Annotated in this window: 98 protein-coding genes and 2 riboswitches (1 of these 100 running past the window's edge); of the genes, 39 read left to right on the top strand and 59 right to left on the bottom strand. The window is 68.0% G+C overall.

The features are described 5' to 3' along the window. Window positions 1-137 precede the first annotated feature (137 nt). The 7 genes from ACI3KT_RS14715 to ACI3KT_RS14685 form a co-directional block, all read right to left on the bottom strand. Window positions 138-611, bottom strand: a complete 474-nt coding sequence (locus ACI3KT_RS14715) for an SRPBCC family protein (RefSeq protein WP_404905169.1) — start codon at window positions 609-611, stop codon at window positions 138-140. A gap of 12 nt (window positions 612-623) precedes the next feature. Continuing rightward, window positions 624-1,919 carry a citrate synthase gene (locus ACI3KT_RS14710; protein ID WP_292907206.1) on the bottom strand — a complete coding sequence of 432 codons (1,296 nt, stop codon included), beginning with the start codon at window positions 1,917-1,919 and terminating at the stop codon, window positions 624-626. Window positions 1,920-2,072: 153 nt separating this feature from the next. Beyond that, complete coding sequence (dapC, locus tag ACI3KT_RS14705) at window positions 2,073-3,185, bottom strand: succinyldiaminopimelate transaminase (RefSeq protein WP_404905166.1); 1,113 nt, start codon at window positions 3,183-3,185, stop codon at window positions 2,073-2,075. Between the two features lie 3 nt (window positions 3,186-3,188). After that, the gene (fdxA, locus tag ACI3KT_RS14700) at window positions 3,189-3,509 is read right to left on the bottom strand and encodes a ferredoxin (RefSeq protein WP_292907202.1); all 321 of its coding nucleotides are present in this window, start codon (window positions 3,507-3,509) and stop codon (window positions 3,189-3,191) included. Window positions 3,510-3,518: 9 nt separating this feature from the next. Then, entirely contained in the window at window positions 3,519-3,923 is a 405-nt protein-coding gene (locus ACI3KT_RS14695) for a histidinol dehydrogenase (RefSeq protein ID WP_292907200.1), read from the bottom strand. A 35-nt stretch (window positions 3,924-3,958) separates the two neighbouring features. Further along, the gene (locus tag ACI3KT_RS14690) at window positions 3,959-4,273 is read right to left on the bottom strand and encodes an AzlD domain-containing protein (protein WP_307295653.1); all 315 of its coding nucleotides are present in this window, start codon (window positions 4,271-4,273) and stop codon (window positions 3,959-3,961) included. Further along, window positions 4,270-4,959, bottom strand: coding sequence for an AzlC family ABC transporter permease (locus tag ACI3KT_RS14685; RefSeq protein ID WP_404905163.1), 690 nt, complete (start codon window positions 4,957-4,959; stop codon window positions 4,270-4,272). Before ACI3KT_RS14685 ends, ACI3KT_RS14690 begins: the two co-directional genes overlap by 4 nt. A gap of 92 nt (window positions 4,960-5,051) precedes the next feature. Between ACI3KT_RS14685 and ACI3KT_RS14680 the strand changes: the two genes are divergently transcribed. After that, on the top strand, window positions 5,052-5,600 hold the full coding sequence (locus ACI3KT_RS14680) for a helix-turn-helix domain-containing protein (RefSeq protein ID WP_292907194.1): 549 nt from the start codon (window positions 5,052-5,054) through the stop codon (window positions 5,598-5,600). Between the two features lie 42 nt (window positions 5,601-5,642). On the opposite strand, the gene ACI3KT_RS14675 is transcribed toward ACI3KT_RS14680, so the two are convergent. Together ACI3KT_RS14675 and typA are read right to left on the bottom strand one after the other, a co-directional pair. Continuing rightward, window positions 5,643-6,533, bottom strand: a complete 891-nt coding sequence (locus tag ACI3KT_RS14675) for a phospholipase (RefSeq protein WP_404905160.1) — start codon at window positions 6,531-6,533, stop codon at window positions 5,643-5,645. A 215-nt stretch (window positions 6,534-6,748) separates the two neighbouring features. Continuing rightward, window positions 6,749-8,662, bottom strand: coding sequence for a translational GTPase TypA (typA, locus tag ACI3KT_RS14670; RefSeq protein ID WP_292907190.1), 1,914 nt, complete (start codon window positions 8,660-8,662; stop codon window positions 6,749-6,751). 102 nt (window positions 8,663-8,764) lie between these two features. Between typA and ACI3KT_RS14665 the strand changes: the two genes are divergently transcribed. After that, complete coding sequence (locus ACI3KT_RS14665; RefSeq protein ID WP_404905157.1) at window positions 8,765-9,568, top strand: CPBP family intramembrane glutamic endopeptidase; 804 nt, start codon at window positions 8,765-8,767, stop codon at window positions 9,566-9,568. A 4-nt stretch (window positions 9,569-9,572) separates the two neighbouring features. On the opposite strand, the gene ACI3KT_RS14660 is transcribed toward ACI3KT_RS14665, so the two are convergent. The 11 genes from ACI3KT_RS14660 to ACI3KT_RS14610 all read right to left on the bottom strand — a co-directional run bounded on the left by ACI3KT_RS14660 (window position 9,573) and on the right by ACI3KT_RS14610 (window position 23,826). Further along, window positions 9,573-10,133, bottom strand: a complete 561-nt coding sequence (locus tag ACI3KT_RS14660; RefSeq protein WP_404905154.1) for a PH domain-containing protein — start codon at window positions 10,131-10,133, stop codon at window positions 9,573-9,575. Continuing rightward, window positions 10,134-11,891: an ABC transporter ATP-binding protein gene (locus tag ACI3KT_RS14655; RefSeq protein ID WP_404905151.1), complete on the bottom strand. Its 1,758-nt coding sequence runs from the start codon at window positions 11,889-11,891 to the stop codon at window positions 10,134-10,136. Further along, the gene (locus tag ACI3KT_RS14650) at window positions 11,888-12,841 is read right to left on the bottom strand and encodes an ABC transporter permease (RefSeq protein ID WP_292907182.1); all 954 of its coding nucleotides are present in this window, start codon (window positions 12,839-12,841) and stop codon (window positions 11,888-11,890) included. Before ACI3KT_RS14650 ends, ACI3KT_RS14655 begins: the two co-directional genes overlap by 4 nt. Beyond that, entirely contained in the window at window positions 12,831-13,760 is a 930-nt protein-coding gene (locus tag ACI3KT_RS14645) for an ABC transporter permease (protein ID WP_292907180.1), read from the bottom strand. Before ACI3KT_RS14645 ends, ACI3KT_RS14650 begins: the two co-directional genes overlap by 11 nt. A 79-nt stretch (window positions 13,761-13,839) precedes the next feature. Next, window positions 13,840-15,486 (bottom strand): ABC transporter substrate-binding protein, encoded by a 1,647-nt coding sequence (locus ACI3KT_RS14640; protein WP_404905148.1) that lies wholly within the window; start codon window positions 15,484-15,486, stop codon window positions 13,840-13,842. Between the two features lie 232 nt (window positions 15,487-15,718). Further along, window positions 15,719-18,541: an aminomethyl-transferring glycine dehydrogenase gene (gene gcvP / locus ACI3KT_RS14635; protein ID WP_404905181.1), complete on the bottom strand. Its 2,823-nt coding sequence runs from the start codon at window positions 18,539-18,541 to the stop codon at window positions 15,719-15,721. Window positions 18,542-18,602: 61 nt separating this feature from the next. Beyond that, window positions 18,603-18,980 (bottom strand): glycine cleavage system protein GcvH, encoded by a 378-nt coding sequence (gene gcvH, locus ACI3KT_RS14630; RefSeq protein ID WP_404905145.1) that lies wholly within the window; start codon window positions 18,978-18,980, stop codon window positions 18,603-18,605. Next, complete coding sequence (locus tag ACI3KT_RS14625; RefSeq protein WP_404905142.1) at window positions 18,977-20,161, bottom strand: glycine cleavage system aminomethyltransferase GcvT; 1,185 nt, start codon at window positions 20,159-20,161, stop codon at window positions 18,977-18,979. Before ACI3KT_RS14625 ends, gcvH begins: the two co-directional genes overlap by 4 nt. 51 nt (window positions 20,162-20,212) lie before the next feature. Continuing rightward, a riboswitch (glycine riboswitch) is annotated at window positions 20,213-20,327 on the bottom strand. A 66-nt stretch (window positions 20,328-20,393) separates the two neighbouring features. Further along, window positions 20,394-20,489: riboswitch (glycine riboswitch) on the bottom strand. A gap of 63 nt (window positions 20,490-20,552) precedes the next feature. After that, window positions 20,553-21,461 (bottom strand): carbohydrate ABC transporter permease, encoded by a 909-nt coding sequence (locus tag ACI3KT_RS14620; protein ID WP_404905139.1) that lies wholly within the window; start codon window positions 21,459-21,461, stop codon window positions 20,553-20,555. Then, window positions 21,458-22,423 (bottom strand): carbohydrate ABC transporter permease, encoded by a 966-nt coding sequence (locus ACI3KT_RS14615; RefSeq protein ID WP_292907170.1) that lies wholly within the window; start codon window positions 22,421-22,423, stop codon window positions 21,458-21,460. Before ACI3KT_RS14615 ends, ACI3KT_RS14620 begins: the two co-directional genes overlap by 4 nt. A gap of 68 nt (window positions 22,424-22,491) precedes the next feature. Then, window positions 22,492-23,826, bottom strand: a complete 1,335-nt coding sequence (locus ACI3KT_RS14610; protein WP_292907168.1) for an extracellular solute-binding protein — start codon at window positions 23,824-23,826, stop codon at window positions 22,492-22,494. 242 nt (window positions 23,827-24,068) lie between these two features. Here ACI3KT_RS14610 and ACI3KT_RS14605 point away from each other — a divergent pair, with 242 nt between their 5' ends. The 7 genes from ACI3KT_RS14605 to ACI3KT_RS14575 all read left to right on the top strand — a co-directional run bounded on the left by ACI3KT_RS14605 (window position 24,069) and on the right by ACI3KT_RS14575 (window position 31,504). Further along, window positions 24,069-24,779, top strand: a complete 711-nt coding sequence (locus ACI3KT_RS14605) for an NrtR DNA-binding winged helix domain-containing protein (RefSeq protein ID WP_292907166.1) — start codon at window positions 24,069-24,071, stop codon at window positions 24,777-24,779. Next, a complete protein-coding gene (nadA, locus tag ACI3KT_RS14600; protein ID WP_292907164.1) occupies window positions 24,776-26,125 on the top strand; it encodes a quinolinate synthase NadA in 1,350 nt (449 codons plus the stop codon). Before ACI3KT_RS14605 ends, nadA begins: the two co-directional genes overlap by 4 nt. Next, window positions 26,122-27,606 carry an L-aspartate oxidase gene (gene nadB / locus ACI3KT_RS14595; RefSeq protein WP_404905136.1) on the top strand — a complete coding sequence of 495 codons (1,485 nt, stop codon included), beginning with the start codon at window positions 26,122-26,124 and terminating at the stop codon, window positions 27,604-27,606. Before nadA ends, nadB begins: the two co-directional genes overlap by 4 nt. After that, window positions 27,606-28,457 carry a carboxylating nicotinate-nucleotide diphosphorylase gene (nadC, locus tag ACI3KT_RS14590; protein WP_404905133.1) on the top strand — a complete coding sequence of 284 codons (852 nt, stop codon included), beginning with the start codon at window positions 27,606-27,608 and terminating at the stop codon, window positions 28,455-28,457. Before nadB ends, nadC begins: the two co-directional genes overlap by 1 nt. After that, window positions 28,457-29,587, top strand: a complete 1,131-nt coding sequence (locus ACI3KT_RS14585) for a cysteine desulfurase family protein (RefSeq protein ID WP_404905131.1) — start codon at window positions 28,457-28,459, stop codon at window positions 29,585-29,587. The genes nadC and ACI3KT_RS14585 overlap by 1 nt, the downstream gene beginning before the upstream one ends. A gap of 87 nt (window positions 29,588-29,674) precedes the next feature. Continuing rightward, window positions 29,675-30,622 carry a glycosyltransferase family 2 protein gene (locus ACI3KT_RS14580; RefSeq protein ID WP_404905128.1) on the top strand — a complete coding sequence of 316 codons (948 nt, stop codon included), beginning with the start codon at window positions 29,675-29,677 and terminating at the stop codon, window positions 30,620-30,622. 108 nt (window positions 30,623-30,730) lie between these two features. Further along, the gene (locus ACI3KT_RS14575; RefSeq protein ID WP_404905126.1) at window positions 30,731-31,504 is read left to right on the top strand and encodes an SDR family NAD(P)-dependent oxidoreductase; all 774 of its coding nucleotides are present in this window, start codon (window positions 30,731-30,733) and stop codon (window positions 31,502-31,504) included. Between the two features lie 4 nt (window positions 31,505-31,508). Here ACI3KT_RS14575 and ACI3KT_RS14570 read toward each other — a convergent pair whose 3' ends face one another. Next, the gene (locus ACI3KT_RS14570; protein WP_373426282.1) at window positions 31,509-33,554 is read right to left on the bottom strand and encodes an ABC transporter ATP-binding protein; all 2,046 of its coding nucleotides are present in this window, start codon (window positions 33,552-33,554) and stop codon (window positions 31,509-31,511) included. 155 nt (window positions 33,555-33,709) lie between these two features. Between ACI3KT_RS14570 and ACI3KT_RS14565 the strand changes: the two genes are divergently transcribed. Then, window positions 33,710-35,188, top strand: a complete 1,479-nt coding sequence (locus ACI3KT_RS14565) for an MDR family MFS transporter (RefSeq protein ID WP_404905124.1) — start codon at window positions 33,710-33,712, stop codon at window positions 35,186-35,188. 18 nt (window positions 35,189-35,206) lie between these two features. On the opposite strand, the gene ACI3KT_RS14560 is transcribed toward ACI3KT_RS14565, so the two are convergent. Continuing rightward, complete coding sequence (locus ACI3KT_RS14560; protein ID WP_404905121.1) at window positions 35,207-35,359, bottom strand: hypothetical protein; 153 nt, start codon at window positions 35,357-35,359, stop codon at window positions 35,207-35,209. 132 nt (window positions 35,360-35,491) lie between these two features. Between ACI3KT_RS14560 and ACI3KT_RS14555 the strand changes: the two genes are divergently transcribed. From ACI3KT_RS14555 to ACI3KT_RS14545, 3 genes are read left to right on the top strand one after another with little or no spacing between them, the layout of a single operon-like run. After that, window positions 35,492-36,079 carry a carboxymuconolactone decarboxylase family protein gene (locus tag ACI3KT_RS14555; protein WP_292907148.1) on the top strand — a complete coding sequence of 196 codons (588 nt, stop codon included), beginning with the start codon at window positions 35,492-35,494 and terminating at the stop codon, window positions 36,077-36,079. A 41-nt stretch (window positions 36,080-36,120) separates the two neighbouring features. Further along, a complete protein-coding gene (locus tag ACI3KT_RS14550; protein WP_292907146.1) occupies window positions 36,121-36,705 on the top strand; it encodes a 1-acyl-sn-glycerol-3-phosphate acyltransferase in 585 nt (194 codons plus the stop codon). A 33-nt stretch (window positions 36,706-36,738) separates the two neighbouring features. Beyond that, window positions 36,739-37,245 carry a DUF6328 family protein gene (locus ACI3KT_RS14545; RefSeq protein ID WP_404905118.1) on the top strand — a complete coding sequence of 169 codons (507 nt, stop codon included), beginning with the start codon at window positions 36,739-36,741 and terminating at the stop codon, window positions 37,243-37,245. Here the strand turns inward: ACI3KT_RS14545 and ACI3KT_RS14540 are convergent, their stop codons facing one another. Further along, on the bottom strand, window positions 37,246-37,791 hold the full coding sequence (locus ACI3KT_RS14540) for a Dps family protein (RefSeq protein WP_307295623.1): 546 nt from the start codon (window positions 37,789-37,791) through the stop codon (window positions 37,246-37,248). A 164-nt stretch (window positions 37,792-37,955) separates the two neighbouring features. Here ACI3KT_RS14540 and ACI3KT_RS14535 point away from each other — a divergent pair, with 164 nt between their 5' ends. Further along, entirely contained in the window at window positions 37,956-38,252 is a 297-nt protein-coding gene (locus ACI3KT_RS14535) for a Fe-S cluster assembly protein HesB (RefSeq protein WP_292907141.1), read from the top strand. A gap of 62 nt (window positions 38,253-38,314) precedes the next feature. Here the strand turns inward: ACI3KT_RS14535 and ACI3KT_RS14530 are convergent, their stop codons facing one another. From ACI3KT_RS14530 to ACI3KT_RS14520, 3 genes are all read right to left on the bottom strand, one after another. Further along, window positions 38,315-38,827 carry a hypothetical protein gene (locus tag ACI3KT_RS14530; protein WP_404905115.1) on the bottom strand — a complete coding sequence of 171 codons (513 nt, stop codon included), beginning with the start codon at window positions 38,825-38,827 and terminating at the stop codon, window positions 38,315-38,317. A 65-nt stretch (window positions 38,828-38,892) separates the two neighbouring features. Continuing rightward, window positions 38,893-39,582 carry an anti-sigma factor family protein gene (locus tag ACI3KT_RS14525; protein ID WP_404905112.1) on the bottom strand — a complete coding sequence of 230 codons (690 nt, stop codon included), beginning with the start codon at window positions 39,580-39,582 and terminating at the stop codon, window positions 38,893-38,895. Then, the gene (locus ACI3KT_RS14520) at window positions 39,579-40,085 is read right to left on the bottom strand and encodes a sigma-70 family RNA polymerase sigma factor (protein WP_292907135.1); all 507 of its coding nucleotides are present in this window, start codon (window positions 40,083-40,085) and stop codon (window positions 39,579-39,581) included. Before ACI3KT_RS14520 ends, ACI3KT_RS14525 begins: the two co-directional genes overlap by 4 nt. 91 nt (window positions 40,086-40,176) lie before the next feature. Here ACI3KT_RS14520 and ACI3KT_RS14515 point away from each other — a divergent pair, with 91 nt between their 5' ends. Beyond that, a complete protein-coding gene (locus ACI3KT_RS14515; RefSeq protein WP_404905109.1) occupies window positions 40,177-40,623 on the top strand; it encodes a DUF2231 domain-containing protein in 447 nt (148 codons plus the stop codon). A 7-nt stretch (window positions 40,624-40,630) separates the two neighbouring features. On the opposite strand, the gene ACI3KT_RS14510 is transcribed toward ACI3KT_RS14515, so the two are convergent. The 4 genes from ACI3KT_RS14510 to ACI3KT_RS14495 form a co-directional block, all read right to left on the bottom strand. After that, a complete protein-coding gene (locus ACI3KT_RS14510; RefSeq protein ID WP_404905106.1) occupies window positions 40,631-41,272 on the bottom strand; it encodes a DUF1345 domain-containing protein in 642 nt (213 codons plus the stop codon). Beyond that, entirely contained in the window at window positions 41,269-42,864 is a 1,596-nt protein-coding gene (locus ACI3KT_RS14505; protein WP_404905103.1) for a cation:proton antiporter, read from the bottom strand. The genes ACI3KT_RS14510 and ACI3KT_RS14505 overlap by 4 nt, the downstream gene beginning before the upstream one ends. A gap of 104 nt (window positions 42,865-42,968) precedes the next feature. Then, window positions 42,969-44,633, bottom strand: coding sequence for an ABC-F family ATP-binding cassette domain-containing protein (locus tag ACI3KT_RS14500; protein WP_404905100.1), 1,665 nt, complete (start codon window positions 44,631-44,633; stop codon window positions 42,969-42,971). A 52-nt stretch (window positions 44,634-44,685) separates the two neighbouring features. Then, the gene (locus ACI3KT_RS14495) at window positions 44,686-44,856 is read right to left on the bottom strand and encodes a hypothetical protein (RefSeq protein WP_404905098.1); all 171 of its coding nucleotides are present in this window, start codon (window positions 44,854-44,856) and stop codon (window positions 44,686-44,688) included. 117 nt (window positions 44,857-44,973) lie between these two features. Here ACI3KT_RS14495 and ACI3KT_RS14490 point away from each other — a divergent pair, with 117 nt between their 5' ends. After that, entirely contained in the window at window positions 44,974-45,318 is a 345-nt protein-coding gene (locus ACI3KT_RS14490; RefSeq protein ID WP_292907125.1) for a LysR family transcriptional regulator, read from the top strand. Between the two features lie 9 nt (window positions 45,319-45,327). Here ACI3KT_RS14490 and ACI3KT_RS14485 read toward each other — a convergent pair whose 3' ends face one another. After that, window positions 45,328-45,594, bottom strand: coding sequence for a DUF4190 domain-containing protein (locus ACI3KT_RS14485; RefSeq protein WP_307295612.1), 267 nt, complete (start codon window positions 45,592-45,594; stop codon window positions 45,328-45,330). Window positions 45,595-45,628: 34 nt separating this feature from the next. Further along, window positions 45,629-46,195, bottom strand: a complete 567-nt coding sequence (locus tag ACI3KT_RS14480) for an alpha/beta fold hydrolase (protein WP_404905095.1) — start codon at window positions 46,193-46,195, stop codon at window positions 45,629-45,631. Between the two features lie 75 nt (window positions 46,196-46,270). Here ACI3KT_RS14480 and ACI3KT_RS14475 point away from each other — a divergent pair, with 75 nt between their 5' ends. Beyond that, entirely contained in the window at window positions 46,271-47,443 is a 1,173-nt protein-coding gene (locus tag ACI3KT_RS14475) for a hypothetical protein (RefSeq protein ID WP_404905093.1), read from the top strand. Between the two features lie 72 nt (window positions 47,444-47,515). Here the strand turns inward: ACI3KT_RS14475 and ACI3KT_RS14470 are convergent, their stop codons facing one another. From ACI3KT_RS14470 to ACI3KT_RS14455, 4 genes are all read right to left on the bottom strand, one after another. Then, window positions 47,516-47,746 (bottom strand): hypothetical protein, encoded by a 231-nt coding sequence (locus ACI3KT_RS14470; protein WP_404905090.1) that lies wholly within the window; start codon window positions 47,744-47,746, stop codon window positions 47,516-47,518. A gap of 126 nt (window positions 47,747-47,872) precedes the next feature. Next, window positions 47,873-48,574, bottom strand: coding sequence for a cation transporter (locus ACI3KT_RS14465; RefSeq protein WP_404905178.1), 702 nt, complete (start codon window positions 48,572-48,574; stop codon window positions 47,873-47,875). Beyond that, window positions 48,547-48,906, bottom strand: a complete 360-nt coding sequence (locus ACI3KT_RS14460) for an ArsR/SmtB family transcription factor (RefSeq protein ID WP_404905087.1) — start codon at window positions 48,904-48,906, stop codon at window positions 48,547-48,549. Before ACI3KT_RS14460 ends, ACI3KT_RS14465 begins: the two co-directional genes overlap by 28 nt. 48 nt (window positions 48,907-48,954) lie before the next feature. After that, window positions 48,955-49,779: a DNA-formamidopyrimidine glycosylase family protein gene (locus ACI3KT_RS14455; protein ID WP_404905085.1), complete on the bottom strand. Its 825-nt coding sequence runs from the start codon at window positions 49,777-49,779 to the stop codon at window positions 48,955-48,957. A 94-nt stretch (window positions 49,780-49,873) separates the two neighbouring features. Between ACI3KT_RS14455 and ACI3KT_RS14450 the strand changes: the two genes are divergently transcribed. Further along, the gene (locus ACI3KT_RS14450; protein WP_404905082.1) at window positions 49,874-50,545 is read left to right on the top strand and encodes a class I SAM-dependent methyltransferase; all 672 of its coding nucleotides are present in this window, start codon (window positions 49,874-49,876) and stop codon (window positions 50,543-50,545) included. Between the two features lie 52 nt (window positions 50,546-50,597). On the opposite strand, the gene ACI3KT_RS14445 is transcribed toward ACI3KT_RS14450, so the two are convergent. The 3 genes from ACI3KT_RS14445 to ACI3KT_RS14435 all read right to left on the bottom strand — a co-directional run bounded on the left by ACI3KT_RS14445 (window position 50,598) and on the right by ACI3KT_RS14435 (window position 53,317). After that, window positions 50,598-51,266, bottom strand: a complete 669-nt coding sequence (locus tag ACI3KT_RS14445; RefSeq protein ID WP_404905079.1) for a hypothetical protein — start codon at window positions 51,264-51,266, stop codon at window positions 50,598-50,600. A 75-nt stretch (window positions 51,267-51,341) separates the two neighbouring features. After that, window positions 51,342-52,415: a redox-regulated ATPase YchF gene (gene ychF, locus ACI3KT_RS14440; protein ID WP_404905076.1), complete on the bottom strand. Its 1,074-nt coding sequence runs from the start codon at window positions 52,413-52,415 to the stop codon at window positions 51,342-51,344. 161 nt (window positions 52,416-52,576) lie between these two features. After that, window positions 52,577-53,317 carry a class I SAM-dependent methyltransferase gene (locus ACI3KT_RS14435; protein WP_404905073.1) on the bottom strand — a complete coding sequence of 247 codons (741 nt, stop codon included), beginning with the start codon at window positions 53,315-53,317 and terminating at the stop codon, window positions 52,577-52,579. 59 nt (window positions 53,318-53,376) lie between these two features. On the opposite strand from ACI3KT_RS14435, the gene ACI3KT_RS14430 reads away from it, so the two are divergent. From ACI3KT_RS14430 to ACI3KT_RS14400, 7 genes are all read left to right on the top strand, one after another. Continuing rightward, window positions 53,377-53,985 (top strand): 3'-5' exonuclease, encoded by a 609-nt coding sequence (locus ACI3KT_RS14430; RefSeq protein ID WP_307295598.1) that lies wholly within the window; start codon window positions 53,377-53,379, stop codon window positions 53,983-53,985. A 102-nt stretch (window positions 53,986-54,087) separates the two neighbouring features. After that, on the top strand, window positions 54,088-54,624 hold the full coding sequence (locus ACI3KT_RS14425; protein WP_404905070.1) for a hypothetical protein: 537 nt from the start codon (window positions 54,088-54,090) through the stop codon (window positions 54,622-54,624). Further along, on the top strand, window positions 54,621-54,917 hold the full coding sequence (locus tag ACI3KT_RS14420; protein ID WP_292907101.1) for a hypothetical protein: 297 nt from the start codon (window positions 54,621-54,623) through the stop codon (window positions 54,915-54,917). The genes ACI3KT_RS14425 and ACI3KT_RS14420 overlap by 4 nt, the downstream gene beginning before the upstream one ends. Continuing rightward, window positions 54,914-56,686 (top strand): alpha/beta hydrolase, encoded by a 1,773-nt coding sequence (locus ACI3KT_RS14415; RefSeq protein WP_404905067.1) that lies wholly within the window; start codon window positions 54,914-54,916, stop codon window positions 56,684-56,686. The genes ACI3KT_RS14420 and ACI3KT_RS14415 overlap by 4 nt, the downstream gene beginning before the upstream one ends. Before the next feature lie 11 nt (window positions 56,687-56,697). Beyond that, window positions 56,698-57,225, top strand: coding sequence for a hypothetical protein (locus ACI3KT_RS14410; RefSeq protein WP_404905064.1), 528 nt, complete (start codon window positions 56,698-56,700; stop codon window positions 57,223-57,225). Beyond that, a complete protein-coding gene (locus ACI3KT_RS14405) occupies window positions 57,218-57,772 on the top strand; it encodes a hypothetical protein (protein WP_404905062.1) in 555 nt (184 codons plus the stop codon). The genes ACI3KT_RS14410 and ACI3KT_RS14405 overlap by 8 nt, the downstream gene beginning before the upstream one ends. Window positions 57,773-57,825: 53 nt before the next feature. Continuing rightward, window positions 57,826-59,106 (top strand): DNA recombination protein RmuC, encoded by a 1,281-nt coding sequence (locus ACI3KT_RS14400; RefSeq protein WP_404905059.1) that lies wholly within the window; start codon window positions 57,826-57,828, stop codon window positions 59,104-59,106. 30 nt (window positions 59,107-59,136) lie between these two features. Here the strand turns inward: ACI3KT_RS14400 and ACI3KT_RS14395 are convergent, their stop codons facing one another. Further along, entirely contained in the window at window positions 59,137-59,427 is a 291-nt protein-coding gene (locus ACI3KT_RS14395; protein ID WP_292907091.1) for a hypothetical protein, read from the bottom strand. A gap of 158 nt (window positions 59,428-59,585) precedes the next feature. Continuing rightward, window positions 59,586-60,572 (bottom strand): class II fructose-bisphosphatase, encoded by a 987-nt coding sequence (gene glpX / locus ACI3KT_RS14390; protein WP_307295585.1) that lies wholly within the window; start codon window positions 60,570-60,572, stop codon window positions 59,586-59,588. Between the two features lie 183 nt (window positions 60,573-60,755). On the opposite strand from glpX, the gene fbaA reads away from it, so the two are divergent. After that, window positions 60,756-61,784 carry a class II fructose-bisphosphate aldolase gene (fbaA, locus tag ACI3KT_RS14385; RefSeq protein ID WP_404905056.1) on the top strand — a complete coding sequence of 343 codons (1,029 nt, stop codon included), beginning with the start codon at window positions 60,756-60,758 and terminating at the stop codon, window positions 61,782-61,784. Window positions 61,785-61,853: 69 nt separating this feature from the next. Here the strand turns inward: fbaA and ACI3KT_RS14380 are convergent, their stop codons facing one another. The 3 genes from ACI3KT_RS14380 to ACI3KT_RS14370 all read right to left on the bottom strand — a co-directional run bounded on the left by ACI3KT_RS14380 (window position 61,854) and on the right by ACI3KT_RS14370 (window position 64,258). Further along, window positions 61,854-62,402, bottom strand: coding sequence for an MOSC domain-containing protein (locus ACI3KT_RS14380; RefSeq protein WP_404905053.1), 549 nt, complete (start codon window positions 62,400-62,402; stop codon window positions 61,854-61,856). Then, window positions 62,399-62,911, bottom strand: a complete 513-nt coding sequence (locus ACI3KT_RS14375; protein WP_404905050.1) for a DUF6264 family protein — start codon at window positions 62,909-62,911, stop codon at window positions 62,399-62,401. Before ACI3KT_RS14375 ends, ACI3KT_RS14380 begins: the two co-directional genes overlap by 4 nt. 267 nt (window positions 62,912-63,178) lie before the next feature. Further along, window positions 63,179-64,258, bottom strand: a complete 1,080-nt coding sequence (locus ACI3KT_RS14370; protein WP_292910754.1) for a 4-hydroxy-3-methylbut-2-enyl diphosphate reductase — start codon at window positions 64,256-64,258, stop codon at window positions 63,179-63,181. 53 nt (window positions 64,259-64,311) lie between these two features. On the opposite strand from ACI3KT_RS14370, the gene xseA reads away from it, so the two are divergent. The 6 genes from xseA (at window position 64,312) to ACI3KT_RS14340 (ending at window position 69,744) form a co-directional block, all read left to right on the top strand. Then, the gene (gene xseA, locus ACI3KT_RS14365) at window positions 64,312-65,589 is read left to right on the top strand and encodes an exodeoxyribonuclease VII large subunit (RefSeq protein WP_404905047.1); all 1,278 of its coding nucleotides are present in this window, start codon (window positions 64,312-64,314) and stop codon (window positions 65,587-65,589) included. 126 nt (window positions 65,590-65,715) lie between these two features. Continuing rightward, window positions 65,716-65,946, top strand: a complete 231-nt coding sequence (locus tag ACI3KT_RS14360) for an exodeoxyribonuclease VII small subunit (protein ID WP_045259082.1) — start codon at window positions 65,716-65,718, stop codon at window positions 65,944-65,946. Continuing rightward, entirely contained in the window at window positions 65,943-66,587 is a 645-nt protein-coding gene (locus ACI3KT_RS14355) for a DUF4245 family protein (protein ID WP_404905044.1), read from the top strand. Before ACI3KT_RS14360 ends, ACI3KT_RS14355 begins: the two co-directional genes overlap by 4 nt. Continuing rightward, window positions 66,584-67,234 carry a carbonic anhydrase gene (locus tag ACI3KT_RS14350; protein WP_292910762.1) on the top strand — a complete coding sequence of 217 codons (651 nt, stop codon included), beginning with the start codon at window positions 66,584-66,586 and terminating at the stop codon, window positions 67,232-67,234. The genes ACI3KT_RS14355 and ACI3KT_RS14350 overlap by 4 nt, the downstream gene beginning before the upstream one ends. A 50-nt stretch (window positions 67,235-67,284) precedes the next feature. Beyond that, window positions 67,285-68,703, top strand: coding sequence for a class II fumarate hydratase (locus tag ACI3KT_RS14345; protein ID WP_404905042.1), 1,419 nt, complete (start codon window positions 67,285-67,287; stop codon window positions 68,701-68,703). Window positions 68,704-68,907: 204 nt separating this feature from the next. Beyond that, window positions 68,908-69,744, top strand: coding sequence for a DUF559 domain-containing protein (locus ACI3KT_RS14340; RefSeq protein ID WP_404905040.1), 837 nt, complete (start codon window positions 68,908-68,910; stop codon window positions 69,742-69,744). Between the two features lie 90 nt (window positions 69,745-69,834). On the opposite strand, the gene ACI3KT_RS14335 is transcribed toward ACI3KT_RS14340, so the two are convergent. The 3 genes from ACI3KT_RS14335 to ACI3KT_RS14325 all read right to left on the bottom strand — a co-directional run bounded on the left by ACI3KT_RS14335 (window position 69,835) and on the right by ACI3KT_RS14325 (window position 73,311). Beyond that, window positions 69,835-71,121 (bottom strand): PhoH family protein, encoded by a 1,287-nt coding sequence (locus ACI3KT_RS14335; RefSeq protein WP_404905175.1) that lies wholly within the window; start codon window positions 71,119-71,121, stop codon window positions 69,835-69,837. A 255-nt stretch (window positions 71,122-71,376) separates the two neighbouring features. After that, window positions 71,377-72,507, bottom strand: coding sequence for an aminotransferase class V-fold PLP-dependent enzyme (locus ACI3KT_RS14330; RefSeq protein ID WP_404905037.1), 1,131 nt, complete (start codon window positions 72,505-72,507; stop codon window positions 71,377-71,379). Between the two features lie 24 nt (window positions 72,508-72,531). After that, complete coding sequence (locus tag ACI3KT_RS14325) at window positions 72,532-73,311, bottom strand: isoprenyl transferase (RefSeq protein WP_292910794.1); 780 nt, start codon at window positions 73,309-73,311, stop codon at window positions 72,532-72,534. 126 nt (window positions 73,312-73,437) lie between these two features. Here ACI3KT_RS14325 and ACI3KT_RS14320 point away from each other — a divergent pair, with 126 nt between their 5' ends. After that, window positions 73,438-74,142: a hemolysin III family protein gene (locus ACI3KT_RS14320; protein WP_292910796.1), complete on the top strand. Its 705-nt coding sequence runs from the start codon at window positions 73,438-73,440 to the stop codon at window positions 74,140-74,142. Between the two features lie 91 nt (window positions 74,143-74,233). Here ACI3KT_RS14320 and ACI3KT_RS14315 read toward each other — a convergent pair whose 3' ends face one another. The 5 genes from ACI3KT_RS14315 to ACI3KT_RS14295 all read right to left on the bottom strand — a co-directional run bounded on the left by ACI3KT_RS14315 (window position 74,234) and on the right by ACI3KT_RS14295 (window position 80,248). After that, entirely contained in the window at window positions 74,234-74,914 is a 681-nt protein-coding gene (locus tag ACI3KT_RS14315) for a bifunctional 4-hydroxy-2-oxoglutarate aldolase/2-dehydro-3-deoxy-phosphogluconate aldolase (protein WP_404905034.1), read from the bottom strand. After that, complete coding sequence (manD, locus tag ACI3KT_RS14310) at window positions 74,904-76,145, bottom strand: D-mannonate dehydratase ManD (RefSeq protein WP_404905032.1); 1,242 nt, start codon at window positions 76,143-76,145, stop codon at window positions 74,904-74,906. The genes ACI3KT_RS14315 and manD overlap by 11 nt, the downstream gene beginning before the upstream one ends. Window positions 76,146-76,220: 75 nt before the next feature. Next, complete coding sequence (locus ACI3KT_RS14305; protein WP_404905029.1) at window positions 76,221-77,621, bottom strand: MFS transporter; 1,401 nt, start codon at window positions 77,619-77,621, stop codon at window positions 76,221-76,223. 87 nt (window positions 77,622-77,708) lie between these two features. Next, window positions 77,709-78,713 (bottom strand): L-idonate 5-dehydrogenase, encoded by a 1,005-nt coding sequence (locus ACI3KT_RS14300; protein ID WP_404905027.1) that lies wholly within the window; start codon window positions 78,711-78,713, stop codon window positions 77,709-77,711. Further along, window positions 78,710-80,248 (bottom strand): mannitol dehydrogenase family protein, encoded by a 1,539-nt coding sequence (locus ACI3KT_RS14295; RefSeq protein WP_404905024.1) that lies wholly within the window; start codon window positions 80,246-80,248, stop codon window positions 78,710-78,712. Before ACI3KT_RS14295 ends, ACI3KT_RS14300 begins: the two co-directional genes overlap by 4 nt. A gap of 103 nt (window positions 80,249-80,351) precedes the next feature. Between ACI3KT_RS14295 and ACI3KT_RS14290 the strand changes: the two genes are divergently transcribed. Beyond that, window positions 80,352-81,317 carry a LacI family DNA-binding transcriptional regulator gene (locus ACI3KT_RS14290; RefSeq protein WP_404905021.1) on the top strand — a complete coding sequence of 322 codons (966 nt, stop codon included), beginning with the start codon at window positions 80,352-80,354 and terminating at the stop codon, window positions 81,315-81,317. Between the two features lie 10 nt (window positions 81,318-81,327). Here ACI3KT_RS14290 and ACI3KT_RS14285 read toward each other — a convergent pair whose 3' ends face one another. After that, window positions 81,328-81,612 carry a hypothetical protein gene (locus ACI3KT_RS14285; protein WP_292910770.1) on the bottom strand — a complete coding sequence of 95 codons (285 nt, stop codon included), beginning with the start codon at window positions 81,610-81,612 and terminating at the stop codon, window positions 81,328-81,330. A gap of 68 nt (window positions 81,613-81,680) precedes the next feature. Here ACI3KT_RS14285 and ACI3KT_RS14280 point away from each other — a divergent pair, with 68 nt between their 5' ends. Beyond that, entirely contained in the window at window positions 81,681-82,067 is a 387-nt protein-coding gene (locus ACI3KT_RS14280; protein ID WP_307295571.1) for a DUF4307 domain-containing protein, read from the top strand. Window positions 82,068-82,164: 97 nt separating this feature from the next. Then, the gene (greA, locus tag ACI3KT_RS14275) at window positions 82,165-82,653 is read left to right on the top strand and encodes a transcription elongation factor GreA (protein ID WP_292910774.1); all 489 of its coding nucleotides are present in this window, start codon (window positions 82,165-82,167) and stop codon (window positions 82,651-82,653) included. A gap of 205 nt (window positions 82,654-82,858) precedes the next feature. On the opposite strand, the gene ilvA is transcribed toward greA, so the two are convergent. Together ilvA and ACI3KT_RS14265 are read right to left on the bottom strand one after the other, a co-directional pair. Further along, complete coding sequence (gene ilvA / locus ACI3KT_RS14270) at window positions 82,859-84,088, bottom strand: threonine ammonia-lyase (protein WP_292910776.1); 1,230 nt, start codon at window positions 84,086-84,088, stop codon at window positions 82,859-82,861. Then, window positions 84,085-85,281 carry an AI-2E family transporter gene (locus ACI3KT_RS14265; protein WP_404905019.1) on the bottom strand — a complete coding sequence of 399 codons (1,197 nt, stop codon included), beginning with the start codon at window positions 85,279-85,281 and terminating at the stop codon, window positions 84,085-84,087. The genes ilvA and ACI3KT_RS14265 overlap by 4 nt, the downstream gene beginning before the upstream one ends. Before the next feature lie 104 nt (window positions 85,282-85,385). On the opposite strand from ACI3KT_RS14265, the gene ACI3KT_RS14260 reads away from it, so the two are divergent. Further along, the gene (locus ACI3KT_RS14260; RefSeq protein WP_404905016.1) at window positions 85,386-86,648 is read left to right on the top strand and encodes a winged helix-turn-helix domain-containing protein; all 1,263 of its coding nucleotides are present in this window, start codon (window positions 85,386-85,388) and stop codon (window positions 86,646-86,648) included. Beyond that, window positions 86,645-87,118, top strand: coding sequence for a hypothetical protein (locus tag ACI3KT_RS14255; protein ID WP_404905013.1), 474 nt, complete (start codon window positions 86,645-86,647; stop codon window positions 87,116-87,118). The genes ACI3KT_RS14260 and ACI3KT_RS14255 overlap by 4 nt, the downstream gene beginning before the upstream one ends. A 6-nt stretch (window positions 87,119-87,124) precedes the next feature. On the opposite strand, the gene ACI3KT_RS14250 is transcribed toward ACI3KT_RS14255, so the two are convergent. Next, complete coding sequence (locus tag ACI3KT_RS14250) at window positions 87,125-87,679, bottom strand: TetR/AcrR family transcriptional regulator (RefSeq protein ID WP_404905011.1); 555 nt, start codon at window positions 87,677-87,679, stop codon at window positions 87,125-87,127. A gap of 84 nt (window positions 87,680-87,763) precedes the next feature. Between ACI3KT_RS14250 and ACI3KT_RS14245 the strand changes: the two genes are divergently transcribed. Further along, the gene (locus ACI3KT_RS14245; protein WP_404905008.1) at window positions 87,764-88,483 is read left to right on the top strand and encodes an SDR family oxidoreductase; all 720 of its coding nucleotides are present in this window, start codon (window positions 87,764-87,766) and stop codon (window positions 88,481-88,483) included. 95 nt (window positions 88,484-88,578) lie between these two features. On the opposite strand, the gene ACI3KT_RS14240 is transcribed toward ACI3KT_RS14245, so the two are convergent. From ACI3KT_RS14240 to ACI3KT_RS14230, 3 genes are all read right to left on the bottom strand, one after another. Further along, complete coding sequence (locus tag ACI3KT_RS14240; RefSeq protein ID WP_292910784.1) at window positions 88,579-89,145, bottom strand: LemA family protein; 567 nt, start codon at window positions 89,143-89,145, stop codon at window positions 88,579-88,581. A 78-nt stretch (window positions 89,146-89,223) separates the two neighbouring features. Further along, a complete protein-coding gene (locus tag ACI3KT_RS14235) occupies window positions 89,224-90,537 on the bottom strand; it encodes a D-arabinono-1,4-lactone oxidase (protein ID WP_404905005.1) in 1,314 nt (437 codons plus the stop codon). Further along, window positions 90,534-91,688, bottom strand: the 3' portion of a protein-coding gene (locus ACI3KT_RS14230) for an alanine racemase (protein WP_404905003.1). The gene runs 60 nt beyond the window's last position; only the last 1,155 of its 1,215 coding nucleotides appear in the window; its start codon lies off the right edge, out of view — the gene reads right to left on this strand; the stop codon is at window positions 90,534-90,536. Before ACI3KT_RS14230 ends, ACI3KT_RS14235 begins: the two co-directional genes overlap by 4 nt.

Raw genomic sequence — 91,688 nt, 5'->3', positions numbered from 1 at the left:
GCCGCGGCTACCAGGGTCGCTGACCCTTCTTCTTTCGCCGATGCCCCACCCGGCCCGTCGGCGCCCCATCTGACAGACGTCAGCACGGTGGGGCGCGGACGGTGCGGGTGGGGCGTCGGCGTTCCTGTGCCAGGAGTTCAGCGCTCGTGGATGGCGGCGAGGACGACCGGATCGGAGCATCCGCGCACGAAGCCTGCCAGCCTCCGTCTGATCTCGAAGGCGAGCATCCGCACGCCGATCCACTCGGCGATCGGCGCGAGCCAGGCCGGTCGGCACGAGAAGTTGTACTTCCAGACCGCCAGCGTCCCCTCTGGCACTTCTGTGAAACGCCATCCGCCGCCGAGCTTCTCGAAGAACCAGGGCCCGCGCTCCATCACCATCCCGACGTTCGTCGGCGGCGCGTACGAGACGTACCGGCTGACCATGGCGAATCCCAACCGCTGTCGCGTGAAGGTGCGCACGCCCTTCGCCGCGTCGTCCGCGCCGTCGAGGAAGTGCTGCGCGCTGATGAAGCGATCCCACCGCCGTCTCACCACACCCGTGGTCTGCGACACGGCGAAGGCCGTGGCCGGATCCACCGGAACGATGGCCTCAGCGCTCACGACGGGCATGGCCGCCGCGACTCAGCGCGTGGGGAACTGGCGTTCGGGGGAACCCACGTACAGCTGCTGCGGGCGGCCGATCTTGGTCTGCGCATCGAGGTTGAGCTCGCGCCACTGAGCCAGCCAGCCGGGCAGGCGGCCGATCGCGAACAGAACGGTGAACATGCGAGTGGGGAAGCCCATCGCCTTGTAGATCACGCCGGTGTAGAAATCGACGTTCGGGTACAGGCGACGCTCTCGGAAGTAGTCGTCGGCCAGTGCGAGCTCCTCGAGCTCCTTGGCCAGGTCGAGCAGCGGATCCGAGACGCCCAGCGAGGTCAGCACCTCGTCGGCCGCGGCCTTGACGAGCTTGGCGCGGGGGTCGTAGTTCTTGTAGACCCGGTGCCCGAAGCCCATCAGCTTCACGCCCTCTTCCTTGTTCTTCACCCGCTCGACGAAGCGCGAGACGCTCTGGCCGGAGTCGCGGATCTGGCCGAGCATGGTGAGGACGGCCTCGTTCGCACCGCCGTGGAGGGGGCCGGAGAGCGCCTGGATGCCGGCCGAGATCGACGCGAACTGATTGGCTCCGGTCGAGCCGACCAAGCGCACGGTCGAGGTGGAAGCGTTCTGCTCGTGATCCTCGTGCAGGATCAGCAGCAGTTCGAGCGCCTTCGACATCACGGGGTTGATCTCGTAGGGCTCGGAGTGGACGCCGAAGTTCAACTTGAGGAAGTTGTCGACGAAGCTCAGCGAGTTGTCGGGATAGAGGAACGCCTGCCCGAGCGCCTTCTTGTGGGCGTATGCCGCGATGACGGGGAGCTTGGCGAGCATGCGGATCATGTTCAGCTCGACGTGCTCGGGGTTGTTCGGGTCGGTCTGGCCCTCGTAGTAGGTCGACAGCGCCGCAACCGCCGACGACAGCACCGACATCGGGTGCGCCGTGTGCGGCAGGGCGGAGAAGAAGTGCTTGAGGTCTTCGTGCAGGAGCGTGTGCCGGCGGATCTTGTCGTCGAACTCCGCGAGCTCGGATGCGGTCGGCAGCTCTCCGTAGATGAGCAGCCAGGCGACCTCGAGATAGCTGGTGCTGCCCGCGAGCTGCTCGATCGGATAACCCCGATAGCGGAGGATGCCCTGGTCGCCGTCGATGAAGGTGACGGCCGATTTGGTCGAGGCGGTGTTCACGAAGCCGTAGTCGAGACCTGTGTAGCCGGTCTGACGCGTCAAGGTCGAGAAGTCGATGCTGTCGTGTCCGGCGGTGCCCCGCACGACCGGGAACTCTGCGACGGTGTCGCCGATCGTCAGCTTCGCCGAAGCCTGCTGCTCTGCCCCTGCGCTCACGCGGGCCTCCTCAAGAGTGTTGATCAAGCCGAAGTGGCGATGTCACGGCGCAGAGCGCCAGGTCGGGTCACGACCGAATCGCCTTTACAGCCTAGTAGGCGCATCGGCCAACTGTGACAATCGCCAAAAGAAGTGCGGATGCAGTGGGGGAATCTATAGATTCGCCGCGGAAAGGCGTCGAGCCGCCTCCGCGATGCGCTCGCTCGGCGCTGTCAGCGTGAGACGCACGTGCTCGTCGGAATGCGTGCCGTAGAAGGGACCGGGGCCGGCCAGGATGCCGAGCCCGGCGAGCCGATCCATGCTCTCCCAGGCGTCGCGGCCCTCTGTCGCCCACAGGTAGAGCCCGGCCTCGGAGCCGTCGATCCGGAAGCCTGCGGCCTCCAGAGCCGGGCGCAGCACGTCGCGGCGACCGCGATACAGCTCCTTCTGCACCCGCACGTGCTCCTCGTCGCCGAGCGCCGCCGCCATCGCGTGCTGCACAGGCGCCGGTGGCATGAGCCCGAGGTGCTTGCGCGCCGTCAGCAGTTCGCCCACGATCTTCGCGCACCCGGCGATGAAAGCCGCGCGGTAGCCGGCGAGGTTCGACTGCTTGCTGAGCGAGTACACGCTCAAGAGATTCGCGCGGCTTCCGCCCGTCACACGAGGATCGAGCACCGAGGGCACCGGCTCGGTCGCCCACGGGCCGTCCCAGCCCAGCTCGGCATAGCATTCGTCGCTCGCCAGCACGGCGCCCAGTTCGCGGGCGCGCTCGACAGCCGCACGCAGCTCATCGACCGTCCAGGTGCGGCCGTCCGGATTGCCGGGGCTGTTGATCCAGATGAGCTTTGCGCCTTCGGGCCATTCGGCAGGGTCGTCGATCGCCACAGGTGCGGCTCCGGCGACGCGGGCTCCGACCTCATAGGTCGGATAGGCGATACGCGGGTGCACCACGATGTCGCCTTCGCCGAGCCCGAGGAGCGTCGGCAGCAGCGCGACGAGCTCCTTGGATCCGATCGTGGGCAGGACGTTCGCGACGGCGAGATCAGGAACGCCGCGTCGACGCGCATACCAGTCGACGATCGCCTCCCGCAGCGCAGGCGTGCCGACGGTCTGCGGGTACGCGTGCGCGTCGGTCGCCTCGGCCAGCGCTCTGCGCACGACCTCGGGTGTCGGGTCGACAGGCGATCCGATGGAGAGATCGACGAGACTCTGCGGATGCTGCGCCGCCCGTTCACGGTAGGGAACGACGGCGTCCCACGGATAGTCTGCGAGGTCGCGGACGCTCACAGCTCACTCGCCCTGGGGCGGGAGGGCGGCGATGATCGGGTGGTCGAAGGCGATGACGCCGGTCTTGGCCGCACCGCCTGGCGAGCCGATCTCGTCGAAGAACTCCACGTTCGCCTTGTAGTAGTCCGCCCATTCCTCAGGCAGATCATCCTCGTAGTAGATCGCCTCGACCGGACACACCGGCTCGCACGCCCCGCAGTCCACGCACTCATCCGGATGGATGTACAACGAACGTTCACCCTCATAGATGCAGTCCACGGGGCACTCGTCGATGCAGGCACGATCCTTCACATCGACACACGGAAGCGCGATCACATACGTCACGGTTTCAGTCTACGCGCGCGAGTCGGTGGCGGATGTCTCTGCGACGGCTTCGGTGCGCACCGGCAACCTCCGGATCGACGGCCAGGTGACGGTGAGGATCACGAGACCGGCCACGAGGTAGATCCAGATCTGGCCCATCGCCGTGTTCTCGACGACAACGGATCCGCCGGGGCCGACGCCCGAGATGATGAGCAGCATCCCGACCATTCCGGCCCCCGCAGCGACCGTCGCCGCGCGGTCGTGCGTGAGCGATCGGATCGCGATGAGGATCGCGCCGCAGGCGATCGTGCCGACGACGATCCCGATCGGGATCGGTCCCCACATGAGACTGTGCGCGATCGTTCCGGCGACCCCGAAGATCCCGCCGACGACAGCCGCGGCCAGCCAGGACAGCACTCTCGATACCCACTTCACCCCACGATCCTATGCGGGTGGGCTATGCGGATGCCTCACGCGGCGAGGCCTGCAAGCCGCAGCAGGGCCGCGACCGCAGCCGCGGCGAACACCACGACGAGGAACGACTGACGCGCCCACAGGAGTCCGGCCGCGACGAGGACGGCGGGCACGCGCGCATCGACCATCACCGCCTGCCCCGCACCCAGTGTCTGCACGGCTACGAGGGCCGCGAGCAGCGCGACCGTGAGCAGATCGGAGATGCGAGCGGGGCGCGGTTCCTCGAGGATCCGTGCCGGGACGAGGTAGCCCGCGGCCTTCATCGCGAGACAGATCGTCGCCGCGAGCACGATGGCGCCCCAGAGCGTCATGCGGTCGCTCCTTCCCGGCCGCCCAGCCAGTTGAACCAGCCGACGATGATCGCGACGAGAGCCGCGATCAGCACCGGAAGACTCGGCATGATGAAAGGCGTGAGAGAGGCCGCCACCACTGCGGCCGCCACTCCGACGGCGATCGCCTGCCGCTGCTTCAGACGCGGCCACAGCAGCGCGAGGAACGCGGCCGCGGCCGCGGCATCCAGCCCCCACATCTTCGGGTCGCCCAGCACGTCGCCCACCAGAGCGCCGATCAGTGTCGTGACGTTCCATCCGAGGAAGATCCCGACGCCCGTCACCCAGAAGCCCACCTGCCGGAGCCGGGGATCGCTCTGCGAGATGGCGACCGCGGTCGACTCGTCGATCGTGAAGTGCGCTGCGGTCGCCCGACGCAGCGCTCCCCCGCCGACGATCGGCGACATCCGCATGCCGTATGCGACATTGCGCACTCCCAGCAGCGCCGCGGATGCGATCGCCGAGGGAAGAGCCGCAAGCCCTCCAGCCGCGAAGACGCCGACGAAGGCGAACTGCGACCCTCCCGTGAACATCAACAGGCTCAGCACGCACGCCTGCCACACGTCGAGGCCGGCGGCGACGGCGAGAGCGCCGAAGGAGATGCCGTATGCGCTCGTCGCGAAAACGACGCCGAGAGCCTCACGCCACACCTCCCGTTCAGCTGTCACGAGTCGCCGTTCGATTCAGTGAACACATGACCATGATTCTGAACGGGCGACAACGGATAGTCAAGTGAACGATCGTTTGGCATGATGAACACATGGAGGATCTTCGTACTCGCATCGCCCGCACCCTCCGCCGTGAACGGGAGGCGGCCGCCCTGTCGGTCTCAGAGCTGGCTCGCAGAGCAGGCGTGTCGAAGGCGACGGTCTCGCAGCTCGAGAGCGGGCAGGTGGGACCGAGCGTCGAGACGCTGTGGGCTCTCGGGGTGGGGCTCGGCGTGCCGTTCGCCGTGCTCGTGGACCAGCAGACGAATGCGCCGACGCTCATCCGCGCCGACGACCGCGCGGGTGTGCCGTCATCCGCCGCCGCGTACAGCGCGACTCTGCTTTCGGCCAGCCCGCCCGGTGCACGCCGCGACATCTACCTGATCCAGGCGGAGCCGGGCGACGCCCGCCGATCCGATCCGCATCACCCCGGCACGATCGAGCACGTCATCCTCAGTGCCGGCCAGGCGCATGTCGGCCCTTCAGACGCGCCGGTGCTGCTAAACCCCGGCGACTACCTGACCTACCCCGGCGATGCGCCGCACGTCTTCGATGCGACGATGCCGGGCACCAGTGCCGTGCTCATCTCAGAGCTGCGCTGATACCCGGCACCGGAGAACGGGAGCCGGCAGTACGGATTCCGGTCAGTACCAGTTCGTCGTCTGCGAGTGCCCCCAGGCGCTGCACGGCGTGCCGTACACCGAGGAGATGTATCCCAGCCCCCACGCGATCTGCGTCGCGGCGTTCGTGGCCCAGTCTCCGCCCGCCGAAGCCATCTTGCTTCCGGGAAGCGCCTGCGGGATGCCGGTTGCACCGGAGGGGTTGTAGGCCTGGTAGTTCCAGCTGGACTCCTTGTTCCACAGCGAGTTGAGGCACTGGAACTGGTCGTCTCCCCAGCCGTACCGGCTCGCGGCCATGTCCCGAGCGGCAGCACGAGCACCGTCGGGGGTGTTCACCGCGGCCAGTGCGGCCGCGGCCGCCGCGGCCTGTGCGGCAGCCTGCTCCGCTGCGGCCTTCGCGGCGTCATCCGCGGCCTTCTTCTCCTGAGCCGCCGTGAGCGCGGCCTGCAGGGTCGCGGTCTCGGCGACGACAGCGGCCGTCGTCTTCTCGGTGTCGGCCGTCAGCACGGTCAGCAGCATCCCGGGCATCACCGCACGCTCGTCCAGGGCGTTGATGTCGTGGTGCAGCTCGCCGGTGTCGATCGAGGTGACGGACTCGCCGAGATCGAGGCCCGAGAGCACGACGTCCGCGTTCAGCTGGATTGCCGCGTCGACGGCCGCATGCGCCGCGATCAGACTCGTGGACGCCTCATCCGCCACCTTCGCCAGCGGCTCCGGGCCGGCGAGCTCGGTGACCGCTGAGATCATGTTCTCGGCGCCGGCGGCCGGAGCCGAGACGAAGCCGACGGTCACGGTGATTCCGAGCAGGGCCGCGCCAGCGGCCGCGAACATCAGGATCGGGCGACGGGCGGTCACGGTGGAACGGGCGGATGCCGCTGCGGCGGCGCGCCGAAGCGCACGGGTGTTCTGAAGCATGATGAAGGGTTCGACTTTCGGGTCGTCGTTCGCGCCCTCGCAGGAGACTCATCGGGAGGTCGTCCCGGGCACAAGTCATCGAGTCTGAAGCAGTCACCTGAACGAAAAATCCGCGTCACCTGGGTGATTCATGAGAAAAAGGGCCCTGCGCCGCCGTTTCGGCGGCGCAGGGCCCTTTTCGTGGAGGTGCTGCCGGGCAACCTCCCAGCGTGCTGTCAGGCCTTGGCGTCCTGGCGCTTGAGACGCGAGGCCTCGCGTCCGCGGACCGTCTGGTCGAGGATCACCTTGCGGATCCGCACGACCTCCGGCGTCACCTCGACGCATTCGTCGTCGCGGGCGAACTCGAGGCTCTCCTCGAGCGTGAGCACGCGCGGCGGCGTCATCGACTCGAAGGTGTCGGAGCTCGCCGCACGCATGTTGGTGAGCTTCTTCTCCTTGGTGATGTTCACGTCCATGTCATCCGCGCGCGAGTTCTCGCCGATGACCATGCCCTCGTAGACCTCCTGCGTGGGCTGCACGAAGAACGACATACGCTCCTGCAGTGCGATCATCGCGAAGGGCGTCACGACGCCCATGCGGTCGGCCACGATGGAGCCGTTCTGACGGGTCGTGATCTGGCCGGCCCAGGGCTCGTAGCCGTGCGAGATCGCGTTCGCGATGCCGGTGCCGCGCGTCGTGGTGAGGAACTCGCTGCGGAAGCCGATGAGTCCGCGGGAGGGGACGATGAACTCCATGCGCACCCAGCCGGTGCCGTGGTTGGTCATGTTCTCCATGCGGCCCTTGCGGTTCGCGAGCAGCTGCGTGATCGCGCCGAGGTGCTCCTCCGGCGTGTCGATCGTGAGGTGCTCGAAGGGCTCGTAGGTCTTGCCGTCGATCTTCTTCGTGACCACCTGGGGCTTGCCGACCGTGAGCTCGAAGCCTTCGCGGCGCATGTTCTCGACGAGGATGGCCAGCGCGAGCTCGCCGCGTCCCTGGACCTCCCACGCGTCCGGGCGTCCGATGTCGACGACCTTGAGCGAGACGTTTCCGATGAGTTCGCGATCGAGGCGGTCCTTGACCATGCGGGCCGTGAGCTTGTGCCCCTTGACCTTGCCCATGAGGGGCGAGGTGTTGGTGCCGATCGTCATCGAGATGGCGGGATCGTCGACGGTGATCGCCGGCAGCGGACGGACGTCCTCCGGGTCGGCGATGGTCTCGCCGATCGTGATGTTCTCGAAGCCGGCGATGGCGACGATGTCACCGGGGCCCGCCTCCTCGGCGGGGTAGCGCTCGAGCGCTCGGGTCTTCAGCAGCTCGGTGATGCGCGCGTTGCTGGTGCTGCCGTCGGCGCGGACCCAGGCGACCGTCTGACCCTTCTTGAGGGTGCCGTTGAAGACGCGCAGCAGGGCGAGGCGGCCGAGGAACGGGCTGGAGTCGAGGTTCGTGACCCAGGCCTGCAGTGGGGCCTCGTCGTCGTACGACGGGGCCGGGACGTGCTCGAGGATCGCTTCGAACAGCGGCTCGAGGTCGTCGTTGTCGGGCAGCGATCCGTCGGCCGGGCGGTTGCGCGACGCGGCGCCTGCGCGACCCGATGCGTAGACGACCGGCACGTCGAGCAGTGCGTCGACATCGAGGTCGGGCACGTCGTCGACGAGGTCGGAGGCGAGTCCGAGCAGCAGGTCGTGCGCCTCCTCCTCGACCTCGGCGATGCGAGCATCGGGACGATCGGTCTTGTTCACGAGGAGGATGACGGGCAGCTTGGCCTCGAGCGCCTTGCGCAGCACGAAGCGGGTCTGCGGCAGCGGGCCCTCCGAGGCGTCGACGAGCAGGACGACGCCGTCGACCATGGACAGGCCGCGCTCGACCTCACCCCCGAAATCGGCGTGCCCGGGCGTGTCGATCACGTTGATCGTGATGTCTCTGCCGGCGGCGTGCTTGCCCTTGTAGGTGATCGCCGTGTTCTTGGCGAGGATCGTGATGCCCTTCTCGCGCTCCAGATCGTTGGAGTCCATGGCGCGTTCTTCCATGTGCTCGTGAGAGCCGAATGAGCCGGTCTGACGGAGCATCGCGTCGACGAGGGTGGTCTTGCCGTGGTCGACGTGAGCGACGATTGCGACGTTGCGGAGGTCTGAACGGAGGGCGTGCGCCATGCAGGAGTCCTAAGAAGGTGGTGGGAAAAGCCGGGAATCCGACGTTCCAGGATACCCTATGCGCACAGCCGGTTCCTGAGCACCCGTCGTACGATCGGGGTTGTGACCTCCACTCCCCCTCCCGCGCGCCTGGCGTTCGCAGGCGGTTCCTCACGCGCACGCATCTGGTGGGAGATCTCGATCGTGCTCGCGCTGGGCCTCGGCCAGTCGGCGGTCTACGCGATCGTGCAGCTCGCGTACCGGCTCACCGACACCACGCCTCTGGCCGATCAGACGGCGACGCTCAACCCCTCGCGCAGCGACCGCGAGCTCTTCGACCTGATCTACCAGGTGCTCTCGATCGGCTTCTCCCTGGTACCGGTCCTGCTCGTGTGCTTCCTGCTCTGGCAGACCTCGCGCCCGCACCTCGGCCGCCTCGGCCTCGATGGGAGCGCGGTCGGGAAGGATGCCGGTCGCGGCGTCCTACTGGTGATCGCGATCGGCGTGCCAGGGCTCGGGCTCTACCTCGCCGGACGAGCGCTGGGGCTCTTCGTCGCTGTCGACCCAGCGGGCCTCGGCGCGCACTGGTGGACGATCCCCGTCCTGCTGCTCTCGGCCGCCAGAGCCGCGATCCAGGAGGAGTTCGTGGTTCTCGGGTACCTCTTCGCACGGCTGCGCGAGCTCCGATGGGGGCCGTGGACGATCATCCTCTCGACGTCTGCGCTGCGCGCCACCTATCACCTGTACCAGGGGCCGGGCGCCTTCATCGGCAACTTCGCCATGGGGCTGCTGTTCGGCTGGCTGTTCCAGCGCTCGGGGCGGCTGCTGCCGTTCCTCGTCGCACACTTCCTGATCGACGCGACCGTCTTCGTCGGCTATCCGTGGGCGGCGGCCACCTGGCCCGCGCTGTTCGGGCTCCCCGGCTGAGGGATCAGGCGTTCGCGATCAGGATCGCAGCGATCGCCCAGATCACGATGGCTCCGAGGGCCATGAGCGCAGGCAGATCCCACGAACGGATGATCGGAGCATCCGCCGTGTCTGGAGCAGCCTCCCAGCGCTCTTCGATCTCGGAGAGCGCGCGGATGCCGGCAGGCTCTCGCGAGTCGCCGTCGCGCCCGGGGCGGCGCACAGGACCGGCCTTCGCTGGCCCTCCGTAGCAAGAGAGCTTCCGGCCGTCGTCGAGGACGAAGACCAGCTGCCAGCGCAGTTCGATCGAACGGACCCTCTTCCATCCGAACGATGTGCGCCGCAGCAGATTCTGCACCGTCACCCCGTCGTCGTCGATCTGCACCCGCGAGACGTAGGCGTTCTCGTACACGATCCAGAGGGCCAGCAGAATCCAGGGCGCCAGAAGGAGCATCCGTCCCCATCCGGCGCGGACGACCGCGTCGCCCAGCAGGAACAGCGCCAGCAGGATCGCGATCCCGATGGCGAACAGCCCGGAGGGCGCACGGAAGATCCGCACGCCCTCCGGTCGACCGTCGTGGTTCACTCAGTGGCCGCCCAGTGCGATCGAGGCACCCGGGATGGCCTGAAGCAGACGCTCGGTGTACTCCTCCTGCGGGTTCGCGAAGATTTCATCGACCGTGCCCTGCTCGACGACGCGCCCCTTCTCCATGACGCACACGCGGTCTGCGATCACTCGCACGACAGCGAGGTCGTGCGTGATGAACAGATACGTGAGTCCGAGCTCGGACTGCAGATCCGCGAGCAGGTTCAGCACCTGCGCCTGCACGAGCACGTCGAGAGCGGACACGGCCTCGTCGAGGACGACGATCTCGGGCTTGAGAGCCAGCGCCCGCGCGATCGCGACGCGCTGACGCTGACCGCCGGAGAGCTCGTTCGGATAGCGATCCGCCACGCTCGCCGGCAGCGCCACCTGATCGAGCACCTCGAACACGCGAGCGCGTCGCGAGGCCGAATCGCCCACGCCGTGCACGCGCAGAGGCTCTGCGACGGTGTTGCCGATGTTGTGCAGAGGGTCCAGCGAACCGTAGGGATCCTGGAAGACCGGCTGCATCTGCCGGCGCAGTGCCTGCAGCTGCGGACGCGACAGCTCGTCGGTGTCCTGACCGTTCACGAGGATCTTTCCGGACGTCTTCTTCTCGAGCCGGAGCAGCATCTTGGCCGCCGTCGACTTGCCGGAGCCCGATTCGCCCACGATGGCCATCGTGGACCCCTTGGGCACCTGGAACGACATCTTGTCGACCGCCGTGAAGTCCGTCGAACGGAACCCGCTGCCTCGCAGCTTGTACACCTTGGTGACGTCGCGGAACTCGATGACCGGAGAAGCGTCTTCGGTCGTCTCGAGATGCGCGATGCTCGCGAGGTCGACCGTGCCGGTGGCCTCGGCGAGCGCCTCCGCCAGCGGATCGGCTCCACCGGTCGCCGCAGCCTGGATTCGCTTCGAGGCGAGGCTGGGCGCCGCGGAGACGAGGCGCTGCGTGTACGGATGCTGCGGATTCTGCAGGATCTCGAGGGCAGGGCCCGACTCCACGATGCGTCCGCGGTGCATCACCACGAGGTTCTCCGCCCGCTCCGCGGCGAGGCCGAGGTCGTGGGTGATGAACAGCACGGCGGTGTTCCGCTCGGTGGTCAGCATCTCGAGATGGTCGAGGATCTTCTTCTGCACCGTGACATCGAGCGCACTGGTGGGCTCGTCCGCGATCAGCAGCTTGGGATTGGACGAGAGTCCGATGCCGATGAGCACGCGCTGGCGCATGCCGCCGGAGAACTCGTGCGGGAACTGACGCAGACGCTTGTCGGCATCCGCGAGCCCCGCCTCCTGCAGCGCCTGGATGGCGCGCTGACGCGCCTCCCTGCGCCCGTGGGCCTGCCCGTTGGCGAGGATGGTCTCCTCGACCTGGAAGCCGATCCGGTGCACGGGGTTGAGGCTGTTCATCGGGTCCTGGGGAACCAGGCCGATGAGCTTTCCTCGAACGTCCTCGATCTGCGGGCGGGTGAGCTTCGTGAGGTCGCGCCCCTCGAATCTCACCGCGCCACCGGTGATCTGACCGCTGCCGGGCAGCAGGTTGATGATCGCGTGCGCGGTCGTCGACTTGCCGGAGCCCGACTCGCCCACGATCGCCATGGTCTCGCCCGGGTAGATGTCGAAGCTGATTCCGCGGACTGCGGGGACGAACCCGTCCTGCGTCCGGAACGCGACTTCGAGGTTCTCCACCGACAGCAGCGGGACTCCGGGATTGGTGCCCCCGCGGCCGAGGTCTTCTTGCGTCTCGGGAATGCTCATCGCAGCGCCCTCGCCTTCGGGTCGAGCGCGTCGCGCACCGTCTCGCCGAGCATGATGAACGACAGGACGGTGAGAGAGAGCGCGATGGACGGCCAGATCAGTGGCATCGGGTCGGTGCGCAGACGGTTCTGAGCTTGCGCGATGTCGTTGCCCCACGAGATGAACTCGGGCGGCAGGCCGACGCCGAGGAACGACAGGGTCGCCTCGGCTGTGATCGCCGCGGCGAGTCCGACGGTCGAGAGAACGATCACGGGAGCGATCGAGTTCGGCATCACGTGCGTGAACATGGTGCGCACGCGGGACACGCCGAGCGCTTCGGATGCCATCACGTAATCCGACGAGCGCACTCGCAGGATCTCCGCTCGCAGGATGCGGGCGGTCGCGGGCCAGCCGAAGAAGCCGATCGCGAGCGACACCACGAGGATGTTCCTGTCGTTCAGGAACACCGACATGATGACCACGGCAGCGAGCACGTAGGGGATCGCGAAGAACATGTCGCCGATGCGCATGAGCAGCGAATCGATCCAGCCTCCGAAGAAGCCGGCGAAGGCGCCGATCACGATGCCCATGACCGCGATGATGATCGTCACGATGATGCCGACCGACAGCGAGGTGCTGGTGCCGTGCACGACGCGCGAGTACACGTCGCATCCCTGGAAGTTGTATCCGAACGGATGACCGGGCGCAGGCCCGTCGTTCGAGTGATTCAAGTCGCAGGCGAACGGGTCGATCGGCGCGAACAGGCTCGGGAAGAGCGCCACGATGATGAGGAACACGACGAACACGCCGGCGGTCCAGAACATCCAGCGGCCACGGAGGTCGCGCCAGGCGTCGAGCCACAGGTTGCTCTTGCGCTCTGCGACGCGAACGGCGTCGACGGCGCCGAGACCGCCCTCGTCGACCTCGGCCACATAGTGCGCCATGCGGCGGATGGGAGTCTTATCGGACATAGCGGATCCTCGGGTCGAGCACGCCGTAGAGCAGGTCGATGACCAGGTTGACCATGACGTAGATGACGACGAGCACCGTGACGATCGAGACGATCTCCGGTCCGTCGTGCTGGTTGATGGCCTTGAACAGTTCGTTTCCGATGCCGGGGACGTTGAAGACACCCTCGGTGACCGTCGCGCCGACGATCAGGATGCCGAAGTCGGCGGCCAGGTTCGTGGTCACGGGGATCATCGAGTTGCGCAGCACGTGCACGGGGATGACCCGTGACGTCGGAAGACCCTTGCCGTACGCCATGCGCACGAAGTCCTGCTGACGGGTCTCGATCACGGAGCCGCGCGTGAGGCGGACCACGTAGGCGAAGTTCAGCGCCGCCAGGACTATGGCGGGAAGCATCAGATCGGCCCATGGAGCGCCTCTGCCGACGGTGGCGCGGAACAGTCCCAGCTCGAGAGCGAGGAAGTACTGCGCGATGAAGGCGAGCACGAAGACGGGCATGGAGATGAGCACGAGGCTCAGGAGCATCGACGCGTAGTCGAAGACGCTGTTCTTGCGCAGACCTGCGATGAGCCCGACGAGGACGCCGAACACGAGCTGGATGATGATCGCCAGCAGTGCGAGTCGGAGTGTGGTCGGGAACTTGGCGACGAGGATCTCGTTGACGCTCTGGCCACGGAAGGTCGTGCCGAGATTGCCTTGGAACAGGTCGCCGAGGTAGATGAGGTAGCGCGTGAAGAACGGCTGGTCCAGGTGGAACTTCGCCTGCAGAGCGGCGTACTGGGCGTCGGTCGGCGTCTTGTCGCCGAACAGGGCCAGAATCGGGTCGCCGGGAAGCAGGAAGACCATCGAGAAGATCAGGAAGGTCGCACCGAGGAAGACGGGGATCGCCTGGAGCAGGCGACGGATGATGTAGGCAGTCATTGCTGGTAACCGAACTGCGCCGTGCGGGGCGACACTTTCGCGTCGCCCCGCACGGCGGGGTCAGATCAGGACCTGAGTCTTACTCGGCCTTGGTGATCTGGTAGATGATCGGCCAGCTGTCCCAGCCGTACGCGACGTCCTCGACCGCGGTCGAGTAGCCGGCGTTGGTGGAGCGGTACCACAGCGGCAGGACGGGCAGGTCCGCGAAGAGGACCTCCTGCGCCTGCTCGAAGAGCGCGTTGCCCTCTTCGACCGTCGGAGCCGTCGCGCCCTTCTGCACGAGCTCGTCGTACTTCGGGTTCGAGTAGTCGCCGTCGTTGGAGCCGGCTCCCGTGATGAACAGCGCGCCCAGGATGTTGTAGGCGCCCGGGTAGTCGAACTGCCAGCCCGAACGCGTTGCGGCGTTCAGCGTGCGGTTCTTGATCTCGGCGCGCAGCGTGGCGAGGTCCGGGAAGGACTGACCGGCGGCGTCGATGCCCAGCGTGTTCTTGATCTGGTTCGAGACCGCGTCGACCCACGGCTGGTGTCCGCCGTCGGCGTTGTACGCGATGGTAAACGTGCCGCTCCACGGGGAGATGGCGTCGGCCTGAGCCCACAGCTCCTTCGCCTTGTCGGCGTCGGCGTGAGTGACCTCGGAGCCCTTGATCTCGTCGTTCCAGCCCGCGATGACCGGGGAGGTGTAGTCGACGGCCGGGGTGCGGGTGCCCTCGAAGATCACGTCGGTGATCTGGTCGCGGTCGATCGCGTAGGAGATCGCCTGACGACGCAGGTTGCCCTCTTCGTCGTTGCCGAAGTGAGCCAGACGCGCGGGGATGGTCAGACCCTCCCAGATCGCGGCGGGCTGGTCGACGGCACGGTCGCCCAGGTCGTCCTTGTACGTGGCCAGTGCGGACGGCGGAACGCCCGGGTTGATCACGTCGAGGTTGTCGGAGAGCAGGTCGGCGTAGGCCGCGTCAGCCGTGCCGTAGACGACGAGGTCGACGCCGCCGTTCTGCGGCTTGCGCGGGCCGTCGTACTTGTCGTTCGGGACGAGGGAGATGACGGCGTCGTGCTCCCACTTCTCGAGCTTGTACGGGCCGTTTCCGACCGGGTTCTGGCCGAAGGTCTCCGGGTCGTCGAAGAACGACTCGGGCAGCGGCGAGAACACCTGGTAGCCGAGCGAGGTGGGGAAGTCGGACTGCGGAGCCGCGAGCTCGACCGTGAACGTGGTGTCGTCGACCGCTTCGAGCGACAGCGAGTCCTCGACCACGACGGGGTTGTCCGGGTCGTCGCCGCCGTCGTTGTAGCCGGCGAAGTTGGCGAACCACCACTGGTTCTCGAATGCCGGGTCGGAGGCGGCGTACTGCCACGCCTTCACGAAGGACTCGGCGGTCAAGGGAGTGCCGTCGCTGAACTCCTGGTCCTTCTTGATCTTGATGGTCCAGGTCTGGTTGTCCTCGGACTCGATCGACTCGGCGAGGTCGTTGACGACCTTGCCGTCCGCTTCGTAGTAGACCAGGCCGGCGAAGATGTTCTGCAGCACCAGGCCGCCGCCGACCTCGTTGGTGACTGCGGGCAGAAGGGGGTTCTGGGGCTCGTTGCTCTGAACGGTGACGATGCCGGTCGATGCGCCGGTCTCTTCGCCGCCGTTGCCGGCGTCGCCGTTGCCGGCCGAGCAGCCGGCAAGTGCCATGACACCTGCGGCGAGCAGGGCGGTGCCCGCGAGGGCGATCCTGTTGCGTTTCACGTGCGTCCTCCTGTGGACAATGCGGGTACTGCGCGAGCGTCATCGGTCGCGCAGGGATATTCGAGAGTAACCCGACCTTCCGCGAACGCCGCACTCCGTGAATCAACCGTTACTGAGTTGCGATCAACTCGACACACGGCGGACACACGGCGTCACGCGGGGAAACGGCGACGGCGCCGCGCACATCCGTCGGGATGTGCGCGGCGCCGTGGATGATCCGCTCGTCAGGAGATCATGCGAACGCCTCGACCGGCGGGCAGGCGCAGACCAGGTTGCGGTCGCCATAGGCCTGGTCGATGCGGCGCACCGGCGGCCAGTACTTTCCGGCCACGAGAGCGTGAACCGGGTAGGCCGCCTCCTCACGGGTGTAGGCGTGCGTCCACTCCCCCGCGATCAGCGACACCGCGGTGTGCGGCGCGTGCACGAGCGGGTTGTCGTCGGCCGGCCAGCGACCGCCGGCTGTGGCATCCGCCTCGGCCTTGATCATGATCATGGCTTCGATGAAACGCTCGATCTCGCCGAGATCCTCGGACTCGGTCGGCTCGACCATGAGGGTGCCAGCGACCGGGAACGACATGGTCGGGGCGTGGAAGCCGTAGTCGATGAGCCGCTTCGCGACGTCGTCGACGGAGATGCCGGTGGCCTCCTTGAGCGGGCGCAGGTCGAGGATGCACTCGTGCGCGACCCGATCGTTCTCCCCGGTGTACAGCACCGGGTAGTGCTCGCCGAGACGAGCGGCGATGTAGTTAGCCGAGAGGACGGCTGCGGCCGTGGCACGACGGAGACCGTCTGCGCCCATCATGCGCACGTAGGCCCAGGAGATCGGCAGGACGCCGGCTGAGCCGTACGGGGCACCCGAGACGGGGCCACCGTCGAACGTGTAGCCTCCGGCATGCTCGGCGCGCTGCGCCATCGGGTGCGACGGCAGGAAGGGCGCCAGGTGGGCCTTCGCCGCGACGGGACCGATGCCAGGACCGCCGCCGCCGTGCGGGATCGCGAAGGTCTTGTGCAGGTTGAGGTGCGAGACGTCGCCGCCGAGGTCGCCGAAGCGCGCGTACCCGAGCAGTGCGTTGAGGTTCGCGCCGTCCACGTACACCTGGCCACCGGCCTCGTGCACGGCCGTCGTGATCTCCACGACACCCTGCTCGTACACGCCGTGCGTGGACGGGTACGTGATCATCAGCGCAGAGAGCGCGTCGGCGTGGGCGGCGATCTTCGCGCGCAGATCGCCGAGATCGACGTTGCCGAGTTCATCGCAGGCGACGACGACGACCTTCATGCCGGCGAGCACGGCGGATGCCGCGTTCGTCCCGTGCGCTGACGACGGGATCAAGCACACGGTGCGCTGGTCGTCACCGTTCGCCAGGTGGTATCCGCGGATCGCGAGGAGCCCGGCGAGCTCGCCCTGCGATCCGGCGTTCGGCTGCAGCGAGACGGCGTCGTAACCCGTGACCTCGGCCAGCCAGCCCTCGAGCTGCGTGATCAGATCGAGGTACCCGGCGACGTCCGAAGCAGGGGCGAACGGGTGGATGCCGGCGAACTCGGGCCACGTGATGGCCGCCATCTCGGTCGCGGCGTTGAGCTTCATCGTGCAGGACCCGAGCGGGATCATGCCTCGATCGAGCGCGTAGTCGCGGTCGGCGAGGCTCTTCAGGTACCGCATCATCGCCGTCTCGCTGCGATGCGCGTGGAACACCGGGTGCGTGAGGTACTCGTCCTGCCGGTGAAGAGCCTCAGGCAGAGCGCCCGCGGAGCCGGTGCCGAAGAAGCCGAACGCGCGTTCCTTCTTGCCGCCGAACACCATCGCGACCTGGTGGAGCTCGCCGACCGTCGTCGTCTCATCGACGGAGAGGCCGATGGTGTCGGCATCCGCCACGTGCAACAGGATTCCGTAGCCGTCGTGCGCCTGCGCGGCGAACTCCACGGCGCGGCCGGGGACCCGCACCTGCAGTGTGTCGAAGAAGGCGTCGTGCAGCACCTCGACACCCGCGTCGGCCAGCCAGTCGCGCAGCAGCGCGGCCTTCGCCGCAGTCTCGGCGGCGATCGCCCGCAGTCCGTCAGGCCCGTGGTAGACGGCGTACATCGACGCCATCACGGCGAGCAGCACCTGGGCGGTGCAGATGTTCGAGGTGGCCTTCTCACGGCGGATGTGCTGCTCACGGGTCTGCAGCGACAGCCGGTAGGCGGGCTTGCCGTCGGCATCCACGGACACGCCGACCAGACGCCCGGGCAGCTGACGCTCGAGACCCGCGCGCACCGCCATGTAGCCGGCGTGCGGTCCGCCGAAGCCCATCGGGACTCCGAAGCGCTGGGTGGTGCCCACGGCGACGTCGGCTCCGAGGGATCCGGGAGAGGCGATGAGGGTCAGAGCGAGCAGATCAGCCGCCACGACTGCGAGGCCGCCGGCGAGATGAGCCGCGTCGATCACGGCAGAGGGGTTCCAGACCCGGCCGGAGGCGCCAGGGTACTGGACGAAGACCCCGAACAGCTCGGCGGGCAGCTCCTGGCCTCCGGCGAAGTCGACGGTGACGAGCTCGATGCCCACGGCATCGGCCCGGGTCTCCAGCAGCACCTTGGTCTGCGGCAGGGCGTCGGCGTCGACGGCGAACACGTTCGAGGCCGACTTCGAGGCACGTCGTGCGAGCAGCATCCCCTCGGCGACCGCGGTCGACTCGTCGAGCATCGACGCGTTGGCCGTGGTGAGCCCGGTGAGATCGGCCACCATCGTCTGGAAGTTGATGAGCGCCTCGAGGCGGCCCTGCGAGATCTCCGGCTGATAGGGCGTGTAGGCCGTGTACCAGGACGGGTTCTCGAGCACGTTGCGCTGGATCACGCTCGGCGTGATCGTGCCGTAGTAGCCGAGGCCGATCATCGGCCGGTTCACCGTGTTGCGCGACGCCAGCGCGCGCAGCTCGGCGAGGGCCTCGGTCTCGCTGGCGGCCCGGGGGATGACGCTGTCTTCGCGAGCATCCGTGTAGATGGCGGACGGCACCGCCTGGCGCATCAGCGCCTCGACGGGCTCCTCGGCGTCGGCGACTCCGAGCGCCTCGAGCATGATGCGCTGAGCGGATGCCGGTGTTCCGATGTGACGATCGGCGAAAGAGACCACGGGGAGATCAGCCCTCCGTGAGTGCGACGTACGCGTCGCGGTCGAGCAGGCCGTCGAGCGCGTCGGCGGCGACGGACACCTTGATCAGCCAGCCGCCCTCGAACGGCTCGGAGTTCACGAGCGAAGGGTCGTCGACGACGGCGTCGTTGATCTCGACGACCGTGCCGGCGACGGGGGCGTAGAGCTCCCCGACGGACTTGGTCGACTCGATCTCGCCGACCACCGCACCCGCGGTGATCTCGGTGCCGACGGCGGGGAGCTCGACGAACACGACGTCGCCCAGCTTCTCGGCGGCGTAGTCGGTGATGCCGATCGTGAGGGTGTCGCCGTCGGAGGCGATCCACTCGTGCTCGTCGGTGTACTTGAGTGCGGTGAGGTCGGTCATTTGGTCCTCCGGTAGAAAGGCAGGGCGGTCACGGTGGCGGGGATCCTGGTGCCCCGCACATCAAGGAATACTGCGGTTCCCTCTTCGGCGGAAGACGGAGTCAGATAGGCCATCGCGATCGGGTGGCCGAGAGTCGGGCTCAGGGCGCCGCTGGTGATCTCTCCGAGGACGACGCCGTCCTCGTCGACGACGGCGTAGCCGGCGCGGCCCGCGCGCTTGCCCTCTGCGGCGAGGCCGACGAGGACAGGGGCGCCGGGGGCGGCATCCACGCCCTCCTTGCCGACGAAGCTCTCCTTGGCGGTGACGACGACGCGGCCGAGGCCGGCCTGCACCGGCTTGGTGTCGCGGCTCAGCTCATGCCCGTACAGCGGCATGCCCGCTTCGAGACGGAGGGTGTCGCGCGCGGCGAGTCCTGCGGGGACGAGGCCATGCGGCTCACCGGCGGCGAGCAGGTCGTCCCACAGCGCAGCGGCGTCGGCGGAGCGCACGAGCAGCTCGAAGCCGTCTTCGCCGGTGTACCCGGTGCGCGCGACGAGAAGCGGCTCTCCCAGGAACTGCGCCTCCGTCCAGGCGTAGTACTTCTGCTCGGCCCACGGTGTGCTCAGTTCGGTGATGCCGGAGGTCTCAGCGAGAATCCTCTCAGCCGCCGGGCCCTGCACCGCCAGCAACGCGAACGAGTCGGACACGTCTTCGACGTCGACACCGCGGTCGCCGAGGAAGCCGGCGAAACTGCGCTCCTCCCCTGGTGCGGGCGCAGGCAGCTCGCGCTCCAGCATCGAGGGGAACGCCCTGACCCTCTTGGCGAATGCAGCGTCGACGTAGCCTCTGTTGCCGGCATTCGCGATCACCAGGTAGCGGTCATCGGCCAGGCGGTACGCGATCACGTCGTCGATGATGCCGCCGTCTTCGGCCAGCATCAGCGAGTACTTCGCCTTTCCGACCGCCATCGCGGAAATGCTGCTGGCGAGCGCGTAGTCGAGGAACTGCGCGGCGTACTGGCCGGTGACGAGGAACTCGGCCATGTGCGAGATGTCGAAGATGCCGGCAGCCCGACGCACGGCGTGGTGTTCGGCCAGATCGGAGGTGTAGCGCACGGGCATCTGCCATCCGCCGAAGTCGGTGAAAGATGCTCCGAGCGCCTCGTGGCGTTCGCGCAACGGGGTGTAGCGGGGATCGGACATGGAGTTCTCCCGGGCGTGGGCGGGTGGAACGGCGACGTCGCCGTTCCTCGGAACTCCCCCTCTGTCATGGGCCTGAGAGCTTCGCCCTGAGCAGGGCTTTCACCGTCGGCGGATAACGAACGTGGAGGCGGAGACTCGCGGAAATCGTCTCGCCAGGGTTTCGACTCGGGCGCCGTGCGCCCTCGCTCAACCCGATTTCTTGCTTCGCTCGAAAATCGCTTTTCAGAGTGGCCGGAACCGCGCGGTACGCGTTACCTGAGAGATTGGCGGGGAGGCTTGCTCCTTCGGTGCCCGGCTGCGTTCGCCGGGGCTCTCCCGCGTGGGTCATTCGGCCCGTGTTCTGTTGTGCGTTCAGTCTAGCCTGATCGCTCCCGCGCCTCGGGGCCTGCCCTCACCCCTTGACGGCGCCGGAGACCAGTCCGCTCGTCATCCGCCCCTGCACGATGACGAAGAAGATGATGACGGGGATCGCCACGATGGTCGATGCCGCCATCACCTGCCCCCAGTCGATGGCCTGGGTGGCGCTCTGCTGCACGAAACCGCGAAGCCACAGCGGGAGGGTCCTGTTGTTCTCCATGATGACCAGGGCGACGGTGAACTCGTTCCAGCACTGCAGGAACGCGAACACTCCCGAGGCCACCAGCCCCGGCGCGAGCAGGGGCAGGGTGATGCGGACGAACGCCTGAGTCCGGCTGAGACCGTCGATCATCGCCGCCTCTTCGAGCTCGACGGGAACACCGGCGACGAACCCGCGCAGCATCCAGATGGTGAACGGCACGACGGCGGCGACGTACAGGATGCTCAGGCCGAGCACGTTGCTGAGCAGCCCGAAGGCGGACATCATCTTGTACTGCGCGATGAACAGCCCCTCCGCCGGCAGCATCTGGATAAGGAGGATCGTGACGATGAACGAGACCCGCCCGCGGAAGCGGAAGCGGCTGATGGCGATCGAGGCGAGGAACGCGAACGTCAGGCACACCGCCACCGACAGCAGCGTGACGCCCACGCTCACCGCCAGCGCGGAGAAGAAGGACGGCGTGAGGACGGCCGCGAAGTTCGCGAGCGAGCCGCCGAGCGGGAGGAACGTCGGCGTGAACGACTCCAGGGTCGCCGTCGACAGCATGGACGAGTTGATCATCCAGTAGACGGGGAACGCCCAGACCAGCGCGAGGATGACTGCAAGCGCGCTCAGCATCCACCTGCCAGCCGCGAACCTCCGCCGACGGGCAGGCGCCTTCCCGCCGTCTGCACGAGCGGCGGTGCGTGCGGTCGGTGGGGCGATCGTGGTGGCCGCGGTCACCGGCTCTCCTCCTTGACGAGATTGCGTACGTAGAACCAGCTCAGCGCGATGGTCAGCGCGAGGACGAAGATCGACATCGCAGCTCCCCCTCCGAAGTCGAGACCAGCGACGCCGGTCTTGTAGATGTAAGTGCCGAGCAGGTCGTAGTCGGTGGACTTGGGTCCCGCATCCTGCAACAGGGTGATCTGCGCGAACACACGGAGATCCCAGATCAGGTTCAGGAGGAGCACGATGGCGATCACGGGTTTGAGCACCGGGAAGATGATGAAACGGAACCGCTGCACGGCGCCGGCGCCGTCCAGTTGGCTGGCCTCGAGGACCTCGTCGCTCACCTGAGTGAGCCCCGCGTATGCCGAGAACGCGACGAAGGGCACCGACATCCAGATGATGATGATCGAGGCGACCGTGAAGAACAGCAGCGGCGTCGTGCCGATCCAGTTGAAGCCGTTCATATCGACCCCGGGGATCAGGCCGAGCAGGTAGTTCACGACGCCGCGCTGGCGGTCGAACAGCCAGATGAAGACGGTCATGGCCGCGATGACGGGCATCGCCCATGCGAGCAGCAGAGCGATCTGCAGGACGAACCTCGCGACCGCGTGCACCTTGGTCATGAGCAGCGCCAGCAGCACGCCGATCACGATCGTGATGAAGGCGGTGACGAGGCAGAAGATCACAGACCTCGTGACGACGGCCCAGAACGTGCTGTTGCCGGCGATCGCGATGTAGTTGTCGAACCAGACGAAGTCGGGCGCCTTGCCCCCCAGCTGCTGGAGTGCGCCGTACTTCTGGAAGGAGGTCACGATCTGCCAGGCGACCGGGTAGCCCATGCCCAGCAGCAGCACGAGAACGGCTCCGAGGATGAGCAGGTAGGGGACGAGGGCCGTGCGCCGCGCCGAGGGCTCGACTGTGCGCGCCTTGCTGACTGGGTCCTCGCGTGTTTCAGGGATGACGGTGGTGGTCATAGCGGAGTGTCGCCTGTCTCGTCGGCGTCCGGGGATCGGGTCGCCCCGACCCCCGGACACGGGAAATGTCAGCCGTTGATGACCGCGTCGATCTTGGCGTCGTACTCCTTGGCGAGTTCGGCGACATCGCCGCCTTCTGCGACCTTGCCGAAGAACTCCTCGAGGATCTTCTGTCCCTCGACGGCCGCCCAGCCGGGTGCGGCCGGCGTCAACTTGGAGCCGAGCGCGGAGTCGACGAGAGCCTTCGCGAACTGGTCGTCGCCCAGCTCGCCGACGAAGTCGACGTTCGCCGGGCCCAGACCGTTCTTCGCGAGCAGGCTCTGGTACTCGTCGGAGAAGATGATCCGCAGCAGCTCCTTCGCGCCCGCCTGGTTCTCGCTCTTGGCCGAGATGCCGATGTTCGATCCTCCGGCGAAGACCGGAGCCACTGTTCCCTCTTCGACACCGGGAAGGGGGAAGACGCCGAATGTCGCGTCGTTCCACTCGCGGACCTCGGCGCCCTCGTCGTTGTCACCCGTGTAGTCGCCGATGGACCAGTGCGCCCAACCGGGCGCGATGATCGTCGCCGCTGTCGGCGCCGCGCCGTTCTTGTCGTTGTTGATGTTGATCCACGGCGTCGAGTCGTCTTCGGTGGCCGGGGCGTTGGAGGCGTTCGTGAAGATGTCCTGGAACTGTTCGAGGCCGGCGATCGACTTCGGGTCGGACAGCGAGGAAGACCACTTGTCGCCGTCCTTCACCGCCAGCTCTCCCCCGTTGGCGAAGATCCACGAGATGCCGTTGCGCCAGTCCTGGCCGCCGATGTAGAACCCGGACTGCGAGTCGGTCCGGAGTTTCGCGACCGATTCGCTGAACTCGTCGAGCGTCTTCGGAACCTCGAGTCCCGCGGCCGACCAGAGGTCCTTGCGGTAGGTGATGTAGCGGGAGCCGAAGTAGTACGGCAAGGCGTACTGCTTGCCGTCGACCTCGCCGACCTCGACGAACGACGGGAGCAGCTTGTCGCCGCCCAAGTCCTCGTAGATCGGGCTGAGATCGGTGAACGCTCCGGCGGTCGTGAAGGTCGGCGACCAGGTGTTCCCGATCTCCGTGACGTCGGGGGTGTTCTTCGCATCGGGCAGCTGGTTCGTCAGCTTCGTCAGCGCGTCGCTCCAGTCCTGCTGTTCGATCGTCAGGGTGCCGCCGGTGGCGTCGGCATAGGCGTCGATCAGATACTCGCGCGCCTCGTCGGGCGTGTCGCCGCCCATCACCCAGAAGGTGATGTCCTGGCCCTTCGCGGCGTCGGGGTCGAAGCCGGTCGCCTCAGGTGTGTCGCCGCCGCCGGTTCCGCAGGCCGTCAGGCCGAGGGCGAGGACGGATGCCCCCGCCACCGCGGCGAGCGCTGTCTTACGCCGTCCGTTTCGGATCATTCTGGTGTTTCCTCTCGGTGCTGCACTGCAGGAGGGATCTCCGGATGGAGTGAACCCCGGTCGGGGTTCGGGGAAACCCCGGGAGGGGGTTTGTTAGGACAGTAACCTAACAAACCCCCTCCCGGGTGACAAGCCTCATCCTTCTCCGCAGATAACGTTTCGGACTCGACGGCGGATGACGTCATCGATTGACGCTAAGGGTCAGAGAGACACTAAGATCGATACGGGAGGTTAAGGTAACTATGACTCAAAGCATTCGCGTGGCGGTCTCCACCGTCATCCTCACGCTGCGCCGCACCGAGTCGGGCGATGCCGTGCTCGCTCTGCCTCTCGTGCTGCGCACCCGGGAGCCCTTCGCCGACCAATGGGCGCTGCCCGGCGGCTGGCTCACGACAGCGGAGTCGCCGGTGGATGCATCCGCTCGCACCCTCTCCGAGACCACCGGTCTCGCACCCAGCTATCTCGAGCAGCTCTACGCCTTCGGAGCGGTGGACCGCTCCCCCACTCGGGTCGTGTCGATCGTCTACTGGGCGCTGTTGCGTCAGGACGACGTCGACGCCCAGAGCGAGGCGCACCGGGCGTCGGGTCGCGCCCCCGAGAACGTGCGCTGGTTCGACGTCGACGATCTGCCTTCCCTCGCGTTCGATCACGCGAAGATCATCGAGTACGCGCTGTGGCGACTGCGCAACAAGGTCGGCTACAGCAGAGTCGCGCACGGATTCCTCCCCTCGGAGTTCACGCTCGCAGATCTCCGCGAAGCCTACGAGGCGATCCTCGGAAAGAGCCTCGACCCGGCCAACTTCCGCCGCCAGGTCGAGGCCTCGGGAAACCTGCTCCCCACTGACCGCTTCCGCACCGGAAGCCACCGCCCCGCCCGCTTGTACCGCTACAACACCGATGTCGCGCTGGCCGATCGCGGCCCGCTCGGCCCCGAAGAAACGAGCATCCGATGACCCCGAACTCCTGGGTTGCTGAGCCTGTCGAAGCACCCGTCACCCGGCTCGACCCGTCCGTCGACCACCATCTGCAGGCGATCGTGACCGGGGCGTCGACCGACGCCACCTGCAGCACCGATCTCGCCGCCGGCCCCTGGGACTTCGACACGCGGCCCGGCTACGGACCCGGCTCCTCGATGGGCGACGTGATCCCGACCGGTGCACCTCGTCAGGGCGAGCTGCCGGCCGCCTACCGCGAGGCGAGCGAGACCGAGCTCGACGCAAGGATCCGCGCCGCCAAGCGGACGCTCGGCGACCGGGTGGTCGTGCTCGGGCACTTCTATCAGCGTGAAGAGGTCGTGCAGCACGCCGACTACGTGGGAGATTCCTTCCAGCTCGCCACTGCCGCGAAGAGCCGCACGGATGCCGAGGCTATCGTCTTCTGCGGCGTGCATTTCATGGCCGAGACAGCCGACCTGCTCTCCACACCTCAGCAGGCGGTGATCCTGCCCAACCTCGCGGCCGGCTGCTCGATGGCCGATATGGCCGACATCGACCAGGTCGAGGACTGCTGGGAGCAGCTCGCCGATGTGTACGGCGACATGGACGCCGTGGACGATGACGGCCGCGTTCCCGTCATCCCCGTCACGTACATGAATTCCTCCGCTGCCATCAAGGGCTTCGTCGGTCGTCATGGCGGCATCGTGTGCACGTCGTCGAACGCGAAGACCGTGCTGGAATGGGCGTTCGAGCGCGGGCGCCGCGTGCTGTTCTTCCCCGACCAGCACCTTGGTCGGAACACCGCCAAGGCCATGGGCGTACCGCTCGAGCGGATGCCGATGTGGAATCCCCGCAAAGCGCTCGGCGGGTCGACGGCGTCCGAGTTGGAAGACGCGCAGGTCATCCTCTGGCACGGCTTCTGCTCGGTGCACCGCCGTTTCACGGTCGCCCAGATCGACCAGGCCCGCGCGGAGCACCCGGGTGTGCGCGTGATCGTGCACCCCGAGTGTCCGATGGAGGTCGTCGACGCCGCCGACGAGGCAGGCTCGACCGACTACATCCGCAAGGCGATCGAAGCCGCGACCGAACCGACGACGTTCGCGATCGGCACGGAGATCAATCTCGTCCGCCGCCTCGCCGCGCAGTTCCCGCAGCACGAGATCTTCTGCCTCGACCCGGTCGTCTGCCCCTGCTCGACCATGTACCGCATCCACCCCGGCTATCTCGCGTGGGTTCTCGAAGAGCTCGTGGCCGGCCGAACCCCGAACCGCATCACCGTGTCCGACGACGTGGCGGCTCCCGCTCGGGTCGCGCTGGAGCGGATGCTGGCGGCGAAGCCGCCGGCCGCGGCGGGTGCGAGATGAACGTCGTCATCGTCGGCTCGGGCATCGCCGGGCTGACAGCCGCACTCCACGCGCACGAGGCGGGGCATCGCGTCCGCATCGTCACGAAGGGGGCTCTCGGCGACGGCAGCACGGGCTTCGCGCAGGGCGGTGTCGCGGGCGTGTACGGACCGAGGGACTCGGCCCAGAGGCACGCGATCGACACCGTGAACGCGGGTGCGGGGCTGTCCGACGCCGCAGCCGTCGACGTGCTCGTGCACGAAGGATCCACCCGCATCGCCGAGCTGATCGCGCGAGGCGTGGCGTTCGACCGCTCGCCCGACGGCGAGCTCATGCTCGGGCGGGAGGCGGCTCACAGCCACGCGCGCATCGTCCACGCGGGTGGCGACGCGACAGGGGCGGCGATCTCGCAGGCGCTGGTCGCGGCCGTCCGCCGGACGACGATCGAGGTGGTCGAGCATGCGTTCCTGGTCGACCTCCTGGTGCGGGGCGGCGCGGTGCACGGCATCCGCATGCTGATCGACGGTCAGGTGTCGGATGCCGAGGCGGATGCTGTCATCCTCGCGACCGGCGGCGCGGGGCACTTGTATTCGCACACGACGAACCCGGTCGGCACCACGGGAGACGGCATCGCCGCGGCTCTCCGTGCCGGCGCCGCTGTCGCGGACATGGAGTTCGTGCAGTTCCACCCCACGATCCTCGCGTCCGAACCGGCGTTCCTCGTGTCCGAGGCGGTGCGCGGTGAGGGCGCGACGCTGATCGACGACGAAGGCCGGCGCTTTGCATTCGACAGCCACCCCGACGGCGAGCTCGCTCCCCGTGACGTCGTGTCGCGCGCGATAGCGCGACAAGCCGCCCGTCAGGGTTCACCCGTGCGGCTCGACGCCACGATGCTCGGCGGCGACCGTCTCGCCTCGCGGTTCCCGACGATCGACCGCGTGACGCGCGAGCGAGGCTACGACTGGTCTCGCGAACCCATCCCCGTGACGCCCGCGGCGCACTATCTGATGGGCGGAATCGCCACCGACCTCGACGGTCGCACGAGCCTCGCACGACTCTTCGCCGTCGGCGAGACCGCCCGGACGGGTGTGCACGGCGCGAACCGCCTCGCGAGCAACTCGCTCCTCGAGGGCGCGGTCTTCGGTGCTCGCGTCGCGGCGGCACTGGATTCCCCCTCGCTCCGGTATGAGTTCGCGTCGCCTCAGAGCGTCTCCAGCGACACCGATCCGCACCGGAACGAGGACGCGAGCCGCTTCACGCGCGCCGCGCTGCAGCAGCTCATGTGGGAGCAGGTCGGGCTGCTCCGCACAGACGACGGTCTCGGGCACGCTCTCGGGATCGTCCGCGCCTGGCGTGCTGCCGCGTCGGAACCGGTGACCGTCGCGGAGCACGAGGATGCGAATCTCCTCCTGCTCGCCGAGACGACGGCATCCGCTGCTCTGACCCGAACCGTGAGCGTCGGCGCCCATCACATCGAAACCTCGGAACTGGAGAGAGTCTGATGCTCACCGCCGCCACCATCAACCGCGTCGTCGGCGCCGCCTTGGAGGAGGACACACCGTGGGGCGACCTCACCAGTACCGCTCTGCTGCCGGCCGACGCAACGGCGACCGCCGACCTCGTGGCCCGCGAGCCGGGCGTCTTCAGCGGCGGAGAGGTCTTCGCCACCGCCTTCGCGCTGACCGACCCGACCCTCACGACCGACGTGCACGTCGGCGACGGAGACGAGTTCTCGCCAGGCGACGTGCTGGCATCGGTATCGGGCTCGGCCCGCGGCATCCTCACCGCCGAGCGCGTCGCGTTGAACTTCACGCAGCGCATGAGCGGCATCGCGACGCTGACCGCCGGCTACGTGCGCCAGGTCGACGGCACGAAGGCGCGCATCGCCGACACGCGCAAGACCACCCCGGGGCTGCGCGCCTTCGAAAGACACGCGGTCGTCTCGGGCGGCGGGCACAATCACCGCTACTCGCTGTCGGATGCGGTGATGGCGAAGGACAACCATCTCGCGGTGCTGCAGCGCTCGGGCGCAGACCTCGCCGCAGCACTGCGGGCGGCATTTGCGCGGCTTCCGCACACCACGCACGTGGTGGTGGAGGTCGATCGGCTCGATCAGATCGCGGCAGTGCTCGACGGCGGGGCGCACACCGTGCTGCTCGACAACTTCTCGCTCGACGATCTGCGGGCGGGCGTCGCCCTGATCGGCGATCGGGCGCAGGTGGAGGCCTCGGGAGGCGTCGACCTCGGCACCGTCCGCAGCATCGCCGAGACCGGCGTCGATGTGATCTCCGTCGGCGCGCTGACGCACTCGGCGCGTGCCCTCGACCTCGGACTGGACGTCAGGATCGACTGATGCTGTACGTCGACCACGCCGCCACCTCGCCCGTGCGGCCAGAGGTGCTCGAGGCGATGCGTCCCTACCTGACTGACGTGTTCGGCAACCCGTCGAGCCATCACACCGTCGGAGAGGCGGCGGCGAGCGCGCTGGAAGACGCCCGCCGCCGTGTGGCGAGGGTGCTGGGGATGCGTCCGGCAGACGCGATCTTCACGAGCGGCGGCACCGAGGCCAACAACCTCGCGGTGAAGGGCATCGTGCTCGGCTCCGCACGGCGGCATCTGGTCGTCTCCCCGATCGAGCACGAGTCGATCCTCGAATCGGCGGACTTCCTGCGCCGCTTCCATGGCGTGACGGTGACACCGCTCGACGTCGACTCCGCTGGGCGAATCACGGCGGATGCGGTCGACGCGGCCCTGAGACCGGACACCGCGCTCGTGGCCCTCGGACACGCGAACAACGAGATCGGCACGGTGCAGGACGTGGCGGCGCTCCGTGCGGTCACCAGCGCCGCCCGCGTGCCGCTCCACGTCGACGCGGTGCAGTCCGCCGGATGGCTCCCCCTGACCGATCTGGGTGCGGACGCGATCGCGATCGCCGGTCACAAGCTCGGCGCGCCGAAGGGCACAGGCGCGCTGGCCGTGCGGGGCCGCGTTCCCCTGGAGCCGCTGCTGCACGGCGGCGGGCAGGAGCGAGGTCGGCGCTCGGGGACGGAGAACGTCGCCGGGGCCGTGGCGCTCGCGACCGCACTCGAACTGGCGGAGGCCGAGCGCGCCGTCGTCGCGAGCCGCGTCGCGGCATCTACGAGGAGGTTCATCGACGGTGTCCTCACCACCGTGCCCCGGGCCGCGCTGACCGGGGATCCTCAGCATCGCCTGCCGGGCACGGCCAGCTTCACGTTCGCCGGCGTCAGCGGCGAAGCCGTGCTTCTCGAACTCGAGCGCCGCGGTGTCGTGTCGTCGAGCGGGTCGGCGTGCGCAGCCGGGAGCGACGAGCCCTCGCACGTGCTCCTCGCCTGCGGCATCCCGCCCGAGGTCGCCCAGACCTCGGTGCGGTTCACGTTCGGCAGGCCAGCGCTGCCTGAGAGCGCGGCAGGGCAACTCGCGGCGCTCGTCGCGGAAGCCGTCCACGCGGTCTCCCGAGGGTGAGTGCCGCGACTCGTCGCGTTTCGTCTCGCTGCGCTCGCTCAACGACCAGTGAGCCCCGGAGCGGGTAGGCCGCCATAGACTCGGCTGGTGACTGCATCCGCTCCGATCGTGACCGTGATCGTCCCCGGTCGCGACATCGCCGCATTCGCCCCGGCCGCCCTCGAATCGCTGCGTGCGCAGTCGGAGTCCCGATGGCAGGCGATCCTCATCGATGACGGCTCGACGGACGCGACGGCCGCCGTCTTCGCGGATGCCGCGGCATCCGACCCGCGATTCCGCGCCGTCCGGCACGAGGAGTCGATCGGCCTCGGCGGCGCCCGCAATGCCGGACTCGCCCTGGTCGACACCGAGTTCCTCGGCTTCCTCGACGGCGATGACGAGCTCGCCCCCACGGCTCTCGAGAGGTTCACCACCACGCTCGTCGAAACCGGCAGCGACTTCGTGGCCGCAGCATACGTGCGCTCGCGCTTCGACGGACAGCGCTACCTGCCCGGTCGCGTGCAGCCCTGGGTCGCTGCGGCCACCGACCCGGCACGTCTCGGCACGACGATCTTCGAGCATCCCCGCGCGTCCGCGAACATCGTCGCCTGGTCGAAGATGAGCCGCACCGAGTTCTGGGCGGATCTGCGGTTTCCCGAAGGCGTCGCCTACGAGGATCAGATCGTCGCGCAGCGCATGTACACGGGTGCTCGCGCGTTCGACGTCATCCCCGACGCGCTCGTGCAGTGGCGGTTGCGCGCCGATGGCACATCGATCACGCAGAGCAGAGCGCGACTCCCTGTTCTTCGGGACTATCTCGCCGCTCTGCGCGGCGGCATCGCCGTGCTGCAGGATGCGGGGGCGTACCGTGCGGTGACCGCTAGGCTCGAACTCATCCTCACCATGGACGTGCCACCGCTCCAGGAGATCGCCGGCACCCATCCCGACCCCGCATACGCCGCGGAGGTCACGGCGTTCATCGCCGAGCTGCGGTCACTGCCCGAGTTCGCCGACGCCCACCCCGATCCCTCTCTCGTCGCGGCGCTCGCCTGGTGACCGCGGCCCATCGGAGAACCCGGATGACGCTCGCGCGAGGCGGCCTGTCTGCATTCGGCGCGCCGCTGTGAACGGCGTCCGTCCGCGTCCTCCAGAATCAGGACTTCCATGAACGACTATCTGCACTCCCTCTTCGGCCTGGACGGTCGCACCGCGATCGTGACCGGCGGCAGCTCAGGCATCGGGCACGGCATCGCCACCGCGCTCGCCCGAGCCGGCGCCGCCACCGTCATCGTCGCCCGCGGGTCCGAGCGCGTTGATCAGACGGTGCGCGAGCTGACGGATGCCGGCTGCCGCGCCGCGGGCGTGGTCGGCGATCTGAGCACGCGCGACGGCATCCGCGCGGTGGCCGAGGCCGCGACCGAGCCGTTCGGCGAACCCGACATCCTCGTGAACTCGGCGGGCATCAACATCCGCCCCGCATTCGCCGACATCACGGAGGACGACTGGGATGCCACGATGACGGTGAACTCGCTCGCGCCGTTCCTGCTCGGACAGCGCTACGCGGTCGGCATGGCCGAGCGCGGCTACGGCCGCCTCATCCACATCAGCTCGCAGCAGGCGCACCGCGCCTTCGTCGGCAGCGGCATCTACGGCGTCTCCAAAGGCGCGGTCGAATCCCTCATGCGCTCAGAGGCCGAGGCCTGGGGCGGCACCGGCGTCACGAGCAACACCCTGGTTCCGGGCTTCGTGCTGACTCCCCTGAACGCGCGGCTGCAGGAGGATCCGGTGCAGATCGCAGCTCTCGCCTCGCGGACGATGATCGGCCGCAACGGCGTGCCCGGCGACTTCGCGGGGGCGTCCGTGTTCCTCGCCAGCGCGGGCTCCGCCTACGTCACGGGGCACTCGCTGTTCGTCGACGGCGGCCTGTCAGCGCATTGAGCTTTCAGTCTTCGGTCGGATAGACCCGGTCGTCGACGCGTGGCGCGTCGAGCAGCGGGACCGGCGCCGTGAGCGCGGCCACGGCGTCGGCTCCCGCCGAGTCCGCGGGCGCCCGATCGGCGCGGCGTTCGGCGAGCGGCGCCTCGGCCCCGCCCGTGACCTCCTCTTCGAGCACCGCTTCGGTCGCAAGGACCCTCGAAGCCGCCACCTGCTGCTCGGCGAGCTCGGCGTACAGCCCGCCATGCGCGAGCAGCTCCGCGTGCGTCCCCGACTCCACGATGGCTCCCGCGTCGAGCACGTGGATCATGTCGGCGCCCATGACCGTCGAGAGCCGGTGCGCGATCGTCAGGGTGGTGCGTCCCTTCGCGGCCTCGTCGAGCGCCTCCTGCACCACGCGCTCCGACACGGTGTCCAGCGCCGACGTGGCTTCGTCGAGCAGCAGCACTGGCGGATCCTTCAGCAGCACCCGTGCGATCGCGATGCGCTGCTTCTCTCCGCCTGAGAGCCGGTAGCCGCGTTCACCGACGACGGTGTCGTAGCCCTGCTCGAAGCCCGCGATGATGTGGTGGATGTTGGCCGCCGTGCACGCGGCGATCATCTCGTCGTCGGTCGCGCCGGGCTTCGCGTACAGCAGGTTCTCGCGGATCGTGGCGTGGAAAAGATAGGTCTCCTGCGACACGATCCCGATCTGGTCGATGATCGACTCCTGGGTCAGCGTGCGCACATCGGCGCCCGCGAACATCACCGAACCGCCGTGCGCCTCGTACAGCCTCGGGGCGAGATACAGGATCGTCGTCTTGCCCGCGCCGGAGGGCCCGACGAAGGCCACGTGCCGTCCCGGTTCGGCGACGAACGAGACCCCCTGCAGAGTCGGGCGCGTATCGGGCGCGGCGTCCGGATAGCGGAACACCACGTCGCGGAACTCGATGCGTCCGCGCGGACCGGGCGCCTCGTCGACAGGCACGGCGTCCGGTGCGTCGGTGATCTCGGGGACGAGATCGAGGTACTCGAAGATGCGCGCGAACAGCGCCTGCGAGGTCTGCAGGTCCAGCGACACCCTCATCAGCCCCATCAGCGGCATCAGCAGACGCGCCTGCACGGTCGTGAAGGCGACGACGGTGCCCGCCGTGATCGCGCCTGTTCCTCCCGCGATCAGATAGCCCGAGACGAGGTAGATGATCGCGGGGACGGACGACATCAGCACCTGCACGACGGCGAAGAAGCCCTGCCCGCTCATCGCCCGCCGCACCTGCAGCTTGACCTGGTTGCGGTTCTCGGCCTGGTAGCGGGCAGCCTCGGTGCGCTGCCGGTTAAACGACTTCGACAGCAGGATGCCGGAGACGCTCAGCGTCTCCTGCGTGATCGAGGTGAGTTCGGAGAGCGATTCCTGCGTCTCCCCCGCGATGCGGGCACGCAGCTGACCGACCCGACGCTGCACGAGGATGAGGAACGGCATGAGCACGACGGCGATCAGGGTCAGGCGCCAGTCGATGAGGATCATCGCCACGAGGGACGCGACGACCGTCACCGTGTTGCCGAGGATGCTGGTGACGGTGTTCGTCAGCACCCCCGAGACTCCGCCCACGTCGTTCTGCAGACGCGACTGGATCACGCCGGTCTTCGTGCGCGTGAAGAACCCGAGCTCCATCGCCTGCAGATGCTCGAACAGGCGCACTCTCAGGTCGCCGGTCACGCTGTTTCCCACGGTCGAGGTCAGCCACGTCTGCGTGACGCCGAGGGCGGCCGAGAGCAGGAACAGCCCGATGGTCGCGAGCACGAGACGAAGCAGCAGGTCGAGCTGCGGACCGCCACCGGCGACCGGGAACAGCGCGTCGTCGAAGATGCGCTGCACGATCAGCGGCGGGATCACCGCGATCGCCGCTCCGACGATCACGAGCGCGGCGGTGAACCCGATGCGCCACAGGTACGGGCGGAACAGCGAGATCACGCGCGCGCCCAACCTGTCGATGCGCGGGGCGGCCGCGTTGATACGGCGTTGCGCCTGCGCATCCACCCCGTGGAAACCGCCTCGTCCGCCGCCCATGCTCATCCTGTCAGCGTACTCAGCGGCATCGACACGAGGAGCGGTTCTGCCCGGAGCGGATTCCTGGGAGTTCGGAATGAAATGTCTGAGGATCCCGTTACGCTGAATGACTCTGGTGCACTCGCACGTTCCCCCTCTTCGCTACGCCTTCAGGAGGCCCCATGTCTGCCGTCGACACCGGCTCCATCTCCACGCCCCCTGCCACCGCACCCGGAGCCATCTCGGCGAGGGACATGCGGGTGATCTGGCTGCTCCTCGTCGCCGCCTTCGTCGCGATCCTCAACGAGACGACGATGGGCATCGCGATCCCGCACCTGAACACCGATCTCGGCATCCCGCCCGAGCTCGGCCAGTGGCTGACGAGCGCGTTCATGCTCACGATGGCCGTCGTCATCCCCACCACAGGATTCATCCTTCAGCGGTTCACGACACGTCAGGTGTTCATCGCCGCGATGATCGCGTTCTCGGCCGGCACCCTGGTCTCCCTGCTCGCCCCCGGATTCTCCGTGCTGCTCATCGGCCGCGTGATCCAGGCCAGCGGCACCGGCATCATGATGCCGCTGCTCATGACGACGATCATGAACGTCGTGCCCCCGCAGTCACGCGGTCGGATGATGGGCCGCGTCGGCATGGTGATCTCACTCGCACCCGCGATCGGCCCGACACTGGCCGGCGCCGTGCTCGAGGTCTTCAACTGGCGCGTGCTGTTCGCGATCATCCTGCCGATCGCGATCGTCTCGCTCGCGATGGGCGCGAAATGGATGACCAACCTCGGCGACACCCGCAAGGTGCCGCTCGACGTGCTGTCCATCCCGCTCGCGGCGCTCGGCTTCGGCGGCGTGGTCTTCGGGCTCAGCCAGTTCGGCGGCGAGGGCGGTTCCGGCGAGACGACCGGCATCGTGTCGCTCGTGGTCGGCGCGATCGCCCTCGGACTGTTCGTCTGGCGTCAGCTGGTGCTGCAGCGCATCGACGACGCGCTGCTCGACCTGCGCGTGTTCCGCTCCCGCAACTTCACCTTCGGCGTCGTGATCATGTCGATCCTGGCTCTGTCGATGTTCGGCACGCTGACCCTGCTGCCGCAGTATCTGCAGAACGTCGCCGGTCTGGGTTCGCTCGAGTCCGGGTTGATCCTCCTGCCCGGTTCGGTGCTGATGGGTCTGCTCGGGCCCGTCATGGGACGGGTCTACGACACCCGCGGCACGCGGACGCTGCTCATCCCCGGGACGCTCCTGGTGTCGGCGGCGCTGTTCTACTACTCGACCGTCGGCGAGCACACCGTGTGGTGGGTGCTGATCATCGTGCAGTCGGCGATGTCGGTCGGCCTCGCCATGTCGTTCACGCCGCTGTTCTCGGCCTCGCTCGGCTCACTGCAGCGGTCGCTGTACTCGCACGGCTCGGCCGTGCTCAACACCCTGCAGCAGGTCGCGGGAGCCGCGGGTGTCGCGGTACTGACTGTCACCTACTCGGCGATCCTGCACTCCGGGGAGGCCGAGGGGCTGACCTCCGCGGTCGCCGGGGCTCCGGGCGCGCGCATGGCGTTTCTGATCGCCGCGATCATCTCTCTCGCGGCCGTGGCCCTGAGCCCGTTCGTCAGCAAGCCTGCAGACGATGCCGGTGGGGACTTCCCCTCAGGCCACTGACCGGATCGGCGTCTGCCGCTACTCGGCCTTCTCCACGGAGGGTGCCGGGAAGTGGCAGACGCCGCCGCTGCAGTAGCCTGCAGCGGCGTCGCTGAGCAGGTCCAGGGTTCCGAGCAGCGGCTGCAGGCCTTCCGGCGCCTCTGCCGCGGTGTCCCGCGCTGAATCAGTCATCCCTCGATGGTACGCCTGCCAGAACCAGGTGGCGCCGAACGCCCTTACGGCAGCGTGCTGTGCGGCGTACGCTGGCGGGAGGAGCCTGGGGCCGCTCTCGCGTCGCCCTGGTGTGCACGCGAAGGAGCTGCCATGATCATCACGCCTCCGGCGGTCGCCGATGCGACCGGCCACGTCGCCGAGATGTACGCGGACGACCTGAGCGAAGACGGATTCGTCTTCGCTCATACCCAGGCGATGGCGGTCAATCCAGAAGCCCATGCGGCGTTCATGGCATTGATCCGCGCGATCGTCCCGTCGATCGGCGTGCGCGCGTACGAAGCCGCGACCCTGGGTGCGGCACGCCAGATCGGTTCGGGTCACTGCCTGCTCGCGCACGGCCGCAAGTCGCTGCGCGCGGGGGTGGTGGACGAGGCCGGCATGTCGAGCTTCGCGCACGGCGACGACAGCGCGTTCAGCGACCCCGAGCAGGCAATCATCAGGTACTCGCAACGCCTGTCGGCCGACCCCGCCTCGATGACCGACGCCGACACCCGATCGCTTCGAGACGCCGGATACTCCGATCGACAGATCGTCGACATCACACTGGCCGCCGCGGCGCGCAACTACTTCAGCCGGGCGCTGCTCGCCCTCGCCGTGCCCCTCGACGACGTGCCCGGGCTCGACCCTGCCGTCTCCGACGCGCTTCGAACAGCCGCGGGCTCGCGGCGGACCGCTTGACCGACAGCTGATCTCCGGCTCTTCTCCCGTACGGTTGACGGATGCTCACACGCTTCCTCGCCCGGACTTTCTGGACGTTCAGCCGATGGACCCTCCGCACGGAGGCGGCCCCGACACGGCCCACGGTGCTGATCGGTGCGCCCCACACGTCGAACTGGGATTTCGTGCTGATGCTCGCCATCGCGTGGCGCCTCGACATCGACGTGCACTGGCTGGGCAAGAAGAGCCTGTTCCGCGGGTGGCGCGGACCGATCATGCGGCGTCTGGGCGGCATCCCGGTGGACCGCGACGATCCTGCGCGCGTCGTGAGCGATGTGGTCGATCAGGTCAACGGCGGCTCGGTGTTCGGCCTGGTCGTCACGCCCGACGGCACCCGCGGCGGGAACGACTACTGGAAGAGCGGCTTCTATCGCATCGCGAGAGAGACAGGGATGCCGGTGACCCTCGGGTTCGTCGACCGGACCACGATGACGTGCGGCCTCGGACCCACGTTCGATCTCACGGGCGACGTCAGCCGCGACATGGATCGCATCAGGGAGTTCTACGCCGACAAGGCCGGCGTCCGACCGGAGCGACGCACCGAACCGAGGCTTCGCGAAGAGACACCGCCCGCGACAGCGCTCTAGACGCCCCTCGCCTCTGCCCGCGAGACTGGGAGGATGAGCACCGATCCTGTCGTCGACGACCGCGCTGACGGGCGCGATGAGACGCCGAACGAGCGCGCCGACCGCAACTGGGACGAACTGATGCAAGAGCTGCGGGTCATGCAGACGGGCACGCAGATTCTCACCGGCTTCCTGCTCGCGGTCGCATTCCAGCAGCGCTTCACCGATCTCGACACGCTGCAGCACGACCTCTACATCGTTCTCGTCGCCCTGGCCGCCGTGGCGACCATCCTCTCGCTGGCCCCCGTCGGCATGCACCGGGCGCTGTTCGGGCGACGGCGCAAGCCCGAGCTCGTCCGGCTGGCCGCGCGCATCGTCAGGATCGATCTGTTCGTGATCGGTCTGCTCACTGCGGGAGTCACCACTCTGATCGTGGACTTCACCGTCGATCGGACGACGGGAGTGGTCACACTGGTCCTCTCCCTGCTCACTGTGCTCGCGCTCTGGGTGTGGCTGCCGTTCGCGGTCAAGAGGCGTTCGCGAAGCGAGTACCCCGGCTGATCAGCGACCGGCCGGAGTACGGTTCTCCGCGCTCACCATCCAGGCGAACTGCTCGAGTCGCTCGATGACCGCGTGCAGGACATCGGCCGAGGTCGGATCCTCCTCGTCGACGGCGTCGTGGACGTCGCGCATGGTCTTCACAGCGACCTCGAGACGTTCGGTGACGAGGTCGATGGTCTCCTCGGTCGACACTTCTCCCGCGGGGAACTGCGGGAGAGCTGTCGTCGAGGAGATGGTGCTGCTTCTGCCGTCGGGCACCAGGTGCAGGGCCCGCATCCGCTCGGCCACCGTGTCGCTGAACGCTCGCGCGTCGTCGATGATCTCGTCGAGCTGGCGGTGAGTGTCGCGGAAGTTCCTGCCCACGACGTTCCAGTGCGCCTGCTTTCCCTGCACGGCGAGCTCGAGCAGGTCGACGAGCACGGCCTGCAGGGAGGCGCCCAGCTTCGCAGATGCGGTGAAGCCCGACTCGGCGTTCTGCTGCGGCGTCTTCTTCACCGACCGGGTCTTTCGGGCGGAGCTCTTCGCGGTCTTCGTGTTCTCAGGCATGTGTGTCCTCCTGCAGGGAAGGCTAGGCGCCGCCGAGCGTTCGGCCCCAGGGGGTTGACACGGATGAGCGCCCGGCGCAAGGGGGTTGAGCACTCCACCGCTCGCACGGAAGCATGGCCCGGACATGCCGTGACCTCGGTATGCCCTAACCGGAAGGAGAGCGCATGCTCACCCTCACCGACAACGCCACCGCGATCGTGACGACACTGGTCAGCCGCCAGACCGACGCGGCCGATGCGGGTCTCCGGATCCACTCGACCCCTGCCGGGCCCGAGAACGACGCCCGTCTCGCTGCGGGCGTCGCCGAACACCCCGAGCCGGAGGACCAGGTCGTCGAGCTCTCGAGCACTCGGGTGTTCGTCGACGCGCCGGCGTCGGCCGCCCTCGACGACAAGATCCTCGATGCCGGAGTCGACGAGGCGGGTTCCGTCTCGTTCACCGTGCTGCCCCAGACCGTCTGAGCGACGGTTCGAGATCCGGATGCCGCGGCCGATCCGGCCGCGGCATCCGCTCGTTCCTGCCGCTACCCGGCCATCCGCTCGCCCGCGGGTGTGAGCACCCACCAGATCTCGCCGACGCCCTGACCGTTGACGTCGCCCGCTGCCGTGTCCCCGGCGAAGTAGTACAGGGGCCATCCGTTGAGCGTGATCTGCGTCGACCCGTCCGCCGTGGTGATCGTTCCGATCTCGCCCGTGATGCCATCGAGTTCCGGCGTCGCGGTGCTGTCGGTCGTGAACGGCGGCCAGTTCGTCAGGCACTCCCCCGTGCACGAACTCTCACCCGAGCTCTGGGTGTCCTTGTCGAACATGTAGAGAGTCATGCCGTCGCCGTCGACCACTATCTGGCCCAGCGACGAGTCGGCGACCTTGAGCTGTGCCGCATCTCCGTCGCTCGACGGCGTGCTGGCCTGCTCGGAGGGCTGGCTGTACGCGCCGCCGCCGCCGCCGGAATCGCCTGAAGGCGAGGAGCACGCGGTGACGGTCAACGCCATGACCAGTGCGGCGAGCGCCGCGGACTTCCTGAATCTCGAGAGCATGTCGAACCTCCTGTGCAGGACCGCGAGTGCGGTCATCGGGTACACGAGAGAAGACGGCCGAGAGTTCAGAGCGCGTCGACGCCGGTGCGCATCAGCACCTCGCCGGTCCGCACCGAGCGGATCTCGACGGCGGCGATGCCGGATGCCGGCAGCTCCGTGCCGGCGCTGAGCTTCGCCGTCGACCCGGGCCGAGCACGCCATGTCGACAGCACGCTCTCGGTGCCGTCGTCGGAGACGACGACCATCGCGTACGCCCACCCGTCCTCCGGCGCGTCTCCTGACGAGCCGTATGCGCAGGTCATGTCGATGCGGGTGCCCCACGCCACGTCGGCGAGGGTGACGCTGGCCGACAGCGGGGCGTCGATCACCTGCTCCAGGGCGACCGTCTTCGACGGTGGCTGCAGGAGTCCCGATGCGAACGGGATTCCTATCGACGTGACCGCGATGATCGCGGCCGCGGCCACTCCGACGATCCAGATCCGACGGCGGCGCTGCCGTGCCGCCGCGAGCGAGAGCACGCGCGCGCGGTGCTCGACAGCCGGAGACTCCGGCTCGGCATCGTGCAGCAGCGATGAGGCGCGCTCGGGAGAGACGCGCGACAGCAGGCCGAGCGTGGGCGCGACCTCCGCCACGGCGGCGCGGCACTCGGGGCACCGAGCCAGATGGGCTTCGTAGTCGAGGCGGTCGGTGGCGCTCAGTGAGCCGAGGAGATACGCGGCATCCCACTGGGCGAATCGCTCGTGATCGGCGTTCATCGCGTCACTCCCCTTTCCTGGAGTCCGAGGCGCAGCGCCCGGAGTCCGTAGTGCAGTCTCGACTTCACGGTTCCCTCGGGGACCGTGAGCTCTTCCGCGATCTCCGCGACGGTGAGACCGCCGTAGTACGCGCGGACGACGACCTCCCGATGAGCGATCGAGAGGGCTGCGAGCGCCTCCTCGATCAGGATCGCGTCGAAGATCGAATCCGTCGCGTCCCTGACCGCCGATTCCGGCGGCTCATCCATCGCGATCTCGCGACGGCGGTGCGCGCTGCGGGCCTCGTCCACGACGAGGTGCCGCGCGACCGTGTACATCCACGACCGGGTGCTCTCCGGGTCGTCGGCCAGGATGCGAGGAGTGCGCCAGGCCCGCAGCAGCGTCTCCTGCACGACGTCATCCGCCCCGGCGCGATCCCCCGTGAGATGCACGACGTAGCGCCAGATCGGCGCCGCGTGCGCGTCGTAGAGCGCGCCCAGTCGGGCCGCGTCGTCACTCGGCATCCGCCACCTCCTCGTCGTCCTGCAGGAGACACGAGATCGACCCGCGGAAGGTTCAGGTGAACTCCGAAGGGCCGCTTCCCGTGTCACGAGTATGGACCTCTTCGAGATCGCCGGGCTCCCGCTGCATCCGCTGATCGTGCACGCGGTGGTCGTGCTCGTGCCCCTCACCGCGCTGGCTCTCGCGCTCGGTGCGCTGCTCCCCTCCGTCCGTCGACGACTCGGGATGGCAACGCCGATCGCCGCGCTCCTCGTGCTGGCGCTCGTCCCCGTCACGATGCTCGCGGGTGAAGCGCTCGCCCAGCAGGTCGGCCCCGTGCCGGCCGTGGTACGGCACGCGGAACTCGGGCGGATGCTGTGGCCGTGGACGGCCGCGATGTTCCTCGTCGCGGCCATCCAGTGGAGCTGGTTCCGCTTCGGAGCGCCGCGCCGCGCGGCGCGCATCGTCATCGCGGTGCTGGCCGTAGTCAGTGGTGCTGGCAGCACGATCATGGTCGTGCTCGTCGGCGAGGCGGGAGCGCGAGCCGTCTGGGGCGGCTGACCGCGTCTCAGCCGAGGCCGACCACGAGGTTGATGATCGAGGCGAGGATGACGGTGCCGAAGAGGTAGCTGAGCACCGTGTGCGCGATGACCATGCGCCGAATGGCGTTGGCCTCGACGTTCGTGTCCGACACCTGGTAGGTCATGCCCAGGTTGATCGAGAAGTACACGAAATCGGTGTACTCCGGGGCTTCCTTCTGATTGAAGTCGATGCCGCCGTCGGGCTCCGCGTGGTACATGCGGGCGTACCGCAGCACGTACTCCACCTGGATCAGCGCCCACGACGCAGCGACGCTCACCACGGCGACTCCGGCGAGCGCGTACCGGTCCACACCCTGCATCTGCTGCGCCTGGATGCTCACCACGAGCACGGCCGCGAGACTGACCACGCTCCCGAGCGTGGAGATCAGCCGGGCGACCCGCCGACCCGGAGCTTCCAGGGTCGCGTGCGCCCTGGTGGCGGCCGCATCCATCGGCCAGATCAGCAGCAGCACCCACAGCACGTTGACGAGCGCGAAGGCGGCCCAACCGGAGAGGATGCCGGCGACGCCCCCCAGCAACGGGACGACGAACGCGCCGACGACGATGCCCCCTGCGATCGAGAGCAGCGTGCGCATCCACACGGCGGTTCGGGCGGAGCGAAGGGTCATCCTTGGATGCTACCGGGGGCCGCACCGTCGTCCTCGCCCATCGCGAGGCCCGCCAGGGTGTATCCCGCGCCGGCATAGATGTTGAGGACGCCGTCGACGCCGCGGGCCGCGAGGTGCTCGACCTGGTCGGGATGCTGGGCCACGGCCACCACCCGGCCATCGAAGCCGGCCTCGTTCAACCGTTCGAGGGCGAAGGCGTTGGACCCGTGGAAAGCCATCGCCAGCACCACGGTCTTCACGAATCCGCCGGAAACCAGTCGACTCCAGAACTCGAGATCGGTCGCGTCGCCCTCGAGCACGTTGAGCCCGTCTCCCTCCAGCCGGGTGATCACGGCGTGGTCGTTGTCGATGCCCAGGGCACGCAGACCGCCCTCGTCGACCAGACGCTCGTACGCCGCGCGGCCCACGCGCCCCATGCCCAGAACGACGACATCCGAACCGCTCGTGTCGATCGGCCTGTCGGCGGGACGCAGCTTCGAGACCTGCTGGGCGGGGAGCCAGGTGAGGGCGGTGATGAGCCGCAGGCCATGCGCGTTCGCAATGGATGACGCGACCATGCTGAGGGCGACGGCGATCGCCACGACCGTGAGCCATCGTTCTGTCAGGAGTCCGGCGCCGACCCCGAACGCCGCGACGATGATCGAGAACTCCGAGAAGTTGCTCAGCACCAGTCCCGTCCGGATCGCCGTGCGGTTGCGCAGCCCGAACAGCCGGCCGAGCCAGACGAAGCCGATGAACGTGAGCGGCAGCAGCACGATGCACAGCAGCAGGGCGAGTGCGGCATCCGTCCACGTGGGAGCGGCGCCCATTCCGATCAGGAGGAAGAAGCCCACAAGGAAAAGTTCCTTCACGCTGAACAGCGCCTTCGACATCTCGATGGCCCGGCGGTGCGTGGCGAACAGCAGGCCCATCACGAGAGCGCCGACGTCTCCCGTGATGCCGACCGCCTCGAACGCGAGATAGCCGGGCCCGAGCGCCATCACCACGCCGAAGAGCACCAGCAGCTCGCCGTGACCGATCACGTCGAGCAGCCGGCGCAGCAGCCACGCCAACGGGAACAGCAGCAGCAGGGCGAACGCCCACAGACTCGGCGGCTCGTCGGCGTTGACCGTGATGAAGACGACGGCGATCACGTCCTGCAGCACGAGTATCGCGATCGCCGTCTGTCCGTACAGAGAGCCGTCGTCGGAGCGGTCCTCGAGCACCTTGACGCAGAGCACCGTCGACGAGAACGACAGTGCGAGACCCACCAGAGCCAGAGTCCGCCAGCCGTCGACCGCGGTGAGCCCGATGACGCCGGCCAGGGCGACCGCGCCGGCGCCGACGAGCACGCTGAGCAGCATGTGGATCGCCGTGGTTCCATAGGACTCCGGGCGAAGGAGCGAGCGTACGTCGAACTTCAACCCGATCGTGAACAGCAGCAGGGTGACGCCGATGTCCGCGATGCGCTCGAGACCGACGAAGGGCTCGATGTGCATGGCCCCGAGCACGAAGCCCGCGGCGAGGAAGCCCACGAGGGCCGGGACGCGCAGCAGATGAGCGATCGTGCCGAACGCGGCGGCGACGATCAGAGTCAGCGCGATGACGTCCACGGCACCCTCGTCTCATCCCTGATGCAGACTCTACCGATCGCGAGTGCCGCACCTCTATGGCCCGGTGCCTCCGGACCGGGTGCCGCCGCGGGTTGCCGCGAGGCTCAGAGCTCTTCGACGTGTCCCGCCTCGACCCGCCATCGCCGGTCGGTGCGCACGGTGGCGAGCATCCGCCGGTCGTGGGTCACGAGCAGAAGGGTACCGTCATACGATTCGAGCGCCTGCTCGAGCTGCTCGATCGCGGCCAGATCGAGGTGGTTCGTCGGTTCGTCGAGCACCAGCAGGTTGGTTCCGCGGGCCTGCAGCAGGGCGAGGCCGGCGCGCGTGCGTTCGCCCGGCGACAGATCATCGACCGGCCGACCCACGTGATCGGCCCTGAGACCGAACTTCGCCAGCAGCGTGCGCACTTCGTCTGTCGCCATCTCGGGTACGAGGGCTTCGAACGCGGTGGCGAGCGGCTGCTGCCCCACGAGCAGCGAGCGCGCCTGGTCGATCTCGCCGATCTGCACGCTTGCGCCGAGGCTCGCCGTGCCTTCGTCTGCAGGCTGGTGACCGAGCAGGGCGCGCAGCAGTGTCGATTTGCCGGCGCCGTTCGGGCCGGTGATGCTGATGCGCTCTCCCGCGTTCACCTGCAGAGACACCGGGCCGAGCGTGAAAGAGCCCTGACGGAAGACGGCCGAGCTGAGCGTGGACACGACCGAGCTCGAGCGCGGCGCTGAGGCGATCGTGAACTCGAGCCGCCACTCCTTGCGCGGCTCCTCAACCTCCTCCAGCCGCGCGATGCGGCTTTCCATCTGACGCACCTTCTGCGCCTGCTTCTCACTGGATTCGGTCGACGCCTTGCGCCTGATCTTGTCGTTGTCCGGTGCCTTCTTCATCGCATTGCGCACGCCCTGGCTCGACCATTCCCGTTGAGTCCTCGCGCGTCCGACGAGGTCGGCCTTCTTCTCGGCGTACTCGTCGTACTTCTCGCGCTGATGGCGCCGCGCGGTCTCGCGTTCCTCGAGGTAGGAGTCGTAGCCACCCCCGAAGACTCGGTTCGCGCCCTGGACGAGATCGAGTTCGAGCACCCGGGTCACGGAGCGGGCGAGGAACTCGCGATCGTGGCTGACGAGCACGACGCCGCCGCGCAAGCCGCGCACGAAGGCTTCAAGTCGCTCGAGCCCGTCGAGGTCGAGGTCGTTGGTGGGTTCGTCCAGAAGCACGATGTCGAAGCGCGACAGGAGCAGGGCCGCCAGTCCCACGCGTGCCGCCTGGCCGCCGGACAGGGAGGTCATGAGCGCCTCCTTCACGTCGGAGTCGGCGAGCTCGAGACCGAGGTCGGCGAGAACGGCAGGGATGCGCTCATCGAGGTCGGCGGCGCCGCTGGCGAGCCAGCGGTCCAGCGCGGACGAGTACGCGTCGGCCGGATCGACGCCGGGTGCGGCAAGGGAGGGGTCGCCGAGCGCTGCGGCCGCAGCATCCATCTCCCGAGTCGCCGGGCCGCAGCCGGTGCGCCGGGCGATGTATTCCGAGACCGTCTCTCCGACGACTCGCTCGTGCTCCTGCGGCAGCCAGCCGACGAAAGCGTCGGCGGGAGCCAGGGCGATGCTGCCCGCCTGGGGCGAGTCGACGCCGGCGAGCAGCCTCAGCAGCGTGGACTTGCCCGCTCCGTTCGCGCCGACGACTCCGACGACATCGCCGGGCGCGACCGTCAGATCGAGGGAATCGAAGAGGGTGCGATGGCCGTAGCCGCCGGCGAGGCCCTGAGCCACGAGTGTTGCCGTCATGACTCCATCCTGTCAGCGCAGGCGGCTCTCGATTCACCTCACAGCGCGGGGCTCAGTCGTCGTGCCGACTGTGATCCGCGAGATCCGGGCTCGCGCGGAGAACATCGGCGATCTCCTCCTCCGGGCGCGGGGCGATGGTCTCGTCGTCTTCGAGCTCGGGAACCGACGGTTCACCCGGGTCCGGCACGTGATCCGGATGCGAACGCCCCTGCTGATCAGACACGTCGAGTCCCTTCCGTAGGCAACACGCCCAGCGTACGCCGATATCGGGGATGCCGCGGAGCGCAGCCGCGTACTCTGGAGGACTGGCCGCGTTCCACGCGGGAAAGGAGCGGATCCCGTGAAGATCACCCACCTCCGGCGATTCGTCGCCATCGCCGAAGAGCAGCACTTCCCGCGCGCCGCAGAAGCGCTGGGCATCCCCCTGGCCGCGTTGTACTCCTCGTTGGAGAAGCTCGAAGCCGAGGTCGGCCATCCGCTCGTGACACGCGGTGGCGAGACCCGGCTGACCCCGGCAGGGACCCTCCTGCTCGATGAGGCCAGGGAAAGGATCGCCGCCGCACCCGAACCCGCTGCGAAGCCCGTCGTGCCGGCCGGTGGCAAGGCGAAGGCGTCGAAGGGAAAGGGCCGTGCGCCCGTCGTCAAGGGTCAGCCGAAGCCTTACAAGAAGCGCCAGGGGCGTTAGGTTCTCGATCTAGCGAGCAGCGGGGAACTGCGTGAACGCGCTTGCGAAGAGAGTGATCCAGACGATGAAGAACGCGAGCTGAGCCAGCGTGCCGAGGATGCCGATCGCCATGGCCCATCGAACGAGTCCGCGACCGGATTCAACGTTGCCCGGCTCATCGAGCTGGCGGCGGGCGAAGAACGACAGGATGAATCCCGCCGGCGGAATCATGAAAGCCGCGATGAACGCGACGAGGGCGAGGGTGTTGGTCCTGCCGGATTGAGCGATCTGGGTCACGGGATCAGAGTAGGGCACCCGCACCGCAGCCGTGTCAGTCCCAGTCGAGGTACTCCTCGATGGCGACCGCCGTCTCGATCGGGTGGTGCATCGGGAAGAGGTGATCGCCGGGGATGGGCTTGATGCTCGCGCGATCGGGCACGGTCGAACGAAGGCGCTCGGCGTTGGCTGCGGGAGTGACGGTGTCGTCGTCGCCCTGCACGATGAGGACGGGGATCGCCGGGGCGACGGGGATGTCGACGTCTTCGACGCCCAGCATCAGGAGGCCGTTGGCCCGATCGGGGTGCGCAGACACGAGAGCACGGGCGACGGTGCCGCCGAAGCCGTGTCCTCCGAACCAGGTGTCTTCGATGCCGACATGGTCGATGACCGCAAGCGCGTCGGCGACACGGTCGTCGAAGGAGACACCGGCCGCGCCACCCCGGTGGCCGATGCGCAGCACATGGAAGCCCGCTTCCTCAGCGAGGTAGTGGCCGACGACGCCGAGGACGTCGGCTGCGAGACCGTGCTCCTGGATCAGAACGAGCTTGACCGGTCCGTCTCCCTCATCCACGAAGGGGATCGCGCGGCCTTCGGGCTCGAAGATCTGGGTGTCGGTCATCGGGGGCGGCTCCTCGCTCGGCGTTCACGGGTCGAGTTCCAGCGTAGCTTGCCCGCCTGCCCCGATAATGGTCGCGTGGCACGACGCGGACTATCCCTCATCCTCGATGCGCTCGCACTCGCGGAACAGGATCCCGAGGTGCAGGCCCTCATCCGAGCCCTCGGGGGCGAGCCCGTCAAGGTCAGAGAACGACTGATCGGTGCTCCGGCTTACCGGTCCAGACGGATGCTGTTCGCCTCGGGCGGCGAGATCATCCTGCACGACGACGCCGTCGTCGCCGTGCTCCTCCACCTCACGCCGGAGCCGCCCGCCCAACAGGGTGTCGATCTCGCGGAGTGGATCCCGAGCGCGAACAACGATGCGACACTCGACGACCTGAAGAGCGCGATCGGGACCGCCCGCGAGTGGGCAGGTTTCGGCACTCCTGTCTTCCCAGTCGACGGCGGCTTCGTGCGCGCCGATTTCCGAGATCGGAGAGGCTGGAACGAGCCGGGCAATCTGTTGAGCATCGCGGTCGTGGTGGAGCGGCCCGGTCTGTCGTGCGCACCGGATGACGACGACTGCGCCGTGTGCGCGGATCTCCTGATCCGAGCCGCGGATGACGACGAGGTCGACGTCGCCGCCTCGACCCTCGCTCTGCAGGCGGCTCTGGACGCCGGAGATCTCACGGAAGATCTCCACTGGGTGAGACTCGCGGACCTCGAACCGCTGCACGCCTCGGGGCTCATGCAGCGCGTGGAGAGCCAGCTGACCTGCACGTCATGCCGACGGATCATCTGCTTCGCCCTCTATTACGACTCCCCCGCGACATTCCAACACCATGTCCTGAACGATGCGAGGCAGCATCCGCTCGAAGCGATCCCTCCTGTCGACCTCTGGGGCGACCAGGCCCGGGTCGCTGCCGAACGCGACGCGATGCGCTACCTCGATCACCGCCCGGGCGCATGGTTCCTCGTCGAGCAGAACGGCGAGTTCTACCTCCAGGCCCGCTACGTGGTCAACTCGATGGTCGACGCCTCGGCGCTCATCCGCCTCGACGAGGCCGAGCGCGCCGCGTATCGCATCGACGGGCACGACTACATTTCAGAGCTCGCGAGGCGTATCAACGACGACGGCCCCCACCGCGAGCAGTCGCCCTTCCGGGAACGCGACCTGTACCGCGGGCCGGATGCCGGCGGCTACAAAGACGCCGCCGCCGCCGCCATCGTCAATCACACCTGGATGGCCGAGCAGCGTCGCCGAGGCTGAGTACCTCGTCGGCAGTGCCCTCCCGCCGTCGTCTTCCGCGGCACACACAGCTTCGCAGCTGGTTCGCGGCGGCTACCTTGTCGAACCAGTGCTCGTCGCTGCCACCTTGCGACGCCGTACCGCCTGCGGAATTGCGATCAACAGGAATGCGACAGGGACGGCGTACACGACAGCGACGGGGAACTGATTGAAGAAGGTGAGCGCCCACAACCCCAGCGCCGCCGCGACGTCGATCGCCACCTCCCATCCGAGTGGCAGTCGGTGCGGAACTCGGGTTCCTCTCACCGCGGAAGTCGGCATCATTGCCCCCTCATCAGGTCTCGACCGGATCTTCAGCCTAGGCTCCGAGATCCTCCGCGTCTGTCGGCACTTCGGAGGACACGCTCATCAGGGTGCCGGGTAGACCCATCTGATTCTCGGAATTCGACGTCAGCCACAGCATCCGTCTTCGCAGTGATCGGCATTCTGCTCCCCCGTGAGCACCGCGACAGGGGCCGTACACTCGTCGCCCTTCCAGGCTTCGATGCCCTCGCGCACCGCGAAGACGGCGATCACGAGGGCCGCGATCGAATCGGCCCACGCCCACCCGAACAGGCTGTTCAGCAGCAGTCCGACGAGCAGCGCCGCGCTCAAATAGGTGCAGATCAGTGTCTGCTTCGAGTCGGCGACCGCCGATGCGGAGCCGAGTTCGCGTCCGGTCCGGCGTTCGAACCAGCTCAGGAACGGCATGACGACGAGGCTCAGCGCGGCGAGGGCGATGCCGACGGGAGAGTGCTCTGGTTCGCGCAGCCCCGCGAGCGACAGCACGGCGTCGACGGCGACGTAAGCCGCGAGCGCGAAGAACGAGACGGCGATTGCCCGCAGTGCCGTCTTCTCCCGTGTCTCGGGCTCGCGGGCCGAGAACTGCCACGCCACCGCCGCCGCGGAGAGCACCTCGACCACGGAGTCGAGTCCGAAGCCGATCAGGGCGGCCGACGAGGCAGCGGTGCCCGCGAGCACCGCGACGATCGCCTCGACGACGTTCCACGCGATCGTGATCGCGACGACGATCCGGATGCGCCGCCTGAGGACGTCTCGCCTCGCCGGAGTGATGACCGCGGCGGTCACTGGGCATCTCCCCCGTCGCAGCATCCGGGAACCGCGCAGGCTGGGTCGATGCACGCTGCGTTCTCGTCGACCGCCAGCGTCACATCGACGAGCGCCGTGAGCGCCGCGGCGAGATGCGGATCGGCGATCTCGTACCGGGTCTGCCGCCCTTCCGGCTCGGCCACGACGATCCCGCAGTCGCGCAGACAGGCGAGATGGTTCGACACGTTCGTGCGCGTCAGTTCGAGCTCACGGGCGAGCACGGCCGGGTGGCTCGGTCCCTCGAGCAGTGTCATCAGGATCCGGGAGCGCGTGGGGTCGGCCATCGCCCGGCCGAGCCTGTTCATGACGTCGAGGCGGGTCGCTATAGTCAGCACACGCTGACTATACAGCAGGCGCTGACCAATCGAACAAGCGCAGTGCGATCACTCGCGGGGCTGCTCCCCCTGGCAGTGCGGACACATCTGCGCCGACGCTCCCCCGAACACGAGGTCGACGATCGTCGTTCCGCACACCGGGCACGGAGAGCCCCCTCGGCCGTGTATCGCCATGGCCTCGACCTTCGCCTGCTTGAGGCGGTCTGGCGGCAGTCCTCGGCGATCGGCGACGGCACCTCGCATGATGTCGACGGTGGCGTGGAACAGCCGCTCCCGCTCGTCGCCATCGAGGACTGCGGCATGTGCGGCAGGCAGCAGCTTGGCCCTGTGCAAGATCTCGTCCGAGTAGGCGTTCCCGATACCTGCGAGAGACGTCTGCTCTTGCAGCAGCGCTTTGATCTGCTTGCGGCGCATTCCGAGCGCACGCTCGAAGTCGTCGCGCGAGAAGTCCGGCGAGAGCGGATCCGGCCCGAGTGCGGCGATGCCTGCGACGTCCGTCGGCAGGTCTACGACCGATGCGGTGACGGCGAGGAAGTCGCCTGTCTCGACGATCCGCATGACCGCACCGTCGTCGAGCACGATGCGCGCGACCTCCGGCACTGGCTGGTCATTCGGGGGCCCACCAGCCTCCTGCCATCGGATCCAGCCGTTGCGGCCGAATCCGATCATCAGCCACCCCGCCGTCGTCTCGAATCCGATGTGCTTGCCGAACCGCCGCACGCCGACGACGCGGGCGCCGACGACCGAGACGGGAGGGCGATCGCGCGTCTTGACGATGCGGAACTCCGCGACCTCCAGTTCGTCGATCACGCGGCCCTCGACCCGCTCATCGAGGAACTCGACGAGCGCCTGCACCTCCGGAGACTCTGGCATGCGCCCATCTTTCCACCGGCTCAGGACATCGAGAAGGAGCCTGCAAGATCCGCTGAGCAGGAACCTCCTTGGCCGAAGATGCGAGACTGCAGTCGTGGATATCCGGCGCGCAGCACAGGGAAGGCTCGGGAGGCGAGCGTCCGACGCCCTGCGCCGGCTGAACGACAGGCATCCCTGGAGCCACAACGATGCCTTCCACGAGTGGATCATCACCCGGCTGCCGAGTCGACGAGTCGAAGCCCTCGACGTGGGCTGCGGTCGCGGACAACTCCTTTCCGTGCTGTCCGAGCATTTCACGCACGTTCACGGCACCGACATCGACGAGAGCATGCGTCGCGCCAGCATGGCACGTTGCGCAGGTCTGACGAACGTGACGGTCGGTGCAGAGAGGCTCGAAGAGGTCGCGAGCGGTGCTGACCTCGTGACGATGGTCGCGGTTCTGCACCATCTCGACCTCGCCGGCGCGCTTCAGCAGGTGCGACGGCTGCTGAACTCTGGTGGCCGGTTCCTCTGCGTCGGGCTCGCTCGACCGGAGTCGACGGTCGATCGGTTGTGGGATGCCGCGTCGATGCTCACGAATCCGATCATCGGCTTCATGAGGCACCCGTGGGTCGCAACGCAGCCGTCGGCAGCGGCGCCGTTCCCTGTGAAGGACCCGAAGCTGACCTTCACCCAGATTCGAGTCGTCGTCGACGAAGAGCTGCCCGGCGCGAAGATGCGCCGTCATCTGGGGTTCAGGCACACCATCGAGTGGACCAAGCCCTGACCTCGGTCGCCGACTGCCCCTGAGACGCTCGCTCCGCGAGCCTGTCGAGTGCTCAGAGCCTGGTGAGCACGAGATAGGCGAAGAGGTATCCGAGCACCAGACACGCCACCCAGGCGGTCACGGCGGCGAGGTACCAGTCCTGCCTGATCTCGAGAGCCCGGCGACGTGGATCCGCCGGCGGAACTCTCTTCAGCGTCCTGTCGGTCAGCCACAGCACCGGCAGGAACAGGGCGAAGAGCAGCAGGAAGACCGCCAGCTGAAGAAGCAACCACGCGGAGCGCGGACCGCTGCTCGCCGCACCGATACCGAGGGTGAGAAGCGTGGTGATCTCCTGTGATCCGCTGATGAGCAGCAGCGCGAGGGCGCCGAGGATCACGACGGTGACACGACCCAGCAGGTCGCCAGTGGCGATGCGCACCTTCGGCACAGGCGGCCCGGGAACATTCTTCGCCGGGTCCGGATCTCCGAGTTTGCGCTGGCGTTGTGCCCAGAACTGCCGACGCGTCGCGCGCAAAGTGATCGGCCAGAGCACGAGCGCGACGATCGCTGCGATGAGCCAGGCGAACACCTCGTTCGCGGTCAGATCCATGTCCATGCGCTCCGCGAGGAAGATGAGTCCGATCCAGGCCGCGAGCATGGCAGGCACGAACACGACGACCGCGGTCACGGTGATGAGGATCATGCGCCCGGTGCCGCGGGCACTCGTGGGAGCGTTCTGCACCTCGGAAGTCTAGAGGTCGTGGCCACTCGAGCCGAAGCGGACTCGGCGGCCGTCAGAGTCGCGCCGTCACCCGCATCAGTTGTTGAAGCGGAACTCCACCACGTCGCCGTCCTGCATGACGTAGTCCTTGCCTTCGAGGCGGGCCTTGCCCTTCGCGCGGGCTTCGGCGACGGAACCGGTCTCGACGAGGTCGTCGAACGAGATGACCTCGGCCTTGATGAAGCCCTTCTCGAAGTCGGTGTGGATGACTCCCGCGGCCTGCGGCGCCTTCCAGCCCTTGCCGATCGTCCAGGCACGGGCTTCCTTCGGGCCGGCGGTCAGATAGGTCTGCAGCCCGAGGGTGTCGAAGCCGATGCGGGCGAGCTGGTCGAGACCCGACTCGTCCTGCCCGGTCGACGCGAGCAGTTCGGCGGCGTCTTCGGGGTCGAGATCGATGAGCTCGGATTCGATCTTCGCGTCGAGGAAGATGGCCTTTGCGGGCGCGACGAGAGCGGCGAGCTCCTCCTTGCGCGCAGCATCCGTCAGCACAGCCTCGTCGACGTTGAAGACGAAGATGACCGGCTTGGAGGTGAGCAGACCCAGCTCGCGGATCGGCGCGAGATCGAGCCCCGAGACCGACAGCAGGACGCCGCGCTCGAGCGCGTCCTTCGCGGCCACGGCGGTCTCGAGGACCACGGGATCGATCTTCTTGCCCCGCACCTCCTTCTCGTAGCGGGAGATCGCCCTGTCCACGGTCTCGAGGTCGGCGAGCATGAGCTCGGCGTTGATGGTCTCCATGTCGGATGCCGGGTTCACCGTTCCGTCGACGTGCACGACATCGTCATCGGCGAATCCGCGGACCACCTGAGCGATGGCATCCGCTTCTCGGATGTTCGCGAGGAACTTGTTGCCGAGGCCCTCGCCCTCACTCGCCCCGCGCACGATGCCGGCGATGTCGACGAACGACACCGCCGCGGGCAGGATGCGCTCGCTGCCGAAGATCTCCGCGAGTGTGTCCAACCGCGGGTCGGGCAGGTTGACCACGCCGACGTTCGGCTCGATCGTCGCGAACGGGTAGTTCGCCGCGAGCACGTCGTTCTTGGTCAGAGCGTTGAAGAGGGTGGACTTGCCGACATTCGGCAGGCCGACGATCCCGATAGTAAGAGCCACGGGAGTCGAGTCTACCGGCGCGGATGCCGTCGCCCCGCCTGCCCGCGATAGGTCAACCGCACGAGAACAGGAGATTCCGTCCGCATCTGTCCTGGCCTGGTGCGGTTGACCTATTCTCGCGTCAGGAAGGAAGGTCGGATGCCGACGGGCGGATACCGAGGCTACTCGCGCACGGAGCGGAACGCTCTGGTGACGTAGGGCAGATCTATGGTCGCGTCGGCGTGCAGCCCGAGCTCGTCGAACAGCTCGTCCATCTCGCGTCGGATGCGTGCCTTCTCGTCGTCGGACGCCGTGATGATGTAGCTGCGCGACGCTGCCATGCTGTGCAGTTGCGCACGGGAGATCGGGCGCACCCACTCCCACGACTCCTCCTCGACGGGTCCGAAGGGCGCGGCGACGACGGGACCGCCGCCTGCGAGCATGATCTCGGCGTTGCTGCCGTGCATGATCTCCGTGAGCCGGCGCACCCAGCTCTTCCGCTCGTCGCGGATGTTCCAGACCAGGCCGAGCACTCCCCCGGGCCTCAGGACCCTGCCGATCTCGATCGACGCCGCAACGGGGTCGACCCAGTGCCACGCCTGCCCGAGCACGACGGCGTCGAGGGAGGCGTCAGGCAGCGGCAGCGATTCGGCAGACCCGCGGAACGTGGGAATGCCAGGGACAGTCGCGCGCAGAATCGCGAGCATCGCGGGATCGGGATCGATCGCCACGACCTCCGCGTCCGGTGCGTGCGCAAGCACCCGCGTGAGCTTGCCGGTCCCCGCGCCCACGTCGGCGATACGGCGGGATCCCTCGGACATCGGCTCGAGCATCCACACCACGGCATCGAAACGGTACTCGGGTCGACCTGCCTCGTAGTTCTCGGCCTCCGCGCCGAACGAGGTCGCCATCTCGTCAGTCATGTCGCCAGCCTACGGCGAGTCTTCCGAGGCGTCCGCGCCGTCGGAGAGAAGGTGGGGAGGTGCCACTGGATTTCACCGCGATCGACTTCGAAACAGCGAACTCCAGTCCGGCATCCGCCTGCTCGGTCGGTCTCGTGCGCGTGCGCGACGGACGAGTCGTCGCCACCGCGGGCTGGCTGATCCAGCCGCCCGCCGGACACGACGAGTTCCAGGAGTGGAACGTCAGGATCCACGGGATCCAGCCCGAAGATGTGCAGACTGCGGACTCGTGGATCGATCAGTTCGACCGGCTGTGCGCGTTCGCCGGAGCCGATGTGCTGGTCGCGCACAACGCCGGCTTCGACGTCAACGTACTGCGCCGGGCGTCCGAGGCGACCGGACTGGAGTGCCCGCCGTACCGCTCGCTGTGCAGCCTGCAGGTCGCGCGCAAGACGTACGACCTCGACTCGTACCGGCTGCCCCGGGCCGCAGCCGCTGCGGGGTTCGCCGAGTTCTCGCATCACGACGCTCTGGCCGACGCCCGCGCATGCGCGCAGATCGTGATCGACTCGGCGCTCAGAGCCGGAGCATCCGACGTCTTCGCCCTCGCCGCCTCTCTCGGACTCCGAATCACCGAGCCCGTCGTCGCAACATCCGAGCGCGCGACGCCCGAGCGCGCGGTCGCCTGAATCCACCCCGCCGTACGACTGCCCGTGCGCATGGGGAGTCCTCCCCCTCTGCGCCGTGGACTCCGCCCCATAGCATGAACACATCCGAGCAGAGGGGGCTCCATGTCGAACGACCCAGCAGCAGCCGTGAACGAGGATCCGTTCTGGTCGGTCGTGCGACGGCGCCATCCCGATCTCGACATCGTCGTCCTTCCACCTGAAGCACCGCCGGTGGCTGATTCCGGACTGCCGGAGCGAGCTGCTGAGCCGTTCGCCGAGTTCGTGACCGCCGAAGCGGACGGCTGCTGGGCCCGGCTCGTGAGCCACGGAATGCCGGTGCAGTCGGTCCGCTGGATTCCCGGCCCAACCGACGACTCCGTACGTCGCAGCATCACCCTGACGCTCGACGATGCACCCGCCGCCGTGGGCATCGGCCACCTGCGCGACGCCGAAACCCTGTTGACGGCCGACGGCTGGCAGGTGTTCACCCCGCCCACCGGGTTGCCGCGAGTGCTCGCCGATCGCCCGGGCGAGCTCGGCTCCGAGAGCCTGCTCTTCGGGTACGCGCCTGACACCGGGCGCCTGTTCCTGCGCCTCACGTCTGCGGGGCTGCCGGTCGGCACCAGTCGCGTCCGTGAGTTGATCGGCTCGGCGTCATGACCGGGGGCGTGTACTACGACCCGCTCGCGACCGAGCTCCTGATCCCCCGGTGGGGCACGCAGGCGTCGCAGCTGCGTGCGGCGGCCGACGGACTCTCGTCCGTATCGACGAGCGGCCTGCCGACGGTCGCGACGGGAGCTGCCCGGGTGTTCCTCGAAATGTGGGAGACCACAGAGCGAACGGCGTCCGTCGCCTCCGAGGTGTACGCCGACGAGCTGCGTTCCACCCACGGGACGTACTCCAGCTTCGACGCCGAGATCGCGCGGCGCATGGAACAGCTGGAGACGCGATGACCACGATCGACGTCCCCGCCGCCATCGATCCGGTCGATCGCCCTGAAGGTTCCGCCGCCGGGGCCGAGGCCTTCTCCGGCACGCTGCTCTCGAACGCGACGCGCATCAGCGAGTTCGCCGAGGAGGCGGCAGCCCTTGCCTCCCCCAGCTACCTGTGGTTGGGAGACGCGGCTTCGGCGTACTCCGACCATGCGGCCGCCTTCGCGAAGAAGCACGAGCCGATGGCGGCGACGCTCAAACGCGTCGCACGCGGAGTGGATGTCTTCGCCGAACAGCTTCGCACCCTCTTGAGCGAGCACACCGATCTCCAGGGCGATATCATGGCCTACCACCGCGATCGGACCGATCTCATCGCCGACGTGAACGCCGCCGACGATGTGACGGAGGTCGAGATCGCCGCGCTGCAGGAACGTGCCCGCAGCCTGACGTCACGACAATCCGGCATCCTCTCCGACATCTCGAGCTTCACGCAGCGAGTGACCGCGAACGAGGACTTCCTCGTGCAGCTGTTCACCGGGGCCGACACGGTCTCCGAGGCGAGAAAGGCGACCGGCGGAATCGATCCGCTCGCCCTCGCCGTGATCGGCAGCATGCCCGCTGCCGGCGACGGCCCAGAGAAGATGGCAGCGTGGTGGGCGGGGCTCTCTGAGGCCGAGCAGGACGCGCTGATCGCCGCTTACCCGGAGCGGCTCGGAAGCGCCGACGGTCTGCCGGCGCGGACGCGTGACGACGCGAACCGGCTGTTGCTCGACAGCGACCTGACCGAGCTCCGCCTGAAGGAGGAAGAGGGCACGCTCACCTCCGCCGAACGGCAGCGACTCGAGAACGCCGAAGCCGCCGAAACGGCGTTGAAGCTCGCCGACGACTATGTCGTGCCGGGCACCGACGAGAAGCCGGGTGGGACGCTGTGGCTGTACGATCCCGATGCCTTCGACGGCGACGGCCGCGTAGCGATCGGCGTCGGCGATCTCGACACGGCGGATGACGTGTCGATCCAGATCCCCGGCATCCGCACGGAGATGACGGATGCTCCCGGATACGCCCAGCAGGCGGCCAACCTGTACGAGAGCGCGCGCTATGGCGGTGACGGGTCGAGTGTCGCGACGCTCTTCTGGCTCGGATACGACACACCGGCGGGCGACCTGCTCGAATGGGGCGAGGTGCCCTCGGAGAGCTACGCCGAGGAGGGCGGTTCGCGGCTCGCGGACGCGGTCGACGGCCTGCGCGCCTCGCGGGCGGGCGATCCGGCCCATATGACGGCGATCGGGCACAGCTACGGATCCACGACGACGTCCTTCGCGGCGACGGATCACGACCTCGCCGTCGACGACGTCGCGCTCGTGGGAAGCCCCGGCACGGGACCTGCCGAGAACGCCTCGGACTTCAGCGTCGGGGCGGATCACGTCTACGCCGGCCGTAACAGCCGCGATCTGGTGGGCTTCCTCGGCGACGAAGGCTGGGTCGGGAAGGATGACGTCTTCGACGTCGGCCTGGGCATGGATCCCTCGTCGGAGGACTTCGGCGCCCAGAGATTCGAAGCGGAGTCGACCAGTCGCTGGCCTGTCATCAACACGACCGACCACGAGAAGTACTTCGATCGAGACACGGAGTCGCTCTACAATCTGGGCCGCATCGTCGACGGGCACGGAGACGACACGAACAGCGCCGATCAGTCGTACGATCCTTGGTGGCGCGACCCTGTCGACCCGGAATGGGATCGCGATCCCACGTCGAACGAGCGGGACCGCTCGGACACCGGGATGGACTGATGAGAAGACTGATGGGAGGGATCGCCGTCGTGGGTCTGCTCACACTGCTGTTCACGGGCTGCGCGCCGACACCGGACGGTGCACGCGAAGAACTCGAGCGCCGCGCGGACACGCTGAACACGGCTGCCCAGGACGTGCTGCTCGCCATGGATGCCGCCGGATTGCAGGGCGCTTCCGCCGCGGGACGAGTCGAATACTGCGGCGGCAGCCTCAAGCCGGGCCTGGCGTACAGCGCAGGCGCGTCGGCGACGGTCGGAGAGGACCTGGCCGGGGCGATCGACACCATGACGGAAGAGCTTCAATCGCTCGGATGGCGACACGAGGGCGAGATCGGCGACGACCGGATGTCGGCCCGGTTCACTCGGGACGACGTGACGATCGACGTGAAGGCCGGGGGCGCGGTGATCGGCGGCAAGACCTATGGAGAAGACGAGATGCAGGTCGGAATCACCCATGCCGACGCTTGCGTGCGTGTGCCGGACGGCGTCCACGACACCGATTTCGCGGACCTCGAGAAGAAGATCCTCCCCCGTGCATGACCGCGTGACGGGCATCCTCACGAAGACCGCGGCCCTCGCAGCCCTCTCGCTGCTGCTCACCGCGTGCTCTGCCACGCACGATGGCGCGCGCGCAGAGCTCGACAAGCACGCAGCCGTGGTCGATGATGCCGCGCAAGATGTGCTGCAGGCCCTTGACGCGGCAGATCTGAGCGACGCCGGCGTCGCCGGATATCTGGAACAGTGCGGCGGGAGCCTCACCGGGTGGGGTGTGGCGTATCACGCAGGTGGAAGCGCCAAGGTCGGGGAAGACCGGCAAGCGGCGGTCGAGGATGTCGCGGCCGAGCTGGAATCGCTCGGCTGGGCCCATGAGGGAGAGATCGGCGGCGACGATCCGAGCGCGCGGCTGACTCGCGACGACCTCACGATCGACCTCAAGACCGGTGGATTCACGGTCGGCGCCACGCGATACGGCGCCGACGAGCTCGAGATCGGCATCCGGCAGTCGAACGCGTGCGTCGAAACGCCCGAAGGCGAGTACAAGACCGACTACGCGGAGTTCGAGCGGGAGATCCTCCCCCGGGAGTGAACAGGCGATCCGATGAACACGGCGATGTCGGATGCCGGGAGCATCATGAAGACATGGATGCTCTCACCGTGGTTCTCCTGCTCATCGCCCTCGCCGCGGGCGGTGCGCTCGGCTGGTACGTGCGCGCGTCGCGCGGGTCTGCCGACCTCGCTCGTGCTCAGGCCGAGCTCGCCGCAGCCCGCGACGACCGCGACCGCCAGTACGACCTGTACCGCGACGCCGTCGAGCACTCCCGAGAGGAGCAGCGTGCAGAGGCGCAGAGAGTGCAGCAGCAGAACGCCGTCCTCACCGCTCTCGCACCGGTGCGCGAGAGCCTGCAGCAGATGCAGAGCAAGGTGGCGGCGATCGAGCAGGAGCGTCATGCGCAGTTCGGCTCGCTCGCCGAGCAGCTGCGCCGCGCCCAGGAGTCCGATGAGGCTCTTCGTGCCACCACCGAGTCGCTCGCCGGGGCACTGAAGTCGACGGCGACACGAGGCGTCTGGGGTGAGACGCAGCTGAGGCGTGTGGTCGAGGCCGCAGGTCTCACCCGCCACGTCGACTTCGATCTGCAGTCGACGATCTCCTCCGACCGGGGCACGGGACGACCCGACATGGTGATCCGGCTGGCCGGCGGCGCCTCCATCCCGGTGGACGCCAAGGTGCCGCTCGACGCCTATCTCGAGGCGTCTGCGCTGCCTACCGGCGACGCCCACGAGGCCCAGCGACGCCTGCACATGCAGAAGCATGTGAAGGCGGTCCGCTCCCACATCGACGCTCTCGCGAAGAAGGCATACTGGTCAGGACTCGATGCGAGCCCCGAGTTCGTGATCTGCTTCCTGCCCAGCGAGTCACTGCTCGCCGCGGCGATCGACGAAGACCCGACCCTGCTCGACTACGCCTTCAGCCGGCGCGTCGCGCTCGCCTCGCCGGTGAACCTGTGGGCTGTGCTGAAGACCGTGGCGTACACGTGGACGCAGCAGGAGGTGTCGACCGAGGCGAAGGCACTGTTGAACCTCGGCACGCAGCTGTACGACCGCCTCGGTGTGCTCGCCGGGCACGCCGACGACCTGCGCAAGGCGCTCGAGCGCACGGTCGACAGCTACAACCGCTTCGCGGGCTCGCTGGAAAGCCGGGTACTGGTGACGGCGCGCCAGTTCCCGGGTATCGATTCCTCCACGCTCGACGCGGTGCCCCAAGTGATCGAGGCGAGCGCCCGCCGGTTCACCGCGACCGAACTGGTCGCTGACCCGGTGCGATCCCCGGGGCCTGCTGTCCTACCGCACGCAGACGAGGAGGCCGTGGAACCCGTGCGCGCCGAGATCGGCGAGATCCGGACCCGGATCGACGAGGTCTGAAGGCAGACGAGGTCTGAGAGGATGCGGCGGTCAGGCGACGCCGGGCACGCCCGACAGCAGCAGGATGACCAGGCCGCTCGTCGCGAGGAATGCGCCGATCATCCACCACGCGCTGAGCTCGTGCCCCTCGTCGCGACGCTTGCGGAACAGCACATCTGCACGGCGAGCGGGGTCGATCGGGTGCACGACCGCAACTGGTGCTGCGGCGGCACGCGCAGCCGCATCGACGTCATCGGCGCTGACTCGGAGGATGCGACCCGTGTTCGTGGTCACGATCTTCGTGTCGGCGGCCTTGGGGCCGTTCGTGTGCTGCGTGGTCATCTGCTCGCCTCCTGTGCCTTCGGGGTCGTGCGACCCGTCGGCGGTGAGAAACCCAGTGACAATTGTGACACGAGGCGCGACGGACTCCCGGTTGCACGCTCGCAGGCACGGTTCCGTCTCGGTAACGATGCCGACCGGCGCTCAGTCGAGGTGGCGGATCAGAGCCACTTCGAGACGAGGTGCTCCGATGCGATGCGACGCAGCGTTCCAGACGCGCCGCGCAGCACGACGCTCTCGGTGTAGATGTATCCGCCCTCGCGACGCACGCCCGCGACGAGCTGCCCATCGGTGACGCCCGTCGCGACGAAGATCGTGTTGTCGCCCTTGACGAGATCGTCGGCCTCATAGACCTTGTCCATGTCGAGACCCGCATCGATACCGCGCTGACGCTCGTCGTCGTCCCGCGGCCAGAGTCGACCCTGGATGTGACCGCCCAGAGCCTTGATCGCACAGGCGGTGACAATGCCCTCCGGGCTTCCTCCGACGCCGACGCACATGTCGGTGCGGGCGCCATGTCGGGCGGCGTTGATGCCACCGGCGACATCGCCGTCGCTCATGAGACGGGTGCCGGCTCCGGCATCCCGGATGTCCTGGATGAGCTGCTCATGACGCGGACGGTTCAGCACCGAGACGACGATCTCGTCGACCGGCTTCCCGAGGGCCGCGGAGAGACGGCGGATGTTCTCGCCGATGGGAAGGCGGATGTCGACGACGCCGACGCCCGCGGGCCCTGTGACGAGCTTGTCCATGTAGAACACGCTGGAGGCGTCGAGCATGGTGCCCCGGTCGGACACCGCGATCACCGAGAGCGCGTTCTGACGGCCGGCGGCCGTGAGCGAGGTGCCGTCGATGGGGTCGACGGCGATGTCGCACAGCGGACCGGTTCCGGTGCCGACGACCTCGCCGTTGAAGAGCATCGGCGCGTTGTCCTTCTCGCCCTCGCCGATCACGACCTGGCCCTGGAAGGCGACCGTGCCGAGGAAGGCGCGCATGGCGTCGACCGCCGCGCCGTCGGCCGCTTCCTTCGCACCGCGTCCGATGAACGGCACCGCGCGGATCGCCGCGGCCTCGGTCGCGCGGACCAGCTCCATCGCGAGGTTGCGGTCGGGACGAAGAGGGCTCAGATCACCAGTCAGACTCACCATGCCGCAACAGTATCCAGTTCCACCTCCCTCGGCGGGGGTTTTCTCTCGTTCGACGGTGAAGGAATTTCGATTCTTAACAGAATGGCAGGCGAGCATCGTCGAGGGCGTCACTCCGACGGCATCCGCTCGCATGCCCAGATAGAGTGACATCTGTCCCGGCTTCACCTAATCGCAGGAGTTCTCATGCCCGTCGCCACCCCGGATCAGTACGCCGAAATGCTCGACCGCGCGAAGGCCGGCGGCTTCGCGTACCCCGCATTCAACGTGTCCAGCTCGCAGACCATCAACTCCGTCCTCCAGGGCCTGACCGAGGCCGGCTCCGACGGCATCATCCAGGTGACCACCGGGGGTGCCGACTACTTCGCCGGGCACACCGTCAAGGCTCGCGCGACCGGTGCTCTCGCTTTCGCCCGGTTCGCGACCGAGGTCGCCAAGAACTACCCGATCACGGTCGCACTGCACACGGACCACTGCCCGAAGGACGCGCTCGCGGGCTTCGTCGAGCCGCTGATCGCCGCCTCCGAAGAAGAGGTGAAGGCCGGTCGCAACCCGATCTTCCAGTCGCACATGTGGGACGGCTCGGCTGTGCCGCTCGCGGAGAACATCGAGATCGCCAAGGACCTCCTCCCCCGCATGAAGGCCATCAACGCGATCCTCGAGGTCGAGATCGGCGTCGTCGGCGGTGAGGAGGACGGCGTGCAGCACGAGGGCTCGAACGATGCCCTCTACACGACCTTCGCCGACGTCGACCAGGCAGTACAGGCTCTCGGGCTCGGCGAGCAGGGCCGCTACATCGCCGCACTCACCTTCGGCAACGTGCACGGCGTCTACAAGCCGGGTGGCGTGAAGCTGCGTCCGGAACTGCTGGGCGAGATCCAGCAGCAGGTCGCCGCGAAGTACCACACGTCCGCCAAGCCGCTCGACCTGGTCTTCCACGGCGGCTCCGGCTCCACCGACGAGGAGATCGCGCTGGCGGTCGCCAACGGCGTCATCAAGATGAACATCGACACCGACACGCAGTACGCCTACACCCGAGCGATCGCCGACTACATGTTCAAGAACTACGACGGCGTCCTGAAGGTCGACGGCGAGGTCGGCAACAAGAAGCAGTACGACCCTCGCGCCTGGGGCAAGGTCGCGGAGTCCGCGATGGCCGCGCGCGTCGTCGAGTCGACCCGCCAGCTCGGCTCCTACGGCCAGTCCAAGAGCTGACGCGCTAAACGAAGAATGCCCCGGTCGCGACGGCCGGGGCATTCTCTTTTCCTCGAAGGATCCTCTGCGTCAAGGACCGGTGTAGATGTCGAGGATGGTCGGCGCGCCCTCAGGGCGGTGCAGCACGACGATCTCGTCGCCGGCCTCGATCTTGCCGTTCTTGACGACGCGCAAGTACGGACCGAGGCGGCGCGCTTCGGAGAATCGCCTCACCCATCCACGCTCGGCGTCCCCACCCACGCGCCGGGCGAACGTCTGACAGGGGGTGCGCGGCATCGTGACCTCGACGATCACGCTCGCCCCGATCCGCCACTGCTCCCCCACGAGTGCGGCGTTCACGTCGATGCCCTCGACGCGTAGATTCTCGCCGAACCAGCCGGGTGGCAGCTCTCGCGCCAGCTCCGACGCCCAGTAGTCGGCGTCCTCCTGCGAATACGCGTACAGGGCCTTCTCGAGACCGCCGTGGTGCTTGCGATCTGCCTGCACATCCGCATACGCGCCGTAGGGCCCCACCTTCACCGGCCCGTCGACGGCTCTCTTGTCGATCGCGGTGATGCCGACCGTTCCGGCATCGGGCAGCAGCCGATGGACAGCACACACCGCCACGAGCCGGCTCACGATCCCGCCTTGACGATGTAGTCGGCGAACGCCGGATCTCCCATCATCGCGACCATCACGCAGATGCCGGCGAGGAACGACGTCACGACCGCTCCGACGATCGGCAGCCACCACGTGATCCGTCCGCGGCGCAGTCGGCGGACCGACAGCACGGCGGTGGCGGTCCAGCCGACAGCGAGCACGACGGCGGACACAGTGCCCCACAGGCGCCCTGCCGCGTAGTCGGTGAACTCACCCTCGATGCCGAGGATCTTCATGACCTCGTTCAGGACCGTGGGCAGATCGAGATACGACATCCCGGTCATCACGACGTTCACGAGGCCGTAGGCCAGGAGGGCGATCGTCGCGAAGCGATCGACCGGATGAGGCCGGGCGGATGCGGGTGCCGCAGCCGCCGCGATCGGCTCGGGCGCCGCGGGGGCGACTTCGCTCAGCGGGGGGAGCCCCGCAGCTCTGCGCTGCTCCTCCGGAGTCGCGAGTTCGCCGTACTGGGGCCGCTGATCGCTCATCCCGCCATGCTAACGGCCCGATGTCGGAGCGGTTCACAGCAGGCCCTGAAACTGACGGCGGCCCCGGCGAAGTGGGGACTTCCTCGGGGCCGCGGACTCGGAGCACTGGGGACGCTCGTCATCCAAGTCGGTCGCGGAACGCTGGGGACGATCCACCACCTGCAGCGTCGATGCTCTGACGTCTGCAACTCCGATCATAGGAAAGCGCATGCCAAAGCGCTAGATGCAGTTCGATCGAATCGTGAACCACCGTGAGAGCGGCAGCGGTCAGACCGCTGCGCCCGAGACCCGACCGCCGAGCGCCCGCGCATCCCGCTGACCCGCCGCGTCCTGTCGCAGCTCCTTGGGCAGGGAGAACATGAGGTCCTCCTCCGCCGTGCGCACCTCTTCGACGTCGTGGTAACCGGCGCCGTCGAGCGCGTCGAGCACCTCGCGCACGAGGACTTCGGGAACGGATGCTCCGCTGGTCACGCCGACCGTCGCGACGCCGTCGAGCCACTCCTGCTTGACCTCTTCGGCGTAGTCGACCCGATAGGCCGCCTTGGCGCCGTGCTCGAGGGCGACCTCGACGAGCCGCACGCTGTTGGACGAGTTCGACGAGCCGACGACGATCACGAGGTCGGCGGCAGCCGCGACCTTCTTGATGGCGACCTGTCGGTTCTGCGTGGCGTAGCAGATGTCGTCGGACGGCGGGTTGTGCAGTTCGGGGAAGCGTGTCCGGAGGCGGTTCACCGTCTCCATCGTCTCGTCGACCGAGAGCGTGGTCTGCGACAGCCAGACGACCTTAGAGGGGTCCTTCACCTGGACGGTGTCGGCCTCGGCGGGCGAGTTCACGATGGTCACGTGCTCGGGGGCCTCTCCCGCGGTGCCCTCGACCTCTTCGTGGCCTTCATGGCCGATCAGGAGGATCTCGAAGTCGTCACGGGCGAACCGCACAGCCTCCCGGTGCACCTTGGTGACCAGCGGGCAGGTCGCGTCGATCGCGTGCAGACCTCGATCGGATGCCGCGTTCACGACCGCCGGCGAGACTCCGTGCGCGCTGAAGACGACGTGTGCGCCCTCGGGGACCTCGTCGACCTCTTCGACGAAGATCGCGCCCTTGTCCTCGAGCTCTGTGACGACGTGGATGTTGTGGACGATCTGCTTGCGGACGTAGACGGGGGCGCCGTAGCGCTCGAGCGCCTTCTCGACCGCGACGACCGCACGGTCGACACCGGCGCAGTATCCGCGGGGTGCGGCGAGCAGAACCCTCTTGCGTCCGTCGACCGGGTTATCCTGAAGCCGCCCGGCCGCCGCACGCACTCGAGGGACACGCGGAGAAGGCAGATGCACGGCAGTCGAAGTCACATGTGAATTCTACCGCCGCCAAGCTGTACAGAGCCGGGTAGAGACGAGAGCACATGACGGTCTTCGAAGCCGCGACGGGCCCAGGCGAGACGCCCCCGGCCGATGCGGTCGCGCCCCGCGACTCCACGGCAGACGCCCCGACCTCGGTCGCGCGGCTGAACGCCACCATCCGCGACTTCATCGCGCGGTGGAACACGGTGTGGGTGGAGGGCGAGATCACGTCGTGGAACGTGCGCGCCGGCAACGTGTTCGCCCGTCTCAAGGACACGCGCTCCGATGCTCAGATCTCGATCCGCATCTGGTCGAGCGTGCGTGCACGGATCCCGAACGACCTCGGCGTGGGCGACCATGTCGTGGCCGCCGTCAAGTCGGACTACTTCGTCAAGAGCGGCGACTTCAGCTTCGCCGTCTCGGCCATGAAGCACGTCGGACTCGGCGACCAGCTCGAACGGCTCGAACGGCTCCGGGCGCAGCTGCGCCAGGAGGGGCTGTTCGACTCCGCACGCAAGAAGCGCCTTCCGTTCCTCCCCCACGTGATCGGCCTGATCACAGGCGAGCGATCGGATGCCGAGAAGGACGTGCACCGCAACGCCGAACTGCGCTGGCCCCAGGTGCGCTTCCGCACGGAGTATGCGGCAGTGCAGGGCGATCGCTGCGTGCCCGACACGCTCGCCGCCCTCGCGCGGCTCGAGGCTGACCCCGAGGTCGACGTGATCATCATCGCCCGCGGCGGTGGCGACCCCCAGACGCTGCTCGGGTTCAGCGACGAGCGGCTGATCCGCGCGGTGGCCGCGGCATCCACTCCCGTCGTCAGCGCGATCGGTCATGAGAACGACCATCCGCTGCTCGACGACGTCGCGGATCTCCGCGCGTCGACCCCGACCGATGCCGCCAAGCGCGTGGTGCCAGACGTCGGCGAGCAGCGCGCGCTCATCGCCCAGCTGCGCTCTCGCGCGACCATGAGGCTCACTCAGCGCGTCGGTCACGACATCGCACAGCTGGAGCAGCTGCGATCGCGTCCGGTGCTGCGCTCCCCCGACCCGATCATCGAGACACGCGCGCAGGAACTCTGGCTGCTGCTGTCGCGCGGACGCGACACGGTCTCACGGCAGCTGGACACGGCCGGTCGCCGGACCACCGAGCTGCGTGCATCACTGCGCGCGCTCTCGCCCGCCGCGACTCTCGCGCGCGGTTACGCCATCGCTCATCTCGAGGGAGGTGTCATCCTCCGCGACGCGGCGGATGCGCCCGCCGGCACCGCACTCACGATCACTGTCGACCGGGGTTCTCTGGCGGCCGTCTCCGACGGCGAGATCTCCGAAGGGCGCTGAGTCGGCGCCCCCGCTCGCGTCGACGCCTGGGCCTGTCACGACTCCAGGGGCGACACGCCAGATCGGGGGATGCTTCGCCGATTCCGTCTGCCGACGGGCGTCCGCGGCACGACGTAGGATGGAGGAGTGAGCGCGCAGAACGACACCCCCGTTGAGACTCTGTCATTCGAAGCCGCTCGCGACGAGCTCGTCAGGGTGGTCTCCGAGCTCGAGCAGGGCGCACCGACCCTCGAGCAGTCGCTGGCCCTCTGGGAGCGCGGCGAGGCGCTGGCCGCCCGCTGCGAGGAGTGGCTCCTCGGCGCGAAGCGCCGCCTCGACGCCGCCCGGTCGGCAGCATCCGACGAGGACGAATCGTGAACAAGCCCGCGCCGATCGTCGCCGAACTCGGCCGACCAGAGACCCCGGAGGAGACCGCTGCACGCAAGGCGGAGTCCAGCCGCGCGTACCGATCCAGCCAGAACGTGCGCAGCCTGGTCGCCGCCCTCATCGTCACCCTCGCCGTCGTCGCGGTCATCGTCTTCGCGGTTCCCCGCGGCGAGCCGGCATCCGCGCCTCACGTCGACCTCGCCGCCATCTCCGCAGACGTCGAATCGACCATGGATCGCGCCGTCATCGTGCCCGAACCGGGCACATTCTGGCGAGTGAACAAGGCCGAGCTCACGAGCGGCTCGACCGTGGTCTGGGATGTCACGCTCGCCCCCAAGGACGAGGACGAACGCGGATTCATCAAGTTCGCCCAGGCCTTCGACGCGGACTCGTCGTGGGCGCCGCAGCGTCTGAACGGCACTGCGACGACCGACACCGTCACGATCGACGGTCGGAAGTGGGATGTGTACGAGCCCGGCGACGCCGGCGCGAAGCAGAACATCACGTACGCGATCGGCACGCAGGTCGGGGCCGACTACGTGCTGCTCTACGGCTCGCGATCGGCCGATTCGACAGCAGAGCTCGCCGAATCCCTCACACCGCAGATCGACTCGCTCTCGGAGGCATCATGACCCGGACGCTCACCCCCGCTGCCGCCTGGAAGCAGATGCAGGAGGGCAATCAGCGCTTCGTCGCCGACGCGCCTGCTCATCCCAACCAGGACGTCGCCCGTCGCAAGACCCTCGCGGCGGCGCAGAATCCCGTCGCGACCCTTTTCGGATGCTCCGACTCGCGTCTCGCGGCCGAGATCATCTTCGACCTGGGACTCGGCGACCTCTTCGTCGTCCGCAACGCCGGTCAGGTCATCGGCGAGTCGATCGTGGCGAGCCTCGAGTACGCGGTCGCCGTGCTCGATGTGCCGCTGATCGTCGTGCTGGCCCACGACTCGTGCGGCGCCGTCCGGGCCGCGATCGACGGCACCGCGATCGACGCCGCGCCCCTGCCGCCGCACATCTGGAAGCTCATCGCGCCGATCGTGCCCGCCGCCCGCAAGGTGCTGGTCGAGAACGGCGGCACGACGGTCGCCGACATCGATTCCGAACTCGTCGGCCAGGAGCACCTGCGCAACACCGTGCGCGATCTGCTGCAGTCGTCCGAGCTGATCAGCGACGCCGTCGCCGAGGGCCGGCTGGGCATCGTCGGCGCCAACTACCGCCTGTCCGAAGGCACCGCCGTCCCCGTCATCACGGTCGGCCTCGACACCACAGACCCCCGATAGCACCACACACACATCCAGGGGAACGCCCCCGAAACCAAGGAGGGTTCGGAATGACCGACACACACCAGCGCAGCGGCGACGAGGCGCAGTACCGCATCGAGCACGACACGATGGGTGAGGTGCGGGTGCCCGTGAACGCGCTCTACGGGGCGCAGACGCAGCGCGCCGTGGAGAACTTCCCGATCTCGGGCAAGGGGCTGGAGTCGACGCAGATCGCCGCCCTCGCACGCATCAAGAAGGCCGCCGCTCTGGCGAACAAGGAGCTGGGCACGCTCGACGGCGCGATCGCCGACGCGATCGCGCAGGCTGCCGACCAGGTCGCCGCCGGAGCGCACGACGGCGAGTTCCCGGTCGACACGTACCAGACCGGCTCCGGCACCTCTTCCAACATGAACATGAACGAGGTGCTCGCGACCCTCGCGACCCGCATCCTCGGCGCGTCCGTGCACCCCAACGACCACGTGAACGCCTCGCAGTCGTCAAACGACGTGTTCCCCACGTCCGTGCACATCGCCGTGACGCAGGCACTCATCGACACCCTGATCCCGGCTCTCGACCACCTCGCGGTGGCCCTCGAGGCCAAGGCGGAGCTGTGGAAGGACGCCGTCAAGTCCGGCCGCACGCACCTCATGGACGCCACCCCCGTCACCCTCGGCCAGGAGTTCGGCGGCTACGCCCGCCAGATCCGTCTCGGCATCGAGCGCGTGCAGTCGGCGCTCCCCCGCGTCGCCGAGGTCCCGCTCGGCGGCACCGCCGTGGGCACCGGCATCAACACCCCGCTCGGCTTCCCGCAGAAGGTCATCGCGCTGCTCGCCGCCGAGACCGAGCTGCCCATCACCGAGGCGAAGGATCACTTCGAAGCTCAGGCCAACCGCGACGGCCTTGTCGAGGCATCCGGCGCCCTGCGCACGATCGCCGTCTCGCTGACGAAGATCAACAACGACCTGCGCTGGATGGGCTCGGGGCCGAACACGGGCCTCGGCGAGCTGCACATCCCCGACCTGCAGCCCGGTTCCTCGATCATGCCCGGCAAGGTCAATCCTGTCGTCCCCGAGGCTGTGCTCATGGTCTGCGCCCGCGTGATCGGCAACGACGCGACGGTCGCGTGGGCCGGAGCATCCGGTTCCTTCGAGCTCAACGTCGCGATCCCCGTCATGGGTACGGCGCTGCTCGAGTCGATCCGCCTGCTCTCGAACGCCTCGCGCGTGCTCGCCGACAAGACGATCGACGGCCTTCAGGCCAACCTCGACCGCGCCGCCGCCTTCGCCGGCATGAGCCCCTCGATCGTGACCCCGCTGAACAAGCTGATCGGATACGAGGCCGCCGCGAAGATCGCGAAGCACTCGGTCGCCAAGGGCATCACGGTGCGCGATGCTGTGATCGACCTCGGCTACGTGGAGCGCGGCGAACTCACGCTGGAGCAGCTCGACGAGAAGCTCGACCTGCTGAGCATGACCCACGCCGGCTGACGCCGGGTCCCCGGGGCATCCCTCTTCGGGGGCCGGCACGCCAGATCGGGGGACGAAAACCTCTTTTCGTCACCCGATCTGGTGTGTCGGCCCCCGTTGTGTTCGTCCTGCACAATCGCCAAGGCGGTGGGAGTTCTCCACCGAATCCGTCGTCTTGGCGGATCAGCGGATGCCGACACGGAGTGTTCCTCGCACGATGAGCACATGCTGGATCCTCGCGCCACCCTCATCTCCCTCGGCGGCATTGCTCGCGGGACCACTCTTCAGGCACACGGCATAAGCAGGCCGCGGCTGTCGCGTGCGGTTCGCGATGGCGAAGTGGAGCGGTTGCGTCCGGGCGTATTCGGTACGACCTCGGTGCACGCGGAAGTGCGATCCGCGACACAGCACGGCGGCGCGCTCACCTGCGCGGTCGCGCTCCGAAAGCACGGTGTCTGGGTGCTCAATGACGACCTCCGCCCGCACGTCTGGGTAGGCCGCCGCGGACGTCGTTTCGAGCACCGCGGATGCCGTTGCACGAGCCACTACTTCCTCGGCGATGTTCCCCTTGGCGTGGTCGACATCGAGACAGCACTTCTTCAATTGCACCAGTGCGAGGGCGACGAGTCGTTCTTCGCCTCGTTGGAGTCCGCGTTGAACCTCCGCAAGCTGAGCCGTGCTGCTGCGCTGCGCATACGTCGCGCTCTGCCGGCATTGGCTCGGTGGCTGGTCGATATCGCGCGCTCCGACGCGCAGAGCGGTCTGGAGTCCCTTCTGCGCCTGCGGCTTCACATCATCGGAATCGTCCTCGCGACTCAGGTGCAGATCCCTGGTGTCGGACGAGTGGACTTCGTGGTGGGAGATCGCCTGATCATCGAGGTCGATGGGAAGGAGAATCACAGCGGCCCTGATCGGCGCCATGACGACTTGGTGCGGGATGCCGCGGCATCCCGTCTCGGATACGAGACCCTGAGGTTCACCTACGCCCAGGTCGTTCACGACTGGTCGACCGTACAAGCCGCCATCCTGGCCGCGATGACCCGGCTGCGGGATCACGCGTGAATTCAGTTCGGGGGACGACACACCAGACCGGGGGACGAAATGCGGAATCCGTCCCCCGATGTGGCGTGTCGGCCCCGGAAGTGGAGCCGCTCAGCTGAGCTCGGTGCCCTCCAGCAGCTCGGTGACGAGCGCGGCGATCGCGGAGCGCTCGGAGCGCATCAGCGTGACGTGGGCGAAGAGGTCGTGTCCCTTCAGCGTCTCGATCACGCTCGCGATGCCGTCGTGTCGTCCGACCCTGAGGTTGTCGCGCTGACCGACATCGTGCGTGAGGATGACACGGGAGTTCTGGCCCATGCGGCTGAGCACCGTCAGCAGCACGTTGCGCTCGAGCGACTGCGCCTCGTCGACGATCACGAACGCGTCGTGCAGTGAACGCCCGCGGATGTGCGTCAGGGGCAGCACCTCGAGGATCCCGCGCTCCACGACCTCTTCCATGACGTTTCCCGAGACCACCGAGCCGAGGGTGTCGAACACCGCCTGGCCCCAGGGTCCCATCTTCTCGTCGCGGTCGCCCGGGAGGTATCCGAGGTCCTGCCCGCCGACCGCGAACAGCGGCCGGAACACGATGATCTTCTTCTGCTGCTGACGCTCGAGAACGGCGTCGAGGCCTGCGCACAGCGCGAGAGCCGACTTGCCGGTGCCGGCGCGTCCCCCCAGCGACACGATCCCGACCTCCGGGTCGAGCAGCAGGTCGATCGCGATCCGCTGCTCAGCCGAACGCCCGTGCATGCCGAAAACCTCGCGATCGCCGCGCACGAGCTTGTACTCCCCGTCACCTGTCACCCGTCCGAGGGCGGAGCCGCGCTCGGAGTGGATGATGAGGCCGGTGTTGACCGGCAACCCTCGGGCGTCTTCGCTGATTCCCACCTCGCTCTCGTAGAGGTCGCTGATCTCGTCTCCGGACAGGTCGAGAGTGGTGATGCCGGTCCAGCCGGAGTCGACAGCCTGCTCCGCGAGGTACTCTTCGGCACGAAGGCCGAGCGACGCCGCCTTGACGCGCATCGGCAGATCCTTCGACACGATCGTCACGTCCTGCCCATCCTGGGCGAGGTGCATGGCCACCGAGAGGATGCGGGTGTCGTTGTCGCTGAGACGGATGCCGGCGGGAAGGACCGAGGCGTCGGTGTTCGCGAGTTCCACGCGCAGGGTTCCGCCCTCGCCGACCTCGACGGGGAAGTCCAGTCGGCCGTGCTCGATCCGCAGATCATCGAGGTGCCGCAGCGCCTGACGCGCGAAATAGCCGATCTCGGGGTCGTTCCGCTTGCCTTCGAGTTCGCTGATGACGACCACGGGAAGCACGACCGAATGCTCGGCGAATCGGAAGAACGCCTGAGGATCGCTCAGCAGCACCGACGTGTCGAGCACATAGGTGCGCAGATCCTGATCAGGACCTGCGGATGCTGCCTGGCGAGGCGTCTTGCGGGTGGACTGCTGCTGCGCGGTGCTGCCTGTCTGCTGCGCTGTACGTGAGGTCACGACCACTCCCGACCCGGGGATTCCCGGCTATTCGAACGAGTCGACCAGGGGGTCACGAGTCGCGTACCTGAGGCCGACTCGATCGGGCGCCATGCCCGATGCCTAGAAGCTACGACCACCCGTCTGCTTAACCGCGGCTCGACACGCCGCCATTCGTTACGCGCTGATGAACGTCTCGTTGCCGAACGCGCCGAGCGCCTCGTCGAGGAGCTCCAGGGTCGCGGCATCCGTGCCTGCGTGCGGGGCGATCCGCACCGCCGCTCCGCGCGCGGTGACGACGAGCCCTGCGTTGGCGAGAGCCGCGGCGAGCCGCGCCGGCTCCTGCGGAGCGAGCGCGACGATTCCGCCTCGTCGCTCACGGGCGCGGGGCGAACTCACCGCGATCCCGTTGCGGTCGGCGATCTCGATCACTGCGTCGACGCGTTCGGCGAGGCCTGTCTCGACCGCCGCCATTCCGGCGTCGCGCACGCCGCGCACGCCGACCGCGAGACGAGCGGCCGCGAGCGTATCGGGGCCGCTCACGGTGTACGCCTGGGCGGATGCCGTCGGTTCGGGCAGCTGGTCGGCGGGGAGCCCGGCGGCAGACGTGCCGGTGATTCCGCTGAGCACGGGGACGATGCGCTCGCGTGCCCGTACCGAGAAGCGGGCGAAACCCGTACCGCGGCCGGCTCGGAGCCACTTGTAGCCGTGACCCACGACGACATCCGCCGCGGCGTAGTCGTCGTCGACGATGCCGAAGGACTGCACCGCGTCGACGATGAGAAGACGGTCGGGCCCGATGAGTTCCCGGAGGGCGGCGAGATCGACCCGGTAGCCCGTGCGGAAGTCGATGTGACTGACGGCGACGGCCGAGACCTCGTCGTCGAGCGCGTCGGCGACGGCATCCGTCGTCACCCTGCCGTCGGGCGGAGCGATCCATCGCGGGCTCACGGCGCCGCGCGACGCCAGGGCTGCGCGCTCCAGGGTGAGACTCACGCTCGGGAACTCGGCCGTCGAGGCGATCACCGCACCGGACAGGCCGTACAGCGCGTGCATCAGTCCGTGCGTCGACGACGGCTGGAGGGCGATCTCGTCGGCCTCGGCACCGAGAAGCTCGGCGATGAGCTCCTTCGCCTCTCCCACGCGCTCCCCCACGAGAGCGAGAGAAGACGGGCGGCCGGTGCCGAGAAGATCCGCGTCGGCGAACACCTCCTCGCGCACCGATGTCGACAACGGCCCGAAAGCCGCCCAGTTCAGATAGCCGGGCTCGGTGTCGAACGTCGCGAGGTAGTCGTCGAAGGTGCTCACCGCGCCATTCTGGCACGGTGCCGCTCAGCGCCCGAAGCGCCGATCACGATCGGCGAAGTCGCGGATCGCGCGAAGGAAGTCGACCTGACGGAGGTCGGGGCCGAGCGCCTCGACGAAGTAGAACTCACTGTGCGCGCTCTGCCACAGCAGGAAGTCGCTGAGCCGCTGCTCGCCGCTGGTGCGGATCACGAGGTCGGGATCGGGCTGCCCACCGGTGTAGAGGTGTTCGCCGATCATCTCGGGCGTGAGATGGGCGGCGAGGTCCTCCATCGTGCCGCCTGACGCTTCGTGCTTGGTGATGATGCTGCGCACGGCGTCAACGATCTCGTTGCGGCCACCGTAGCCGACGGCGAGGTTCACATGCAGGCCGGTGTGGTCCCGCGTGCGCTCTTCGGCATCCGCCAGGACCTTCGCGAGCTCCGCCGGAAGGATGTCGCTGCGTCCGACGTGCTTGACGCGCCAGTTGCCTTCCCTCGAGAGCGCGTCCGCGAGCTCGGCGATGATCTCGATGAGGTCGGCCAGCTCGGCGGAATCGCGTTTGAGGAGGTTGTCGCTGGAGAGGAGATACAACGAGACCACGCGGATGCCGAGCTCGTCGCACCAGCCCAGGAACTCCCGCATCTTCGCGGCTCCGGCCCGATGGCCCTCGGCCGGGGTCGTGTAGCCGAGCTGGCGAGCCCATCGACGATTGCCGTCGATCATCATCGCGACGTGGTGCGGCATGGTGGCAGGGTCCAGGTGCCGGCGCAGGCGGCTGCTGTAGAGCCGATACAGCGGTCCCCGCCCCTGGCTCTCCCGTGACATCACCTCCCTACGCTACCGCGCCCGTCCCCCGGCATCCGGTGCGGTTGCTGAGGATATGTACGGCCGTGGGCATGCTGCCCCGCCTAGAGTGAAAAGGTGAGCACACCCGAGAACTCGCCGGCCGACATGCCTGAACTCCCTCTTCTCGACGCGGCCGCGAAAGACGCCGCGATCGAGATCAAGCCGACCTGGCGCGGCTGGATCCACGCGGGCACCTTCCCGATCGCGGTCGTGGCAGGCATCGTGCTCATCTCGTTGACGGTCGGCACCCCGGGCAAGTGGGCGTCTGCCGTGTTCATGGCCACGTCCATGCTGCTCTTCGGCAACTCCGCGCTGTACCACCGCTTCGACTGGCGCCCGACGGTCAAGATGATCTTCAAGCGCATCGACCACGCCAACATCCTGCTGCTGATCGCCGGCACGTACACGCCGCTCGCCGTCCTCGCCCTTCCTCCGCAGAAGGGGCTGCTGCTGCTCGTCCTGGTGTGGAGCGGCGCGCTGCTCGGCATCCTGTTCCGGGTGTTCTGGATCAACGCACCGCGCTGGCTGTATGTCGCGCTCTACCTGCTGCTCGGCTGGGCGGCCGTGATGTACATGGTCGACCTGATGAACGCGAATTTCGCGATGATGGTGCTCGTCATCGTCGGCGGACTGCTGTACACCGGCGGCGCCGTCGTCTACGCCATGAAGAAGCCCAACCCGTGGCCGGGCCGCTTCGGCTTCCATGAGATCTTCCACGTGTGCACCGTGCTCGCATTCCTGTGCCACTGGGCCGCATGCCTGCTCATCGCCCTGGCACCGCTGAGCCCCTCGCTCGGCGTACCCGCCTGAGCAGGGCGCGAGCGATCTGACGATCAACGCGAGACCGGGGCCTGACCTCGATCCCGTCGAGTGTCGGACCGGCATCCCAACCCGGCAGCATCTATGGACGTGTCGGCACCGCGGACCGATGCGCCCTCGGCGCCTGCGAACAGGCCGTGACGAACCTCAGGGCACGAGCGCGCAGGGCGCGCAGATCTCCGCCGCGCAGAGCGTCTCCGAGCAGTGGACCGCCGACGCTCACCGCGGCGGCGCCGGCTTCGAGCCACTCTGCCGCGCCGTCGATGTCGATGCCGCCGGACGGCACCACCTGAATGCCGGGGAACGGCCCGCGGAGATCTTTGACGTATCCGGGCGTGACCTGGCTCGCGGGGAACACCTTGACGGCGGAGGCACCGCGCGACCACGAGGCGAAGAGCTCGGTGGGGGTGAGTCCGCCGGGGATGATCGGCACGCCATGCGTGACGGACTGCTCGATCAGCTCGGCCGAGGTGATCGGCGTGACGATGTAATGCGCCCCCGCATCGATCGTGCGGGACAGCTGCTCTCGATCGACCACTGTGCCCACTCCGACATCGGCGTCAGCGCCGTACCGCTCGATGAGCGACCCCAGACGCTCGATCGTGCCCGGCGTGGTGAGGGTCAGCTCCAGGCTGCGGATGCCGGCGTCCACGAGCACGTCGAGGACCGGTTCGTAGTCCGCGGCTGATGCGGCGCGCACGACGACCACCAGTCGCGACGTGGCGGTGCGCAGTGGAAGGGCACGCCGAGCCTCACCAATCATGAACGGTTCCATCGGTCAGCCGGTTAGCGGGCAGGTACGCCTTGGTGTACTCGAACGTCGACGCCGCATCCTCGTCGAGCTCCACGCCGAGGCCCGGAGTCTCACCGGGGTGCAGGAACCCGTTGTCGAACGTGAACGACGTCTGGAACACCTCGAGAGTGGTCGTGTTGTGCGGCATGTACTCCTGGATCCCGAAGTTGTGGATCGCCAGGCCCAGATGCAGCGCGGCGGCCATTCCCACCGGTGAGATGTCCGTCGGCCCGTGAATGCCCGACTTGATTCCGTAGATCGCGGCGAAGTCGAGCAACTTCTTCATCGCGGTGATGCCGCCGGTGTGGGTGACTGCCGAACGCACATAGTCGATCAGCCGCTCGGTGATGAGAGTCTGGTAGTCGTAGACCGAGTTGAAGACTTCACCGATCGCGAGTGGTGTCGTGGAGTACTGGCGCACCAGACGCAGCGCGGTCTGGTCCTCCCCGGGGGTGCAGTCCTCGAGCCAGAACAGCTTGTACGGCTCGATGTCCTTCGCGAACCGCGCCGCCTCGATCGGCGACATGCGGTGATGGCCGTCGTGGAGGACACGCAGATCGGTGCCGAAGTCGGCGCGGATGGACTCGAAGACACCCGGCATGTGGGCGAGATAGGCGTGCGTGTCCCACGACTCCTCCGTCGGGGCCGACGCCGCGCTGCCGTCGGCGGCGCGCTTCGCCGGCTCGTAGTCGTAGCGAGCACCGGGCTTGTTGGACGCGACTCCGTAGATCTGTCCGAGGCCGGGCACCCCGGTCTGCACGCGCACGGCGGTGAAGCCCTGCTCGACGTATCCGGTGATGGCGTCCTTCAGCGCGGCATAGTCGCTGCCCGAGGCGTGGCAGTATGCGCGGAGCCCCTCGCGGCTGGCCCCGCCGAGCAACTGGTACAGCGGGACGCCGGCCTTCTTCGCCTTGATGTCCCACAGCGCCATGTCGACCGCAGCGATGGCTGCCATCGTGACTGGCCCGCGACGCCAGTACGGCGAGCGGTACAGGAACTGCCAGGTGTCCTCGATGCGATCCTCGTCGCGGCCGACGAGGATCGACGCGAGGTGATCCGACAGGTACGACGCGACGGCCAGCTCCCGCCCGTTGAGAGTGGCGTCGCCCCAGCCGATGAGGCCGTCGGAGGTCACGATCTTCAACGTGACGAAGTTGCGGCCAGGGCTGGTCACGTTCACGGTGACGTTCTCGATGGTCATGTCTGCTCCTCTGCAGGGTGCGGCCGCCGGCCAGGCGGCCGCACCGTTCGGTCTGAGCTGCGCGTGCGCAGCAGATCACATCGCGGCGCGCGGATCGGTGAGGTCGCGGCCGGTCCACTCGGGCGCGATCAGGGCGGCGGCGAGCGCACAGGCCGTGAAGACACCGAGCAGGATGATGATCGGGATGACGCTGCCGGTCGTGGCGGCCACCCAGGCGGCGACGACGATCGGGCCGACGCCCGTCGCGATGATCGCCGCGATCTCGCGGACGACGGCGGTGAGCGTGTATCGGTTGCGGGCGCCGAAGATCTCGGGGATCGAGATGTTCTCCATCGACGCGAGACCCAAGACCGACACGTTGTGGATGATGACGTAGCCGACGAAGATCCAGCCGACCTCCTTGGAGTTGATCGCGAGCATCGTCGGCACGATGAGCAGCAGTGACAGCGAGGTCATCACGATGTACATCCGGCGACGTCCGAACCGGTCGCCGAGGAAGCCGACCAGGGGGATCGTCAGGAAGCCGACCAGCGAGGACACGATGACGACCTCGGGACCGACGCCCTTCTGCACCGCGAGAGTGACCGTGATGAAGGAGATCAGGTACGTCTGGATCAGACCGGAGTTGCCCGCCTGGCCGAAGCGCAGGAGGAAGGAGACGACGACCGCCTTTATCGGCTTGCGCTGCAGCGACTCCAGCGTGCGGATGTCGTTGGTCTTGGTGGCGAGTTCCACCATGTCGTCCCGTGAGAGCGCCCGCCCGTCGACGACGTCGGCGCGTTCTTCGAAGACCGGGCTCTCCTTGAGGTTGAAGCGGACCCACAGCGCGAAGAGCATGATGATGGCACTGCCGATGAACGGGATTCGCCAGCCCCACGCGATGACGTCCTCCTGGACCATGACGGCGAGCAGGATCGCCCAGATACCCGAGGCGAACAGGGTGCCGCAGTTGGTGCCGAGCGCGACGAGCGATGCCACGACTCCGCGGCGGTTCGAGGGCGCGTACTCGGCGAGCATCACGCCGGCCCCGGAGATCTCCGCGCCGGCGCCGAAGCCCTGCACCAGGCGGAGCACGACGAGGAGAATCGGCGCCAGGAGCCCGACCTGCCCGTAGGTGGGGAGGAAGCCGATCAGCGTGGTGGCCGCCCCCATCAGCAGGATCGTGTAGTAGAGCACCTTGCGGCGGCCGATCTTGTCGCCGATGCGAGCGAAGAACACGGCGCCGATCGGGCGGGCCACGTAGCCGACTCCATAGGTCGCCATCGCCAGGACGACGGCCATGCCCGGGTCGTTGGACGAGAAGAAGACCTGATTGAAGACCAGGGCGGCTGCCAGCGAGTAGAGCTGGAAGTCCATGAACTCGAGGGCGGTGCCGAGCCAACCGGACACGGCCGCGCGGACGAGGTCGCTCATCGACCGTTTCCCGGTCGGCGAGGTTTCCGGAGAGTTCACTCCGGAGAGGGGGGAAGAGCTCATTGTTACTCCTTCGTAGATGAGTGATCGTGCTGCGTGTGGGTGAGTCGGTCGCTGCGTCGCGCAGGCGGGGTGAAGTCTCGGCGTCCGTCAGAAGCTGAGGAGCACCTTCGCCGATGCCGACGAATCGCGAGCGACGGCGAAGGCGTCTGCGGCGTCGGATGCCGGGAGGATGTGCGAGACGACGGCGTCGAGTGCGTCGGTCGCCGAGAGCAGATCGATCGCGTCATCGATCTCGGTCGAGAAACGGAAGGCTCCACGCAGCGTCAACTCTTTGGCGAGCATCGGTGCGAGATTGATTCCGGTCTCGGCGTTCGGGAGCATCCCGACCTGGATCACTGTGCCTGCCCGACGGACCGCGCGAACGGCCTGTGTGAGCGAGACCGGAGCTCCCGAGCATTCGAAGATCACGTCGTACGATTCGTCGGCGATAGGATCGCGCGCCACCAGCAGGAGTTCCGCTGCGCCGAGGGATGCCGCACGATCGAGCGGCTCCTGACGGAGATCGCTCGCTGCGATCGTCGCCGCCCCCGCGTTCGCCGCCGCGGCGACGACGAGCAGACCGATGGGGCCGGCCCCGGTGACGAGGACACGCGCGCCGCTGATGTCGCCGGCGAGACCGACGGCGTGGAGTGCGACGGCCAGGGGCTCCGCGAGCGCGGCACGCTCGAGGGAGAGCCCGTCGGGAAGCACGCGGATCATGTGTTCTTCGACGAGGAGGTACTCCGCGGCCCCGCCCTGACGATGCGGCATCGTGGCGGCGCTGCCGAGGTAGTCGCCGCCGGTGCGCAGATGCGGGCGATGTTCCAGCCCCGGAACGGATGCGCCATAGCGGGCGGGGTGGACCGTGACGTTCGTCCCGGGCGCAAGCCGACCGGACGGGTCGAGGTCGACGACTGCGGAGAGCTCGTGCCCGGGTGTCAGCGGCTCGCGCACCGTGTACTCGCCGTTCGCACCGTGGAAGTAGTAGTGCAGGTCAGAGCCGCAGATGCCGACGAACCTCACGCGGAGTCGCACCTCGCCTTCGCTCGGTTCCGGGATGGGCGTGTCTTCCCAGCGGATGTCTTCCTTGCCATGGATGGCCAGCCTCTTCATCGGGGCGTCTCCTTCGTTCGAGCTTGCAGATGTTCTGATGCTTCGGATGCGCTCACGCTCTCCCCGATCGCGGCGTCCACGCCGTACCTCACGATCGTGTCGAGCAACTCGCCGACTCGATCGATGAAGGGGGTGCGCTCAGCGAGGTCCTGACCGAACAGATGCAGTCCGGCGATCGCGCGATGCGCGAGGTCGCGCCCGTCTCGCGAGGTCGCAGCGAGCACGGCGAGCCGCTCACGCGCAGAATCGGTCATCGCCGCAGCGTGGGGACCCGGATCGAAACCACTCAATGGTGCCATGCACGCGAGGTACCCGGCCGTGGTGAGCGCGATCATGTGCGGCATCCGTCCGCTGTCCAACGCGCTCGCGACAGGCTGCGGGATGCGCTGCCCGAGCTTCACCGATCCGTCGGTGCCCACCTGCGTGGTCCGGTGCCCGAGAGCGCTGTTGCCCCAGCGCTCGAAGAGCTGTTCCTCGTATGCGCGCGGGTCGACGTCCGAGGGCATGTCCACCGACGGACCGTACTCGCGCCGTAGCACGGCTCTGGCAGCGTTCTCGATGCTGTCGAGCGCGATGGCGCCGGGAATGGTCGCCTCGCCCCGCAGAGCTCCGAGGTACGCGATCAGGGAGTGCGTGCCGTTGAGAAGACGAACCTTCATCTGCTCATACCGACCGACCTCGTCGGTGAAGACAGCGCCGCCGGCTTCCCATGCTGGTCGTCCTCCGGCGAACCGATCCTCGATGGCCCACATCGTGAACGGCTCTGCAGGCACGGTGGCCTCGTCCCAGGCTCCGAGCACGCCGGCGACATCCCTGCGCAGCTTCGCGGTCGTGGCCGGCACGATGCGATCGACCATGCTCGAGGGGAATGCGACCGACTGATCGAGATACGCGAGCGCCTCGGCGCCTTCTGAGCCCGGAAGCGCCGCGAGGAACTCTCGGACGAGGCTCCCGGTGTGCTCGCCGTTGGCGGCGAGATTGTCGCAGCTGAGGATGGTGACGGGTGCGCCGTCGGCCGCGCGGCGCTGCAGCCCGCGCGCGAGCTGCCCGATGGTCGTCGTCGGATCGCCGCCGCGGAGATCCGAGATGACACCGGGGTCATCGGTGTCCAGCCGGCCCGTCGACGCGGAGTAACTGTAGCCGTTCTCAGTGACGGTCAGCGTGACGACCCGGATGGCGGGATCGGCGACGCTCGACACGACCCGTGCCGGCTGTTCGGCTGCGACGAAGGCGTCGGTGTGCACACCGGGGACGGTGAGAGACATCCCGCTGGGTGAGATCTCCGCGACGGAGTACAGATGGTCCTGGGCGCGGATCGCGTCGACGACAGAACGGGAGCGGGAAGCGACCCCGATGATGCCCCAGTCCCGGCCCCCTTCAGCGACGGCGGCGGCGGTGTAGACGGCCTGATGCGCACGGTGAAAGTTGCCGAGGCCGAGGTGCAGGATTCCGGCAGACGAAGGTGCCGCGGGAACGGAGGCGCCGCTGGCCGTGGCACGTCCGAAACGGACGGAAGGATCTTCTATGACCGGCATGCAACCAGTGTGATGTAGTTGTACAACTCTTGTCAAGTGTTTGCAACGATGAGGGATGCGTCATCATGAGATGCAGTGATCTGCGAAAGCAACAAGGAGGGCCGTGGCTGCCACACTGACCGACGTCGCCCGGTTGGCGGGTGTGTCCCTCGCGACCGCCTCGCGCGCATTCGGAGAGCCCGAGAGACTTGCACCGTCCACCCTGCAGCGCGTCATCGACGCTGCAGCCGAGCTCGACTACGAGACTCCGCACTCCACAGCGTCCGAGAAGACCTTCGGCGTCGTCGTCCCCGACGTCGCGAGCCCGGTTTACGCGATGTTGCTCAAAGGCATCCAGTCCCAGGCCTGGCACGGTAGGCACTCGACCGTCCTCTTCAACACCGATGAGAACCTCCAGCGCGAGCGGGAGCAGATCACCCGCGCCCGCAGACTCGACGGGATGCTGTTGTGCTCGCCGCGACTTCCCACCGACGAGCTGCTCGCGCTCGCGGGGAACACTCCGTTCGTGGTCGTCAATCGGATCATCGAAGGCGCTCACTGCGTGGTGATGGACACCGAGAACGGACCGCGCCAGGCCGTCGAGCACCTCTTCGCATTGGGGCACCGCCATATCGCGTATGCGGCCGGGCCGGAGAAGTCGTGGGCCGACGGACGCCGCGGCGGCGCGATCGCACACGCCTGCGAGGACCTCGGCGTCCGCTTCACGCTTCTCCACCATCAGGCGGCGTCGATCCAAGGTGGTCGGGCGGCCGCCGCCACCGTGCTCGCGAGCGGCGCGACAGCCGTGATCGCCTACAACGATCTGATCGCGCTGGGCGTGGAGGCGGGGATCGCCGATCTCGGAAGGCGGTGCCCGGAGGATCTCAGCATCATCGGCAACGATGACATCGAGATCGCCTCGGCTCAGCAGCCCGGGCTCACCACGGTGCGGCTCGCCATCGAGCGATGCGGCTCGCTCGGCGTAGAAGTGCTTCTGCAGGCCGTCGCAGGCGCGGCCCCTGCCGGCATCGTCGATCTGGAGTCCCAGCTGATCGTCCGGGGATCCACTGCCCCCCCGCGGACGTCCTGAGCGCCGTCGGCTACTTCTTGAAGGGGTCGTCGTCGCCCTCGTCGACGATCGGCAGGTCCGCATCGGTCTCCGTCGCACGGTCCGCAGCGAGAGCAGCTTCCTCGGCGTCGAGCTCCTCCCGCACCTCCTCGCGGTACCGGACCCGGCGGATGCGGCGGTTCATGTCGAGGATGAGCAGGACGACGGCGATCAGGATGACCACGACCGCTGCGAAGCCGATGAAGCCGGGCGAGACGAGCTGCGGGTCGACCGTCATCGTGGGCGTCGGCATCGGTGTGTCGGTCAGAGCGCGCATGTGTCGGCCTTTCATATGCAGGTCGCATAACCTGTAGAGACAAGCCTAACGACCGGAAGACCCCACCCGTGACGACCGCACAAGAGCTCGACGAACGCTATGGCCGTACCCGCAGGAAGCGGGCGCCCTGGGTCATCGCGATCATCATCGCCGTCGTCGGGGTCGGCGCCTTCGCGTGGATGACCGCGACCCGAGAGATGCAGTCGGTGGATGCCGATGACCTGGGCTTCGACCTGGTCGACTCCCACACGGTCACGGTGCGCTTCCAGCTCACCGGCGTGCAGGGCAAGGACGTCGCGTGCGTCGTCGAGGCGCTCGACGAGGAGTTCGGGATCGTCGGCTGGAAGGTCGTCGAGATCCCGGCGGGCGAAGAGCATTCTCAGGCCATCTCGGCGACCGTGCCCACGGTGGCCGAGGCCACGACAGGTTTGGTGAACACCTGCTGGGTCGCCTAGACTCGAGGAAGACAGACGACGCCCTGGCACCGTGCCAGGGCGTCTTGGCATATCCCCCGGAGGCTCCGGCCGGGATACCGAACGAAGGAGCTTCGTCATGTCTACCGATGCTCAGGTTCCCTTCCTCACACAGGAAGCCTATGACCGGCTCGTCGCTGAGCTGGAGCACCTGTCCACCACCGGCCGCGACGAGATCGCCAAGCGCATCGAGGCCGCCCGCGAAGAGGGCGACCTCAAGGAGAACGGCGGCTATCACGCCGCGAAAGACGAACAGGGCAAGCAGGAGGCGCGCATCCGCACCCTCGAGAACCTGCTGAAGACCGCCAAGGTCGGCGAGGCGCCGGCCAGTCGCGGAATCGTCGAACCCGGCACCGTCGTCACCGCCATCGTGGCGGGTGGCGAAGAGGTCTTCCTGCTCGGCAGCCGTGAGATCGCGGTCGGCAGCGACCTCGATGTGTACAGCGAGGCCAGCCCTCTCGGTCAGGCCATCCTCGGCCTCAAGGTCGGCGAGAAGTCGTCGTACGAGGCTCCGAACGGTCGCTCGATCGACGTCGAGATCGTGAACGTCGAGACGTACACGGGCTGACCGTCCTGCGACACAGCGATGCCCCCGCGCCCGATCGGATGCGGGGGCATCGTCGTGCGGACATGCATGGCGCCGCGGGATCCGTGGGCCGGGCCTGCGCCCCGCTCTCGGATGGCACCGACGGCCGGAATCCCCTGAGGAAAGCGACAGCAGGCGCCACGCGAAGGCGGGGGCTTCTCCCGCTGGTCGCGGACGGCGCCTGAGTTCAGTCGGGCACGACGAGCGGTTCGAAGCCCGCGCGGCGCAGGGTGTCCAACGTGTGCTCGGAATGCTCGGGCCCGCGCGTCTCGACGCTCAGCTCGAGGAACACCTCACTGATCTGCAGACCGTGACCGTGCCGGGTGTGCATCGCCTCGATCACGTTGGCGCCGGCCTCGGCGATGAGCTCGGAGACCCGTGCGAGCTGACCGGGACGATCGGGAAGCGGGATGCGGATGGTCAGGTAGCGACCGGATGCCGCAAGACCGTGCGACACCACCCGCTGCAGCAGCAGCGGATCGATGTTGCCGCCTGTGAGCACCGCCATAGTCGTGCCCGTGGGCTTGACCTTGCCGGCGAGGATCGCCGCGACGCCGGCGGCGCCGGCAGGCTCCGCCACGACCTTCGCCTGCTCGAGGAGGATCAGGATCGCGCGGGCGAGGTCGTCGTCGGTGACGGTGACGACCTCGTCGACGAGATCCTTGATGATCTCGAAGGGGATCGCTCCGGGGCGCGCCACGAGGATGCCGTCGGCGATCGTCGGCCGCGTCACGATGTCGACCGGATGACCGGCTTCGAGGGAAGGTGGCACGGCAGCGGCGTTCTCGGCCTGCACGCCGATGATGCGGATGCTGCGGCCGAGCTCGGCGGCCCGAGCCTTGACTGCAGCGGCGACACCGGCGATGAGGCCTCCTCCGCCGATGCCGAGAAGGATCGTGTCGACCTCGGGTGCGTCTTCGAGCAGCTCGAGACCGAGCGTTCCCTGGCCGATGATCACGTCGCGGTGATCGAACGGCGGGATGGCGACGGCGCCGGTGCGCTCGGCGAACTCGGCCGCGAGTCGCAGCGAGGTGGCGACGGTCTCGCCCTCCAGCACGACGTCCGCGCCGTATCCGCGCGTCGCGAGCAGCTTGGGCACAGGCACGCCGAGCGGCATGAAGATCGTGGCCTTGATCCCCAGCTCCTGAGCGGCCAGCGCCACCCCCTGCGCGTGGTTGCCGGCGGAAGCTGCGACGACGCCGCGTGCCCGTTCCTCGGGGCTGAGGCGGGAAAGGCGGTACGCGGCGCCGCGGATCTTGAAGGACCCGGTGCGCTGCAGGTTCTCCATCTTCAGCAGCACCGGAGCGCCCAGAATGTCGGACAGCGCACGAGACGGGAGCGTCGGCGTGTGCGAGATCACCTCAGCCAGGCTGTGAGCGGCGTGCTCGAACTCGGTCAGGCTGGGGACTGCGCTCATCGATTGCTCCTTCTCCGCTGACGCGGAACTGTACTCCAGATAAGGTCTGCGTCGGGCAGGTCGCCGGTGCGCCAGGACCCGGTGCTGACGGTGACGGCCGCGACGTTGACGAACGCCGCGAGCGGCACGGCGAACAGTGCACCGGGGATGCCGCCGATCATCGATCCGCCGGCGACCACGAGCACCACCGCGAGCGGATGCACCTTCACGGCCGAGCCCATCAGGATCGGCTGGAGGATGTGGCCCTCGAGCTGCTGGACGAGCAGCACGACCCCGAGCATCGCCAGCGCGATCCACGGGCCGTTGTACACGAGGGCGAGCAGCACGGCGAGCGCGCCCGTGACGACGGCACCCACGATCGGAACGAACGAGCCGAGGAACACCAGCACGGCGACGGGGATGGCCAGCGGGACGCCGAGGAGCGCGGCGCCGAGACCGATGCCGACCGCGTCGATCGCCGCGACGAGCAGCTGGGTGCGTGCGTAATTGACGATCGTCGCCCAGCCGTTGCGGGCTGCGGCGTCGGCTGCCGGGCGCGCGACGCGCGGGAACAGGCGCAGCGTCCACTTCCAGATGCCCCCGCCGTCGGCGAGCAGGCAGATGAGGATGAACAGGGCGAGGACCGCGCCGGTGACGACGTGCGCCGCGGTGGTGCCGACGCTGAGCGCGCCGTTCAGCAAGAGGTCGGCCTGGTCGTTGAAGAACCCTCCGGCCTGTTCGAGGTAGCCGTCGATCTGCTTCTGAGTGAGATTGAGCGGGTCGCCCATCAGGAACTGCTGCAGATCGTCCACCGCCTGTGAGCTGCGCGCCTGCACCTCTTCGAGTTGCTGTCGGATCTGCCAGACCACCAGCGTGATCAGTGCGGCGACGATCCCGAGAGTGCCGATGATGGAGATCGCGACGGCGACCCATCGCGGGAACTTCTTGCGCAGCATCCACTCGAATGCCGGCCACAACAGGGCGGTGACGAGAATGCCGACCATCAGCGGGATCACCAGGAGCTTCAGCTGGATGACGATCCAGATGAAACCCGCGATCACCGCGGCGATCAGGAGCACCCGCCATGCATAGCCCGCGGTGACGCGCAGCCCCATGGGGACCGCGTCGTCGGCCTCGGTCGTGACGGTGCGGTCGGTCGGAATCGGACGCGGGCGGAAGAGATCCTTCAGCCGCAGACGCTGCTCTTCGCTCATCTGACAATCCTACGGGGCTGGCACAGCCGGGATGAGCGCCGGCAGGACACGGACCTGCGGAGCGGTCGAGTCGTCATGTCCGCACCCGGCGATACGCTGACGACGTGACCGACTCACTCAGCGCCGCACAGGCACGACGCATGGCGCTGGCCGCACAGGGCTTCACGCGCTCGCGCCCGGCATCCGTCGCCGCGCGACACATCCACACCGTCATGGGGCGCCTCGGCGTGCTGCAGATCGACTCGGTCAACGTCTTCGCGCGGTCGCACTACATGCCGCTGTTCTCCCGCCTGGGTTCCTACGACCCCGATCTTCTCGACCGCGTCTTCATGGCGAAGACGACGCACTACGTGGAGTACCTGGCGCACGAGGCGACGTTCATGCCGATCCAGGACTGGCCGCTCTGGCGTTTTCGCCGCGAGTACTTCCGAGCGAGGCTCGCGAAGGCGGGCTCGTGGGCGGCCAGCAACGAACGCACACTGGCCTGGGTTCGCGACGAACTGCGCTCCCGCGGTCCGCTGCGCCCGGCCGACATCCGCGCCGACGCTCCGCGAGAGCGCGGCACCTGGTGGGACTGGGACGAGGTGAAGCTGGCTCTCGAGCACATGTGGCGCACCGGAGACGTGGCCATCAGCGGGCGCAAGGGGTTCGAGCGCAGCTACGCGCTGGCCGAGCACGTCGTCCCCGCCGACATCCTGGCGCAGGAGATCCCGGTGCCAGACGCGATGCGTGAGCTGGTCCGCCGCGCCGCACGCTCGCACGGCGTCGCGACCGCATCCGACCTCGCCGACTACTACCGCATCCGGGATCGCTCCGCTGTCATCACGGCGATCGGCGAACTGACGGATGCAGGCGATCTGATGCCTGTGCGGGTCAAGGGCTGGGAAAGACAGGGGCGGCCTCTGCCGGCCTGGCGGCACGCCGATGCCGTTCTCCCACGCAGCGTGAACGCCGCCGCCCTGCTGACGCCGTTCGACCCGGTCGTCTGGTTCCGTGACCGGGCGCTGCGCGCCTTCGACCTCGACTACCGCATCGAGATCTACGTGCCTGCCGAGAAGCGCCGGTACGGCTACTACTCGCTGCCCGTGCTCGTGGGCGACCGCATCGTCGCACGCGTGGATCTCAAGGCCGATCGTGCCGCCTCGACGCTGCAGGTGCAATCGGCCTGGTGGGAGCCGCAGGCGCGCCCTTCAGACGACGCGGATCTCATCGCCGGCGAGCTCGCGCTCGCTGCGGCCTGGCAGGGCCTCGAGCACGTGTCGGTGTCGGGTTGGGGCACCGCCGCGGGCACGCTGCACGAGGCGCTCGGCTCCCGCGCCGAGGCGTCCGTGAGGCGGCACGTTCACGCGAGAGAAGTCGTGGCGTGACTCGCCGCACCGGCTGGGCGATCGGCGGCGGCGCGGCCGTGGTGCTCGCCGGCGCTGCCCTGTGGATCCTCTGGCAGGGCAGCACCGCTCCGCCGTCCGAGAGACCGACACCGACGGCTGTGGCGACCACGTCGGCTCCAGCGGCCGACCGCGCGCAGGACGAGCTCGACGCCGTCCTGACCGCGTGCGCGGAGAGCACGGAGAGCGTGCCTCCGGAGCGCTGCGGGATCAGCATCCCGTGGGGCACCGAGTTCGCCGCGGTCTCCGGCATCCGCTATCGGGTGGAGAAGCTGCCGATGCTCGAGCTCGACGGCGATTCGTTCACGGCGGGCGGCGGCGTCCTCGTGGCCACCGTCACCGGTACAGGGCAGGACGGCTCGCCGCGCACCGAGACCTATCGCACCGAGAACTGGGCCGTGCGCGGCGATGTCGAGATCAGCCCTGAGAAGGTCGAGATCGACATCTGGTGACGCCTGTCACCGCGGCGACGGAAGCGCGGCCATCGCCGTCTCCGTGATGGCCAGAAGGTCCTCGGTGCTTCCGCCGTCTCGAGCGCACCCCGACATACCGCGCATGACAGCCACGAGGAACGACGCCAGCTGTTCGGTGCGCGTCTCAGGAGGCAGGTCGCCGTCGCGCACCCCTTGATCGAGGCGCTCTCCGAGCCTGCGCCGAACCTCTTCTCGTTGCGCGGCGAGCCGCGGCTCGGTCAGCATCAGGCATCCGGGTGGCGTCGCGGTGTCCGTGTGCGCTCGAGCCGTGTCCTGGAGCATGCGCAAGACGGCCTCACGCGCCGTGGGCAGCGCGATTGCGGCGTCGAGTCCCTCGCACGTGCGGCGGAAGTAGAGCTGCGACGCCTCCTCGAAGAGCCCGGCCTTGTCGCCGAACGCCGCATAGAGGCTCGGCGGCGACACGCCCATCGCGGCGGTCAGCCTCGCGACTGACGTCTCTTCGTATCCCTCGCGCCAGAACTGCTGGACCGCGACGGCGAGCGCTGCGTCGCGATCGAAGCTCCGGGGTCGGCCTGCCATGCCAAAAGCATACCGTAATGACCACTACACAATGTGGTAGCGTCGGCAGGCAATCAATAGCAATCACTACAGAATGGGTTTGTCATGGAATTGAACGGCGCAGTCGTCCTCGTCACAGGAGCCAACCGCGGCATCGGTGCAGCATTCGTCGAGCAGCTCAAGGCGCGTGGAGTGGGCAAGATCTACGCCGCCGCTCGAAATGCCGACACAATCACCGCCGAGGGCGTCGTTCCGATCACGCTCGATGTGACCGACTCAGCCCAGATCGCGGCTGCTGTACACGTCGCCGACGACGTGCAGATCCTGATCAACAACGCAGGCATCTCCACCGGCACGGCCTTGGTTGCGGGAGATGAAGAGAACATCCGGCGCGAGATGGACACGAACTTCTACGGACCGCTGCTGATGACGCGTGCGTTCGCCCCGATCCTCCGCGCCAACGGCGGCGGGGCCATCCTCAACGTCGTCTCGGCCCTGTCGTGGTTCACGACGTCGGGAGTCGGCGCGTACGCGGCATCGAAGGCGGCGGCGTGGATGCTGACCGACAGCACGCGGCTCGAGCTCGCGTCACAGGGCACCCATGTGGTCGGAGTGCACATGGGCCTGGTCGACACTGACATGGCCAAGGGCGTGCCGGCGCCGAAGATCAGCCCGGCCGAGCTGGCGGCTGCCGGCCTCGACGCGATCGAGTCGGGTGCACAGGAGGTGCTGGGCGACGACTGGGCGACTTTCGTGAAGGCCGGACTCACGCTCGATCCAGCCGACCGATACGCGCAGATCGCCTCCGCGCTCGGCGCCGCATGAGGAGAGACCGCTCTCCCCGCTGACCGAACGGATGCGCTCGGCATCCGTTCACATGACGAAGGCCCGGTGCATGCACCGGGCCTTCGTCATCAATGTCAGAACTGCACGCGGGGAGGTTCGGAGATCGCTCCGCTGTCGGCCACCTCGAAGAACTCGCGTTCGGTGAAGCCGAGGCCCTTCGCGAACATGTTGTTCGGGAAGACCTTGATCTTCGTGTTGAGCTCGCGCACCCCGCCGTTGTAGAACCGGCGCGCGGCCTGGATCTTGTCTTCGGTGTCGACCAGCGCGGACTGCACCTGGAGGAAGTTCTGGCTCGCCTGCAGCTGCGGATACGCCTCGGCGACCGCGAACAGGCTGCGCAGAGCCTGCTGCAGATGCCCCTCGGCGATGCCTGCAGCACCCGGGCTGCCGGCGGACAGCGTCTCGGCGCGCGCACGGGTGACGTTCTCGAACACGGCCTTCTCATGAGAGGCATAGCCCTTGACCGTCTCGATGAGATTCGGGATGAGATCGGCCCGCCTCTTCAGCTGAACGGTGATACCGCTCCAGGCCTCATCGACGCGGACGTTGAGCTGCACGAGCGAGTTGTAGGTCGCCCAGAGATAGATTCCGATGAGCAGAACCAGACCGACGATGATCAGTACCGGTACGAGCCATTCCATCAGAGCCCCACCCTTCCTCGTGTTTCTCTCATCCTATCGACGCAGTCTGCGCGTCGACTGGGTACGCCGCGCTGGCGATCATGCGCCGAGGATGCGGTCGAGGTGGCGGTTGGCGAAGCGGCGCTCGGGGTCGAGCCGGTCTCGCAGAGCCGTGAAGTCGTCGAAGCGGGGGTATCTCTCACGCAGCTGCTCGGCCGAGAGCGTGTGCAGCTTGCCCCAATGCGGGCGTCCTCCGTACTCGAGCATGATCTGCTCGACGGCTTCGAAATAGACCGTCGGATCGTTCCGCCAGTATCGATGAACGGCGATATAGCCGGTCGAGCGGCCGTGAGCAGTCGACAGCCACCGGTCGTCCTCCTGCGCGAAGCGCACCTCGATCGGGAACTCGATGCGCCATCCGCGCTGGGCGATCAACGCCTGCACGGCACGGAAGGCGGGGACGACGTTCTCGACAGGAAGCGCGTACTCCATCTCGCGGAAGCGCACCGTGCGGCTCTGCGTGAGAACGCGATGCGACAGGTCTGTGTAGCGGCGATCGCCGGTGAGTCTGACCGCGAGGCGGCTGAAGGGCGGGGTGATCGCGGGCGCTCCCCGGCCCGCTGCGCACACGACGCGATAGACGCCGTTCGAGAGCAGAGTCTCATCGATCCACCTGCCGACGGCGGGCAGCGGTTCACGTCTCGCAGATTCGGGCAGCCGCGTCTGCCTCTTCGTGAGGGCGACCTCGGTATGAGGGAACCAGTAGAACTCGAAATGATCGGATGCCGCGACCCGCTCGTCGAGCGTGGCGAGCACATCGGCGAGAGGAGCCGGCTCGTCGATGGCCTGCATCACGAATGCAGGCACGCACTGCAGCGTGACCTCGACGACGATGCCCAGTGCGCCGAGGCCCAACGCGGCGGCCGGGAGCATCTCCGAGTTGCGCTCCTCATCGATGCGCAGGAACTCCCCCGCGGCGGTGATCATGGTGAGGCCGACCACCTGTGTCGACAGGCCTCCGAAGCGGGCGCCGGTGCCGTGCGTACCCGTCGAGATCGCGCCGGAGATGGACTGACGATCGATGTCTCCGAGATTCTGCATCGCCAGCCCGTAGGGCGCGAGCAGCGCGGGGATGCGGTGCAGCCGGGTGCCGGCCAGAAGGGTGACGCGCCCGGTCGCGGCATCCGCCGAGACGAGTCCCTGCATGTCGTCCAGCTCGAGCAGCACTCCGGGTGCCACCGCGATTCCGGTGAAGCTGTGGCCCGCGCCGACCGCCTTCACGGTCAGTCCCTGCGCGACGGCCGCTCGCACGGCGCGCTGCACACCCTCCGGTGTGCGCGGGCGTTCGACCCTCAGCGGCTTCACGGATGCCGACCGCCCCCAGTTCTGCCAGGTGCCGCCGATTCTCGTCACAGGAACGCCTTTCCCTCACCGCGATACGTCGGCAGTTCGTCGATGACCTCGTCTGCCGAGACGAGATGATAGTTGTCGATCCGCTCGGCTGCCTCGCCGCTCTTGGCGTGGCGGAACCAGACGCGGTCACCGACGCCGAGCCCGGTGGCTGCGCGGCCCTGGAGCGGTGTCTGCACCTCCCCAGCCGCCTCACGCGGCAGGGTCCGCAGACCCTCCGGCCACACGGGCAGAGGCTGACGAGAGGCGAGCGGGGGGCCGGATGCGATCCACCCGCCACCCAGCACCGTCGCGATGTCGTGGGTGGGACGTCGGACGACGTCGAAGGCGAACGCCGCTGCGGGCGCGGGCCTGAACGAGCGGTACCCGTCGAACAGATGCCCGCCCAGCAGGCCGCTTCCGGCACTCGCCTCCGTGAGCGACTCGTCGCTGCCCGTGAACTCGAGCGAACCGGTACCGCCGCCGTTGAGGAACTCGAGAGGTGCGATCGGAGCTGTCGCCGCGACGATCGCCGCCCTGCGGTCGCGGAGCTCGGAGCGGGACATCGCCTGCACCGCGCGGATGAGCGGTGCATCGGGGCCGGCGTTGTCACCCTGACCCGCGATCTGCGCGTCGTACATCTGCAGGCCGACGAGACGGAAGCCGGGACGCGAGACGATCCTGCGCGCGAAAGCGGCGACCTCGCCGGCGGAGAACAGACCGGAGCGGCGGACGCCGATGTGACCGAGCACCGGCGAACGGAGCGAGGCGTCGACGTCGATCGCGACCCTGATCTCGGGGCGGCTTCCCGGTGCGGCGACGCTGTCGATCAGGTCGAGATGCGCCACGTCATCGACCATCAGCGTGATGCGCTGGGCTGCCTGCTCGTCGGCGAACAGGCGCTCGAGGCTCGCCCGATCGACCGTGGGATAGCCGATCACGATGTCGTCGTGCGTCTCGGCGAGCCACAGCGCCTCTGCGAGAGTGAACGCGAGGATGCCCCGGAACCCCGGCAGCGCGAGCACCGCGTCGAGCACCGCGCGCACGCGGACCGACTTCGACGCCACACGGATCGGAAGCCCGCCCGAACGCACGAGAAGATCCATCGCGTTGTGCCGCAACGCCTCGCGATCGATCACGGCGACGGGCGCAGGAAGATGTCCGGTCGCGGCAGA

It is taken from the genome of Microbacterium sp. ZW T6_19 (assembly GCF_044987465.1).
GTDB lineage: Bacteria > Actinomycetota > Actinomycetes > Actinomycetales > Microbacteriaceae > Microbacterium > Microbacterium natoriense_A.
The sequence above is the reverse complement of the archived record's forward strand: the minus strand, read 5'-3'. Positions and strand labels throughout refer to the sequence as shown.

Bases quoted from the DNA above. Each gene is read 5' to 3' on its own strand.
- ACI3KT_RS14715 (WP_404905169.1), bottom strand. From the start codon at position 611: ATGCCCGTCGTGAGCGCTGAGGCCATCGTTCCGGTGGATCCGGCCACG.
- ACI3KT_RS14690 (WP_307295653.1), bottom strand. From the start codon at position 4,273: ATGACGCTCTGGGGCGCCATCGTGCTCGCGGCGACGATCTGTCTCGCG.
- ACI3KT_RS14680 (WP_292907194.1), top strand. From the start codon at position 5,052: ATGGAGGATCTTCGTACTCGCATCGCCCGCACCCTCCGCCGTGAACGG.
- ACI3KT_RS14675 (WP_404905160.1), bottom strand. From the start codon at position 6,533: ATGCTTCAGAACACCCGTGCGCTTCGGCGCGCCGCCGCAGCGGCATCC.
- typA (WP_292907190.1), bottom strand. From the start codon at position 8,662: ATGGCGCACGCCCTCCGTTCAGACCTCCGCAACGTCGCAATCGTCGCT.
- ACI3KT_RS14655 (WP_404905151.1), bottom strand. From the start codon at position 11,891: ATGAGCATTCCCGAGACGCAAGAAGACCTCGGCCGCGGGGGCACCAAT.
- ACI3KT_RS14650 (WP_292907182.1), bottom strand. From the start codon at position 12,841: ATGTCCGATAAGACTCCCATCCGCCGCATGGCGCACTATGTGGCCGAG.
- ACI3KT_RS14645 (WP_292907180.1), bottom strand. From the start codon at position 13,760: ATGACTGCCTACATCATCCGTCGCCTGCTCCAGGCGATCCCCGTCTTC.
- gcvP (WP_404905181.1), bottom strand. From the start codon at position 18,541: ATGCTCGAGGCGCTCGGAGTCGCCGACGCCGAGGAGCCCGTCGAGGCG.
- gcvH (WP_404905145.1), bottom strand. From the start codon at position 18,980: ATGACCGACCTCACCGCACTCAAGTACACCGACGAGCACGAGTGGATC.
- ACI3KT_RS14625 (WP_404905142.1), bottom strand. From the start codon at position 20,161: ATGTCCGATCCCCGCTACACCCCGTTGCGCGAACGCCACGAGGCGCTC.
- ACI3KT_RS14615 (WP_292907170.1), bottom strand. From the start codon at position 22,423: ATGACCACCACCGTCATCCCTGAAACACGCGAGGACCCAGTCAGCAAG.
- ACI3KT_RS14610 (WP_292907168.1), bottom strand. From the start codon at position 23,826: ATGATCCGAAACGGACGGCGTAAGACAGCGCTCGCCGCGGTGGCGGGG.
- ACI3KT_RS14605 (WP_292907166.1), top strand. From the start codon at position 24,069: ATGACTCAAAGCATTCGCGTGGCGGTCTCCACCGTCATCCTCACGCTG.
- nadA (WP_292907164.1), top strand. From the start codon at position 24,776: ATGACCCCGAACTCCTGGGTTGCTGAGCCTGTCGAAGCACCCGTCACC.
- nadB (WP_404905136.1), top strand. From the start codon at position 26,122: ATGAACGTCGTCATCGTCGGCTCGGGCATCGCCGGGCTGACAGCCGCA.
- nadC (WP_404905133.1), top strand. From the start codon at position 27,606: ATGCTCACCGCCGCCACCATCAACCGCGTCGTCGGCGCCGCCTTGGAG.
- ACI3KT_RS14585 (WP_404905131.1), top strand. From the start codon at position 28,457: ATGCTGTACGTCGACCACGCCGCCACCTCGCCCGTGCGGCCAGAGGTG.
- ACI3KT_RS14575 (WP_404905126.1), top strand. From the start codon at position 30,731: ATGAACGACTATCTGCACTCCCTCTTCGGCCTGGACGGTCGCACCGCG.
- ACI3KT_RS14570 (WP_373426282.1), bottom strand. From the start codon at position 33,554: ATGAGCATGGGCGGCGGACGAGGCGGTTTCCACGGGGTGGATGCGCAG.
- ACI3KT_RS14565 (WP_404905124.1), top strand. From the start codon at position 33,710: ATGTCTGCCGTCGACACCGGCTCCATCTCCACGCCCCCTGCCACCGCA.
- ACI3KT_RS14560 (WP_404905121.1), bottom strand. From the start codon at position 35,359: ATGACTGATTCAGCGCGGGACACCGCGGCAGAGGCGCCGGAAGGCCTG.
- ACI3KT_RS14555 (WP_292907148.1), top strand. From the start codon at position 35,492: ATGATCATCACGCCTCCGGCGGTCGCCGATGCGACCGGCCACGTCGCC.
- ACI3KT_RS14550 (WP_292907146.1), top strand. From the start codon at position 36,121: ATGCTCACACGCTTCCTCGCCCGGACTTTCTGGACGTTCAGCCGATGG.
- ACI3KT_RS14545 (WP_404905118.1), top strand. From the start codon at position 36,739: ATGAGCACCGATCCTGTCGTCGACGACCGCGCTGACGGGCGCGATGAG.
- ACI3KT_RS14540 (WP_307295623.1), bottom strand. From the start codon at position 37,791: ATGCCTGAGAACACGAAGACCGCGAAGAGCTCCGCCCGAAAGACCCGG.
- ACI3KT_RS14535 (WP_292907141.1), top strand. From the start codon at position 37,956: ATGCTCACCCTCACCGACAACGCCACCGCGATCGTGACGACACTGGTC.
- ACI3KT_RS14530 (WP_404905115.1), bottom strand. From the start codon at position 38,827: ATGCTCTCGAGATTCAGGAAGTCCGCGGCGCTCGCCGCACTGGTCATG.
- ACI3KT_RS14525 (WP_404905112.1), bottom strand. From the start codon at position 39,582: ATGAACGCCGATCACGAGCGATTCGCCCAGTGGGATGCCGCGTATCTC.
- ACI3KT_RS14520 (WP_292907135.1), bottom strand. From the start codon at position 40,085: ATGCCGAGTGACGACGCGGCCCGACTGGGCGCGCTCTACGACGCGCAC.
- ACI3KT_RS14515 (WP_404905109.1), top strand. From the start codon at position 40,177: ATGGACCTCTTCGAGATCGCCGGGCTCCCGCTGCATCCGCTGATCGTG.
- ACI3KT_RS14510 (WP_404905106.1), bottom strand. From the start codon at position 41,272: ATGACCCTTCGCTCCGCCCGAACCGCCGTGTGGATGCGCACGCTGCTC.
- ACI3KT_RS14500 (WP_404905100.1), bottom strand. From the start codon at position 44,633: ATGACGGCAACACTCGTGGCTCAGGGCCTCGCCGGCGGCTACGGCCAT.
- ACI3KT_RS14480 (WP_404905095.1), bottom strand. From the start codon at position 46,195: ATGACCGACACCCAGATCTTCGAGCCCGAAGGCCGCGCGATCCCCTTC.
- ACI3KT_RS14470 (WP_404905090.1), bottom strand. From the start codon at position 47,746: ATGATGCCGACTTCCGCGGTGAGAGGAACCCGAGTTCCGCACCGACTG.
- ACI3KT_RS14465 (WP_404905178.1), bottom strand. From the start codon at position 48,574: ATGCTGCGACGGGGGAGATGCCCAGTGACCGCCGCGGTCATCACTCCG.
- ACI3KT_RS14455 (WP_404905085.1), bottom strand. From the start codon at position 49,779: ATGCCAGAGTCTCCGGAGGTGCAGGCGCTCGTCGAGTTCCTCGATGAG.
- ACI3KT_RS14435 (WP_404905073.1), bottom strand. From the start codon at position 53,317: ATGACTGACGAGATGGCGACCTCGTTCGGCGCGGAGGCCGAGAACTAC.
- ACI3KT_RS14425 (WP_404905070.1), top strand. From the start codon at position 54,088: ATGTCGAACGACCCAGCAGCAGCCGTGAACGAGGATCCGTTCTGGTCG.
- ACI3KT_RS14420 (WP_292907101.1), top strand. From the start codon at position 54,621: ATGACCGGGGGCGTGTACTACGACCCGCTCGCGACCGAGCTCCTGATC.
- ACI3KT_RS14415 (WP_404905067.1), top strand. From the start codon at position 54,914: ATGACCACGATCGACGTCCCCGCCGCCATCGATCCGGTCGATCGCCCT.
- ACI3KT_RS14410 (WP_404905064.1), top strand. From the start codon at position 56,698: ATGGGAGGGATCGCCGTCGTGGGTCTGCTCACACTGCTGTTCACGGGC.
- ACI3KT_RS14400 (WP_404905059.1), top strand. From the start codon at position 57,826: ATGGATGCTCTCACCGTGGTTCTCCTGCTCATCGCCCTCGCCGCGGGC.
- ACI3KT_RS14395 (WP_292907091.1), bottom strand. From the start codon at position 59,427: ATGACCACGCAGCACACGAACGGCCCCAAGGCCGCCGACACGAAGATC.
- glpX (WP_307295585.1), bottom strand. From the start codon at position 60,572: ATGGTGAGTCTGACTGGTGATCTGAGCCCTCTTCGTCCCGACCGCAAC.
- fbaA (WP_404905056.1), top strand. From the start codon at position 60,756: ATGCCCGTCGCCACCCCGGATCAGTACGCCGAAATGCTCGACCGCGCG.
- ACI3KT_RS14375 (WP_404905050.1), bottom strand. From the start codon at position 62,911: ATGAGCGATCAGCGGCCCCAGTACGGCGAACTCGCGACTCCGGAGGAG.
- xseA (WP_404905047.1), top strand. From the start codon at position 64,312: ATGACGGTCTTCGAAGCCGCGACGGGCCCAGGCGAGACGCCCCCGGCC.
- ACI3KT_RS14350 (WP_292910762.1), top strand. From the start codon at position 66,584: ATGACCCGGACGCTCACCCCCGCTGCCGCCTGGAAGCAGATGCAGGAG.
- ACI3KT_RS14345 (WP_404905042.1), top strand. From the start codon at position 67,285: ATGACCGACACACACCAGCGCAGCGGCGACGAGGCGCAGTACCGCATC.
- ACI3KT_RS14340 (WP_404905040.1), top strand. From the start codon at position 68,908: ATGCTGGATCCTCGCGCCACCCTCATCTCCCTCGGCGGCATTGCTCGC.
- ACI3KT_RS14325 (WP_292910794.1), bottom strand. From the start codon at position 73,311: ATGTCACGGGAGAGCCAGGGGCGGGGACCGCTGTATCGGCTCTACAGC.
- ACI3KT_RS14320 (WP_292910796.1), top strand. From the start codon at position 73,438: ATGCCTGAACTCCCTCTTCTCGACGCGGCCGCGAAAGACGCCGCGATC.
- ACI3KT_RS14315 (WP_404905034.1), bottom strand. From the start codon at position 74,914: ATGATTGGTGAGGCTCGGCGTGCCCTTCCACTGCGCACCGCCACGTCG.
- manD (WP_404905032.1), bottom strand. From the start codon at position 76,145: ATGACCATCGAGAACGTCACCGTGAACGTGACCAGCCCTGGCCGCAAC.
- ACI3KT_RS14305 (WP_404905029.1), bottom strand. From the start codon at position 77,621: ATGAGCTCTTCCCCCCTCTCCGGAGTGAACTCTCCGGAAACCTCGCCG.
- ACI3KT_RS14300 (WP_404905027.1), bottom strand. From the start codon at position 78,713: ATGAAGAGGCTGGCCATCCATGGCAAGGAAGACATCCGCTGGGAAGAC.
- ACI3KT_RS14295 (WP_404905024.1), bottom strand. From the start codon at position 80,248: ATGCCGGTCATAGAAGATCCTTCCGTCCGTTTCGGACGTGCCACGGCC.
- ACI3KT_RS14285 (WP_292910770.1), bottom strand. From the start codon at position 81,612: ATGCGCGCTCTGACCGACACACCGATGCCGACGCCCACGATGACGGTC.
- greA (WP_292910774.1), top strand. From the start codon at position 82,165: ATGTCTACCGATGCTCAGGTTCCCTTCCTCACACAGGAAGCCTATGAC.
- ilvA (WP_292910776.1), bottom strand. From the start codon at position 84,088: ATGAGCGCAGTCCCCAGCCTGACCGAGTTCGAGCACGCCGCTCACAGC.
- ACI3KT_RS14265 (WP_404905019.1), bottom strand. From the start codon at position 85,281: ATGAGCGAAGAGCAGCGTCTGCGGCTGAAGGATCTCTTCCGCCCGCGT.
- ACI3KT_RS14250 (WP_404905011.1), bottom strand. From the start codon at position 87,679: ATGGCAGGCCGACCCCGGAGCTTCGATCGCGACGCAGCGCTCGCCGTC.
- ACI3KT_RS14245 (WP_404905008.1), top strand. From the start codon at position 87,764: ATGGAATTGAACGGCGCAGTCGTCCTCGTCACAGGAGCCAACCGCGGC.
- ACI3KT_RS14240 (WP_292910784.1), bottom strand. From the start codon at position 89,145: ATGGAATGGCTCGTACCGGTACTGATCATCGTCGGTCTGGTTCTGCTC.